The organism is Mesorhizobium sp. M1342, assembly GCF_040317955.1.
In the GTDB taxonomy this organism is placed as follows: Bacteria; Pseudomonadota; Alphaproteobacteria; order Rhizobiales; family Rhizobiaceae; genus Mesorhizobium.
The window spans coordinates 1-115,343 of the sequence record NZ_JAMYLI010000008.1 but is presented as its reverse complement, the minus strand read 5'-3'; the positions used below and the strand labels follow the sequence as shown (position 1 = coordinate 115,343).

Sequence of the window (115,343 nt, the reverse complement as noted above, 5' to 3'; positions counted from 1 at the left end):
GCCGGGAGTGTTCCGACGGTCGCGCCGTCTTCCCCTCTGTCAAAAACCATCGCGCATTAAATTCAGACCCGGTATTGTACCAAGGTGTCTCCGATACCTTGGGATCGGAAGTTTCGTCAGCACACCAAGGTCTAGTGGACGTGGAGGGGGTCCGGAGCTATCAGCGTGGAACGTCACGCTCGGCAAGGAGTCCCCATGACCCGCTGGCCGGATCGCCTAATTCTCGACCTGTTCGGAAGTCGAGCTTTCCATCATCCAGGCGCCGATGGCTGGCCCAACGACGGTCGACATGGTCGTCGCCGCTGACAAGGCCGGCGCTCTCGGTTCCCTTCCAAGCCCACAGTTAAACGTTGTGGGACTTGGGCAGGCCTTGACCGAAATTAGGGCGGCGACAATGGCTGCGGTCAACGTCAACGTCAACTTCAGCCGAAGGTAAGGCCGCACCGATTCGATGAGAGCTTTGCTTGCGCCCTAAGCGCACGTTCGTCCCTCAAAAAACCGACGACACCATCGTACAATGGAATCGGCGATGTCCATCGAGCATTGCTTCCAGAGCGGACGAAGCGCGCAATGAATGAGGATACCGCCGTGGACTTAGATGCGAGGACGATGCCGATGAACCCGAATCTTACAGAAGTCGACGGCGGCGAGACGAAGCCGGGCGAAGGCAGTCCCTTGGATGCGCTGATCGAATTCTACCGAGCCTTCAATGATGGCGATCTCACCGGGCTCGAAGCCGTGTGGCTCGGCGGTTCGGAGCCCAGCATGGACAACCCTATCGGTGGTATCCGCCGTGGATGGCAGGAGATCGCAGACGGGTATTCGAAGGTCTTCAGAGGTCAGGCGAAGGTTCACGTGACCTTCCATGACTTCACCAGCCAGGGCGCCGACGACTGGCATCTGTTCGTCGGTCGCGAGCGTGGAGCATGCAGCACGGCGAAGGAAAAGCTCGACGTCGCCTTCCGGACGACCCGGTGGTTCGTACGCAGGGACGGGGCCTGGCGGCAGCTACACCATCACGGGTCGGTCGAGGATCCGAAAATGCTGGCCAATTACCAGAGATTGATTTTCGGATAAAAGATCGGCAAAAGAGGGGGGCGCCTCCCGATGTCGGCGCCCGCCGTAGAAGCGCTCTTGCTAGTCGCCAAGTTGTCCTCTCACCAAAGGCGCAACGTGGGTTCCCAGCAGTTCGATCGAACGACGCATCGCTTTCGCCTCGAGGGCGGCAGTGCTCATCTGGAAGGTGATTCGAGCGATCCCTCCCAACGTCCCGTTAACATGCAATATCTTCGCAGCAACAGTTTGCGGGCTGCCGACCAGAAACGCGCCACCTGGCCCGCACATATGCTGGAACTGAGCTTGTGTTGGCGGCGGCCAGCCGCGCTCCCTTCCCGCCTCCGTGAACATCTGGAACCACCCGGGGAAGAACGCTTCCCTGGCAGCGACATCAGTCTCCCCGACGAAGCCCAGAGCGTGGATGCCGATCTTCTGGTTCTTTGGAGGACGGCCGGCGGCCAGCCATGCGCGACGATAGAGTTCGACGAGGGGCAGGAAACGCTCGAAACTTCCGCCGATGATGGCGACCATCAGCGGCAGACCGAGCGTTCCGGCACGGACGAACGATTCGGGCGTCCCGCCGACGCCCAGCCAAATGGGCAAGGCTGGCTGGTGCGGGCGAGGAAAAACACCTTCGCCATTGATCGCAGGGCGAAAGCGGCCCGCCCACGTAATGTTGCGCTGCTCCCTAATCTTCAGCAACAGGTCCAGTTTCTCCGCAAAGAGCGCATCGTAGTTACGCAGGTCGAGTCCGAACAAAGGGTAAGCCTCCACGGAGGAACCGCGACCGACCACCATTTCCGCTCGTCCGCGGGATATGAGATCCAGTGTGGCGAACTCCTGGAAAAGCCGCACGGGGTCGGCGGCGCTCAAAACGGCGACGGCGCTTGTAAGCCTGATCGACGTCGTGCGTGCGGCAGCCGCGGCAAGGATCACCGCAGGTGCCGAATCGAGCGCGTTCTCCCGGTGATGTTCGCCCATTCCGAAGACATCGAGTCCGACTTGATCTGCGAGCTCGACTTCTGCGAGCACGCTCGCCATCCGTTCGATGGCTGACTGCAACTGACCTGTAGCGGGGTCGGTCAGCAGCATTGCGAAACTGTCGATTCCGATTTCCAATTCATAAATCCTTTGGGGACGACGAGGCGCTTAAGTAGTTGAGGACGCGGATGAACACGCAAGCTAGCATACGGCTGGCGAGCCTCGCGCCAGCCTGTTTTTATAATGGGTATCACGGATAACCAATCCCGTTGGACAGGGCGCAGGTTGAACCCTTCGTGATCGGTCACGCCCAGGAATCGACATCCCGTACCGCCTTGGCGAAGGCCTCGGGGGCCTCCTGCGGGAGGTTGTGGCCAACCCCGCCAGTTATCAGACGGTGTTCGTACTTCCCTTTGAATTTGCCGGCGTAGGATTTAGGATCCGGATGGGGGGCTCCGTTAGCGTCGCCCTCCATCGTGATCGTGGGAATGTGGATTTCGGGAGCTGAAGCGAGCTTGGTTTCGAATTCCTCGAACCGCTTCTCGCCTTTCGTCAGACCAAGCCGCCAGCGATAGTTATGAACAACGATCGCGACGTGGTCCGGATTAGCAAACGCCTTGGCGCTTCGCTCGAACGTCGGGTCGTCGAACTTCCAATGCGGGGAGGCGAGTTGCCAGATCAGTTTAGCGAACTCGCTCGTGTATTGTTCATACCCGTCTCGGCCACGATCCGTCGCAAAATAGAACTGGTACCACCACTGGAGTTCGGCAGCGGGTGGGAGGGGGGACTTTCCGGCGGTCTGGTTCCCGATCAGGTAGCCGCTGACGGAAACCAGGCCTTTGCATCGTTCCGGCCAAAGCGCGGCTACGATGTCGGCTGTCCGCGCACCCCAGTCGAACCCGCCCAACGTCGCCTTGCCGATCTTAAGTGCGTTCATCAGCTCTATGGCGTCTACGGCAAGGGCCGACGGCTGGCCATTGCGCATCCTGTCGTCGGAACGAAACCTCGTGCTGCCGTATCCGCGCAGATGTGGCACGATCACACGATGCCCCCTCTCTGCGAGCATCGGGGCCACCTCGGCAAAGGCGTTGATGTCATACGGCCAACCGTGAAAAAGGATCACGGGCGAGCCGTCGGCAGGGCCCAGTTCGGCGTATCCGATATTGAGGTCTCCGGCGTCTATACGCTTGTCGGCAACCAGTTCATGGCTATTCTTACGAACGGCCTTCTTTCCCTGGTCCGCACCCGCGGCGCGTCCGGGGAGGATACCCGCCGCCGTCAGTCCTAGTGCGACCCCGCCGAAAGACCGACGTGTGAGGTTCTCAAATTCAAGATTGCGCATGATTGCCTCTCTGATGATGGACGATGAATGGCTGCCGCTCAAAATTCTATCGCAGCGCGGCGGCTGACCAGCGAAGTTTGAGACTGACGGGTCAAAACCGCTAGTAGACGAAGGTGTCGGGAGTGACTGACGGTGACGGCCTCGTCGCCTTCTCTTGCCGAACTGATTGTTTGGAGGCGCACGACACGACGGAGACGATTTCTTTTGCGATCAGGATGAAGCTAGTGATACTCGAACCGGAACGCCTTTGTAGGATGGCGTGCCTGACAATCGATCGTAGTGATTAAGCGACATGACCACGTTCATCTCCGGATAGTAGCCCGCCAACGAACCTCTGGGGATGTCATAGGCGACGACCGTGAGTCCGCGCACGAGATGCTTGTCGTCTGCCCCTTCGGTCAGCCCCTGGACGTCGACACGATCTCCGTCTTTCAGTCCTCGGCCGGCGAGATCCTCGCCATTCATGAAGACCACGTCGCGCCGCCCGAACACACCGCGATAACGATCGTCCAATCCATAGATGGTCGTGTTGTACTGGTCGTGGCTACGGATCGTGGTCAGCATTAGTGAGTCATGACCGTCAGGTAGTGGATCTTCCCAAAGGCCTGGAGATGTCAGAAAATTTGCCTTGCCCCCAGGGGTGTCCCACCGGCGAAACGACGCCGCGATGTCCAGCCTGAAGCCGCCTGGCTTGCGCACGCGCTTGTTAAACTCACAGAAGTCGGGAAAGACCTCCTCGATCTTGTCGCGGATAACGTCATAGTCTGCGATCATGCCGTCCCAGTTGATGCCATGCCGATTGCCAAGCGTGGCTTTGGCGATCCCTGCGATGATTGCGGGCTCGGATCGGACGAGATCGCTCGGTGGGTACAGGAAGCCTCGCGACGCGTGAACCATGGACATCGAATCTTCGACCGTAACCAACTGTGGTCCCGATGACTGCATATCGAGGTCGGTGCGACCGAGGCACGGCAGCACGAGGGTAGTCTTCGCGGTTAGCAGATGGGAGCGGTTGAGCTTCGTTGCGATATGCACCGAAAGGTCGAGTTTGCGCATGCCTTGAAACGTGGCCTCTGGATCAGACATTGCGACAGCGAGATTGCCGCCGAGGCAGATCAGCGCCTTGGCGCGGCCATCGATAGCGGCTTCCACGGCGTCGACCGCGTTGTGGCCTTTCCCGCTTGGCGGTCGAAATCCAAACGCACGTTCCATGCCGTCGAGAAGTGTCTTGCTCGGAATCTCGGTTATGCCGACTGTCCGGTCGCCCTGAACGTTCGAGTGACCCCGGATAGGCGCGATGCCTGCGCCCTCGCGGCCGATGTTTCCTCGCAGCATCAAAAAGTTTGCAATCTGCTGGACGTTGTAGGTGCCCCTCGCATGCTGCGTGATCCCCATGCCGTAGCAGACGATGACCCTTTCTGCCTTCGCGTAGACGCCCGCAGTGCTCTCGATGGCCTGCTTCGTCAAGCCGCTGGCCTCGAAGATCTCGTCCCAACGGGTGGCTTCGACGTCGGCGCGAAGTGCATCAATACCGGAGGTATGCTCGCCGATAAACTGCCTGTCGAGGACTCCGCCGCGGCCTGCGGCAAGACTTGCTGCGTCAAGCTCGAAAACCGCTTTCATGAGTCCCTTTAGAGCGGCCATATCGCCGCCCACGCGGACCTGGTAATAGGCCGAGGCGATCGGCGTCGAGGACATCGTGACCATCTCGACGGGGTCTTGGGGCGCCGCGAACCGTTCGAGCGCGCGCTCCTTAAGGGGATTGAAGACGATGATTGGAACGCCGCGGCGGGCCGCCTGATGAAGAGTCGTCATCATTCGCGGGTGGTTGGTACCCGGATTGTGTCCGAAGCTGAAGATCGCGTCGGCGTGATTGAAGTCTTCGAGCGTCACTGTCCCCTTGCCGACGCCGATGGATTTTGGAAGGCCAACGCTGGTGGCTTCATGACACATGTTGGAGCAGTCCGGGAGATTGTTGGTGCCGTAGGCGCGAACGAAAAGCTGATATAGAAACGCAGCTTCGTTGGAAGCCCGTCCAGACGTGTAGAATTCCGCCTGATCTGGCGAGACGAGAGTATTCAGTTCGCTGCCGATCAACTTGAACGCCGCATCCCAACCGATTGGTTCAAAGCGGTCGCTGGAGGCGTCGTAGCGTAGTGGGAGCGTGATACGCCCGGCATCTTCCAACTGGTGATCCTTCCAGTTCCAGAGTTTTGACACGGTGTGTTCCGCGAAGAAGCTCGCATCGGCCGTCTTCGCGGTGGACTCCCACGTGATCGCCTTGGCGCCGTTCTCGCAGAACTCGAACGACGAGGTGTGCTTGGGGTCTGGCCACGCGCATCCGGGACAGTCGAATCCTTCCGGCTGGTTCGCCCTCAGCAAGGTTCTGCTGCCCTGCACGGCAATCTGCTGGCGGGCCAGCGTCTTGGCAACCGCCTTCAACGCATCCCAGCCACCTGCCGGATGGTCGTAGCGCAAAATACCCGGGGGGCGGGTCTTCTTCATTTTATTTTCCTTGAACGGTTTATTCGGCCTAAAGCGGCGTCCGCTGCCATTGCATGTCACTGGGCGAGGCGTTTGAAAGAGGCCGTCTCCCGGCGGAAGGAGACGGCCCCAAGGCGGATCTTGGCTAAATCCGCGCGCTCCGGCGGAGGGGAGGACGCAGGAGCGTTTCGCTGCTTGCAGCGGATCGCCTTGTCAAAGACGGAGGCGATGTCTAGACGCTATCCCTGACGCCGCCCCTGCATAAGTGCACTTTGGTATCGCCCGTCGTGATTTTGCCTTGCTGTCGACGGCCCGCCGCTGGAGGCTGCACCATGTTTGATGAACAAATGGATCTTGTAGCGGCCGTCGCGGTCCGCCTGTGCGACGCTGCGTTCGCATTTAGCGGCGGTGCAGGGAACGATCGTGTTTGTAAAGCGAACGTAACCTGCATCGGCCGGTCAGGGCTCAATGCGCCCAAAATTCCCCGCCTTGTCTTCGACGATGCGACTTGCAAGATCGCCGTTCTGCTTCAAAGCGTTTCGAGCCAGGGTCACTCCAAGGTGAGTCGAGCGGACGCCCTCAGGCGGGGATGCGCCGGCCTTCGTGATTTATCGACGCCGTTTAGCGCCAGTGGTAAACCGTCACCACGTCCTGCGTTTCCTTGAAGCGCAATGAAAACCACGCAATGCATTCAGTCAGATCGCACGAGATTTGATTGCAATAGGCGTGGGACGTGGTGACGTAGTCGAGCCCTGCGCGAGCCGAACCTGAATCAACAAATTCGCTTACCGCTCAGATCCCCAGACGGCTTCGTGAAGCTGCGTCGTGAAGCTGGTGTCGGTAGGAGCTCCAGGTAGACGCGCCGTCACCTCCTGCAAGGTCCATCCGTTGCCGTCGGGATCCTCGAACGTCAAATAAGAGGCATAGCTCTTCCTATCGGGATTCGGCCCCTTGGCAATTCCCTTGCCGTTAGAGTGATGGAAGATTCCGCCGACGTCGTGGAAAAGGTCGCTGACTTTTACGCCGCGTCGTACGAGGTCGTCGCGCGCGGCAAGGATGTCGGGCACGACTAGATGCATGCCCTGGGCAGAGCCGGGCGCCGCCGTGGTGATGTTCTGGCCGAACATCACGGAGCCTCCTGAGCCGACTGGGGTTAACTGGACAATGCGGTAATCGTCGCCCTTGCCGTGGTCGATGTCCAGCCGCCAGCCCAGGTTTTTGTAGAACGTTAAAGCACGATCCACGTCGGATACCGGGATTACAACGAGTTCAAGATTCATGCTGGGCGGACTGGTGTCTAATGTCTTAGCCGGTGGTTTCGCTTGCAGCGTCGGGTCGGTCATGTCGGCTCCTATTGTTAGCCCGCCGCAGGGTCTTTTCGCGGTGACGTCAGGTAAACAAGGTGGATTCTGACCGGTATTGTCCGAAGGTGTGCCCGACACTTTGGTATTGGCTGCGGCCCACTCGTTACGCCTGAATCGCGAAGCGCCGATAAACTACGCGCAATAGACATTCTGCCGAAAAGCGGTGAAGTGAATGCCGCTGCTCAGCAATTCTCCCGATGATTGTGAGCCCTTAAATCAATCGCACCAACGCCGAGGGCGCCGGGCGGCTCGAGCAAGGGCCGCAGCAATTGAAAAGGATATATATTATGAGCAATCAGCAGAAGGTCGCTATAATCACTGGTGCATCACAGGGCATCGGCGAAGGTCTTGTCCGCGCCTATCGCCAGCGGAACTACCGCGTGGTCGCCACCTCGCGTTCGATCAAGCCGGGTTCCGATGACGGCGTGCATGCCGTAGCGGGCGACATTTCCAATCCAGAGACCGCCGAGCGCGTCGTCCGCGAGGCGATCCAACGCTTCGGTCGGATCGACACGTTGGTCAACAACGCAGGCGTCTTCACTGCAAAGCCTTTCGTCGACTTTACGCAGGAAGACTACGACCTGAACTTCGGCGTGAACGTTTCGGGCTTCTTCCATATCACGCAGCGGGCTGCGAGGGAGATGCTCAAGCAGGGTTCCGGCCACATCGTCAGCATCACGACGAGCCTTGTGAACCAGCCGGTGTCGAGCGTTCCCACGGCTCTCGCTTCGCTCACAAAGGGCGGATTGAACGCTGTGACGAAGGAACTGGCGATCGAATTCGCCAAGACTGGGGTCCGGGTGAACGCCGTATCTCCCGGCATCATCAAGACTCCGATGCACGCGCCTGAAACTCACGAGTTCCTATCCGCTCTCCACCCGGTCGGCCACATGGGCGAGATCAGCGACATCGTCGACGCCGTGATTTACCTCGAGAACGCAAATTTCGTCACGGGAGAGATCCTACACGTCGACGGTGGCCAGAACGCTGGCCGCTAGTAGGTTCACCAGGAAGCGGGTCACGTGGCGTGGTTACGCCGCGGGCCCTGCCGACAAACTAAAGGAAAAAAATGGAACTCGTGCTGGCCGCCGATCCGATGTGCTCTTGGTGTTATGGATTTGCCAAGCAAATGGAACTTCTGATGCATCGGCGTCGGGACGTCTCATTGACGATCATCCTCGGTGGACTGCGCGCCGGAGCGACCGAGACGCGGGCAAGCAGTTCAGAGTGCACCATTGGCGAAGGTGGAGGAGGCCAGCGAGGTGCCGTTCAACCGCGAAGGCCTGCTTGCAAGGACTGGGTTCGTCTACGACACCGAGCCTGTATGCCGCGCGGTCGTTACCGCCCGGATCCTTCGCCCGCAGGCGGATCTTCTCAAGGTTTTCCGTGCATTCCAGCACGCGTTTTACGTCGATGCGCTTAACACCACGAACGGCTTCGTACTGGCGGAGGTGGGATCCCGCGCTTTCAAGGACTTGGTCACCCGTCAACCCCGATGAATTCCTCGAGGCCTACAGGAAGCGGAGTACCATCGAAGAGGTCGCGACAGACTTCGCGACGGCTCGTGCCATAGGCGTTTCTAGCTTTCCCACGCTGTTCCTCAAGAAGGGTGGAACTCTGCGAAGGGTCGGCGCTGGCTATGCGCATGTCGATGAACTGGAGAAGCATCTTGCGGCAATGGCCGCCTAGAAACCTAGAAAGAAGATTCGAATCTTGAGCGAGGATATTACGAAATGCCCATAGTCACTGTACAGGTAACGCGTGAGGGCTCGGCTCCTGATCGCAACTCGGTTACGGCCGAAGAAAAGGCCGCCATCATCGCGGGCGTCAGCCAAGTCATGCTCGACGTCCTCAATAAGCCGCTCGAGTCAACCTACGTGGTCATCGAAGAGGTCGAGCTCGACAACTGGGGCTGGGGAGGTCTTCCAACCGTCCAGTATCGGAAGACTAAGGCCGAAGGGAAAGCCTGACATCGAGTTGATCTCGTGAAGCTAACATGACGCCGCCGGCGGCCCGGCGGCATTGTGGTTCCGCCGCGCGGAGCGCCAAAGGATGCGAAGCTCTTGCGTTCGAGTAGTTCTTCAACAGAACGCTCCGGGCATCGGGCATACCATCGTGCAGTAGCGTTCGCTTCGGTCTGTAGGATCCTGCTGCAGATGGAGCGTTTCGGCAAAGGCGGAGACCAGTTCCTGGCAGCGAGCTCGGGAATGATTGCTGACTGGCCGTGTGGATTGGGGTCCCGTTCTCGAAATTTGAAGCCCATGAAAGTCTGAGCGACATTGTTGCGGCTCAAGACCATCTGTTTCGGACCACGCTGTTGCTCAACCGATACCAAGGTGCTGGCGATACCAATGTGCACATGCAAAGCAGGATGATCCCAGACAACATTCCATTCGTACGGCCACCCGCTGCGAAACAGAAATGGAAGGAACTTACACATGAAGATTCTCATGGTATTCACCTCGCATGACATACTTGGAAACACCGGGCGAAAGACGGGCTTCTGGCTCGAGGAGGGCGCTGCACCCTACTATGTCTTCCGCGATGCGGGGTTCGATCTGACGCTCGCGTCACCCAAGGGTGGGCAACCCCCGGTTGATCCGAAGAGCGATCTGCCAGAGAACCAGACGCCTGCCATGACGAGGTTCAAGCAGGACGAGGCCGCGCAAAAGGTGTTCGCCACCACGAAGAAATTGAGCGAAGTCCGTTCCGATGATTTCGACGCCATCTTCTATCCAGGCGGCCATGGTCCAATGTGGGATCTCGTGGACAATCCCGACTCCATCAAGCTCATCGAGTCCTTCTACAATGCCGGCAAGCCAGTGGCTGCCGTCTGCCACGCGCCCGCTGTCCTGCATCGCGTGACCTATCAAGGTGCTCCGATCGTCAAGGGGAAGCGGGTGACGGGCTTCACCAACGGTGAAGAAGAAGAAGTGCAACTGACGAAGGTCGTGCCGTTCCTCGTCGAAGACGAACTCAAGAGGCTCGGCGGTCTCTATGAAAAAAAGGGGAACTGGGAAATTTTCGCAATTACCGACGGCAGGTTGATTACCGGACAGAACCCGGCATCTTCCACCGCAGGAGCGCAGGCGCTCGTAAAGCTTCTGAACAGCGCGGCGGCCAGTGCTACCGCCGCATAGCCCTAACCGTGAGGCGAAAAGAGAGAGGTCGCGGGACCAGTGTCGCGCGGCCTTTTTTGCGACTTAGTGGTGGAAAAAATTGGCGCGCTCCAGGAGGCGATTCTGGCAAGGACCTTAGGCGGCGATATATTTGCACGGAGGACGTCGGCGGACTTCCTCTATGCCGCAAGTCACCGTTCCAGTAGTGGTGCAGGGAATTTTGGGGCGTGGCTCCTCGAGAGACACACAAATCTCTAGGCAGTACCAACCGCTCAAAGCCGAAGTCCTGCGATGAATGGAGACGAAAGAGAGCCAGGGGCGTCTCAAGGAAACTAGGTCACCACGGCTGGGGCGAGAGTCTCCGGGTCTGCGTTCCTGAGAAGCTTAAGCGCTCCCTCCAGTATCCCCACATCCTGGGCAACAGTGCCGCCGCTTATACCGACGCCGCCGACGACTACGCCGTTTTGTACGAGAGGTGCGCCACCACCCATCGCGCAAAAGCGTTCTTGTGACATCAAATGAAAGAGTTCTTTGCCGGGCTGCACGAGATCGAATAATGCTGATGTTCGTAGTTGCGTGAGCGCGGAGGTGTAAGCCTTGCGCTCTGAAATCAGCATCGAAAAGGCGAGGGCGCCGTTCATCCTATGCTGGAGCACAGTGTTCCCGTGAACATCGATCACGGTGACGCTCATCGGAACTTGAGCACGCAGAGATTCCGTCTCCACATGTCCGGCGATGTCCTTCGCCAAAGCAAGCATGTCCATGTCACTGTTCCCCTGTTGAGTTGTGTCAGGTCGGAATGCCTGGGAGTTTGCGGCGGCAGCAACCATATCGCTACTGAACCTTGGTATCGCCGAGCAAAGTATTCGGCTGCGTCACCTTCTCGGAGCGGATCCGATCAAGGAAGCTGAGGGCCGCTTCCAGCGAGGAGCATCGGCGAGTGCGCAGGACGTGCGGTTCGGATTGGGCCTCCGCATCATCAATGCCGAGCAGTGAAGTCCACCTAGGGGACGCCGACGTCTTTTAGGAGTTGCTAGGCGACATGGATGAGTGACGCCCGCTTTCGAATGCGCAGAGCGTGTGACGGCACCCTTCCCGCCAGGGATTCTCACGAGGGCACCGTCACACCGGCAAGATGTAGCCACCTACTCCGGTCGGCGATACGATCGTATTATAGATTGCCAATGGCTCTGTTCGCTATTTTCACAGAGACGGTCCGGGTGGACTGCGACGTCGCATACGGGCTACCTGCCCTCGCAGGGCTGGCTCGTGAATGCCAGCCCGTAGGGAAACAAGATGAGATCGGACATCGTGCCGGGCGCGCCATTTCCAGACTATGAATTGAGCGATCACACGGGAAAGCGACGTAGGCTGTCTGAACTCCAAGGTTGGAATCCGATGGTGATTGTCCTTAGCCGTGGCAGCTTCTGCCCCAAGGACAGATGCCAAGCGGAACGCCTACTTCAGCTTCATCGTGAGATGGAGGTAGGATACTGTAAGATGGTCACCATCAGCACTGACACCGTCGCGGAAACCCACGAGTTTCGGAGCGGCGTAGGGGCGCATTGGCCTTTCCTGTCAGACCCGCGACGTACCATCCAAAAGGATTTAGATATCGCGGAGTACACGGATCCGGCGCACAACCCAATGATACCACACGTCGTTGTTCTCGAGCCCGGACTGATCGTTTACAATGTGTATAACGGCTACTGGTACTTCGGCCGCCCCACAATCGAGGAGCTGCGGCAAGACCTCCGGGCCGTTGGGCGAAAATGTTTCCCGGACTGGGACATTGCGCAACCAGAGCTTCGAACCGCTTGGAAAGAAGGCCGCAAGGAACAATTCTATCCGTACGGTAGGTCGTTTTCCCAAACTCTTGCCGACGAACCGTAAGGGACTGGTAGAAGGCAGCGGGGAGGGCGAGTGCCAGCCAGCTTGTTCCCTTCCATCTCGGGTCCGCCGCGACATCCGAAGGTAACCTGGATACTTCTCACGGACTGCCATCCCACACGGACCAGCATTCGGACTGACTGCCTTGCCTTCACCGGCACTACTGTAGGTAGTTGGAGGAGCGCTTGAGAAAGTACAATCCGAACTTGTACGCACTACTCGGATCATGAGCCTGTGCTGCTCTGACAGCATCGATTGCGCACGAGGTAGACCAGCCGCTTTCAGGCATTATCACCAATGCCGGCGCCTGCCTCCGGGCACTGGCGGCCGATCCACAAAACGTGGATGGAGCGCTGGAAATTACGCGGCGTTCCATTCGGGAGGGCAATCGGGCGGTCGATGTGCGTGTGGTACAAAAGTATCGCCGATACCAACGTGCAATAGCATCCAATAGATCGCATAGGTCATCTGCATATCACTTCTGACCCTCGTCAGATGTACCTTTGGACGCCCATCGTCATTGGGACGATGGCGAAAACCCAAGAGAGGTCTACACCATGAACATCAAAGCGATTGGTCTCGGTGCATTTGCACTTTTTTGTGTCGGCAGCACAGCCCTCGCCGGCGCACTCGATGTCGTCGATAACATCGGGCCATTCTACACCGACGCCTCGATGAAGACCCTGAAGCCTATGCCTGAGTTCAAGGCGGTCTTCATGGCCAAGCCGAAGCCCATGCGCGAAATGATCATGCGCGAATGCAACGACGCAGCGATGAGCAAGCCCTATGCCGAGTTCTGCGCCAACGTGAATGCCCTCGGCGGGATGAAATAGTCCCCCGTCATTGCCCCCGCGAACGGCGCCTAAAATGGTGGCGGGCAAGCCCGCCATCAATTTTCCGCGTCGAAGACCACAATCAAACCATGGAGGGAGTTCGCGCATGAAGACGAACCTCTTGTTGGCCTCGTTCCTACTCATCACTTCGATTGGGCTGCCGAATGGCAGTTTTGGGGCCGACGATATGGGTCTATCGATGAGTTCCAAAGGATCGCACGGCTTATCCGTCCAGGGCTCGATTTTCGGCTGGTTTGCCGGCCAATCGGAGTTGCCGTCAATAACGCAAGCCGACGAGTGGCTCAATTCGCCACCACTGACGCCGACGGCACTCCGTGGAAAAGTCGTCCTTGTGAGTTTCTGGACTTACACCTGCATCAACTGGATGCGCGCACAACCCTATCTCCGCGCTTGGTCGAAAAAATACCAAAGCCAGGGGCTGGTCGTAATTGGCGTCCACTCCCCGGAGTTCCGGTTTGAGAAGAACGTCGACAACGTCCGCCGCGAGGTGAAAGCGCTGGGGGTCGACTATCCCGTCGCCATCGACAGTAAGGGAGCGATCTGGAGCGCTTTCAACAACAATTTCTGGCCGGCATTCTATTTCATCGATGCTCAAGGGCGAGTGCGTGATCAGCATTTCGGTGAAGGTTCATACGACGAGTCCGAGAAGATCGTTCAGCGATTGCTGGCAGAAAGTGGCAACGAGGTCGTAGGCAGTGATCTGGTGTCGGTCGATGCGCGCGGCCTCGAAGCCGCTGCGGACAAAGCCAACCTGAAGTCTCGGGAAAATTACGTCGGCTATGAACGCACCCAAGGCTTTGTTTCCCTGGGCGGAGTAATTCGCAACAAGTCGCATCTCTTTGAAGCGCCGGCACAGTTGCGCCTGAACGAATGGGCGCTTTCGGGCGACTGGATCATGGCAAGCGACGGCGTGTCGGTGAAAAGGGCCAACGGCCGCATAACGTACCGATTTCACGCCCGCGATCTGCATCTTGTGATGGGGCCGGCATCGCCGGGAACGTCCGTGAAATTCCGCGTCCTTATCGATGGCAATGCACCAGGCGGATCTCACGGACTTGACGTCGATGAACACGGCAACGGAACGGTAAGCGAACAACGCCTGTACCAGCTTATCCGGCAACTAGGGCCGATCGTAGACCGCCAATTCGATATCGAATTTTTTGGCCCTGGCGTCGAGGCATTCTGCTTCACTTTTGGCTGATTACGAAGCTGTCGCCCATCCCCGTGCCCCTTTGATCGAGCCGAGCAAAAGCGGGATTAGCAAGTGGAGGGATCAAAGCTGTCGATTTTTGGGTTCGGCGACTACGGCGCCGTTGGTTGGTGTGCAGGCTACCCAATCGATGCTTTGCTATCTCTGGTGCGGCGAGTTCCGAAGGTATCGGCAACACGTTGGTGCAATGGATTTGCGCATCAGGTCGTCAATCTGTCCTGCACTTTCCGAAGGGTTGGGAAGAATACGAGGGGCGCCATGATTGAGTTCTTTCTAGCGGTTTCGTCCGCTGCCGGTTCCGCCAGGTTGGTCCACGGATCGTCGTGCGGGACGCCAACGCCCTGGGAACTGCTCGTAGGCCTCGCGCTGGCTTTTTGGAGAAGACATCAACCTCGACATCACGACGTTAACCGCGCCACCCTTCCGGCTAAGTCGGCCAAGCGTGGGTGAAGCACGCTGATCGACATTCCTGAGAGTGCCTCGAACGTTCGTTACGTCATATCGCTTTTTCCACACCCCAACTGCGTTCCTCGCGCCGGCTGCGGTGGATCCCCAAGCCGTCGACTTTCATGGACCCTCGATGGTATGCCATCCTGACATCGGCAAGACGCTCTCAAGGTGCCGGCAAAGCCGTATTTTGCATCGCACTTCTTGTTCGTCCTCCAGGCCCACCAAAATTCACTTACAACATTTTGATTTTAGTGCTGCTTTGTGCCGCGGCCCACAAAGTGGACTCAACCCCCCTCGATAGAAGTCAGCTTGAAACAAACTGCCGTCTAATAGGCACGACAGTTCGCCCGCTTGAGCGATTGAGAGCACGTATGACAGACAAATAGACAGTGCTGGAACAGAACCAGTGTTTGAAGTTGCCGCGATGTGGCGCGCGATCACGATCATGCGACTGCTGGGCTTTCTGGCCAGAAACCGCGTCGCGTGCTGGCCGTGCTGGAGCGGCTCTACATTGCTTTTTTGGTTGTCCGTCTGCGGCTGACTGCGAGGGCGTCCTCTTCGATAGCAGCGGCTATGCAGGATCTCGGTAGATGCATGCCGCATGGCCCACGAGCGGCCAAGGCCCAAAGGACGACAGCATCATACCACCGAGGGCCATTTTCCGCGTGAGCCGCCACCTAGAAGCGATTGGCCTGGCTGGACGAGCGGCAGGATGTCCGCCGTGCGCAGGCGTACGAGGGCAGAAGTATACCTTTCGCTCGGAAATCTCGAGCGCGAAGATAGGCGCGCCGTTCATCCGGTGTTGGAGTACCAGATTGCCGTGAACGTCGATGATGCATACTGCGACTGGACGTCGGCCTTTGTCGCTTCCGCTTCCACACGTTCGGCAACCAACTTCGCTTTCTTGGGCAGATCCATGGGATTAGCCTCTGTTTGAGAGGACGCCGTTGCCATCGACAGCGGTTATCGCGGCGGCAACTCGCCTAGGTGAAAAGCCAGCCGATTCTCGACATCTCCGGGCGCCTGGAAGCCCTTAGCGGTAAGCGTTCTGATCCCTTCCTGAGCGGCGGGTCGGCTCAGCGAGGCGATGCAGGCTTCCCAGCCCGCGCCCAGCTCGACATCTGGTGGAAGGCTGGCGTTGACCAAGCGCTTGGTCTGCGCGATCGCCCATTTATCGAACCTGGAAATGCGCGTGGCGAGCGCATCAACGTACGCGTCAAGATCTGCGTCAGGCAGCGCCTTATTCACGTACCCATACGCCTCGGCCTGATCTCCGAGGATGTCCTCGGAGGCCAAAAGGACCTCCATAGCCCGATTGCGACCGATCAGGTGAGGCAGACGGGCCATCGGCCCGCCGCCGGCGACCATACCCACGCCAACCTCCCACTGGGAGATGATGGCCTTTTCCTTGCTAGCGAAAGCCATATCGCAGGCAAGGGTGATTTCGCTCCCGTTACCCGTCGCGCGACCTCGGATTAGAGCGATCGAGGCCACAGGCGCGCGCGTCAGTCGCACAAGAAAATCCGGCCAGGGCGGCAGCCCTGTAGACCCCGGCGGCAGCGCGAGCATATCCTCGATCCGTGCCTTGAAGTCTGAATGGTTGAGGAAGTATCCGTCGATGCTACTGTCGAACACCACAACTCGAACGTCTTCGTCAGCCTCAATGGTGTCAATCAGATGTGTGAATTCTTGCACCATCTGCGGACCCATGACATTGAGCGGAGCATTGTCAAACGTAACTCGCCAATAGGCGGGCGTCCGGCGTGTCAGGCGAATCTGCGAGGTCATTGTCTTGGCGTCCACTTGACCCTCCTTCGGTGTTTGCATCCTGGATCTGTTCAACATGAGGCACCGGCTTCCGGCACGCGATTGGACCAACGTATCGTCAGGACCATAGTGTCGGTCTGGCAGAGCAGGGCCGACGGTGATTCAAGCGGGCTTCTGCGCCGTCCCAAGCCGCGCCGTGCCGTCCTGCCTTGTTTTCGGGCAGCCCGATTTCTCACGCTCGAACGCAACAACGCGCTCCATCCTGCAGATAGTTGGCAAAGGCCATGTCGGCATCAGCCACCATCTGCGCTGCCCGGCTAGCAAAACGTCCCTAAACGCGTCAGATTGTTGCTTATTAGATGCCGCATCGGCGTGCCTCGGGCAACTCAATGGAAGGTGCCCGCGGCCGATCCGGTGTGGCCCGGAGTCTGACGAATGGAGCCGCCACCGATCGGCCAACACTATTCACGCAACAACTCTCAGATTTTGTGGGAGGACGGGGAGCGAATATTCCGTCGCGGCTTGCGATCGACCGACAATGGTGAACACCGTGCTGTCCTCATGGTGGAGCTTGCCGCGAGGCGCCCATCACGCGCAAGCGTCGATCGCCTTATGCATGAATACGAGCTTCGGGATAAGCTCGACGAGGTATGGGCGGCGCGACCTCTGGATTTCGTACGCGAAGGTGGTCGAACCACACTGATACTCGACGATGAGGGGGGCGAGCCACTCGACCAGTTGTTAACGGGGCCTATGGAAATAGCTGACTTTCTGCGCTTGGCCATCGGAATTGCAGAGGCTGTTGAGAGGCTGCACCGCAGCGGGTTGATCCACAAAGACATCAAACCCGCGAATATCCTGGTTAACGCTGCGACTGATCAAGTGCGGCTGACGGGTTTCGGTATCGCATCGCCGTTACCGCGGGAGCGCCAGCCAGTCCACCCTGCTGACACGATCGCCGGTACGTTCGCCTATATGGCGCCAGAACAGACCGGGCGAATGAACCGGTCGATCGACTCCCGCAGTGACCTCTACGCTCTCGGCATTACCTTCTATCAAATGCTCGCCGGAACTTTGCCGTTCACGGCCGAAGACCCAATGGAATGGGTACACTGCCACCTCGCTAGGTGGCCCGTCGCGCCTGCTGAACGGTTGGGCGATATCCCCGACATCGTTTCGGCCTTGGTAATGAAGTTGCTCGCGAAGACGGCTGAAGACCGCTACCAAACCGCGTCCGGCCTTGAGAGCGACCTTCGCCGCTGCGCGCACGAATGGAGGGCGCAGCGCCGGATTGACGACTTTTCGCTTGGCAAACACGACACGCCGGATCGCCTTTTGATTCCGGAAAAACTGTACGGTCGGCAGAGAGACATCGGGACTTTGCTTGCCGCGTTCGACCGGGCTGTCAAAGGTGGCGAGCCCGAATTGGTGCTGGTTTCCGGCTATTCCGGCATCGGCAAATCCTCGCTTATCAACGAGCTTCAGCCGGTACTCGTTCCTCCGCGGGGGCTTTTTGCCTCCGGCAAGTTCGACCAGTACAAACTCGACGTTCCCTACTCAACGCTTGCACAAGCCTTCGAAAGCCTGATCCGGCCGCTACTCGGCAAAAGCGAAGTCGAACTTGCTCCGTGGCGCGATGCGTTGCGGGAAGCATTGGGCCAAAACGCAGCACTGATTGTCGACCTCGTTCCCGAAATAAAGCTCATTATCGGAGTGCAGCCTCCGGCGGTTGAGCTGCCGCCTCAGGACATGCAACGGCGTTTCCATCTGCTGCTTCGGCAGTTCATTGGCGTATTTGCGCGGCCTGAGCATCCCCTGGCCCTCTTCTTCGATGATTTGCAGTGGCTCGACGCCGCAACTCTCGACTTCCTTGAGGATCTGTTGAGCCGGTCCGACCTGCACAATCTTCTTCTCATCGGTGCGTACCGCGACAATGAAGTCACGGCGGCTCACCCCCTCATGCGCAAGTTGGACATGATGCGTCCCCTCGGCAGGATTGAGGAAATTAAGCTCAACCCGCTGACGGTACCGGATCTGGGGGAACTTGTTGCTGCCTCGTTCCATTGCGAAGTCGAGCGGGCGTCCTCCCTGGCCCAACTGGTTCATGCGAAGACGAACGGCAATCCTTTCTTTGCGGTCCAGTTCCTGCACGTATTAGCCGACGAAGGCCTCCTAACCTTCGATCACGAGCAGAGGCAGTGGACCTGGGACCTTACTAGTATCAGCGCAAAGCAATATACGGAAAATGTCGTGGAGTTTCTCGCCCCGAAGCTGGCGCGATTACCGCCCGACACGCAGAACGCGTTACGGCAGCTCGCCTGCCTCGGTAACTTTGCCGAAGTGGCGACGCTCTCGATGATTCTGGAGATGCCCGAGGAACAGATGCATGGCGTCCTCTGGGAGGCGCTGCGCGATCAGCTGATCTACCGCCTTGATCGCAGTTACAGGTTCGCTCATGACCGCGTGCAGGAAGCCGCTTATGCGATGATCCCGAGAAGGTCGCGAGCCAGCGCACATTTGACAATCGGTCGACTGCTCGCATCCGGTATCCCACCGGAAGAGAGAGGCGAGGCGATCTTCAACATAGTCAACCAGTTTGATCGAGCCGCGAGACTGATCACCACCGAGCCGGAACGCGAACAAGTCGCTGAACTAAACCTGATTGCCGGGAAAAGGGCAAAAGCGGCAGGCGCCTCAATGGCGGCGCTGAGATATCTCTCGGCCGGCCGTTCCCTGCTTGGGAAAGCAGCATGGGCACGGAACCGTAGGCTCATCTTCGAAATCGAGCTCCAATTGGGCGAGTGCCAGTATCTGCTTGGGCGACTAGCGGAAGCGGAACGGCGCCTCTCAGCGCTGTCGAAGCGCGCTCAAAACCCCGTCGATGCCGGCGCTGTCGTCTCTCTGCGCGTCAACCTCTACATGGTAATGGATCGAAGCGACGATGCCGTCGCCTTGGGTCACGCCTATCTGCGTCGGCATCAACCTCGATGGCGGCTGAACCCGACAGCAGAAGATGTCAGGAAGGAATGCGGTCGATTGTGGCGGCAGATCGAGACGTTATCGATCGAGTCGCTGCTTGATCTGCCAGCGATGAGCGATCCGAACCAGCAGGCGACGATGAACGTACTAACGGCGGTGATTGGAGCAGCGCAGTTCACCGACGTGAATCTTTTTCACCTCATCATCATCCATATGGCTGCTCTCAGCCTTGAATACGGAAACACCGAAGGCTCGTGTCTTGCGTACGCAGTCTTAGGCAGCGTGCCAAGTCCGTATCCGGACCAAGCTCAGGCCGGATACCGGGTGGGTAAAATTGCCTTGGAATTGGTCGAGAAGCGCGGATTCCATCGCAGCAGGGGTATCGCCCACTATGGATTTACACTTTTCATCGCGCACTGGATACAGCCCCTGGCTACCTGTCAGGAACTGTTCCAACGCGCCTTCGAGTCCGCTCGGGCTGTCGGCGATCTGACCATTGCGTCCTTCGCTCGGGTCGACCTGGTTACAAATCTTTTGGCAACGGGACACCCACTTGAGGAGGTCGAGGACGAGGCCAACAGCGCTCTCGCTTTTGTGCAAAGCGTGGGCTTCGGGCAGATCGGCGACGTCATCGTAGCGCAAATCAGGTTGATCCGGGCGCTCCGAGGACAAACAAATGATCTGAATTCGTTCGAGGACGATGAATTCCGCGAAAGATCTTTCGAGCAGCGTCTTGAAGGCGATGCTCGCCTGGCTATCGCCGCCTCGCGATATTGGATTCGAAAACTGCAGGCCAAGGTCCACGCCGACGACTATGTTGGAGCGGTGGAGGCCGCATCGAAATCGGAGTCGCTTCTTTGGACGCTACCGTCCCAGCAAGAGCTGCCTGAATACCATTTCTATACAGCGCTCGCCTGGGCTGGACATTGCGAAGCCGCTATTCCCGAGGGCCGGCATCATGCTCTGCAGGAATTGCGCTCTCATCACGACCGGATCGCTCATTGGGCCGAGAGCGGGCCCGAGAATTTCGCCAATCGCGCAGCACTCCTCGGCGCTGAACTGGCCAGGCTTGAAGGACGAGAAAATGATGCAATGCAGCTTTACGAACGGGCAATTCGCCTGGCTCGCGAGCAAGGCTTCTTACATAATGAAGGGCTGGCTAACGAGTTGGCCGCGCGATTCTGGGCTGCCCGCGGCTTCGAGACGATTGCGAACGCGTATTTTCGAAACGCCCGTGACTGCTATCTCCGCTGGGGAGCCGATGGAAAGGTGAGGCAACTCGATCGGCTGCTTCCTGGGCTCAGGCCTGAGCACCCGATCGCCGGTCCGACCTCCACGATCACGACGCCGGTCGAGCATCTCGATCTCGCGACGATCATCCGAGTCTCGCAAGCGCTATCGGGCGAGATGGTACTGGAAACGCTAATCGACAGGCTCATGCGATCGGCTATCGAGCACGCAGGCGCCGAGCGGGGGCTTCTGATTTCTCCCGAGAGTGGAGAATTGCGGATAGACGCAGAAGCGACCGCGCGTGGCGAGGTCGTCGTCGTGCGAGTACCAGAACAGCGGGCGCCCAGCACGGCCCAGATGCCAGAGACGCTAATTCGCTACGCAATACGAACCGGAGAGACCGTGATCCTCGGTGATGCAGCGGCCCGAAACGCATTTTCTGGCGATGTTCACATCGTTCAAGGCCATGTTCATTCCATCCTCTGTCTCCCGTTGGTCAACCAGGGTAAGCTGATCGCCGTTCTCTATCTTGAAAACAATTTGATCCGAGATGTGTTCACGCCGGACCGTGTCACCGTCCTGAAGATGCTTGCGTCGCAAGCTGCAATTTTGCTCGAGAATACGCGACTTTATCGCGATCTGGCGGATCGAGAGGGAAAGATCCGGCGCCTCGTTGACGCCAACATCCTGGGCATCTGCATTTGGAGTGACGAAGACACCATCGTTGAAGCCAACGAAGCTTTCCTGCGTATCCTTCATTACGAGCGTAAGGATGTCGTGTCCGGCCGGTTGCGTTGGAAGGACCTGACCCCAGCAGAGTGGCGCGAACGGGATGAACGTGCCATGGCAGAGCTCCGAGCAAACGGTACCTTTCAAGCATTCGAGAAAGAGTTTTTTCGTAAGGATGGTGGTCGAACGCCTGTGTTGCTTGGCGGCACTCGATTTGAAGAAGGCCGTAACGGAGGCGTCGCCTTCGTACTCGATCTGACGGAACGCAAGCGCGCCGAAGAGGCACTCCTTGAAAGTGAACGAAACTTACGGTCTGCAATTGATGGGATACCCGGCCTCGTTGCGATCTTGGCTCCCAACGGTGAAGTCGAAGCCGTAAATCGCCAAATCGTCAACTATTGTGGCCGGCATTTGGATGAACTGAGGAGCTCGGGCCTAGGCGGAATTGTACATCATGACGACCTGTCGCGCCTTCTAGAGATTTTCACCAAGTCTATCGCCTCGGGCGTTCCCTATTCGATCGAGGCGCGCTTGCGACGGTTCGATGGCGAATTCAGGTGGTTCGACATCCGCGGCATTCCAGTCCGCGACGCATCGGAGCGCATTACCCGCTGGTACGTTCTGCTGACCGATGTCGAGGATCGCACGCAAGCGTTGGTCCGATTGCAGCAGATGCAGTCGGATTTCGCTCACATCAATCGCGTGAGCACAATGGGAGAGCTGGCTGCTTCGCTATCTCACGAAATCCTGCATCCCATTGCCACGGCGCGTAACAACGCGCGCGCGGGAATGCGTTTTCTGGAGATGGATCCGCCAAATCTGGATGAAGCCAGGGAGGCAATCGGCTGTGTCGTCAGAGACGCCGATCGGGCTCGGGACATCGTCGGCCGTGTACGCGATCACATCAAAAAAGCGCCTCCGCGTAAGGAACCCTTCGATCTCAACGAGGCGGTCCGCGAGGCTCTTGCCATGGTACACAGCGCATTCGCGAAAAATAAAATCGCGATCACTGCTCGACTGCCGGAAGAACAGATTCCTGTTCAAGGGGATCGCGTTCAGCTGCAACAAGTAATTGTAAACTTGGTTCTCAACGCTGTGGACGCGATGGGTTCGGGTAACGAACGAGCAAATGAGCTAACGGTCAGAATCGAACGAGGGGAAGCCGACGGAGTGGTGCTCGTCAAAGTCGCGGACACAGGGCCAGGCATTAGTCCGCAAAATCTTGAGCGTATGTTCGAACCCTTCTACACCACCAAGGACAGCGGAGTAGGGATGGGACTGTCGATCTGCCAATCCATTATCAAAAGCCATGGTGGCCAGCTATGGGCGGAGCCGAACAAGCCTTTCGGCGCCCTATTTCAGTTTACGCTGCCACCTCCGCGGGACGACTCATGAATATTCTCCGAATGGCTTGGCGCTTAAGGCCAAGCTAAGGCAGTGCTCAAGCTCGCCATCGTCCATCGGCTTCCCAAGGTAACAAACCACGCCGTCTTTCATCGCCTGTTTTTTCGCTGCTTCATCGGGGTATGCCGTCACCAAGATGGTTGGGAGGGCGCACCTCACCTTGACTAGATGTCGATAGAGCTCAATGCCAGTCATGCCGGGCATGTGAATGTCGGCGACCAGGCAAGCGGTCTCAGCCAAGACACGAGAGGCCAAAAAATCGGCAGCTGATGGAAAGGCCTCTACATTGTAGCCCAATAGTGTGATCAGTCGCCGCATCGAGTCGCGAAATAGCTGATCGTCGTCAACAATCGATATCAGCGCTGGCTTTGATATGGCGGGATCAGGCATCTTAGCCTCGCTTCGACGGCGCTCCTCGATCTCGCGCCTGCGTACACCGCTAGTGTCAACCGCAGTTCCTTGTGATGCAATGCCGCGATCCCTAAGCGATGGCTTAGATCGCTCAGCCGTTCGCTTAGATGAGAGGTGCTGTTCGACTTCGGCGACTGCCTGTAGGATGAAGCTGATATCGTCGGAAGATGCACTCCGCTTAAAGGCAAGTACCGGATGGGTGACGCAAATCCCAGTGTCCTGATCATTGATGACGATCCTGAGTTTCGTGACTCGGTTGCGCGCCTGTTGCGGACGGTCGGCTTAGAGACACGGCAATTTTCGTCCGTTTCCGAATTTCTCAAGGCTAATCCCACGGACGGCCCCACCTGCCTGGTTCTGGATGTGAGGCTGCCGGGGCAGAGTGGTCTCGAGTTTCAGCGAGAGCTAATTGCAGCCAATCGACAACTGCCCATCATCTTTATGACGGCGCATGCTGACGTAACGATGAGCGTGCAAGCGATGAAGGGCGGTGCGCTGGAATTTCTCACCAAGCCTTTCCGCGATCAGGATCTACTTGATGCCGTTGAGGCCGGCCTTGCTCGCGATCGGGCCCACAAGGATCGCGACAAGATGCTGCGTGCGCTTCGCGAGCGTTTCGGCTCGCTTAGTTCCCGGGAGCGTGAGATCTTCGTCGAAGTCGTTGCCGGCCGCCTGAACAAGCAGATTGCCAGCGATCTCGGGATCTCCGAATCCACCGTCAAGGTACATCGGACAAATCTGATGCGGAAAATGAGGGCGCAGTCGCTTCCCGAACTCAGCCGAATGGCGGGTGCGCTGAACTTGGTTTCGGACGAGCCTAGGCATCAGTAATCGGGCAATTGGCGTCATCGACGCCAGCTTTACATGGACACTTGCCCCATGTGATCGGTGCTTTGGCACGGTGAATTCAGAACGCGTCGGAAGAGACGCATGCCCTCCTCCTAAACGATAGCTTATCCCAGTCGACTACAAGAGAACTATCGAGTCCCAGCGGCCAATAGCGCACGGCCGATTAATCGTCATTTTAGTCACCAAATGAGAGCCCTTCAGAGCTCGCGAAAACGACTACGGCTTAGTCAGGATAGACCAGAACCACGATCGCTCGCCCTGGACCAAGATGACAACCTGGAACCACTATGATCTCGAACCGCAGCCTAGCACCAGACTGCGGGCAAAGGAGCCGGCTCTGGATCGCCGGATCGGCTGGCATCGTGCCGAGGGGTTGATCATGCTTTCTTGGGCTGTTCACAAAGAAACTACTTTCGGAATCCAGCCAACCAAAGCCGTTGCACCGTGGTGCCTGGAAATGGTGATCGGACTAGGTGCGATCACCGGCGAAACTGACGTCTAGGCTACAAGACGGTTCGACGATGCGAATGCCCTCACGCACCACCCCTGGCGGCGAGATCAACCGAACAGAGAGGGTCGCACGAACAAAGCCAAAGAGGCATCCGATCGAGCCTGCCGAGCACTTGGCGACAGGCGCGGTGGGGCGCTGGCGCGATAGAAGGCAAACGCAAGAACGGCTTGCGGAGTCTCGTGGCAGTTTCAAGAGGACTGCAGCAATGGAGATTGATCAGAGCGAGATATTGAATGCGCTTCCGGTCATGGCGTGGACAACATTGCTGGACGGATCTGTAGATTTCATCAATCGACTCTGGTGGGAGTACACGGGCTTTCGAATGGGCCAAAGCGGTGGCTGGGAATGGCAGGCTGCGGCCGAGCCGAGTGATCTGCCACAACTGCGTGAAGAGTGGCAAGTGATCCTGAAATCCGGGAAGCCAGGTGAGATGGAAGCGCGCTTGCGGCGCTTGGACGGGAGGTATCGCAGGTTTCTTATGCAGTTCAACCCGTTGCAGGACAAGGCCGGACGAGTCGTCAAATGGTTGGGGGTAGCGACCGACGTCGAGGATGTTCGGCCCGCAGAGCAAAAGCTGCGGCGAGGCGAGCTCGACCTGCAGTTGAGTATCGACAGCATCTCTGTACCCACGGAGGTGACGACGGCCACAGGCGAAGTCGAGGGCGTCAATCGACCTGCTCTGGAATTTTTTGGCAAGACATTGAACGACCTGAAGGAACGGAAAGCCTCCGAAGTCGTCCATCCAGATGATCTCGAACAATCGATTGCTGTCCAATTGGAGGCGCACCGGTCAAGGAGCGCATACAACATGGAGAGCCGGCTTCGCCGAGCCGACGGGGTGTACCGCTGGAACAACGTCCTCGGCATGCCTTTGCCGGACCAGCCAGGAAACATCCTACGTTGGCTCGATTTGCTCATGGACATCGATCAAAGGAAGCGGGCCGAAGACGCGCTGGCCGCAAGCGAGCGCAATCTGCGGCTGACCATCGATACTATCCCGGCCCTGGCATGGTCGGCGCGACCGGACGGTGCGGCCGAGTTTTTGAGTAAGCATTATCTCGACTACATTGGAGTGTCGGCAGAAAAAGCCCAAGGCTGGGGTTGGTCGTCAGCTGTCCACCCTGACGACCTGGCTGGGCTTACCGCAATCTGGAAGTCTTTGCTCGCCTCGGGATTGCCGGGCGAGGCCGAAGCGCGGCTTCGTCGCTTTGATGGCGAGTATCGATGGTTCATCTTCCGCGTAAGTCCGTTGCACGACGACAGTGGGAACATTGTCAAATGGTATGGTGTCAATACTGACATTGAAGACCGGAAGCACAGTGAGGAAAGCTTCCGCGCAATCGTCGAAACGACGCCCGAATCCGTGAAGGTGATTGCACGCGAGGGCACCGTGCTGCGTGTAAATTCCGCCGGCGCGGTCATGGCTGGCGTTTCGTCGGCCGACGTGCTGGTCGGCCAGAACTTCTTTGACTTTGTCGCTCCCGAGCACCGCGAAAAGTATAGGGCATTCCACGACAGTATCTGCGCCGGGCAAAAAGCCTTCATCGAGTTCGACCTGATTAATGCGCTTGGCGTTCGCCGTCACGTGGAGACCCACGCGGCTCCCTTGCGCAACGGAGACCGATCAGTCGCGCAACTGGGAATCACACGCGACATAACCGAGCGAAAGCAGATGGAAGAAAGGTTGCGGCGCAGCGAGGCATTTCTGGCAGAAGGACAGGATCTGGCTCGAATGGGGAACCTTTCCTGGCGTGTGGCGAGTGGCGACATCGTCTGGTCCGAACAACTCTACCGGATCTTCGAGTTCGAGCAGGGGACTAGGGTAACGCTCGATCGGATTGCCAGCCGGATCCATCCTGAAGATGAGCCGCAGTTGCAGGATATGGTGGCGCGGGCCAAGCGCGGTGAGAGCGATTTCGAATACCAGCCTCGAATCGTGCTGCCTGACGGCTCCATCAAGTACCTACGTTTGATAGCCCACCGTGCTCGCGATGATGAAGATCAGGTCGAGTATATCGGGGCAGTGCTCGACATTACGCAACGCCGGCGCTCTGAGGAAGCGGTGGAGAAGCTGCGATCGGAGCTTGCCCAGGTCACTCGCGTAATGAGCCTTGGCGCATTGACAGCCTCGATAGCTCACGAGGTCAACCAGCCGCTCGCGGGAATACTCACCAATGCCAGCACCTGCCTTCGCATGCTCGCAAGCGATCCACCCAATATCGAAGTCGCCCGAGAGACAGCGCGACGTGCGATACGTGACAGTAATCGTGCCACGGATGTGATCGCGCGATTACGTGCGCTCTTTAGCAAGCGCGAGGTGACCAATGAGCCCGTCGATCTCAACGAGGCCGCGCGAGAAGTCATTGCACTGTCGTCGAGCGATTTGCAGCGCAACCGCGTGATGCTCCGTGCCGAACTGGCTGACGACTTACCGCCGGTCGCCGGCGATCGCGTGCAACTGCAGCAGGTGATCATGAACCTTCTGCGCAACGCCTCGGACGCTATGAGCGTCATCGACGATCGTCCGCGGCTGCTATCCGTCTGCACAAGCCGCGATGCAGATGGCCAAGTTCGCTTTTCTGTACGCGATGCTGGCATTGGGTTCGGGACGGAGGGCACGGAACGGCTTTTTGAGGCGTTCTATACTACGAAGAGCGAAGGCATGGGAATCGGACTGTCCGTCAGCCGATCGATCGTCGAGAGGCACAACGGTCGGCTTTGGGCGCAAGCCAATGACGGTCCCGGGGCGACATTCTCGTTCTCGATACCAGATTGTGGCTGAAATACTCTCCCTCATGCAGAGCCATGGAGCGGCAGGCATCCGATCGGGCTATCGTCGTACCATCAATTGACGTGCGATGCGAAGCTCAAGCCCTCCTGCAATGCCCCGTGAACGCTTGAAAGCCGCGGCATCATCTTTGCAGTCGACACAAAGTCCTCGTGATCGCTTGACGCCGGCGCACAAATTCGCTCGCGAATCCGGTTCGTCATGCCGAGCGTGGCAACATGCAGCATAAGTACCCGGTCGATCGAGGCTATTCAAATGCGACCAACATTCAAAAGGGACGTCCTACTTTAAGACGCCCTGGATGAAGAGCAGGTCCTCATCCCGCGGAAAATCACATATCCCTATGCCGCATCCTGGATCAGCGCGGCCACCTCATGGCGGTGGGAGACCATTACTAGGTGCGAAGCGTCCGGGACGACCACGACCTCCCGAGCATGGGCGCGGGTGGCCATGAAAGCCATAGCAGGGGGCGGAATGTTGCGGTCTGCGGCGCCGTAAATTGACCAGGACGGGATCGTTTTCCACGCCGCCCGAACCGTTCGGTCGGACAGGGCGGCTCGATTCACAGGACGCTGGGCGGCGCCAATCAGCCGCGCGTCGGCATCGTCTTCACCGCGGCGAAGCTGACGGCCTTTATTATCGCTCCGCTTTTTCGTTGCGGCGGTCAAGCCGACAGCATGCCTGCGCGCTGGGATCGTCACCCTTCTGCTGGCATCTGCCGCAATGACATTGTCGGTGGATCTCACCTGGATCAGCGTCTGCCGTATGGTCCAGGGGCTGGCCGGCGGCACAATCCTCGTCGCCGGTCAGACACTGCTGCTCTTTCGTTTCCGGAGTCGAAGCCACGCGGAGACGAGCCCTCCAGTCATTCAGGAGCTAGCTCAAGAGGGTCAGCGCGACAGGATTGTAGTGCGATCGGATCGCCGGGGCTTAAAGGGCGAGGGGTGATTGGGAACACCCGATGGACCACTCTCAATCAAGCATCGCAGCGCTCCTCTTCGCAGGGAATTGAGCCGTTTCTTCCTCAAGGGTGCGTGCCGAAGTTTGAAGGTCTGCGAAATTCGTCGTACTAGGCCGTGAACTCATAAATGCGGTGTGACTGAGATGGGTGTGGAAAGAGGACATCCGCTTCTATAGGGATGGACGATGGTAGACCCACTACTTCTCACCTTCGTTGCACCAATAGTCGTGATCGTTGCCTCCGCTATTGGCTTGCGGTTCGGTTTCCCCTTTGGCTCGCCATTCCATTTGATGCCGTTGTTTTCGTGGTGGCCGGGTATTCTTCATGAGGGCGTTCAGCAGAGCTGCCTCATTGCTGAAAGCGAATGCATTGGCGCAACAGCCACTGTCTACATCGTCTCCGGCTTCTGGTTCATGGCCGTTGTGACCCTGATCGCCAGCGCTGCCCACGCTCATCTTCGTCCCGAAGCAGGCTGGCGAGACGGTTCAAACCGTCGTGAAAGTTTGGGGCTCTGACTTTGTGGGGTCCACGGCGCAGTTCTCCTACCGCGTTGTCTTAACAGCCTTCTCACTTCTTCCAAGTGGGTATGCCTTGGGAAAATGCACGCCCCTTGTGCCCGGAACCCGACACCGCGGGTGGCCATGCTGGTTGAGCTAGCTTCACAATTACTAGTTTGCTTCTGTACTCATGTGAATGGGGAAATATTAGACATGGGTGCAGCAAAGGGGCGAATATCGTGGCAGAGCTTACCGGGGCGGGTGCCATAGAAATCATCCCGATCCACTTCGACGTACCCGAACACCACCTTGAACTGAAAACCTTCATTGAGACTGCCGCACAGACAGAGCTGATTATAGCAGGTCTCAATGAGTACCTGTTTGAAGGAAGGCTTGAATATCAAGTTCTAGTACTACCGCCAGAAATCGGAACATTCAAAACCAGATTGGCAATAGCTGCTGCAACCGCTGCGACAATATCATGGGGTGCTGTCGAAAGCGACATTGGAGCGGCATTCATCAAGGGGCTCACCGGGCATGAACCAGTCTATTGGTCGGAACTCGCTGGTGGTTATGTAGGCGAGTTGCTCGCCGACGAGATGAAAGTACCGCCTTCCGCCACTGACGCCCGAATAGAATGCCGTACGGGCGCACTAATCCTAAGCGAGAGTACAAAATCATTCTTGCAAAAAGACGTTTCAGAACTCAACAAGATCGGTATTCGTCCGACGCAATTCCGAGAAGGGTATGAGGCTCGCAACAAATTCTATGAAGCATGTGCTGCAGATACTAAAATACAGGGAGTTGGGTTCACTGATGCCGATGAATTTCCAATCAGGCGCGGTGACTTCGGGCGGTTGCATGTGGCGCTTACGCCGAAGGAAAAGGATCTCGATGACCGGCCATGGCATGTTGCAATTGATACCGTCAAAGTGACGTCGCCCAATTGGGAGCGCGGCGACAAGCAGCGACAATGGAAGGGCAGAGACAGTTCAGGCCATGAGCGGCTTTTCAGGATCGAAGACGAGCAGTTCTGGCACCTTGTCACAAATCAAAAGCTGAATCCGCACATCTTCGATACCATAAAGGTGCAGTGGGCTTTCCGTTCAGAAATGGGCAAATTGAAGGACACCCGCGTTCTGCGGGTCCTAGAATATAATGAAAATACCCTAGCGCCGCCGCTTGATGGCAACGCATTGGATGCACTCCTCGGCCAGTATGGAGATATGGTTGGCAGCGCAGCCGGTTCGGGAGGCTTATTCGACCGACTCTGATGACTCGGCGACGCTCGGTTCATCACGAAGTGAATAGGATCCAAAGGCTGGGAGCCTTTTCTTTGGAAAACCATACGGATCGGCGGGTCATTCTTAGTCTGGATCGTTTCGCTGCCTGATCGGCCCGTTGCGGTAGGTAGGTAGGTGGGCTTTCTCAGATGAGGTATCCGGCGACAATGCTCACGCCGACCGTAATGTTCGCTCCTAAAGATTGCAGCCAGAAGCCGTCTGTTCGCTTTCGGCCCCAAGGCTGCCGGTCAGCAATGCGCCTAATATCGGACATAGGTGCAGTCGCTAATTTTCCCAGAAGCGGACATTAAAGACCGCTACCAAGCCGTCCGAGGTACGCCATCATCGCCCACAGCAGCAAGGTCGCGGCCAGTGGGTCTTTGTCGGCGATTGTATCGACGGCAGGCGAGAGAACATTGTAGCAGTTGCCATCGAGCTCAGCTCGCCGCTCGATCACCAGCTTGCCGGCCCCAGCCGAGAGTATGCTAGCAGAGCAGAACACCGCACGTTCCCCCGCCTCGGTGCCGTGGAAGTCGTCAGATGATCGCAAAGATCCGTCGCGCACAAAGATCCTCGGCGAGCATCTCGGAGGGGATTGGGCGCACTTCAGCGAAGTGGATGTCGCAGCGGGCAAGATCACCAAAAGCCGTGTTTTTTAAAGACCTGCTGAGCCACGTTGGTAAGTATGATATTGCAGTCGATCCCCTCCACGCGCAATCCTGGGCCGCCGGCCGGCTGACGATCGAGGACGTCGCCGCCGATAAGATCGTGAGCGAAAGGGAGTTAAACCCTCTTGTGTATGCGGTGATTGTCTGTTCGATCTGACGTTGACAATCGCAGCGGAAAGCCGAGAACATCCAGACCCTAAGCTTGGGCACGAAGCTGTCGTGGCAAGTAGGCGAAAGGCACATCGAAGGAATGGCCCTAGACATTCTTCAGAAATTTCTTACCGCCCGGCTGTTCGATGTCGGCGGAGACGACACGCGTGTCGTCAAACTGCGCGAGGCCGCCGCCGACCTCACCGATGTCATCAAGGCTGCACCACATCGCGTCGCAATCTTTACGATGGTGGCTATCGACGGACAGATCGGCCCGGATGATCCATTAATTGTCGAGGTTACAGGCATTCTTGAGAAGCGCTGGCAAAGCTATGCCGGCGCGTTCGTCGACGCATCTCTCCCGACCGTCGCCCGCGCAATTATATTGCAAGCTCTCGCGAGCGCGATGGCATCCGACGCTGTGGCTGCGGCGGTAACCTTGACCGCCCGCAACATGCTCCCGCACATCGGAGCGCAGTCTGATCGAAATCTTTGGATCGACCTTATTCAAGAAGCCGATCGTCGCCTCGACACTCGAGCTCAGCGCGAATGGGCGCTGCCACATGCTGCGGCTGCCTCCGATGTAGCGCTGACACTCGACAGTGTACCTGCACTCGCACCCCCCACGTTGTCGAGGGATTGGCTCAGCAAGCAGCTACAGGCGGCGTCGGGTCCATCCAATGCCCAAGGGGAGGCATTGAAAGCCCCAAACCCACACTGGCCGAATGAGGGATCCCCTTGGTCTCACCAGTTTGCCCCAGCGGCGGCATCGGCAACTGCTGCGGCGGTGGATGCGGTTATCAAAGCTCTCGCTGAGAAGGTGGATGAGCAGGCGGGCGCCAAAGCTCTGGCAGCTACCGTAAGCAAGTATGTTTCTGAAGTCGCGGCAACGCTGACACAAACCGCGGCTGGAATCGAGCGTCGCACCTCGCTCCTGTGGTGGAAAGAAGCTCTCTTTTCCCCTTCCACCGGCCTAAGCTACCGAGATCTTGCTCCACCCGTCGCGGCTGCCCTTGCCGCCCTGGATGCCTCGGCGCAGACTCAGGCGTTTGCTCCCCGCATGGCGGAGGCGTTTGTTCGCGAGACGGTCCGTTCTATTGGTGAAGAGATAATGCTCCGCGCGCAGCCGATTAGCCAACTCTGCTCGGTCGTTATCCAGGCGTCGGACGATGTCCGCACGACTTTGCGCGAGGGATACGCACAAGTGCATACCGAGGCCGGCCGGATACCCTTGGCGGGAGTCCTCGCCGGTGAGCTGGATGCCTCAGTGCTTAGCGCTCGCCTTGGGCTAGATGGATCAGTCGCCATCTCGCCCGCTGATTTCGGCGTTTGGCTATTCCGCGATCTTCAAGCCGCTGCAGCAACCCCAGCGGGGACTAAGCGTAAGCGGCAGTCTCGTCCGCAATGAAGCGGTGTCCGGACAGCCGCTGCAACGCACCGGACGTTGCTTGCCGTTTAGGCGAAGCGACGCCAGCTGACTGCGCAGTCTGGGGCAACTCTGCGGATACTGAGGCTCCCGAAGGCGACAGCCCGAACCTCACGCTGCTTCCATGGTCGGGAGCTGCCCTCGGTACCACAGACTTGGCTTTCCTTACCTCTCGCGGCGATCCAAAACTTGTCGCGCTGATCGGTCCGCACAATGCGGGAAAGACGACGCTGCTCGCTGCATTCTATCAGCAGATCGGGCGCACTGGGTCCATCGGCGAAGTCCGTTTTGCCGGCAGCTATTCTTTAGAAGGCTGGGAAGCCATTGCGCATGCCCTGCGCTGGGAGGGTGGAACTCCAAAGTTTCCACCCCATACTCCCTCAGGCACAGGACGAGCGCCGGGACTTCTTCACCTCGCGCAACGCGCTGCGGATGGAAATCTTTCAGACTTCCTGTTTGCCGACACGCCTGGTGAATGGTTTCAGCGCTGGACTATGGACGTTGACGCACCCGATGCTGAAGGTGCCCGTTGGCTCGCCGATCGCGCCTCGACGCTCGCAATTGTCGCGGATTGCGAGGCGCTTTCCGGTGCGAAGAGAGGTGAGGCCCGAAACGAGATGGTCAGTCTGATCCGTCGCGTTGCCTCCGAGCGCCGCGGCCGCCCAGTGGCTCTTATTTGGACCAAGGCTGATATCCAGGTCAGCCAACCCATTCGCGATGCGGTGCGGAATGCTGCCAAACGAGGAATGCCTGACATCGTCGAGTTCGAAACGAGTGTCGTTCCGCGCTCTCTTGATGATATTGCCATCGAGCCGATCGCCGCCGTGAAAACGGTGCTCGCTTGGGCGACGACGCCATTACCCGTCGGTTTCTCCCCTCCGGCTTACAGTTCAGGGACCCGTGATCCATTCTTTTCGATTGGAGCAGACGCGTGAGCGGAAGTCTTCTTCTTCTTGGTGAATCTGATGTCGGTAAAAGCCACTTTGGAGGACAACTGCTAGGTCGCCTCAGCCAGGAAATTGGGACGTTGCGAATGGTCGGCTCACCTAAGTCTCTGGAGGCATTTGATGCAGTGCTCAATTGTCTCAACGCTGGCCGCGCTGCCCCGCACACATCGCAGGATCGATATGTCGAGAGCCGCTGGCCTCTCATCGATCAATCGGGCAGACGCACGGAGCTCGTTTGGCCAGATTATGGTGGCGAACAGGTTCGGGTCATTCGTACTGAGCGAAGGATGCCAGAAACTTGGCGCGCGCGCGTCACTTCTGCAGCCGGTTGGATCGTGATGGTCCGTATTGCGCATGCGCAGCTGAGCGATGACGTTTTCACCCGCCCTCTTGCAGAGCCTGGGCGCGAGCGTGAGCGTATTCGAGAATTCAAGCTATCCCAGCAGGCACAACTTGTCGATTTTCTTCAATGGCTGATGTTCGTCCGTCGAACTGGAACCTTGAAGCCCGTCGCGAACCCTCCGCTTATGTTGCTTCTATCTTGCTGGGACGAGCTACCGGAGGCGCAGCTAAACACCGATCCATTCGACGTCCTGCGGACACGTATGCCGATGGTGGCGGCCTTCGCTGAAACCAACTGGCAGCCTGGAGCGCTACGCGTCGTAGGATTGTCTGCACTGGGCCGCGCGCTCACCGAGACCAATGTCGACGAGGAGTTCGTTGATCGCGGCCCCGAAAGCTTCGGTTATGTCGTTCTGGAGAACGGAAGGCACGATCCGGATCTCACCCTCGCCGTAGCGCCGATGATTTGACGGTGCTCAAGATCGCCCATGCCATCTTCGGTGAGCGCGACAGAGGTCACCGCCTACTGGCGGCGAGTCCTTCTTTCACTGGCGCAAAAGCGCTTGAAGGGCGGATGGATATGCAAGGCTCTCCGCCCCCCTACACAACGTGGGATCCGTATTTCAGCGGCTTTGCTTGGGAACAAGTGTATGTTCTTGCCCGGACGGTATCCGATCCAAAAGCGGCTCGTTCGGGCATGGTGTTCTCGCGAGCTTTCGCCATTCCTGCCGCCGAAGCTTCCGCGATGGATGATATCGGTGTGCTCCTTAATCTGCTTACAGCAATGGGTGATGAGCGTGACGATATCATCGAGGATGTCGACTGGGTCCCGACAGGCTCAAAGCCGCAAGGCAGCCACGCCCTGGTTCGGGCTATTCTGAGCGACGGCGCGTCACCTGCAGTCTGGTTGGGCCAAGCAGGTTTCAGCGATGCAATCTCCTCCTTGTGGGCGAACCTTTGGCCCGCAGCGAGGCTGCGCCTTTCCTTCCGAATAGCGTTCTCCCCACAGGACGTGTCGACGGCGCCGCCCACTGTGGTCACCACTCCACTTTCGTTGGCCTCCCGCTGGTCCGGACACACTGTTGTCAGAGATAGTGAAGGGATTGGGGAACCAACATCCGCCGAGGCGCTGCTTCTTGGGCTTAAACAAGCAAGCTCTCTGCAAGCCCTTGTTAACGAGATGGGAACAGCGGTACCGGAAATCGCTGGCCTGAAGCGATTGGTGGAGATCGACCGTCTGGTCGGTGAAGGTGCTGGTTTCGCAGAACTTCTCGACGGGCTGCGTCTCGTTTGCCACTTGAGTCCTGATCCTTCTCAAGCAAAGGCGACCAAGGAAGCGCTCACAACACGCGCCACGGCAGCCGTTTCTACGGCGTCCGTAGCTGACGTGCGGATGGTGCGAAATCTCGACCTGAAAGCTATCGCGTCTCCGGAAGAGTTCTGGAAGGCGATTGAACAGTGGTCAGTGGACAACCTTTGGCTTGAGCCAAATCCTAATCTGATCGCCCAGTTGCTGGACGACTTGCTTTCGCCAAAGCCAGTTACATGTTGGCGTGAAGCCACTATTACAGGTGTGAAGCACACATTATCTTACCAGGCGGATAAGGTCGCGCCCGCCCTCTGGCGCGTCGTACAGCTGCATCCGACAGCGCTTGCACACCTCTACGAGCAGATTGGAAAGCAGTCGCGCCTTGAATCCGCGCTTGTCGGTGCGGTCCCAAAAACACTTTCACTGGAAAACGGTAAGGCGCTTGCCGCTACATCCGTAAAGCTTGGCCTTGTCCGGCTCCACGCCGCCTGCTGCGGAGCGTTCCTAGCTCCTGTCGATGCTGTTCTTCAACACGTTGCCGACGTCTCGTTTGACAGCAAGTCCATCCAAATCGCCGCTTGCAAGGCTTCAGAAAGCGATTGGGTAGAGATTGCGGTCATAGGCACAGACGAGGCGACGCTGACTATCGCCGCCGAAAAATGCGCTGCCAAACCGGGTTTGTTGAAGCATCTGGATATCCTGAATCCGAGATGGCGCTCTCTCTGGCTGCGATCGCTCCAACGGAACGTCGATGCCTGGACTGGTCCATCTAAACCGAAAGCAGCAATGGCGAAGTTGCTTGATGGCGTTGCAGGCCGGGTGATCAAAGACATCGGTCTGATCCAGGCGCTCTCAGGAACGCCGCTGGCCAATCTCTTAGACTATCCACGCCGAACCGAGGTGTGGTCGCACCTGCCGGCGGCTTCTCGCCATACTTACCTGGCCGCCACGGCCGATGCTTGGCTCGCCAGTTTCATCGACGGAACCGACCAAGACTTGGAGGACGAACTTGCAGCATTGGTAGCTGAGCCGGGGCGGCTCAACCCGACGCTCGAACGACTAGTTGGAAGCCCGTCCCGAGGCTGCGCTCTATTTCGAACTCTTCCACAATTGACAGAGCGCATCTTCTCTGAGTGGCTAGAAAAAGTGCTTAATCAAGCCTCTCGGCTCGACAAAAGCGATTCCGAAGCCGTTGGTCGTCTAATCGCAGCGAAGAACTGGAGTGACTCGGCCTACCGTCTCGCGGAGTTCACTATAAACGCCAAGCGTGAAGACGTCCGGCCAGCGATCCTTTACGTCGTTGACCTGGTCGGCATCTCCATGCGCTTCCGACTGGATATGCTCGGTCAAAGTCCGTCCGACTCGGCTAGGTGGCGTATTTTAGAGGAGGTCGCGACCGAGCTCTATGCCTGGGGGCCAGGACAGGACGGACTTTGGATCCGCGCTGGCGGAAAGGAAAGCCACATCCCGAAAGCTGATACAGGTGGCGAGGCCTGGCGCATCATCGTTAGTAAAGCCGAGCGAGGTAAAGGCGATATCGACATTCACCGGCTCGTCGAAGTAATGGCAGAGGACTATCCGGAGAATTTCGTGCTTCGTAAGATGCGGTATGACTCCTTGTTCAAGGTGCGCTCGTGACGGCTCTTATCGCAGGAAGCGCGCTGGTGATCGGGATTCCACGTTATTCCTTTTCCCACATCAATCTTCCTGGTGCAATCCGTGGGTGCGTGGGAGACGCTACGCAATAATCTGTGGGAATTGCGCGAGGGAAAGGTATTAAAGTGCCCCGCTGCGAACCCTCGTGCAGTATGCGTTCAGACATCTGGCAGGAGAGGTGACGGATGGATCAGCGCGATCACTGCCATCGGGGTACCTAGCCTGTGGAGTCAGCGCCCAGGTTTGAAATCGGCCGGCGGTTGAAGGCAGGGCAAGAGCCGAAGCAGGCGTATTCTTGGTGGAGGAAACGGTGAAACTGGAAGCGGATCTGCTGCGCGGATTGACCGCCAGCCTCGTCACTGAGACGCTTGCCAACTATGAGCGCGCGGATGAGCCGTTGCTGTGCGTTCCCAGATTGGTCCAACACGGTAAGGGGGTCGTCTCGAGAGACCATCATTACTTTCGTTCCGATGGCGATTTCTGGTCCGGCATCAGGACTTTGCCGGAGGGGGCGCAGATTGAACTCCGCGATGCCGTCGTTACCGAATGGGTAGCTCGCGTGCCCGGTCTCTATTGGCAGCAAAATTCCGAATTCCGCCGTACGACGCGCCAAGCACTGATCGAGGAGAAAGTCGGCAACTTCGTGACGCTCAAACCAATTGGGAAGTCGGAAGTCGTTTCCGGCGGTATCGGAACCCTGCGGTTTCCCCCATCTGAGGCGGGCTACAGGCTAGGTTCATTGACAATGGCTCGAAATGCCTCCAGCGGAGTGCCTTTCTTGATCTCACCGGACGTCTGGGATGCGCACGACCTGGGCGAGGGTTCGCTGGTGTCGGGCCGGATGACTTGGCGCCGCTTGCCCATCGAATGGTCTGCGAAGTTTCCGTCCGTCGCAGGGCTTCCACGTAATTGTCTCGTGGCAACCAAGCCGATCGAGGTGCACGCCTACGGTCGTAGAGTCGCTGTCGAAGTTCATCCGTTTGCGGTGATGGAATATGAAACGAACGAAGCTCTCTTACACGACTTCGTCTTCGCGACTGCACAGACATGCGATGCAACGATGCGGTCGGCAATCTCGACTTTTTTCGAGCAATATCGGAAAGCCCAGGGGCGCCAGGGGAGGTATCTCACGGCCGGCGATGTTGGGGAGCCGATGTGGGAGGCAACGTTCCCGAGCCCCGAGGATCTGCGCAAGGCTGAACCAGTGGCTCTCAGACTGATCGAGGCCCGCCTCAACGACGTGATGTGTGGCGAGGAGGCGGTGGAAGCCGCAATCCGGCAGCTGTCGCAGTTCCAACCGTCTGATCTTCGCAAGTTCGCCGTTGCGGCCGAACTCAACGCCAGCCGCATCGATCTTGAGGGGCCATCCGCTAGGCTGGCGCTTCGCATCGTCGAAGCGGCCCTCGAACGCGGCCGCCTACCAGGGCTGTTGCGAATCATTCAGGAGGAAGCCGTATGACGTGGACACAGCCTGTGCTCAACAGCCTCAATCGGGTGCTCGCTAACTACTATCCGCTGCTTAGTGATGGGATGCGAATTGCCAAGGCGGCCGACCTGCGACTCCCGCAGATCGAGTTTTCGAACAAGGCCAACCTCAATTGGTTTGCCATTATTCAGCAAGCGAAGTTTCAGAACCGGGTCGATCAGCTCGTCGACATTGTGCTCGGCGAGTTTCCTGATAACGAGACACTGCTCCAGATCAAGTCTCAATCTCCACCGCCGCCGGTCGACGGACCCAGCATTTCTTGGAAAGCACCGGACGGACAGCTCGAGAAAATCATTGGCAGCAAGAGCACCCTAGTCACGATCGCATCGCTGGAGCTGGGGATAATGCGAGCCCGGTCCGTAGTCCGCATCAGGCGGGCGGATGGCGGGTTGGGCACCGGGTTTGTCATTTCGGGCAACAGGATCGTGACCAACAATCACGTCCTTCCCACCGAGGAGACAGCAAAAACGGCGGTTGCCCAGTTCAACTATCAGAAAACCGTTTATGGCCTCGATGCACAGTTCGAGGAGTTTCCCTTTGAAAGCAATGGATTCAGTACAAGCATCACTGATGACTGGAGCGTGGTGAAGTTCATTGGTGACGCTTCTAAATGGGGTGTGTTGCCCTTCGAGCCGCGCGCTGTCGTTGCCGGTGAATTTGTAAACATCATCCAGCATCCGGGTGGCGGACAAAAACAACTGTCCTTTGCCGCCAACATGGTCGCATTTGTCGGAGCAGGGCGGGTTCAATACTTGACGGACACACTGCCCGGTTCGTCCGGGTCGCCGGTATTCGATACAGATTGGAACTTGGTTGCGTTGCACCACAGTGGGGGCTGGCTGGTCGAGCCGGGCACCGCAACCAAAACCACTTATTACCGCAACGAGGGAATCGCGATCGCCACTGTGATCAAAGGGCTCGCCACCAGCGCTCGGTGAGCGCCATCGAAAACCAGCCTGCGGCACAGGGGACAACGAAAAATAGCCTATCTGGGCGTGCCCATCCATCTGGATGGAGGTGAGCTGGTTGGTGCCCTTGCCGCACACATGCTGCCGAGGGTGTGGATTGATCGGGATCTTGCAAGCCTGCAGGCACTCGCAAGGATCGTGGAACGGGAAATCGCCGTCGTTTTCTCGGAGTTGAAATACCGGCAGCCCGGTCAATCGTTCAAATGCCGGATAGAACTCGTCGACGCGGACATCGGAAATCCTGCCATCCGAACCTCGAACCGCGCTCGCAATGTAGTATCCCTCTTGCTCGCGAAGAGGCGTCCACTCCGGAAACTCGATCGGCAAGCTGATCTGCGATGTGTTTACGACGACCGTAGGGACTGCCGTATATCGGAAGTTCTCGGATCTGGTCAGACGATTGCCTCGCAGAGCGCTGGCACGCGACCGGGCGTTGGTTGGAAGCACACGCACGGCGCCTCGACGAAGATCATGTCGCCGCGATCGTTACAGATCACCGCGACAGTGGCGGGTACACCCATTGGACCTGGTTGAATCGAACAAGCGTCGGCTTTCTCGGTTTCTCACGCAAAACCGGACAGTCAGCAGTCGGCCCCATAGCAGTCATCCGACAACTGTCGGTGACTAAACGCTGCTGAGGTGCATGCGCCCGGTTCTTTCCGCTTTTCTGTGGGGAAATCTGTGGGGTATCGGGAGAAACAGACACCTAAGTGTCTGTTTTTTCTGGTCGGAGTGGCAGGATTTGAACCTGCGACCCCCTCGTCCCGAACGAGGTGCGCTACCAGGCTGCGCTACACTCCGTGACCAGACCGCGGGCTTATAGCCGCCACACTTGGTTCCTGCAAGCGGCACGGCGGCACTTCTGTCGCATTTCGTCGGCTTTCGTCGAGCATTGCCCGAAAGGCCCGGATTCCCTTCCGGAATAAACGTGGCTTAAAGCCTTGTGTGCTAAGCCGCAGCCCTCGACAATTCGTAATTTCGGCCATTCGGAGTTTCCAGTCTTGTCCTTCAGCATCGTTGGCGACGCCCGGCCCAACAGTTTCGAATTCGAAACCGAAGCGCTGATCAAGCCATCCGGCTTTCGCGAATATGATGCGCGCTGGTGGTTCGGCCATCCCGGCTCCGCGCAACGACCGGAACTCAATCTGATCGGCGTCCAGGCGCTCGGCATGGGGCTTGGTACGCTGATCCGCCGTCTCGGCGCCGGTCCCGATATCGTCACCGGGCATGATTTCCGCTCCTATTCGCTGTCGATCAAACTGGCCCTGGTGTCCGGTTTGATGGCTGCAGGCGCACGGGTGAGGGACATCGGACTGGCGTTGTCGCCGATGGCGTATTTCGCTCAGTTCGCTTTGGATACGCCCTCGGTCGCCATGGTCACCGCTTCGCACAACGAAAATGGCTGGACCGGCGTCAAGATGGGTGCGGCGCGGCCGCTGACCTTCGGCCCGGAAGAGATGAGCGCGCTGAAAGCAATCGTGCTGTCCGGCGATTTTGACCTTGTCGGCGGCGGCTCCTACGATTTCATCCGCGACTTTCGCGCGACCTATCTCGACGATCTGACCCGCGACAAGCGCATCGCCCGAAAACTGAAAGTGGTCGCAGCCTGCGGCAATGGCACCGCCGGCGCCTTCGCGCCGCAAGCGTTGCAGCGCATCGGCTGCGAGGTCATCGCGCTCGACGTCGAGCTCGACCATACATTTCCGCGCTACAATCCCAATCCCGAGGACATGCGGATGCTGCATGTCATCCGGGACAAGGTGCTGGCATCAGGCGCCGACATCGGCCTTGGCTTCGACGGCGATGGCGACCGCTGCGGTGTCGTGGACAATGAAGGCAATGAAATTTTTGCCGACAAGGTCGGTGTGATGCTGGCAAGGGATATTTCCAGCCAGCATCCCAACTCGACCTTCGTCGTCGACGTCAAATCGACCGGCCTGTTCCATACCGACGCAATGCTGCGCGCCAATGGCGCCGTCACTGACTATTGGAAAACCGGCCATTCCTACATCAAGCGCCGCGTCGCCGAACTCGGTGCTGTCGCCGGTTTCGAAAAGTCGGGTCATTTCTTTTTCAATCCGCCGATCGGGCGCGGATATGACGACGGCCTGGTCACCGCCATCGCCATCTGCCAGATGCTGGATCGCAGCCCGGGCAGTTCGATGGCCGATCTTTATCGCGCGCTGCCGCTGACCTTTGGCACGCCGACCATGTCGCCGCACTGCGCGGACGAGGTGAAGTATGGTGTGGTCGAACGGGTGGTTGCCGACTTTCAGGCCATGAAGCGGGATGGAAGGGTTTTCGCTGGGCAGAAGATCGCAGACCTCATCACCGTCAACGGCGTGCGCGTCGTCGCCGACGACGGCACCTGGGGGCTGGTGCGCGCCTCGTCGAACAAACCGGAACTGGTCGTGGTGGTCGAAAGCCCGGTGTCGTCGCAGCGTCGACGGGAGATGTTCGAGGCTGTCGACGCCGTGCTGCGCCGCAGCTCCGAGGTGGGCGCCTACAACCAGACCTTTTGAATGGTAGTTGAATGACCGAGCGGATCGTCAGTTTTGTCATGAGCGGTGGCGTCGGCTCGCGGCTGTGGCCGCTGTCGCGCGAGGACAACCCCAAGCAGTTCCACGATCTGTCCGGCGACGGCTCGATGCTGGCCAAGACCTTGCGTCGGCTGACCGCCCGGCTGGAAGGCGGAACGCCGATCTTCCTGATCGCCGCGGAGCGCCATGCTGATCGCGTTCACGCCGATCTTGCTGGTCTCGACCTCGCCGGCGGCGGTCCGCTGTTCGAGCCGACCGGGCGCAACACAGCCGCCGCCGTCGCACTGGCGACGCTGCGCACACTGTCTGAATTCGGCGATAGCCTGGTGCTGGTGGTGCCATCGGATCACGAAATATCCACCGCAAGCCAATTCTGGCAGAGCGTAGAAGCCGGCACCGAGGCAGCACGCGAGGGCAGGCTGGTGGTGTTCGGCATCAAGCCGACGCAACCAGAGACCGGCTACGGCTATATCGAGGTCGCGGCCGAAAGCGGCGGCACCTTCGACGTGTCGCGCTTCGTCGAAAAGCCGGATATTGCGACTGCGCAGAGCTATCTCAAGGCCGGAAATTTCTACTGGAACACCGGCATCTTCCTGTTTCGCGCCAGCACCATGCGTGACGCCTTCATAGCGTTCCAGCCGGATATCTGGCAGGCCACCGAAGCAGCCTACAAGGCAGCGACATCGGATCTGTCTGGCCTTTACATGCCGCTGGAACTCTACGCCGCCATTCCGTCGAATTCGATCGACTACGCCATCATGGAGCGGGCAAAAGACATCGCCATGGTGCCGGCCGGCTTCCGCTGGAACGATCTCGGCTCGTGGCAGTCGCTGCTCGATGTCGGCCCCGCCGACGACCGGGGCAATGTCATCATCGGCGATGTCGTCGCCATCGATTGCGAGAATTCCTACATTCGCAGTGACGGCCGCCTGCTGTCGGCGATCGGCATGAAGGACATCGCCATCGTTTCGACATCGGATGCCACCTTCGTTGCCCCGGTCAGCCACAGTCAACACGTCAAGAAGATCGTCGAGCAGCTCGAAAAATCGGGTCGCCTGGAAACCAGGTTCACGCCGGCGCATGACCGCGTCATCGAAAGCGGCGCCTGGCGGCGGCGCGTGCATCACTGGCTGTTTCAGGAGACCTTGCCGCTGTGGTCGACATCGGGGGTCGACGAACGCCATGGCGGCTTTCACGAAGCGCTCGGCCTGGACGCCTCGCCGTTGATGAAGCCCAAGCGCATGCGCACCATGGCAAGGCAGGTCTATGCCTTCGCCGTCGCGCGGGCGCGGGGCTGGGATGGTCCGGCCGATCGGTTGATCAGCCACGGCATCGCCTTCATGGCCGGCAAGGGCCGCACCGACAAAGGCGGCTGGGTTCGCACGCTGAACGTCGACGGCTCGGTCGCCGACGCCACCGAGGATGCCTACGATCATTCCTGCGTGCTCCTGGCGCTCGCGCATGCGCATATGTCGGGCAATCCCGACGCCTTGCGCCTCGGCGAGGAAACCTTCGCCTTTCTCGATGCGCATCTCGAAGACAGCCGTATGACCGGCTTCCTTGAGACATCGGACGGCAAAGGCGAGCGCCGCTCCAACCCGCATATGCACCTGCTCGAGGCCTTTCTCGCCTGGCACCAGGCGACCGGCGAGCGCGCCCATCTGCGGCGCGCGGCGCGTATCATCGACCTCTTCCGCAGTCATTTCTTCGATCCGGAAAGCTGGACGCTTGGCGAGTATTTCGATGCCGAATGGAAACCCTCCGCCGGCGAGAAAGGGTCATGGACCGAGCCCGGCCACCATTTCGAATGGGCCTCTTTGCTGGTAGATTTCGCCGGGCGTAGCGGCCAGGCCGAGTTGAGCGGCTTTGCCCGAAAACTTTACGCGTCGGCCACTGCCAATGGCCTCAACCGCGCCACCGGGCTTGCCTATGGCGCCGTCTCCAGGCAAGGCCTGCCGCTCGACCTGATATCCCGCAGTTGGCCGCAGGCCGAAGCGGTGAAGGCGGCGATCGCGCTGGATGGCTCGGGCGGCCCCGATCTCAAGCCGGAAATCGAAGCGCGCGTCGGCCGGCTGTTCCGCTGGCACATCGACCCGGCGCCGCTCGGCCTGTGGATCGATCGCATCGACGAGCGCGGCCGCTCGCTGGCATCGGACGTGCCGGCCAGCATCTTCTATCATCTGGTCTGCGCGCTGACCCAGTATCTGGACAGCACGGCGGAGAAGGGATGAGGCGTTGGGACAGACGACTGCCAAGGAATTTGTGGACGTTCCGGGTGACACAACTCTCTGGAAGACTCAGGACATTCCGCCACAAAGAATTGATCTTCCATTGGAGGTCGGTGGCCGCTTTCGTTGGTATTACCCAATCTTCGGAATCGCTGCCTTGTTGGCACTGTCCTCTTCGATAAAGTTCTATTTCGTCGCAGTCCAAAATTGGGAGCTCGGAAATTCACTCGACCGAATGGCGTGGGTAGCTGGAGTGATCGGATGCCTTTTTGTCAGCGTTCTCTTTGCGGGAATGTTGGTAAGGATGATAGTCGACGCCGCGAACTCTCTCCCATTGCTCATTCTTACCAGAGAAACGTTGTGGGATCAGCGTCAGTTAGACAAGCCAATCCAATGGAGCGATGTCGAGCGCATAAGGTTTCAGTCCGTCAGGGATACTACGGTCCTGTATCTGAAACTTGCGCAACCGGTGTATGTTAGGAGTGGACTGTTTCGGGTTGGTGGCGCGATAAAGAGCGGGCTCAGGTCAAATATAGTCGTCTTGCTGTCAGACTTGGAGGACGAGGATCTCGTTGAGAAGGTGATCGTCGCCCTTGCTAAAAAAGCCGAAATCTGAATCCATTCAATACGGGCTCGCCACGTCTCCAGTCTCGACATAGATCGACTTCAGCTGCGAATAGAGAGCCAGCGCTGCCAGCGAATTCTCGCGTCCGATGCCTGACTGCTTGAAGCCGCCGAAGGGGATTTCCACCGGCGTCAGATTGTAGGCGTTGATCCAGCAGGTGCCGGCCTGCAGTTCGGCGATGACGCGGTGGGCGCGTGGCAGGTCGCGCGTGAAGACGCCGGCAGCGAGGCCGAACTCGGTGTCGTTGGCGCGGTCGATCACCTCGTCCTCGCCATCGAATTTCAGCACGCTCATCACTGGTCCGAAAATTTCTTCACGGGCGATGCGCATGCCATCGGTGACGCCGGTGAACACCGTCGGCTCGACGAAGAAACCGCCCTGAAAACCTTGCAACGAAGGCACGTTGCCGCCGCAGGCGAGAACAGCTCCGTCCTGCTTGCCGATTTCGATATAGCCGACCACCTTGTCGTGCTGCGCCCTGGAGACCAACGGGCCCATCTGGGTTTCGGGGTCGAGCGGGTCGCCGATGCGGATTTCTTTGGTTCGCTCGACAAGGCGCTCGACGAAGCGGTCGTGGATGCCGCTCTGCACGAAGACGCGCGTGCCGTTGGAGCAGATCTGTCCGGTCGAATAGAAATTGCCGAGCATGGCGCCGCCAATGGCGTTCTCGATGTCGGCATCGTCGAAGACGATCAGCGGCGACTTGCCGCCGAGCTCCATCGTCGCGTGCTTCATTTTTGAGCCGGCCAGCGACAGCACCTTGCGGCCGGTCGGCACCGAGCCGGTCACCGAGACCTTGGCGACGACATCGTGTCCGACAAGCCCGGCGCCGACATCGCCATAGCCCTGCACCACATTGAACAGCCCGTCGGGCAGGCCCGCCTCGCTGTAGATCTCGGCCAATGCCAGCGCCGAAAGCGGCGTGTTTTCCGACGGCTTGAACACCATGGCGTTGCCCATGGCGAGCGCCGGCGCCGATTTCCAGCCGGCGATCTGGATCGGGTAGTTCCAGGCGCCGATGCCAACGCAGACACCGAGCGCCTCGCGTCTTGTGTAGGCGAAGGGTCCGCCGAGATCGACCGACTCGCCATTGTAGGCGGCAACCGCACCGCCGAAATATTCAAGGCAGTCCGCCGCCGAAGGCGCGTCCGCCACCAGCGTTTCCTGGATCGCCTTGCCGGTATCGAGCGTCTCGATGCGGGCAAGGTCGGCATTTCGCGCGCGCAATATGTCGGCGGCGCGGCGCAGGATGCGCCCGCGCTCGACCGGTTTCAGCCGCGCCCAAGCGGGCTGCGCCGCCCGCGCTGCCTCGATGGCGAGTTCCAGCACGTTCGGCGTCGCCGAACGCAGCATGGCGATGGTCTCACCGGTTGCCGGATAGATGACCGGCAGCGGCGCGCCGCCTTCGTCCTCGATGTAGCGTCCATTGACATAGTGCGATGCCGTGGGCTGGGCGCGCATGGTTTTCTCCAGATGTATTCGCTACCAAGTCCGTTCGACAATGCCCTATCGATCCGCGACCTGCCAGCGCGGATTGATCCATGGTTCCTGGTTGGACGGCGCCAGCGGCGTGCGGCCAAGGATGTGGTCGGATGCCTTCTCGCCGGTCATGATCGAGGGCCCATTGAGATTGCCGTTGGTGACGCGCGGGAAGATCGAGGAATCGGCGACCCGCAAGCCGTCGACGCCGATGACCCGGCACTCCGGATCCACAACGCTCATCAGGTCATCAGGACGGCCCATCTTGCAGGTGCCGCAAGGATGGTAGGCGCTCTCTGCGTGATCCCGGATGAAGATGTCGAGATCGTAGTCCGACTGCACGTGGCTGCCCGGCGAGATTTCCTGTCCCCGATAGGGATCGAACGCCGACTGGCCGAATATCTCGCGGGTCAGTCGGATGCAGTGGCGGAATTCCGTCCAGTCGTCTGGATGCGACATGTAGTTGAAGCGGATCACCGGCCTCGATTTTGGGTCCGGCGAACGCAGCGTCACCGAGCCGCGCGACTTCGAACGCATCGGCCCGACATGCGCCTGGAAACCGTGCGACTTCGCCGCCGCCTTACCGTCATAGCGGACAGCGGCAGGGATGAAATGATACTGGATATCGGGGTAATCGACGCCGGCACGCGAGCGCACGAAGGCCGCCGCCTCAAAGTGGTTGGTGGCGCCAAGCCCGGTCTTGAGGAACAGCCACTGCGCGCCGATGAGCGCTTTCGAGAACGGATTCAGCACCGAATTGAGCGTGATCGGCAGCAATGATTCCTGCTGGATGTAGAGCTCCATATGGTCCTGCAAATTGCGGCCGACGCCGGGTCTGTCGGCCACCACGGCAATGCCGTTTTCGCGCAAATGCTCGGCCGGGCCGATGCCGGAGAGCATCAGGATCTTGGGCGAGTTGATCGATGATGCGGCGACGATCACCTCACGTCGCGCCTTAACGACCTGAATCTGTTTGTTAGCTTCGATCTCGACACCGACGGCGCGTTGATTCTCGATGATCACCCGGCGGGCGAAACCCTTGAGCAGGCTAACGTTCTTGCGTTTGAGAGCTGGCTTCAGATAGGCGGATGCCGCCGACCAGCGGCGGCCGCCGCTTATGGTCTGCTCCATCGGCCCAAAGCCTTCCTGCTTAGCGCCGTTGTAATCGTCGGTCAGTTCGAACCCGGCTTGGCGACCGGCCTCGACGAAGGCGCCGTAGAGCGGATTTTTACGCGAGCCGCGCTGCACATGCAGCGGCCCGCCGTGACCGCGCCAGCCATCCTCGCCGCCGTCCGAGTCCTCCATGCGCTTAAAATAGGGGAGCACGTCGGCGAAGCCCCAGCCGGCGGCACCGTCTTCGGCCCAATGGTCGAAGTCGCGGGCGTGGCCGCGCACATAGACCATGCCGTTGATCGAGGACGAGCCACCGATGACCTTGCCGCGCGGTGTCGCCAGCACGCGGCCGCCGAGATGCGGCTCCGGCTCGCTGGCAAAGCCCCAGTCGTAGAGGCTCATGTTGAGCGGGATCGACAGTGCCGACGGCATCTGGATCAGCGGCCCGATATCGGTCCCGCCGAATTCGATGACGATGACCGAATGCTTGCCGTCCTCCGACAGGCGATAGGCCATGGCCGAGCCGGCCGAGCCGGAGCCGATGATGACGAAATCTGCTTCAAGCATGGTTCGTATGTGCCATAAAGTCGGCGAGCGAGACATTGCCGCCGGTAGCCACAACCAGGACGGTTTTGCCCGCCACATCCACCTTGCCGCCGAGCAGTGCCGCCAGCGACGCTGCGCCCGATGGTTCGAGCACCAGCTTCATGCGCTCGAAGGCGATCCGCATGGCACGCCGCACCGATTGGTCGTCGACGGTGATGCCGCGAACACCTGCCGTCTTCACCGCGGCAAACGGAGCATCGCCCGGCCGTCGCGACATCAAACCGTCGCATATCGATTTCGGCCCGATCGGCGTCGTCTCGATGCTGCCATGTGCCAGCGACGAGCCCATGCCATTGAAACCTTCCGGCTCGACGCCGATGATCTCTGTGGCGGGCGACAGATAGTGGAAGGCAAGCGAAACGCCGCCGATCAGTCCGCCGCCGCCGACCGAGCAGAACAAAAGATCAGCGCTGGCACCTTTGGCTTCGAGTTGGTCGAGCGCTTCGAGGCCGGCGCCCGCCTGGCCGGCGACGATCTCCGGATCGTCGAATGGATGCAGCAGCGCCAGCCCCTCGGTCTCGGCGATCTCGCGTGCCTTGGCGGCCGCGACTTCCTCACGTGCGCGCTCGCCGTGGTCGGTCAGCACGACACGAGCGCCATAGCCTGCCGTGGCGTCGCGCTTGGCGGCCGGTGCGTCGATCGGCATGACGATGGTGACCGGAATGGCAAGCGCTTGGCCGGCGGCCGCCAGCCCTTGCGCGAAATTGCCGGAGGAATACGCGACGACGCCTTTCCTGGCTTCGTCAGCCGAAAGCTGCTTCAGACGCCAATAGGCGCCGCGCACCTTGAACGAGCCTGCCCATTGCAGCGATTCCGGCTTGATGAAGACGCGGGCCGCACCCGTCTCACGGGCCAGTGCCGTCGATTCCAGCAGCGGCGTGATTTGCGTCGCCCTGGATGTGACGGCATAGGCCTGCTTGAGGTGGTCGAGGGAGGGGACGAGAAGGTCTGACATCATTCGCCTCGCGGATACCGCTTGCTGTCTTCGAGATTGTCGAGGTTCATGTGATTGCGCATGTAACGCTCGGACGCTTTTTGCAGCGGCTGGAAATCCCAGGGATAGTAGGCGCCGTTGCGCAGCGCCGGATAGACGACCCAGCGGCGCGCCTGGCTTTCACGCACGGCGGCGTCGAAGCCGGCCATGTCCCAACGCGCCTGGACCTTGTCCATGAATGCCGCCACCAAGGCCACATTGGCCGGGTCCTCGGCCAGATTGTCTCGCTCGAGCGGATCGGCTTCGAGATCGAACAGTTGCGGCAGATCGAGTTCGCAGTGGACGAATTTGTATCTGCCGTCGCGGAGCGCCACCAAAGGCGCATTGGACCCTTCGGCCGCATACTCCATCAACACCGGCGCGGTGCGCTCAATGCCCTCGGTGAGCGGCAGCAGCGACTGGCCGTCCGTCCATGGTGCGATCGCAGCGATGTCGATGCCGGCGAGGTCGCAAAGCGTCGGCGCCACGTCGAGATTGGAAACCGGCGCCTCGATCAGCCCGGCTGGCACGCCCTTGCCGGCAATCATCAGCGGCACCCGCGCCGAGCCCTCGAAGAAGCTCATCTTGAACCACAGGCCGCGCTCGCCGAGCATGTCGCCGTGGTCCGAGCAGAACAGGACGATTGTGTCGTCGGCCATGCGGGTGCGCTCGAGAACGTTCAGGATCTCGCCCAGCTTGTCGTCGACATAGGAGATGTTGGCGAAATAGCCCTGCCGCGAACGACGCACCTGTTCCGGCGTGATCTCGAAAGAAGGATAGTCGCTGGCGTGGTATAGCCGCCGGGAGTGCGCATCCTGCTCGTCATGCGCGATGAACCCGGTTTCCGGGTCCAGCGCCTGGCAGTGCTCGTAAAGATCCCAATACTGCTTGCGCGCGACATAGGGATCGTGCGGGTGCGACAGCGATACGGTGAGGCACCAGGGCCGATGGTTCGCATCATCCTGTTCGCGCGAAAGCTGATAGAGCTTCTGTGTGGCCAGGAACACGACCTCGTCGTCATACTCCATCTGGTTGGTGATCTCGGCGACGCCGGCGCCCGTCACCGAGCCCAGATTGTGATACCACCAGTCGATACGCTCGCCGGGCTTGCGGTAGTCCGGCGTCCAGCCGAAATCGGCCGGGTAGATGTCGGTGGTCAGCCGCTCCTCGAAACCGTGCAGCTGATCCGGCCCGACGAAATGCATCTTGCCCGACAGGCAGGTGTAGTAGCCGGCAGAGCGCAGATGATGGGCGAAGGTCGGGATCGATGAGGCGAATTCGGCGGCATTGTCATAGACGCCGGTGCGCGACGGCAATTGCCCGCTCATGAACGAGGCACGGCCCGGCGCGCAGAGCGGCGACGCCGTGTAGTTGTTGGCAAAGCGCGCCGAACGTGCGGCCAACGCCCTCAGGTGCGGTACGTGCAGAAACTCCGCCGGCCCGTCCGGAAACAGGGTTCCGTTGAGCTGATCGACCATGACGATCAGGAAATTGGATCGCTTAATTGTCACTGTTTGCGCCGCTCGCCAAGTTTGGTTTCGAGATAGTCCTCGACCAGCGCGATCGCGGTCGCGGCATCAGGCACGCCGTCCTTCAGCGCCCGCCTGATGTAGAGCCCGTCGATCATCGCCGCTGTCGCCTCGGCGGCGCGGTCGGCTTCGGCTCTGGGCAAGATGCCGACAAGCCCGCTCATCAGGTTCGAATGCAGTCGCCGCGCATAGACCCTGAGCAGTCGGCGCAACGCCGATGATTTCTGCGCCTCGACATAGAAGGCGAGCCAGGCGGCGATGGTTTCCGGCTGGAACTGGATGTCGGAGAAGTTGACGGCGACCACCGCCGAGACGCGCTCGCGCGCGGTGTTGGCCGAACCAAGGGCGCGCAACGTGTCGGCGGTCAGTTCGGCCAGGATGTGGCGCATCGTTGCCAGCAGCAGCTCGTCCTTGGCGCCGAAATAGTGATGGGCAAGGGCCGACGAAACCCCTGCGCGCCCGGCGATTTCGGACATGGTCACGTCGAGCGAGCCGCGCTCGCCGATCGCCGAGATCGTCGCGTCGATAAGCGCCTTGCGGCGCAGCGGTTCCATTCCGATTTTCGGCATCTTGCAATGATCCCTTTCGAGTAGGATTATTTTTTATTGACGGGTCAATCAACAAAAAAATCAGCACTGGCGTCGCCTGTACCAAGCGATTGTCTGCTCCCAGCCCTTCACGAGGCGAGCAGGATTGTTTATATTTGAACAATAGAGGCGAAATGCGCCGTGGCCCACATGCTAGGCTGGCGCCAAGGATGGAGACCGCCATGACCGCATGCATCGTTGGCTGGGCGCATTCGCGCTTCGGCAAGCTCGAGGGCGAAACGCTCGAGAACCTCATCGTCAAGGTCGCTACGGACGCGCTCGACCATGCCGGCATCGGTCCCGACGAGGTCGACGAGATCGTGCTCGGCCACTTCAATGCCGGCTTTTCGGCACAGGATTTTACCGCCAGCCTGGTGCTGCAGGCCGACGACCGGCTGCGCTTCAAGCCGGCGACGCGCGTCGAGAACGCTTGCGCCACCGGATCGGCGGCGGTCCGCCAGGGCATCCGTGCCATCGACGCCAATGCCGCTCGCATCGTGCTGGTGGTCGGCGCGGAGCAGATGACGACAACGCCGGGGCCGGAGATCGGCAAAAACCTGCTCAAGGCGTCCTATCTGCCCGAGGACGGCGAGACACCGGCGGGTTTCGCTGGCGTCTTCGGCAAGATCGCGCAGGCCTATTTTCAGCGCTACGGCGACCAGTCGGATGCGCTGGCCATGATTGCCGCCAAGAACCACAAGAACGGCGTCGACAACCCCTATGCGCAGATGCGCAAGGATTTCGGCTATGAGTTCTGCCGCCAGGAGAGCGAGAAGAACCCCTTCGTCGCCGGTCCTCTGAAGCGCACCGACTGCTCGCTGGTCTCCGACGGCGCCGCCGCCCTCATTCTCGCCGACACCGCCACGGCGCTGAAGATGCGTCGTGCCGTTGCCTTCCGCGCCAACGAGCATGTGCAGGATTTCCTGCCGATGTCGAAGCGCGACATCCTGACCTTCGAAGGCTGCGAGCAGGCTTGGACCCGGGCGCTCAAGAACGCCGGCGTGACGCTCGACGATCTCTCCTTCGTCGAAACGCATGACTGCTTCACCATTGCCGAACTGATTGAATATGAGGCGATGGGCCTTGCCAAGCCGGGAGAGGGGGCCAAGCTGGCGCTGGACGGCACAACGGCTAGGGATGGTCGCCTGCCGGTCAATCCATCCGGCGGGCTGAAGGCCAAGGGCCATCCGATCGGCGCCACGGGCGTGTCCATGCATGTCTTGACCGCCATGCAGCTTGTCGGCGAGGCCGGCAGCATCCAGGTGCCGGGCGCAAAACTTGGCGGCATCTTCAACATGGGCGGTGCGGCGGTGGCCAACTACGTTTCCATTCTCGACCGGATCAGATAAACCGCCCGCATTTACGGGAGGGTTCATGACAAATCCGGTTCTGATCGAAGTGTTGCGCGGCGCGATCGTCGAGAGCGCGCATCGCGGCTCAGTCGCGGTCTTCGATGGCGACGGCAAGCCTGTCTGGGAGATCGGCGACACGGCCAAGCTGGTGTTTCCGCGCTCCGCCGTCAAGGCGATCCAGGCATTGCCGCTGGTCGAAAGCGGGGCGGCCGATGCCTATGGTTTCGGCAACCGCGAACTGGCGCTTGCCTGTGCGTCCCATTCGGGCGAGCCGGCCCATGTCGAACTGGCGCGATCCATGCTGGCCAAGGCCGGGCTGGACGGTTCGGCTCTCGAATGCGGCACGCATTGGCCGTCCAATCATGATGCTGAGATTGCACTCGCCCGCGGCGGCGGCTCGCCGAACGCATTGCACAACAATTGTTCCGGCAAGCATTCCGGCTTCCTCTGCACCTGCGTCCACGCCGGCATTGCACATCGCGGCTATGTCAAGCCGGGACACGGCCTGCAGGAGATGGTGCGCGATGCCATGCAGTCGGTCACGGGCGCTGTCCATGGTGAGGACCAGCGAGCCATCGATGGCTGTTCGATCCCAACCTATGCGGTGCCGCTCAGGAGCTTCGCGCTCGGCTTTGCCCGCATGGCCACGACATCAGGTTTTGGCCCAGAGCGAGCCAAGGCTGCAAAGCGGCTGCTTTCCGCCTGCATGGCCGAGCCCTTCTTGGTTGCCGGCAGCGGCCGCGAAGACGTCGCGCTGATGCAGGCCGCACCAGGGCGGATTTTCACCAAAGGCGGCGCCGAGGGCGTCCATTGTGCCGCAATTCCGGAGCTCGGTCTCGGCATCGCGCTCAAATGCGACGATGGCGCCGGCCGCGCCGGTGAAGCCATGGCTGCCGCCGTCCTTGCCAAACTGTTGCGCGCCGACGAGGCCTTGGCGTTCAAGCTGAGCGAATTGGCAAACACGCCCATCGAAAACCGCAACGGTGCCAAGGTCGGGGCGCTGAGGCCGACAGCAGCCCTCAACTGACGTGATTGCGCTCGACGGTCAGATGCGCATAGCCGGTATTGTCCGATGACGTGAGATCGCCAGTCGCCGGTTCGGCCCAGCGCTGGCCGACAATGGCGCCGTTCAGCGCACCGTCGATGACATTGTCTGAAATGATGGCCGTACCGGCGCCCTCGACCACGGATACGACGATCCCGGTTCCGGCCTTGCGAATGATGTTGCCGGTGGCGACGACATTGCGCAGGTACGGGCCCCAGCCGATCTGCATGCCATAGAGCGGCGTGTTCTCGATGACGTTGTTGGAAACGGTTGTGTCGGCTTCGACGCCGATGCCAACGCCAAACCCTGGCGAGTCGGCGGGGTAGGGGCCGCTGGTCGACAGATTGCGCACAATGTTGCCCGAGCAGACGCCCATGCGGCCGCCTTCGTTGAAATTGACGATCGAGATGCCGTTGGCGGCACCGTCGACGATGTTGTTGCTGATGATGGCGCCTTCGAACGAGAATTCGGAATAGACCGCCGTTTCGCCCGAGCGCGAGCAGGTGTTGCCCGATATCTGCAGGTTGCTGGCGCTGTTGGCCCGGATCGCCGAGAAGGCGCAGTCCGAGACGATGTTGCCCGAGATGACGACATTGCCGGCGCGAAAGGCATTGATGCCGTTGCCGTTCTGCCCGGTTCCGCCGCCGCGTGCCTGGATCCGTTGGACGCGGTTGCCGGTGACCATGGTGCCGTCTTCCGCCGCCTGCCAGCGGTGCACGAGGATGCCGCCATTGGCGCAATCGGAGACGGTGTTGCCCGTGATAGACAGCCCGCCAGCCTCGACCGAGTAAATGCCGGCATCGGCGGCACCCGATATCTCGCTGCGCTCGACCCCGCCCGCCGCATGTTCCAGCGCCAGTCCGTTCTTGCCGCTGCCGGTGATCTGGCAATTGTCGATGGCGAGGTGCGCGATACGGCGCAGATCGAGCAGCCCTTGCGTGTAATCGCCCATCGTGCGGTTCGAACCATCGAAGACCAGACCGCTAAGTTCGATATGGTCGGCCTGTTCGGCCATGAACAGGTGGCCGTCACCGCCGTAAACGATGCGCGTCGCGCCCGGCACGCCGGAAAGACGCACGCGGCCGGGCAGCGAAAGATTGGAGACGACATAGGTGCCGGGCGGCAGGAATATCGGCATGTCGCGGCTGTTTGCGTCACGCAGGAGTTTGGCGAAGGCCTTGCTCTGATCGTCTGATGTGCCGGGCTGCACGCCGAGGTCGGTGGCATTGATCGAGCCGCGGATCGAGGCTTTCTCGATGCCAGTCAGGTTTGCGGCCACCGCCTTGCCAAGCGCAAGCCCCATGACGGCAAAGCCGGCGGTCCCGGTCAGCAGCGTTCGTCTGTTCAACATCGGCACAGAATCCCAGCGTTCAAGCCTGCTTATCGCAGGAATCGTGCCAGCCGTTCTGTCTCTCCTGCCGAGCGCGCGACAATGGCTTGTCGAGCAGCCTCTGCGGGCCTAAGTTCAGGAAATGAGCAGAGCTTTCACCCGCGAGGAAGACAGCGAAAATGCCATTGCCGGTGTAGGTGAACGGCCAGTCAGCCACCATCGCAATCTGGTGACGGAACGCGGCCTGGCGATGATCGACGAGAATCTTGCCGATCTGCGCGACATACTGGCGAAGGCCGAGCGCAAAGCCGACCGCGAGCGCATCGCGGTCGTGTCGCGCGACCTGCGCTATTGGACCGCCCGGCGTGAAAGCGCCGAACTCTCCGCACCGGAGCCGGGCAGCGACGTGGTGCGCTTCGGCATGGGCGTCACGATCGAAGGCGACGACGGCAGGAAGGTGCACTGGAAAATTGTCGGCGAGGACGAAGCCGATCCGGCCAAGGGTAGCATTTCGCATGTTTCGCCGATGGCCATGGCCCTGTTCGGCAAGAAGGTCGGCGACTTGGCCAGCGTCAACGGCAAGGAATGGGAAATCGTCAAGCTGTCCGAGAGCTAATCCTCGAGCTTGACGACATGGTCGCGGAAGAAAGCCGCGGCTCCAGTTTCATCGATCTCGCCAGCAGCGACCATCAAGACCAGTTGAATGACGTCCTGCTGGTCGGCCTCGACGCTCAATCCGTTGAAATAAAGAAACAGATCGGCCGCTGCAAAGGCAGTACGTTTGTTGCCGTCAACGAACGGATGATTTTTGGCGATGCCGAACAGGTATGCCGCCGCCAGTTCGCAAAGATCCGGATCGCCATAAATCTCTCGCTGCTGTGGACGGGAGAGCGCCGACTCCAGCATGCCTTCATCACGTATGCCTGCCGCCCCGCCGTGCAGGCGCAACTGCTCAGCGTGAAGCGACTCCACGAACTCCCTCAAATGATGCTCGGTCATTTCGCGAGCGCACGGTAGGCAACCTCGTACTTTTTCATCCGCTCGCGTGCGATCTTCATCTTACGCTCGAATTCCTCGGCGCTGTCTTCGGTGCGACGCAAACGAAGCTCTTCACCTTCCTGAACGATGACGATGCTGTCGCCTGCCTTCATGTTCAGACGATCGAGCAACTCCTTGGGCAGGATCACACCCTCGGAATTGCCGATCTTGCGAATGGTCGTGTTCATGACAGATATCCTGTTGCAACGCAGATTATAACTCGACCGGCGAGAAGTTGCAACAGATATTATAACAAGTCTAGGCCAGCAGCCGGTCCAGCAGGCGATCCGCTGCTTCCGGTATGACCGTGCCCGGCGGGAAGATCTCGGCAGCTCCCGCCTGCCGCACCGCGTCGTAGTCCTGCGGCGGGATGACGCCGCCGGCGACGATCAGCATGTCGCCGCGGCCGAGCTTTTTCAGCGCGTCGCGCAGTTCGGGGATCAGCGTCAGATGTCCCGCCGCCAGCGACGAGGCGCCGACGATGTGGACGTCCTGTGCGACCGCCAGCCTGGCGATCTCATCGGGTGTCTGGAACATCGCGCCGACGGTGACGTCGAAGCCGAGATCGGCGAAGGCCGTGGCGATGACCTTCTGGCCACGGTCGTGGCCGTCCTGACCCATCTTGGCGACCAGGATGCGCGGCTTGCCGCCGGTCTTCTTCTCGAAGGCGTCAAGCTTGTCCTGCAGACCCTCGACCACGGGATGATCGCCAAGCGCCTTGCGATAGACCCCCGAAATGGTCTGCACCGTGGCGACGTGGCGCCCAAAGGCTCTTTCCAACGCGAATGAAATCTCACCGACCGTGGCATTGGCGCGCGCGGCTAGGATGGCGAACTCCAGCAGGTTTTCGTTGCCCTGCGCAGCGCGGGTCAGCGCATCGAGCGCGCTTTCGACGGCGGCGACGTCGCGCGTGCCCTTCAGCCGTTGCAGCTTCGACAATTGCCGCGCCCTGACTTCGGCATTGTCGATCTTCAGCACGTCGACCTCGATGTCGGTCTCGGGCCGATGGGCATTGACGCCGACCAGCATCTGCTCGCCGGAATCGATGCGCGCCTGCGTGCGTGCGGCGGCTTCCTCGATGCGCAGCTTGGGTATGCCCTGTTCGGTCGCCGCGGCCATGCCGCCGAGCGCCTCGACCTCCTCGATATGGGCAAGGGCGCGCGCCGCCAGATCATGCGTCAGCCGTTCGAGATAGGCCGAACCGCCCCACGGGTCGATGATGCGCGTGGTGCCGGATTCCTTTTGCAGGATGAGCTGCGTGTTGCGGGCGATCCGCGCCGAATGGTCGGTCGGCAGCGCCATCGCCTCGTCGAAGGAATTGGTGTGCAGCGACTGGGTATGGCCCTGCGTTGCAGCCATCGCCTCGATCATGGTGCGGATGATGTTGTTGTAGGGATCCTGCGCCGTCAGCGACCAGCCAGAAGTCTGGCAATGGGTGCGCAGCGACAGCGAGCGCTCGTCCTTGGGCGAAAAATTCTTCTGCATCAGGGTCGCCCACAACAGGCGCGCAGCCCGCAGCTTGGCGACTTCCATGAAGAAATTCATGCCGATGGCCCAGAAGAAGGACAGGCGAGGCGCAAAGCGGTCGATGTCGAGGCCCGCCGCGACGCCGGCGCGGGCATACTCGATGCCATCGGCGATCGTGTAGGCGAGCTCAAGGTCGGCCGTCGCGCCGGCCTCCTGCATGTGATAGCCGGAGATCGATATCGAATTGAACTTCGGCATGTTCTTCGATGTGTATGAGAAGATGTCCGACACGATCCGCATCGAAGGTTTCGGCGGATAGATGTAGGTGTTGCGGACCATGAATTCCTTCAAAATGTCGTTCTGAATGGTCCCGGCGAGATCCTTCTGCGCAACGCCTTGTTCTTCCGCAGCGACGATGTAAAGCGCCATGATCGGCAGCACCGCGCCGTTCATCGTCATCGATACCGTCATCTCGTCGAGCGGAATGCCGTCGAAGAGCTGCCGCATGTCGAGGATGGAATCGATGGCGACGCCCGCCATGCCGACATCGCCGGCAACGCGCGGATGATCGCTGTCATAGCCGCGATGCGTGGCGAGATCGAAGGCGACCGACAGCCCTTTCTGGCCGGCGGCAAGGTTGCGTCGGTAAAAAGCGTTGGAATCTTCGGCCGTCGAGAAACCGGCATATTGCCGGATCGTCCAGGGCTGCTGGACATACATGGTCGGGTAGGGGCCGCGCACGAAGGGCGGCAGGCCGGGATAGGTGTCGAGATGCGGCAGCCCCTTGAGATCGCTTTGATTGTACAGATGCTTGGCAATGAGCCCTTCCGGCGTGGTCCGCTGGCCTTTGACCTCGACAGGCGTGCGGCGTGGCGGGATCCAGCCGATCTGGCCGAAGTCCGGGATCAAGAGCCGGCTCCGATCGATTGGTCGATGCGGACTGGAAACAGCGGCTCGCAGACGGCAACGCCTTCGGTGAAGGCCGGTCGCCGTTCCGCCGCCAGCGTCTCGACCGGGCGTTCGTCTTTTGATGGATAGAGCGTGGTGCCGATGATGGCCCGTTCACCTGTGCGGTAGGCTGCATTGCGCTGCTCCGCCGCTGCGTGGACGCGCTTCTGGATGTGTCCGTCCTGAAGGCTGGACAGGACACCGCCCTCGGCTTCGATCGTCTGCAATTCCGCCCAGGCCAGCTCGCACAATTCCATGGTCAGCGCCTCGACAGCGCCGGAACCATAGGCGGGATCGGCGACATGATCGATATGGCTTTCATTGGCCATGATCAGCTGCGTGTTGCGGGCAACACGACGTGCAAAACCCGCCGGCAGACCATGCGCGATCGTGTGCGGCAGGATGGAGATCGAATCGGCGCCGCCGCACGCCGCAGCAAAGCATGCAATGGTGGTGCGCAGGATGTTGGTCTCCGGGTCCATCGCCGTCATCATGCGAAACGAGGTCTCGGCATGGATACTGGCCGTGGATGTCGGGATCGAACAAGCCTCCTGCACCCGCGCCCAGAGCCTGCGCAGCGCCCGCATCTTGGCTATCGACAGCAACTGGTCCTGGTCGACGCTGAGTGCAAAACCGATATGAGGTGCGGCATAGACAAGCGGCTGCCGCGCCGTCTCGAACATTCTGAGGTAGGAGACAGCCGAAGCCAGCATGATGCCAAGCTCCTGCGCTTCCGTGGCGCCGGCATTGTGGAACACGCGCCCGTCAGCTTCCAGCAGCACGCCCGGAACGCCCATCGCGAAGAAATGCGCCAGCGACTGCGGCATGGAGGCCTGCAGCGCCTCGATCGACATGCGCAGCCGACCGGTTCCCGCGAAGATCGCCGCTGGATCGATGCCGAAGGAGAGGTTGAGCTTTGCCGGGTCCGACCGCCGCTTGCTCAGGAAAGCGACCAGCCAGTCGGCCACGGCGCGGCTCCAGGGATGGGCGTCGATGCGAACCTGGATGCGGTTGAGCGGTATGCCGTCCAGCACCGCCTCCAACGCCTCCGCCGTTCTCGGCAAGCCGTATCCGAACGCGTTCGGCGCCCCCTCGAAGACCAGCGACAATCCCGTGGCACCCTGTGCCACATCCTCCAGCGCTTGGCTTCTGGCGCGGTTGGTGTCGGGATCGTCGATTCGCTGGCTGACGATCCATGGCGATTTCGGGTTTGCGCGCACGATCGGTTCCGCCGCGGTGCTGCGGTCGTAGAGCGGTTCGATACGGATGTTGTCGTCGCTGTGCGAGACCAGCCTTTCCTCGAAGGAAGCGCCTGCCAAAGCCTTTTCCGCCAAGGCGAGCCATCGCTGGCGCTCGATGTTTTCGGGTTCCACGTCCTGGATCAAGGCTCCGGCGCCCATCCGTCCTCCTCGTTTCATGCGGCCGCACCGGCCGGGAGCGGTCCAGTCTACGGTCCCCGGTCCGATATCGCAATGCAATGCGCTTCCAGAGACCGGATTCGATCCATCAGATATAGGTCAGTCCGCGAGGACGACGATTGCCAAACAGCGGCAAAATCCGCAAGCTCCAAAAACCCGATTTGAAAGAATGGGGTGATTTGGACGAATGGCCCCGATTTGGACGAATGGCATTGTCGCTGTCCAATGGCCTCACTATACCTGCGGCAAGGCCACTGGCTTTAGACACATCAGTTTGCGGAGACCGTGCATATGGCTGACGACAGCAGTATTTTCATCGGCGCCAGCCGCAAGCCCGACGACAGCTATCAGCGTGCCGAGCAGCTGTTGCTGCAATATGGGAATCGTCATGGCCTGGTGACGGGCGCCACCGGTACCGGCAAGACAGTCACCTTGCAGATCCTGGCCGAAGGATTTTCCAACGCCGGCGTGCCTGTGTTCTGCGCCGACATCAAGGGGGATCTGTCGGGCATCGCGATGATGGGCACGGCACAGGATTTCCTCGTCAAGCGGGCCGAACAGGTCAAGCTCGATCCTTATGACTTCCAGGAATTCCCCGTCATCTTCTGGGACTTGTTCGGCGAACAGGGTCATCCGATCCGCGCCACGGTCTCGGAAATGGGGCCGTTGTTGCTATCGCGCCTGATGAACCTGACCGAGGCGCAGGAAGGCATCATGAACATCGCCTTCCGCCTGGCTGACGAGGAAGGCCTGCTGCTGCTCGACATGAAGGACCTGCAGGCGCTCTTGGCCAACATCGCCGAGCGTGCCGACGAGATCGGCTCACGCTACGGCAACGTGACGAAGCCATCGGTCGGGGCGATCCAGCGCACGCTGCTCGTCCTGGAGCAGCAGGGCGCGGCGAACTTCTTCGGCGAACCGGCACTGCGTATCGCCGATATCATGCGCACCACCCGCGACGGACGCGGGGCCATCAGCGTGCTTGCCGCCGACAAGCTGATGATGAATCCGCGGCTCTACGCGACCTTCCTGCTATGGCTGATGTCGGAACTGTTCGAGGTGCTGCCGGAAGTCGGCGACCCCGACAAGCCGAAGCTGGTGTTCTTTTTCGACGAGGCGCATCTTCTGTTCGACGAAGCACCCAAGGTGCTGATCGATCGCGTCGAACAAGTGGTCCGACTGATCCGCTCGAAAGGCGTCGGCGTCTATTTCGTCACGCAGAACCCTTTGGATATCCCTGAAAAAGTCCTGGCCCAGCTCGGCAATCGCGTCCAGCACGCGCTGCGCGCCTATACGCCGCGTGAGCAGCAGGCAGTCCGGACGGCAGCCGAGACGTTCCGGCCAAATCCCGATTTTGACTGCATGACCGCCATTACCCAGCTTGCCACAGGCGAAGCGCTGGTCTCGACGCTGGAGGCCAAGGGTGTTCCGTCCATGGTGCAGCGGACGCTTATCCGCCCGCCATCCTCGCGGCTTGGACCCATAACTGCCGCTGAGCGGCAAAAGCTGATCCAGGAAAGCCCGGTCGCCCGCCAGTACGATCAGGCCGTCGACCGCGAATCGGCTTTCGAAATGCTGCAAAAAAAGGCCAAGGACGCGCAGGATGCCGAAGAGCAGGCCCAGCAGGCCGGCAGCGGCGGCTCGCGCTGGACCATTCCGGGCTTCGGCAATGACGATCCCGCGCCGCAATCGGGTGGCAGGCGCACATCTGCACCGCGCCCGTCCAACCGCCAGACGGTGGCCGAGGCGGCGATCAAGTCGGTGGTGCGCTCGGTCGGCTCGTCGGTCGGAAGGGCAATCGTGCGCGGGATATTGGGCAGTCTTTCCAGGGGGCGGTGAGCTTCGGATCTGAGGCAGAGGCATCCGCTTTGGCGAAATGCCCGTGGCTTGAAGCCGCATCGGATAGGCGGCATTGAGCCGGTTTTGGCGGACAGACGTTGGTTGGCCGGTTCGAGGAGGGCCCGAACCGACCTTTTCTGCGTCAGGTCGCTTCGAGCACCATGTTGAGTGGGGTCTGGGCAGCCCGCCGGACACGAGAGAACCCACCCGACCGGATCACTTCCGTCAGCCGGTTCTCTCCTGCTTGAGCTCCGAGCGCGAGGCCCGTCTCCTGTGCCAGTGATGTGGGAACGCAGATCATCGTCGAGGCCGAGTAGTACAGCCGTCCGACCGGATTGATATTTTCCTCCAGAGTATCTCCCGCCATGGGTTCGACGATCATCCAGGTGCCGCCCTCTTTTAGCGATTTGCGAATATGCACCGCCGCGGCCTTTGGGTCGCCCATATCGTGCAGGCAGTCGAAGCAGGTGATCAGATCGAAGCCACGCCCGCCAAAATCTTGCGCCCGGCCGACCTCGAAATTCAGGTTCGTCAGTCCGTACGACCGGGCATGCGCGGTCGCGGCGGCAATCGAGGCCGGATGGAAGTCGTAACCTATGAAGCGGGAGGCGGGGAAGGCCTGCGCCATCAGGATCGTCGACAGACCGTGCCCACACCCAACGTCGGCCACCGATGCCCCTGCCTTCAACGTGGCGACGACACCGTCAAGCGCCGGCAGCCAGTCCTTCACCAGGGCATTGACATAACCCGGCCGAAACAGACGTGACACGGCGCAAAACAGACACCCTGCCTGATCGCCCCAGGCAACGCCTCGCCCGGTCCTGAAAGCCGATTCCACTTTTGGCTGGTTCTCGACCATAGCAGCCGCGGTGTCGAAACCGCCAATCAGATGGACCGGGCTGTCGGGTTCGGCAAATACGAATGACTGCTCGGGCGTCAGCGAAAACCGTCCATGTTCATAGTGCACGTAGCCGGACGCCGCCTGCGCCGACAGCCATTCGCGAACGTAGCGACGCGCGCATCCTGCAGCATCGGCAAGTTCGTTGGCCTTCGCAGGGCCGATTTCCTTGAGCGTTTTGTAGAGACCCAGCGCATCTCCGATCCGAACCAACGGCACGCTGACCGCACCACCAAGGTCGCCCAGAACGCGGCCTACCAATTCATTGAGCCTGGTTTCATTGAGTTGCGTCATGTCGGGTTCCTCCTGATCTTCGGACGACGGCTTGTCGCTCCGCCGATTCCGAGGATGAGACCCCCTCTGATGATGGGCATGATGCAGCAGTCCCGTGGGGGAAGTGAAAGCGAATGCAAATAGGGACAGAAGTCCCTTATTTGTGGTCTGCGAGGAACTCAATCGGGCTGGGGCGCTCGCTCTCTGTCGGACAGCGTCATCACGATTGCCTGCGATCGGCTGTGGACGCCGAGCTTGCTGAAAATCATCGACAGTTGATTGCGCACGGTCTTCACGCTCTTGCTCAAGCGCTGCGCGATCGCGCGGTTGTCCAGCCCCTGTTTGACCAGATCCAGAAGCGCCGCCTCGGCAGGTGTCAGGCCGGCCTCTCGGATTGCGCGCGGCTGCCTGGGCCGCTCATGTCCGAGGAAGGCATCGAGTTCATCCTGGAACACCTTCCAGGCTGGCTCGGTCGGCAGGAGAACATGATTCTTGCTTTCAAGCGGCAGGAAGCGCGCTCCAGGGATCGCTGCGGCAAGCTTGCAGCCTTCATCGAACGGCACGCGCATGTCCCCGCGGCTGTGCGCGATCAACGTCGGGACGCGGAGTTTCACCGCGAGGTCGAGGACGTCGATCCCCTGCATCTGCCAGAGCAGGCGGGCGGCTACGTCGGCGCTTGCCGTCACGCGCTCAAGATCGCCCCACCAGCGGTGCTGTTCTTGTGTCCCGTTGGGAATGAAAAGGTTGGTGAAGAACTGGCAGAACGCAGGATTTTCGCGTCCCCAGCCAATGCGCACGAAATTGACGAGTGTTTCGGCTTCCAACCGCTCGGCCTCGGTCTGCGCTCGAACTCTCGCACCCTGGCCGTAGGCATTCAGCAGCACCAGATGCGACACCCGCTCAGGATGCCGCAGCGCATAGGCGATGCTGAGAGCGCCGCCTTGCGAAAGACCGAGCAGAACGAAACTTGGCTGCTCGATGGTCGCCGTCACGGCGTCCAGGTCTGCGTGCCACGCTTCGATCGAGAGGTCGGCGACATGGCGATCCGACAGACCGCAACCGCGTGGATCGTAGCGCACAAACTGGTTGTGGGCCGAAAGGGCCTGGAGCCATGGCCGCCAAACCGGGCTTTCGAGATCATAATCGACATGGCTCAGCCAGTGCGCCGCCCGAACGATCACCTTGCCTTCCCCGCATGATGCGACAGCGATGCGGGTACCGTCCTCGGACGTGCAGAACCGTATGCTCTGGCTGAGTTTCATCACCACAGAATATCGCAGTGGGCCGCCACGCGACAGACCGGTCTCCGCCGATGCAGAATCGGTTCCGTTTCAGAGAGACAATCCGGTGAAGGAGCGTCGTAACCGCCGCCCCTTCGCCTGCTCAGAAGATCGAATTGGTAATCGCCTTGACCGGTCCAAGTAGCACCGAACCGTCCGGCACTCCGGCGTCGATCGGGATCGCCTGTCGGTTGGCCGTCGCCACCATGGGTTGGCTGGCGTCGCTGGTCACGACGACCGGCGTCTTCGAGGGCACGCGATCATAGAGGTCGATAATGTCCTGGTTCATCAGACGCACGCAGCCTGACGATACCGACTTGCCGATCGACCGCCATTCAGGCGAGCCGTGCAGACGATAGAGCGTGTCGACATTGCCCTGGAACAGATAGAGCGCGCGTGCGCCGAGCGGGTTCTTCAGGCCGCCGGGCATGCCGCCATTGTCGGCGCTGTAGGGCTTCAATTCCGGCTGGCGGGCTATCATTTCGTCCGGCGGCGTCCACTTTGGCCATTTCTGCTTCCACTGAACGACGGCGTCGCCGGACCATTCGAAACCGGCGCGGCCAAGGCCGACGCCGTAGCGTATCGCCTGACCGCCTGGACGAACCAGATAAAGGAAGTGGCCGGTGGTATCGACGACTATGGTTCCCGGCTTCTGTCCCGTCGGGTCGGGAACGATCTGACGCAGGAACTGCGGATCGATCTTGTCGACGGGGATGGCCGGCAAATCGAAGCCGCCGTCGCTGACTGCCGCGTACATCGTCACATAATCGGTCAGGGGCGGTTCGACATAGGCTGGCGGCGGCGGCTCGACCGGGCCCGGCCCGGTAGTGGCGCATGCGGAAACCGCGATCGAAGCGGCGCCCAGGGCTGCGGCGTTGAGAAAGCCGCGACGGCTCAGGCGAAAAGATTCGATTTCGGTTATGGACATGGTTGCCTTCTTTAAGTCTCAAATCGCAACAAAGCGTGAATTCGCCGACAGTTCCGCGGGGTGCCTGACAACACCTGGGGCGATAGGCGGTTCCGATTCTGGCCCGAACGTGGGCAAACAAAGGCGAAGCTGTGACCGAGCCGCTACTGTGGCGCCAGAGACACAGGTCTCCTAGCTGCCGGGCACAAGGGCTTCGAGCGACGGCAGGATAAGGGCCGGTGGGAAATCCTGGTATTCTTCGGGCTGGTTGGAACGGTTGATCCACACCGTGCGAAAGCCGAATTTGGTGGCGCCTGCAATGTCCCAGCGGTTGGAGGACTGGAAGGAAACCGCGCCGGGGTAGAGGCGCCAGCCGGTGGCGACCATATCGTAGACAGCCGGATCGGTCTTGAAGCGCCGCACCCTGTCGACGGAATAGATGTCATCCAGAACCTGGTCGAGCGCGGCGGATTTGACCGCTGCCTGCAGCATTTCGGGCGAACCGTTTGACAGAATCGCCAGCCTCGCTCCCGAAGCCTTGAGCGCCTTGAGCACGGCCGGCACTTCCGGATAGCAATCCAGCCGCCAGTAGGCATCCAGCAATATCGCCTTGAGACCGGGGTCGGCCGAGGGAACCTTGCGCAAGGCGAAATCGAGCGCCTGTTCGGTCAGTTGCCAGAAATCGGCATAGGCGCCCATCAGCGTGCGCACCCAGGAATATTCGAGCTGCTTGGCGCGCCAGATCTCGGACAACAATTGGCCGTCCGGCCCGATCCGGTCTGCATGACGGCGCACGGCGGCATGCACGTCGAACAGCGTGCCATAGGCGTCGAAGACATAGGCGGCGTATTGCATGACAACAGTTTTGAGGGCAGGTGCGACAAGGTGCAAGCTTTGATTGCATTGCGCCCCGGCACTGGCCTCAACAAAACTCCATGATGCCGGTTGACGGCGCCCGCCAAAGCATCTTCCAATGGCCGTCACACGAGACCGATTGAGGCGGGACGACACGATGACACTGGCGGCTGCGGCGCAATCCGCGACATGGACTTTCGTCGATGGTGATTGGCACGAGGGCAACGTCGCCATTCTGGGGCCGCGCAGCCACGCCATGTGGCTCGGCACTAGCGTGTTCGACGGTGGCCGCTGGTTCGAAGGCGTGGCGCCGGATCTCGACCTCCATGCCGCCAGGGTGAATTCCTCGGCGATCGCGCTCGGCCTGAAGCCGAACATGAGCGCCGACAAGATCGTCGGGCTGACATGGGATGGGTTGAAGAAGTTCGACGGCAAGACGGCGGTCTATATCAGGCCGATGTACTGGGCCGAGCATGGCGGCTATATGGGCGTGCCGGCCGATCCCGCCTCGACCCGCTTCTGCCTTTGCCTCTATGAATCACCGATGATTCCGGCGACTGGCTTTTCGGTGACCGTGTCGCCGTTCCGGCGTCCGACCATCGAAACCATGCCGACCAACGCCAAGGCCGGCTGCCTTTACCCCAACAACGGTCGGGCCATTCTCGAAGCCAAGATGCGCGGCTTCGACAACGCAATGGTGCTCGACATGCTGGGCAACGTCGCCGAGACCGGAACCTCGAACATCTTCCTGGTCAAGGACGGTCACGTCTTTACGCCTGCGCCGAACGGCACCTTCCTGTCCGGCATCACCCGCTCGCGCACGATAACGCTGCTCGGCGAATATGGCTTCAGGACCACGGAAAAGACGCTGTCGGTGCGAGATTTCCTCGAAGCGGACGAAATTTTTTCGACCGGGAACCATTCCAAGGTGGTGCCGGTCACGCGTATCGAGGATCGCAATCTGCAACCCGGGCCGGTGGCCAAAAAGGCGCGCGAACTCTATTGGGCTTGGGCGCATTCGACTTCCCCTGCTTGAGCGGATAAAAAGGCGACCGACGCTTCATCCGGAGTTGTCCCAATCCATTCCAGACCTATCTTACTCCGGTATCGACACCGGATTTTTCCACGAGGGAGTACTATCCATGGCCTTTGAATTGCCCGCTCTGCCTTACGACTATGAGGCCTTGCAGCCTTACATGTCGAAAGAGACGCTGGAATATCACCACGACAAGCACCACAAGGCGTATGTCGATAACGGAAACAAGCTCGCCGCCGAGGCCGGCTTGGGTGATCTGTCGGTCGAAGAGGTGGTCAAGCAGTCGTTCGGCAAGAATGCCGGCCTCTTCAACAATGCTGCCCAGCACTACAACCATATCCATTTCTGGAAGTGGATGAAGAAAGGCGGCGGCGGCAACAAGCTGCCGGGCGCCTTGCAGAAGGCAGTCGATAGCGATCTTGGTGGCTATGACAAGTTCAAGGCCGACTTCATTGCCGCCGGCACGACTCAGTTCGGTTCCGGCTGGGCCTGGGTCTCGGTCAAGGATGGCAAGCTGGCGATCTCGAAGACGCCGAACGGCGAGAACCCGCTCGTTCATGGCGCGTCGCCGATCCTTGGCGTCGATGTCTGGGAGCACTCCTATTACATCGACTATCGCAACGCCCGGCCGAAATATCTCGAGGCGTTCGTCGATAGCCTGATCAACTGGGACCATGTCCTCGAATTGTACGAAAAGGCCTGATGCATGTTGCCCAAAAGTGCGCAGCGGTTTTGGGATAACGACATGCACGAAAACAAAGACTCAAACCGCGTCGTTCGAGTCCGCTTGAACACAGCGCGTTTGATGTCCTGATCGATCGTAGAGAAGCCCCGCGCGATGAACTGCTCCCCCGAAGGTTGATGCCCAACTTTCGGGGGGCAGTTCATCGAGCGGGGCTTTTCTTTTTCTGCGTCGAGATTCCCGTAACAACAAAGGTCTGGCAAAAATCATCAGGGGGAAGGGAATTTTCCCCCTGATGCATCCGTTAACGTCCTGTCCCGAAATGCCTTCATCATGGAGCCAATTGAATGAGAAAGCTTGTTATCGCCATCTCTATGCTCGCACTCGCGGCCTCGGCGGCTTTTGCCGACCCGATCCTCGATCGGCAGGCACTGATGAAGGAACGCGGAAAGATCGTCGGCGGCCTGTCGAAAGTGGTCAAGGGCGAGGAACCCTTTGATGCGGCGGCTGTGTTGACGCAACTTCAGGCGCTGCAGGCGAATGCCGACAAATTCGATGCCGATGCGCTGTTCCCGGCCGGCAGCGACACCGGCGACACCACGGCCTCGCCGAAGATCTGGGAAGACATGGCTGGCTTCAAGGCAGCGGAGGACAAATATCTCGCCGACGTCAAGGCTGCGGTCGCTGCGGCTCCCGCCGATGCCGACGCGCTGAAGGCGCAAGTCGGCGCCATCGGCTCGGATTGCGGCACCTGCCATCAAGGCTACAGAATCAAGAAGGGCTGATCACCAGCCATGGCATGGCTGAAGAAACTTGTCGGCGCCGTCGTCATTCTGGGCGGCGTCGGTGCAGTTGCCGGGTGGGTCCTGTCGGCGCCGGTGAGGCTCGACAGGGAAACCTTGGCCAAGCTCGGTCCTGGCGACGCAGCCAGGGGCAAGCGCATCTTTTATGCCGGCGGTTGCACATCCTGCCATGCAAAGCCGGGCTCACAGGGCGACACGCGGCTTCAGCTCGTTGGGGGCCTCGAACTCAAGACGCCCTTCGGAACCTTCGTGCCGCCCAACATTTCGCAAGATCCCAAGGACGGTATCGGCGCATGGTCTGTCGAGGACCTCGCCAATGCCATGCTGAAGGGCGTGTCGCCTTCTGGTGAGCATTTTTATCCGGCGTTTCCCTATGCATCCTACGCGCGCATGAATCCGGCCGACATTGGCGATCTCTATGCCTTCTTGAAGACGTTGCCGGCCGTCGCCGGCAAGGCGCCGGGCAATTCGCTCGATTTCCCCTTCGATATCCGCCGCGGCATCGGCCTGTGGAAATTGCTCTACCTCAGCGACCAGCCGGTTGTTGCCTTCCCCGAAGGCACGCCTGATCCGGTGATATCAGGCCGCTACCTGGTCGAAGGGCCAGGCCATTGCGGCGAATGCCACACGCCGCGCGATCTTGCGGGCGGCACGAAGAAGAACGAATGGCTGGCGGGCGCCGTGGCCGCGGAAGGCAGTGGCGTCGTGCCGAACATCACATCAGGCGAGGGCGGTCTCGCCGAATGGTCGGAGGCAGATATCGCCAACTATCTCGAAACCGGCTTCACGCCCGATTTCGATTCGGTCGGCGGCGCCATGGTCGACGTCCAGCGGAACATGGCCGAACTGACGCCGCAGGACCGTGCGGCCATCGCCGCCTATCTGAAGGCGATCCCGGCGCATCCAAACGGCTATCCGGCCCGCAAGAAGACGGCGAACTAGACCGGGTCTGCGGATAACAGGTGGCGGTCGCCGAGAAAATCGAAGCCCGTTTCGAAGAAATGGTTGTAGTTGCAGGTCAGCTCTTCGCCAGGCGCGATGTCGCGCAGCGCAAAGCTCTCCTCGGGTGAGGAGACGTCGCAGTTCGGCTCGTCGGCATGGTTCATATAGCGCGCGTCGTCGGCTTCGAAGACGATGTAGTTCGGATCGCGGCGGTCGGGATAGGAGTAGCGATCGAGATAGCTCTTCACCGGGCCGGCCACGCGCTCATAAGTCTCGACCTCGATGAGCCGATCGAACCTTGGGTCCAGCTTCCAGATCAGAGTGCCGCGAGGAATGTGGTTCTTGGCAAAGACGCCGATTCCCTGGATAGGCGATTTGTCGAGATAGACGTCGACGAGCAGCATAATGGACCTTTACGCGATTGGAGGCTGTCAGGCCGGGAAAAGCCGCGCACTGGGTAGCGCGCGGTCACCGCAATTGCGAGTGAAAATGAGCAACGGGAACTTCAAAAAGTCCTGATCACCCAGCCCTCCGGAAAGGGCGCGTCGATCATCGTCTGGAGTCAGCGTTGCTGCAGCGCCAGACGGACGCCCAAAGCGCAGTAGATGCCGCCGACAACTTTGCCCTGCCATCGTAACACTGACGGATTTCGGCGCAGGAGCGTGCCGAGCCGGCCAGCGCTCACGGCAAAGACGACCGTGCTGAAAAGGCCCAGTACGACGAAGATGACCCCCAACGCGGCCATCTGAAGCATCACCGTTCCGTTTTCAGGCCGCACGAACTGAGGCAGGAAGGCGAGGAAGAACAGAGCGGTTTTGGGGTTGAGCACTTCGGTCAGGACAGCCTGTCGAAACGCCTTGCCGGCAGAGATCGCAAGCGCGCCGGCAGCCGGATTGGCCGGTGTTTTCTCCATGATCGCGCGAATGCCGAGATAGATCAGGTAGGCCGCGCCGATGTACTTTATGACGATGAACAGCGTCGCCGACGCGGCGATGACCGCCGATATGCCGATCATCGCCATGACGGTGTGAAAGACATCGCCGGCAGCGATCCCGGCGCCCGTCGCGATGCCGACCTTGGTTCCGGAACTCGTTGCCCGGGCGATCGTCAGCAGGGTGGCGGGGCCTGGAATGAAGACGAAGCCGAAAACGACCGCGATGTAAGCGATCAGAGTGGTGAGGTCGATCATTTGTTGGTTGCTCCCGTAGGCTGCGCCTTGCCCATCACTTTCAGCGCGAAGGAATAGGTGTAGGCGATCTCTTCCAGCCGCGAAAACCGGCCGGAAGCGCCGGCATGGCCCGAATCCATGTTGATCTTGAACAGAACCGGATTGTCCCCGCTCTTGCGATCACGCAGGCGGGCCACCCATTTGGCCGGTTCCCAGTAGGTGACGCGCGGATCGGTGAGACCGGCCAGCGCCAGGATCGGCGGATAGTCGTGATCAGCGACATTGTCATAGGGCGAGTAGGCGGCAATGGTCCGGTAGTCGTCGGCGGACGCGATCGGATTGCCCCATTCGGGCCATTCCGGCGGCGTCAGCGGCAGGGTCGCATCGAGCATGGTGGTGAGCACATCGACGAAGGGAACCTCGGCGACAATGCCGCCAAAACAATCCGGCGCCATGTTGGCGACGGCACCCATCAGCATGCCGCCGGCCGAACCGCCCTGCGCGACGATACGGTCATGCGCCGTGTAACGCTCCGTGACCAGATGGCGTGCGACGGCGATGAAATCGGTGAACGTGTTCATCTTGTTCTCCCGCTTGCCCTCATCGTACCAGCCATAGCCCTTGTCCTTGCCGCCGCGAACGTGAGCGATGGCGAAGACGAAGCCACGGTCGACCAGCGAGAACCAGTTGGTGTTGAAGGCGGCCGGCACGGTGATGCCATAGGAGCCGTAGCCATAAAGCAGGCAAGGTGCGGATCCATCCAGCGGCGTGTCGCGATGATGCAAAAGCGAGATCGGCACCAGTTCGCCGTCGCTGGCCGGCGCCATCAGGCGCCGCGTGACATAGTGGTCCGCATCATGGCCGGACGGCACTTCCTGGGTCTTCAGCAGCACCCGCTCGCGGGTGCGCATATTGTAGTCGAACACCTGCGCCGGCGTCGTCATCGACGAGTAGGAAAAGCGCATGATCTCGGTGTCGTACTCATAAGAACCCGACAGTCCGAGCGAGAAGGCCTCCTCGTCGAGGGACAGAAGATGCTCCTCGCCGCTGATCCGGTCGCGCACGACGATGCGCGGCAGGCCTTCCTTGCGTTCGAGCCGGACCATGTGGTCCCTGAAGCCGATCACCGACAGGATCAGCCGACCGGGCTCATGCGGCACCAGTTCCTGCCAGTTGGCGCGCACGGGATCGCCCGCCGGTGCCGTCATGATCTTGAAGTCCTTGGCGCCGTCGGCATTGGTCAGGATGAAGAAGATATCGCCGCCTTCTTCCAACTCGTACTGAAGGCCAATCTCGCGCGGCGACACCAGTTTCGGCTCGGCAAACGGATCGTCGGCGCGCATCAGGCGGTATTCCGAGGTCTCGTGATCGTTGATGCCGATCATGATCCACTCGTTGTTGCGGGTGCCGTCGACATTCATGAAGAAGCCGGGATCGGTTTCCTCATAGATCAGCCGGTCGCTTTGGGGGCTGTCGCCAAGCGCATGGAACAGCACCTTCGACGGGCGGTGGTTGGGATCGAGACGTGTATAGAAGAAGCCGTCATTGCCAGCGTTCCAGACACCTGAACCGCCGGTGTCGGGGATCTGGTCCGCAAGCTCCCTGCCGTCGGCAAGGTCACGCACGCGAAGCGTGTAGAATTCGGAGCCCTTGTCGTCGAATGCCCAAAGCAGCCTTGCGTGGTCGGCCGAATGGTCGACGCCGCCAAGACGGAAATAGGCCTTGCCCGCGGCCTCCGCGTCGCCATCGAGCAGGATATGCTCGGCGCCGCCGTCGCGTGGCATGCGGAAATAGCGCGGCTGCTCGCCACCAAGCTTGAAGGACGAGCCATAGGCATAGGGTCCGTCCTTCATCGGCACGGAAGAATCGTCTTCCTTGATACGGCCCTTCATCTCCTTGAAAAGCTGCTTCTGCAGTTCGACCGTGTCGGCCATCAGCTTCGACTGGTACGCGTTCTCCGCCTCGAGTTCTACGCGGATTCCCGCATCGAGCAATGACGGGTCGCGGAACATCTCCTGCCAGTTGCCGGCCCGCAGCCAGGCATAGTCGTCGGTTCGCGTGATGCCGTGATGCGTGTCGGAAACCGGCCGCTTCTCGGGCGTAGGCGGGCTGACGATCGGAAATATGGATGTCTTGGTCATTGCGTCTCGCTTTGCCAGTATCTTGAATGGGCCAGTATCTTGAATGGACCATCTCAAATGGAGAAATATCTTGAACGGCGAATGAACACGCCGCTCAGGGCAGGTTCAAGAGCCACAGCGTATGGGTTGTGTCGGCTCCAGGAGATGAGCCGGGAGGAGAGATGATGACTATTTGGTCTCGGACTGCTGCGGCTTTCGCCGTTGCTTCACTAACTCTGGCCTTTGCCGGCCAGTCTCATGCGACCGTATTCGCGGCTTGGCAAGTGGCCAATGTGCCGTTCGGCGATACGCTCAATCTACGCAAATACCCTTCGGGCACATCCCAGAAGCAGGCGGGATATCCGAACGGGACCGTTCTGCAGATGACCGGGCGATGCACCGGCGGAATAAACCTGCTCGACATCGCCAACCAGCCGGCATGGAAGCAGGAACAGAAGATTCGCTATCGCTGGTGCGAAGTCTGGCATGATCCGGCCCAGAACGGCAATTTCATCACCGGCTGGGCCTATGGCAAATACATCACCCCGCAATGATTGACGCGGCAGCAATCAGCCGATCGGTTGGATGACAGGCATGCATGATTGCTTACGTATGACCACGGCAACCTATGGTTTTGTGGATAAATGTGAACAACCAATATTGCTCGGGCGATAGCCAAGCAAGATCAAACATTAAAACCCGTTTCGTGAGTTGCCACGAATGTAACGGCGATCTGACGTTACGTCAGCCGCCGCCGGCGGGAGCGCGAAATATCGATAAATTACACAATGCACGAAAGATTGAAGCTGATCGTGGAATAATTGATCAATATCGTTCAATATAGCGTAAGGGCCGAATTGACTTACTTGGTCTCCGCGCTCATTGATGTGCCCGCGACACGAATCGTAGAAACTCTACCTGCACAAAATTCGTGCGATGCCCTGCTTGTAAAAAAGGGCGCAGATCGATGTAACTCTTGTTGGGGCCCGAAGACCATGGATATTGTCGAAACACCTTCCAGAAACAGCGATGCGCTGATCGAATTGACCGCCGATGTGGTGGCCGCCTATGTCAGCAACAATCCCGTGCCGGTCGGCGAATTGCCGAACCTGATATCCGATGTCCATGCTGCGCTCGGGCGTGTGGGCGGAACCGCCGAACAGCCGCCTGCCGACAAGCAGAAGCCGGCGGTCAACCCGAAGCGGTCGGTTCATGACGACTACATCGTCTGCCTTGAAGACGGCAAGAAGTTCAAGTCGCTGAAGCGTCATTTGATGACCCACTATGACCTGACACCGGATCAGTATCGCGAAAAGTGGAACCTTGACCCGACCTATCCGATGGTTGCACCCAACTATGCGGCTGCCCGGTCACAGCTTGCCAAGAAGATGGGCCTCGGCCGCAAGCGCAAAGCGCGGTAATCGCTGCCAGAGCAATTCCAGCGCATAGAGCTTTCCCTTGGGAATTGCGTTAAAATAAGCCAGATCGGATCGACATCAACGGCGCCTTCGGGCGCCGTTTGATTTTTGCGCGCCGCGACGCGCGGATCGGGTGTGGAGGTGTCAGGCGGTCTGCTTGAGCGCTGCCTCGGCGTCGCGCTTGATGCGCTTGACCATCGAGCGAAGGCCGTTGGCGCGCTGCGGCGACAGATGTTCGTCGAGGCCGAGTTCTTTCAATGTCGCTTCCGCATCGGTCTGCTGGATTTCGCTGGCGGTCCTGCCGGAAAACAGCGCCAGCATGATCGCAACCAGCCCACGCACGATATGAGCGTCCGAATCGCCGGTGAAGGTGATGACTGGGTCGGCTCCAGCTCCGCGTTCGGTGGTCAGCCAGACCTGGCTCACGCATCCCGGCACCTTGTTGGCGGCGCTGCGCTGCTCGTCGGGAAATGGCGGCAGCGCCTCGCCGAGTTCGATGACATAGCGATAGCGGTCTTCCCATTCCTCGAGGAACGAAAAATCGTCGCGGATCGTCTGGATCGTGGTGGTCATGGCCCGGATATAGTCACGCGGCGGCGCCGCGTCACGGAAAAAACAAGGACACCGCGGGCGTCGAGAGGGCAGACAGCCCGCGGTGCGCCGTCGAAACGGCTTAATTCTGAGGCGGCAGGTTGACGGTCTCGGGCAAGACGATTTCTTCGGGCAGGCTGCCGGTCATCGTGGATGTGTCGGGGCTGGCGGCGGACTTGTCGTCCATTATCGCTGCCGCGATCTTGGCGGTCTCCTTGGCGCGGGCGGTGATGGTGTGCATTGCCGACTTGCCGGTCTCGCAGACATCGGGCTTGCGTTCGCAAATGCCGGCGATATCGCCAACCGCTTCGCGTGCCGCAAACAAGGCCTGGATCGGCCCGACGCTTTCGCGGCCCGATTCATCGGGGCCGACAGTCAGCGGCAGCGCCAGCAGCACCAGCGAAAACCAGAAAGCCATTCTTATGAGGAAGACCATGCCCTTGCCCTCTCGTCGTGACCGGATCATGCATCCATATGGCATGACCTCTTTTGTAGGCAGGATCTTGGCACACAGGCGCAAAGGACGGCTTGCAGGCAAAGAGAGAATTTTCCTCAAATTTTAGGCAAATTCGAGACGAAGCGTTCTGCAATCGTTTTGTCTCAATTGCCAGTGATTTTCCTTAACAACAAATAACCATATATCCCCATGATTTTTCTGTATTTTTCTTGGAATGTGGAAGTCCGAGTGCCGTGTGCGCTCTGTCCGATAGGTGCCGTCGCCGGATAACTCTCCGTTTACTATGGCTGCATTTGCCCGTGCTTTCGGCGGCCGGCATCCCGATATTTGCCGCAGGCCAGGGCCTTGGTCGGCCCTGCCTTATCCATTCCTTAAACGCTGGATGCGAGTTTCAAAGCCAACCAGAACCATCTGCAAAGCAGAGCTGTCCACGACAAGTGCGAGTGCGTTGAGTTGAGTTCAATCAAGGCCAGATACGTTGAATTGCCTGCCGCGATTTCGGCCGGTTGCGAACGTATGGTCCATCCGTCCATCCTTGGGCGGAGCGACCGCGAGCGCCAGCGCCGTTTCATCGGCGTCATGCTCGCCGCTCCTTTCTTTGCCGCCGGCGCCGCGGTCACGCTGGTCACTTCAGGCATGGGCGCTGCCGTCACCATGGCCGCCATCTTCGCCGCCTTTGGCCTGTGCTGGTTCGTCGCCTTGCTGGTGGCGGCGACCGGCAAGATGGCGATGGCGAGTCGGGTCGCCCTGGTGCTGGCCGGCATTTCTCTCGGCAGTCTCATTGCCGCCGCGGGCGGCTTGGGTTCGCCTGTCGCCATGCTTGTCCTGGCGCTGCCTTTCGAAGCCTGGTGGATCGGCGGCTCGCGACGTGCAGCACTGTGGGGAGCCGTGTCGGCCGCTGTCGCCATCCTGGCCCAGCCTTTGGCTGGAACCGTATTCCCGTTCGCAGGAGCGCAGATCGCGGCGTGGCACTGGCTGGTGCCGTTGGCGTGGGCGCTGACACTGATGCCGCGTGCATCGGCGTTTCAAAACACGGCCGACGCGGCTGTGGTCGACACTGCCGACCAGCTCGAAGACATCATCGATGCGGTGGTCTTGCGGGTCGCCCGCCATGGCGAGGTCCTGGACGCGTCGCCGAAAGCGCGCACGCTTTTGAAACTGCCGCCCGAATTGCTGTCCGGAAACGGCCTCTTCGATCGCGTCCATCTGTCGGATCGCGTTTCCTATCTCAGCGCAATGGCCGACATGCGCGACGGTGCGCTGTCGCGCCGGCTCGAATTGCGCATCCGGCTGCCTCAGACCGGCAATAGCCTGACGGCCGACAATTACCGGCCGTTCTCGCTTGATCTGGTGCGTGGTGAGGAACAGGGTGACGTCTTTACGCTCGTCCTGCGCGAGAATGACGAGATCAGCCGGTTGCGCGAGGATCTCGCGGCGGCCAATGAGGCGGCCGCATCCGCCGAGGTGGCGAAGGGGCGCTTCCTGGCGGTGGTCAGCCACGAACTGCGCACGCCGTTGAATGCCATCATCGGCTTCTCGGATATGCTGCTGCACGAGATGTTCGGCGCCTTCAAGGATCCGCGCCAGAAGGAATATGTCGGCTTGGTACGGGATTCGGGCCAGCATCTGCTCGCCGTCGTAACCTCGATACTCGACGTGTCCAGGATTGAATCGGGCGTTTATGCGACCGAGCCGGAGCCGTTCCGGTTCGCGGAAGCGGTCGACATGTGCCAGTCGATGATGCAGCTGCAGGCGCAGGCCAAGAACATCGATCTGCGGGCGCAGATCGCGCCGGACGCCGGCGACATCAATGCCGATCAGCGCGCCGTGCAGCAGATGCTCATCAACCTGGTCTCCAACGCGATCAAGTTCACCCCCGACGGCGGCGACGTCGTCGTCGGTGCCAAGCGGATCGGTTCGCGCCTGCATTTCTGGGTCAGGGACACCGGCATTGGCATCGCCGAGGAGGATTTCGCCAATCTCGGCAAGCCCTTCATGCAGATCCAGAACGACTATACCCGCCGTTTCGAGGGGACTGGTCTTGGCCTTTCACTGGTCAAGGGCCTGGTGGCGCTGCACGAAGGCACGATGTCCATCGAAAGCATGCCGGGCGAGGGCACCACGGTGACCATCAGCCTGCCGGTGAACGGACCGAAGGGACATCAGGCGGAGAAGGCCGGCGTGCTGACCATGCCTGTAGCGATGGCGAAAGGGGACAGAAATGGCTCGCTCCGCAAAACAGGCTAAGGCGGTCAAGCGCCGCAGCAACGCCTTTCAGGACGGCGCTGTCGCCGTCGGCGGCATGATCTCGCGCAACCCTGTCCTGGTGGGCGGCTCGACGGCATTCCTGGTGACGCTGTTCTACGTCTCCGCAAATGCCTTGTGGTACCAGCCTTTCCCGCATGCCGGCGCATTCTTCGCGACCCGCAGCATTGCGGGTTTTCCGCACGCGGCGCCCGACGAGCCGGAAACGACGTTCAACATCGTGCGGCCATCCGGCGCGCCGGCGCCGATCAAGGGCGATCCGGTTGTCGAGCAGGTGCAAGGCATATTGAAGGATCTCGATTTCTATTCGGGAACGGTCGACGGCATTTCCGGACCCAACACCCGCAAGGCTATCCAGGACTATCAGCAGAAGGTTGGGCTCAACACGTCCGGCGAGATCGACGCGCTTCTGCTCGATCAACTGGGCGCGACGCCGAAAACCGCTTCCGTGGTACCCAGGCCGCAGCCGCGTCCGGATACGCCGGCCGCCGTTCCGGTGTCTTTGCAGACAGGTTCGGGACAGACAAATTCCGGACAGGCGAATGCCGCGACGCAAGCGCCTGATGCCCGCATCGTCAAGATCCAGGCCGGGCTCAAGGCGTTCGGCAATGACGACATGCAGCTGGATGGTGTCGTCGGCGCGCGCACCAAGGCAGCGATCAAGGAATTCCAGTCGCTGTTCGGGCTGCCGCAGACCGGCGAGCCCGATGAGATCGTCTACGTCAAGATGCGCGAGATCGGCCTGACCAACTGACGGCTGAAACGACGGCTCGCCCAGCGGGGGAAATATCGACAAAGCAATTCCAGGAAAAGTGTGAAACGGTTTTCCGTCCGGAATCGCGTCAAACAAGGGCTAAAGTAGTTTGCCGTTTCCTTGAAACGGCAAACTACTTTAGAGAACCCGCCTGCCTTGTTCTCATGCATGCCGTTGTTCCAAAACCGGGACCCACCTTTTGGGCGACATGCATTCGCGGAGTTTTCTCATGCGTGTCACATCGGATCTGTGGGTCTCGGCCCTGTTGCGCCGGGTTTTCGGCGCCGGCGGATTTGCCGCCGTGGTCAAGCGCGGCGCGACCGAGGCCGGCGCTGTCTTCGTCCTGGCGCGGGGCAGGCTGGGCGAGGTTGCCCTGTTCGGCCCGGCGCCGCAGACAAGCTATGATTCGGCCAAGCCCGACGACCGGTTTTTCACTCTGCTCGGAGCCGGCGAGGATGCCGCGGTGCTCGACGCCAGGCTGGAAAGGGAGAAAAAGTTCGATCCCGACATCTGGGTGGTCGAGATCGAGGCCGGCACCGTGCCCGTCGAGGAGCTTATTTCCGTGAAGACGCCCTGAGGCCGGAGGTATCAGCCGCATCGTCGCTGTTTGAGGCGGTGCGTGTATCGCTGTTGGCAGGTGCTGCGCCGCGAACCGCCCTTGAAAGGGTTTCCGCCCGCCACGACCGCATCTTGTCCTGGGCCGCCTCGCGATGCAGCAGCCGGTAGCGGTCGAGGAAAGTCCGGATAGCCTGCGGATGCGGGAACTGGCCGGGATAGACGGCAACCGTGATCAGGAAGGCCCTGTCTTCGCTGAGGTCGAGCGAGCGCAAGGCGGCAAGCAGCGAGGCGTAATTCTGGTTGGCGGTGAGCGATCGCGCGATCTCGAAATCGATATCGAGTGCATCGGCGAGCGCGGTCTGGAAGAACGCGGCATTTCCCGTCAGAGCTGTCTCGCGCAATTTCACATAGGTGTCGGCGCTCTTGAAAGGATCGGCGTTCGTCGCTGCCGCCTCGTCGCCCGTGCGCATCATCGAGCGCAGCCTGCGCCGTGCATTCTCGGCTGCGATGCCGAGCGCCTGTTCCCGGGCCAGCTCGTCAGAGGCGGTTTCCGCGCTCGCTGGCGCGATCTTGTCTGCCGCGGCGGCGTTCGCATCCGGTTCAGGCGCACGCACCAGGGTTGGCCTCTCGAGGGCCCTGATCAGATCAGCAATGGTCGGGTTCAAGCCCTTGCGGCGGGCGATGGCACGCGCATGCGGCAGGCCATGTCGCCCGATCAGGGCGATGAGATCGATGTCGCTGACGGCGCGTGAGCGGATAAGCAGCGGGGCGGCAATGTCGACCGGTTGCTCGCAGAGGCGGCGCACCAGCCCGGCGGGCGCATATTCGCATTCGGAAAGAGCGGCTGCCACGTAACGGCGTGATTCGACGGACACATCGTCGAACAGCGGCAGCGTCAGGTCTTCGAGCTGGCCGATCTCACGGCGTGAAGGGCGGGTGAGCGAGCAGAACGCCGATACCGCGGCGCGGAACAGCCTTTCGGCCTTTCCCGAGTCTTTTCGTACCGCGATTTGCCTGAAGTCCGAAGATGACACGAAGGATACGCCCGTACTCGACACAAATCTCGACCACGCTCCACCGGGACTATGTCGGTTTCGCGCGCGTCTCGGTCAGGACGTCCTGACCTCAAGACAAAGATCAAGTTAGCGACGATCCGTTAGCGCTCCGTTAACCTAAGCCCTTGTTTTCATATGGATTGGTTTAATGTGAAAAAGTAACGAGAAGGGTTTACTTAAAACGCCGAAAGATTTATCGTTACCCATTTCCCTAAGATGCCGCATCGAGCACTCTTGCCTTGGTCCCCAAGGTAGCAACGCGTTCAGACGCTGCAAGAACGGCTCGGTCATAAACTGTCGAAGTTGTAACCGATGTCGAGTGACCGGCCATTCGACCAAGGTCCGTGATGCTAGCATCATACAATCTGGCTTCCGTAATACCTGATGCCCTCAAATCCCGAGCCCAAATCTTGGCGTTAAGCCCAATCGAATTTGCATGCTTTCTAAAGTAGTTCGAGAACTCAGCCTGACTTCATTAACCTTGAAGCGCATCTTGCCCCACACGCTGAAAACATTAGCTAAGCGGGTCGTCAAACTTTTCGATTTGTGTTTGCCAACGTTGCGTTTGCCGGCATCAACCACGTCTTCTTTTTCTTGGTCATCACCCCTCCCATTTCATCGGCAAGACCTCATCAGTTCCGATTCAGTAGACGCCAAACACGGGTTCCGGTAATTGTCTCCCCGTTTGGGGGATTTTATGAATCTTTTTATCGACACCAATGTTCTTCTCAGCTTTTACCACCTCACTGACGATGACATCGAGGAATTGAAAAAGCTCGTTGCGCTAGTGAAGCATGGGCAAATCACGCTCTGGACCACCACTCAAGTTGCTGACGAATTTGCACGAAATCGGGATTCGAAAATCAAGGATGCGCTCAAAGACTTCAACGCACCGTCTTGGAGGTCGCGTGCTCCAGCTTTCCTAAAAGACTATCCCGAATATTTGGCCGCGACCCAGTTCCTCAAAGAAGCAAGCAAGAGACACTCGGCGTTGATGATCAAAGCGAACGCTGACATCAAGGCTGAGAACCTCGCCGCCGACAGCATAATCAGGGATTTACGTGGCAAAGCGACAACGATCGAAGTTACCCCACCGCTGTTTGGAAAGGGTATCGAGCGAATGCGCGCAGGCAATCCACCCGGCAAAAGTGGGATAACGATCGGAGACGAAATTAATTGGGAGTGTCTGCTTTTGTCGGTGCCCAATGGACAGGATTTGCACATCGTATCAACCGACAAGGATTATGCCGCACCTCTAGACGAGGATGCGCTCCATCCATTCCTCGCTTCTGAGTGGGCGTCAAAAAAAGCGTCAACCGCCAGATACTATTCCAAGCTATCGAGCTTTTTTGGCGAGCACTTCAAACAGATCAAGCTGGCTAGCGAAGTTGACCGCCGCATGGCAATTCAGAGACTAGGCGCCAGCGGAAGTTTTTACTCAACCCACATCGCAATCGCGCAGCTCAACGGTTTTACGGATTTCACCTTGTCCGAAATCGAAGACCTAATCGAAATCGCCATGGTGAACGGTCAGGTGGGGGGCATCATGACAGACGACGATGTGGGCGGATTCTATGTAGAACTAGTCGAGGACAACAAGGATAAAATCGATCCAGAGAAATTGAAGATGCTGAACCGGTTGCTGTTCCCATGAGCCAGCTTACCAGCCTTTGGCATTACCTGAGCTTGAGTCCCAATTTTGTCCCTGCGGTTGTCGGTGTGGCGGCGTCATTCGCGGGTGCCTGGGGAGCACAAGTTGCGATTCTTCGCCGGGATCAAAGGCGAGAAGTTCTAGCCAGCGTCAGAGCGGTCAACGAGGCACTGGCCCTGTCTTACGCAATTGGCAACAACTTCCTGTCTCTGAAAAACCAGCATGTGAAGGGGATGCTGGAACGATTTCGTGAGGCAGAAAGCAGCGTACAAGCCCAACTACAACGCATATTCGCATCGCCTCCTAGCGACAAAATCGTACCGATACAAACCGCAATGGAACTACAAACGATGCCGATCTCCAAAGTCCCAATAGATCGGTTAGAAACCGTAGTCTTTGAAAAGCTCAGTGTTAACACAAAAACACTCAATATAGTGATCGAGGTGAACAAGGCGATAGATGCCCTCAGTTCGTCATTAAAAATCAGAAACGATTTGATTCAAAAATGGAAAGACGAGGGTTTGACAGTCAGCGAGTTTGAAAGGACAGTCCGCTACTTTGGATTTCATACAGAAAAGGGAGCGGACGAAACGTATAAGCAGAATCTGCATGCGATCGGAAAATATTGCGATGACTGCATTTATTTCACGACACGTCTAGATGAAGCGCTGAATGAACACGGCAAGAGAATTCGAAGGAATCGATATCGCTTATTCAATCCCCTGCCAAAGCTCGTAGAAGCTGACTTTTCGTCTGAAAGGGCACAACGATTAATGCCTGATCCAAAAGAATATGAAGATTGGGAAAGTGGATTTGTGATGCAGCCAACTTTTCGCGACAAACTGGCGAAAATGGTCAGCCGCAAGAAGAAACCTGTCACTTCTTCGCAAAACCCTTGACGATCAAAAGAACCCGTTTTGATCGTGAACGTGGGCTGGCGTCACTTTCGATCGACCAGCCCGAAGCCGTTTTAAGAATCCGTTTTAAGCGTTTTGCCCATTTCAGCTAATTTTAGTGGCATTTCAGTATCCTAGGTAAACGCTCCGTTAACCCTCTGCCGGCCTTAATGATATTTGGAGGCGTTGCGTTGTGCTCCGGGGAAACCGAGAGGAATGCGCGAACCATGGGCATGGTACTGTCTTTCGTGCCGCGTGCGGCACCAAACAATCGAGTCAAGCAAACCGCCGAAATGCCGGCGGCGGTGATCATCTTCCCTGGCATCCGATATGAGCGGTCGGTCGCCGGCGAAGCACGGCCAGTCGATCCCGACAAGCCGGGGTCGCCAGGGACGAAGCCGGTCCCACACCACTAGAAATCCTGCAGCTCGCAGGAACTCTGCTCGAAGAAACGCGATACGATCGGCTTCCAGCTGTCATCGGGCACGAAGGCGCGGATGACGAAGATGCCTTCCTCGATCGGCGCTTCGACGAAGATCGCTCCTTGAAGATCCTCGGGAAGGTCCTTGCGCACGTCGATCATTTGCGCCGGCGTCAGCACGACAGCATCCAGAACGCCGCCGGTCGCGGTGTGGTCGTTGAAGGAATAGATGTTGTGGCCGCTGCGGTCATAGACCGAGACCGACCAGAACGGGACATGTCCAGGTGCCTTGACGCGGACCATGCCTTCGCCCAGATCGAACCGGCAGGCCGTCGCGTAAAACAGCGGGTCGACGGATTTCACCACGGGCGCGCCACCGGCCTCGGCATCGAGCCGCGTCATCTTGTAGAGATCCGACGCCATGGACAGCCGCGACCAGGCATCGCGTTCGGAAAACTCGGGCACCAGCAGCAGCACGGCGATGTGCACGATGCCGGCGCCGAGCAGCCCGAGCAGGACAGCATGCAGAAGTCCGCGCATCGCAGCGCAAAAACTACGCATTGCAGCCGACCTTGACGATATGCGGCAGCGAGACGTCCGACAGGCCGGTGCTGCTGGCGATCGGCGTGTCGTAGAAGGTCAGCACGAAATACATCCTGCCGGAGCCGTCTGTCAGCAGCCAGTTGCCCGGCATCGGGTGATGGCCGGCGGAAATGATCACCGAATTGTCGGGCTGGCGCACCACCCCATAGGATTGCAGCGCCGCCAGCCGGGGTTTGCCGGTTTCGACCACGCCGAGCGACTGGTCGGCGGCATAAAGCGTCCAGAACCGTGCCGTCGGGAAACCACCCTCGATTGTGTAGGTGCATTCGCGCTTGAGCTCGGCGCCGCCCGTGTCGCGCTCGGCGACGAAGGACAGCCCCTCGGCGCGGCCGAGCGCAAGCACACCCTCGCGCGCCACGCGGGCTTTGGAATAGGGATCGGCGGCCGGCGTGCCGATATCGGGAAAGGCCGTCCATTGGCCGATCCTGATGGCGCCGACACCATCCTGGACTTTCAGCGCATACCAGACGCTGCCGCCACCGCCGACGATGGCTATGGCAAGCGAAAGCAGCGTCAGGAAGGCATTCTTGAGCATGAGGGGCCGGGAACACGAAGAGTTGCCGCTCGGGGATATCGCGGCGCGGGGCCTTGTGGCAAGCGGGCCGATGGATTTGCCGCCCCGGACCAGTTGAAAGACCTGCCCAGTCGGAAAGATCACAGCGCCGACAGCGTCTCCGGCGGTTGAGGCGTACTGAGGACGGGGGCCGACTGGAACAGCGTGGTCATGTCCCGCAGCGTCTGGGTCGTGCGGCTGGACAGCACCGGCGGCCGCTCGGCCGCCGCATTGGCCGCCGCCTGTTCGTCGCTCTTCTTCAGCGCTTCCTCGGCCTTGGCCGCTATCTCCTCGTCGACGAAAGGTTTGTCGATGCCGGGGATCGGCTTGAGGTCGATATTCTGGTGCGCGTAGACCATCAGTCGCTGCCACACCATCGCCGGCAGCGAGCCGCCGGTCATGTTCTTGGTCGGCGTGAAGTCGTCATTGCCCATCCACACCGCCGCCGTGTAGTTGCCGGTGAAGCCGACAAACCAGGCGTCGCGGTAGGATTGCGTCGTGCCCGTCTTGCCGGCGACGACGATGTTGGGAAGTTGAGCCCGCCGCGCGGTGCCCATCACCGGCACTGCCGCCAGCATGGTGTTCATCGATTTCAGTGCCTGCTCCGACAGCACCCGGTGCGGCGGCGGCGCATCCTTGGCGAAATCATAGACCACCTCGCCGGTGCGGGTGACGAGCTGGCTGACGCCGTGCCGGGAGCCGACGAAGCCATTGTCGGCGAACACGCTGTAGCCCGTCGCCTGGTCCATCACGGTCATGCCCGAGGTGCCGAGAACCATCGTCTTGTGTGCTTCGATCGGCGATTCCACACCCATCGCCTCGGCCATGGCCTTGATCGGGCCGATGCCGAGATGATCCTTGGCCAGCCGCACCGGCACGGTGTTGATCGATTTGGCCATTGCCATGATCAAGGTGACGTTGCCCGCCGACCCGCCGTTGTAATTGTGCGGCGACCAGCTGCCCCAACTGATCGGGCCGCCGGAAATAATGGAGTTGGGAGTGAAGCCGTGTTCCATCGCCGTTGCGTAGACATAGGGCTTGAATGACGAGCCGGTCTGGCGCAGCGCCTTGGTGGCGCGGTTGAACTGGCTGGCGCCGTAGTCGCGGCCGCCGACGATGGCGCGCACGGCGCCGTTGGTCTCGATGACCACGACCGCGCCCTCGGTGACGTTATACTCCTTGCCGAACTGGCGCAGGTGGAACTCCACCGATTCTTCCGCCGCCTTCTGGATGTTGGCGTCGAAGGTGGTGTGGGCGACGAGCGAGTGCTGGCCCGGCTTGGCGATCTTCTTGACCTCGTCGAATGCCCAGTCGAGGTAATAGTCAGGGCTTTTCTGTTCGCCGCGGTCGACGACATCGGCCGGATGCAGCCTGGCCTGCAGGACCTGGCCTTCGGTCATGAAGCCGGCATCGACAAGGTTGGACAGCACCACGTTGGCGCGCGCGCGCGCCGCCGGCAGGTTGATGTGCGGCGCATATTTGGTCGGCGCCTTGAACAGGCCGGCCAGCATCGCCGCCTCGGCGAGGTTCAGGTCCTTGACGCTCTTGCCGAAATAGAAGTCGGCGGCCGCCTCGATGCCGAACGTGCCGCCACCCATATAGGCGCGGTCGAGATAGAGCTGCAGGATCTCCTTCTTCGACAGATTGGCCTCGAGCCACAGCGACAGGAAGGCTTCCTTGATCTTGCGCTCCAGCGTGCGCTCATTGGTGAGGAACAGGTTCTTGGCCAATTGCTGGGTGATGCTCGAGCCGCCCTGAACGACGGAGTTCGCCCGCACATTCTCGAAGATGGCGCGCGAAAGGCCGAGCACATCGATGCCGTAGTGATCGAAGAAGCGGCGATCCTCGGTGGCAAGCACCGCCTTGATGACGTGATCGGGCATCTCGTCGACCGGCACGGAATCGCGCTGGATGATGCCGCGCTGGCCGATCTCGTTGCCATAGCGGTCGAGGAACGTGACGGCGAAGTCGCCCTGGGCGCGCCAGTCGCCGGCAGTGTCCTGGAAAGCCGGAATGGCCAGCGCCAGCATCACCACGATGCCGACGGCGCCGAGCGTGAAACCTTCGCTCAGCAGTTCGATGATGCCACGGCGCCAGCCGTTGACGCGGAAGCGCCGCGAGAAGATCGTCGCCGATTCCCAGAACTGGCGCGCCTTGAAGCCGATCTCGTAGAGCGAGGAATCGATCCACGCGTCGAGCGCCAGCAGCCGGGCGGCGATCGGACCTCTTCTCTTGCGCGGTTCGGGACTGGCCATTCGATATCCGGCTAGCAATTGCACGACCTGAGAACCGCAAACCGGCAATTTCAGGGCGATGCATTCCGCAAGACTATTCCTCCATTTTTCCAGCACTCACAAGGGCGGCGAAGACACAGTATCGGGTTTGTTGCTGATGGCGCGGGCCGGGAATACAACTCGACGCCAACAGCATGTGACAGCAAAAGCCCGCGCCTCCAGCGGCGACGTGTGCTTTTTTATCACTGCAGCACGGGCGCGCCTCAAGCAGCTCGCAGGCTTTCTTTCGGGCGCAAATTCTGGTTCATGCGGAACAGGTTCAATGGGTCGTAGCGCTGCTTGATTTCCAGAAGCCGTCGATGGTTGCCACCATAGGCCGCTTCGACCCGGTCGACCTCGTCCTCTGGCATGAAGTTCACATAGGCGGTGCCGGCGGCATAAGGTTTGGCCGCCTCGTAGATTGAACGAGCCCAGTCGGTGCAAGCCTTGTCCATCGTCGGTTCGCGCCAGCGGGCGTGAACGTTCATGACGAAATGCGAACTGCGCTGTGGAAACGCCGTTGCGTCCGCCTTGACGCGACCTGCCGCGCCGCCGACATGGCCGATAAATATCTCGCATTCGGGTCCCGGCAGCCTGGCTATTGCCCCCCTGACGACCGCAGCCGCCTCCTCGGAAAACTCGGTGAAGTCATGGCTCTTCCAGTAGTTGCGGGCGCCGGGCGTGAGCAGTGGGTCGAATGCCTGCTGCCAGCCGGTGAACGGGCTGGGGCCCACGACATCGGCAATCGGCGTGCCGATGGCTCGAAGTTTTTGCGTCGCCTTTTCGCCTGCCTCGATGTCGCCGCAATAGCACATGGCCAGCACCAGAACCTCCTTGCCATGCCACTCCGCGGGCAGGAAGGGCAGCGGCGGCGCCTGCCGCATGACCACCCAGCAGGTCAACTCGTCAGGTGCGGTCTCGAGCGCCTTGCGATACTCCCGCAGCACCTTTTCGGCATCGGCGAAGGGATGGACGACAAGCCCCGCCAGCACTTGCGGTCCAAACTCATGGAGTTCGAACTCGAATGCCGTGACGACGCCGAAATTGCCGCCGCCGCCGCGCAGCGCCCAGAACAAGTCCGGATTTTCGGCATGGCTGGCCCGGAGCAGTTTGCCATCGGCGGTGACCACATCGACGGAGGCAAGATTGTCGATGGTCAGGCCGAATTTGCGGGTGATCCAGCCGAAGCCGCCACCCAGCGTCAGGCCGGATATGCCGGTGGTCGAGTTGATGCCGGTCGGTACCACCAGCCCGAAGGCCTGCGTTTCCTTGTCGACATCGGCAAGCGTCGCGCCAGGCCCGACCCATGCCCGCCGCGCGGCGACATCGACCCGCACCGATCTCATCAATGACAGATCGATCATCAGGCCACCGTCGCAGACCGCACTTCCGGCAATGTTGTGGCCGCCGCCGCGCACCGAGACGAGAAGCCTGTTCTCCCTGGCGAAATTCACGGCACTGACGACATCGGAAGCGCCGACGCAGCACACGATCAGCCCGGGCCGTCGGTCGACCGTGGCATTCCAGACGGTTCGTGCTTCGTCATACGCGGCATCGCCTTCGCTCAGCATTTTGCCGCGCAATTGTGCCGAAAACGCTTCCAGGGCTGCGGCGTCGACTGTCGTTTTGCCGCGTTCAAGCGTGGTGAGGCTCATGGTGTTCATGGTTTCCTCCCGATTTGCAGATGAGCTGTCCTATCCCAAAAGACGGTTTTACTGTGCGCTTATATTAGCTATCGCGCAAGTTTCGCATCGGGCAGCGTTCCGACTCGCAAGCCGGGCACATGGTGCCGCCAGCCGGCGATCTCAGCCGTTTTGCCCGCGCGACCTTGCACCCTCGGCGGCCAGGATGCCGATCATGCTGATGCGAATGTGAGCGAAGCAGCGTAGCGCTATCCCACTCCTCAGGCCGGTTCGCGCTTCAGCGCCTGCGCCATGCAGTGGATGCCGCCGCCGGTCTTCGAGATCTCGCTCATGTCGACGGCCGCGACCTCGAAGCCGCGCGCCTTGAGCTGGCCGATCAGCGTCTGGCTGGAGGTCGGCGCGATCACCCGGTCCTTGCCGAGCGACATGAAGTTGCAGCCGAGGGCCATCGTGTCCTGGAACGGCACGTCGATGATCTCGTGGCCCTTGCCCTTCAGCCAGTCGACGATGCCGGGTTCGGTGCAGGCGAGGCAGACGGCGGTCAGCTTTTCGGCGATCGGCACCACCATCAGGTCGATATGGACGTAGTATTCGTCGATGAAGGCGATGCGGGTTTCCCAGCCCTCCTTGTCGAACCAGGCTTGTACTTGGCGCGCGCCTTCCTCCTGCGTGCGGGCGCCGCCGCAGCCGATCAGCACGACGCCGTCCTCGATGACGTTGAAGTCGCCGCCCTCGAACGTACCAGCCGTGACCATGTCGTAGATCGGGATGCCGAGCTTTTCGTAGGTGCGGATTGCGGCATAATTCTCGCCGCGCCGCCACCAGTTGGCCATGGCGGTGATGAAGGCGCCGTAGGGCGTCATGACGCTGGAATCGCGGGAATAGACCTGCATCGGCAGTTCCGGTGTCGGCTCGTGCCAATGGATGTTCACGCCGAAATGCTCGTAGGCGGCGACAAGATCCTTATGCTGCGCCTGGGCGATCTGGACGTTGCAGGGTGCCTCGCGCAGATGCTTTCGCGACAGCGAGCTAGTCGAGAGATGACGCAGGAAATTGGGTGAGCCGAGCAGCACGTCGGTCAGCACGTCGGTCTCGTTGGCGAAGCCCCAGGCGGTCAGCGGCTTGGTGCCGCCGGCCGGGTTGCGGCGCTGCAGCGAAAACGGCTCGGCGACAATGCGGTCATGAACGGTCATGGGGTGCTCCTCGTGAGGGTGTCTAATTGCTCGGTATCCACCAGTCGCGTCCGCGTGGGGTGGTGACATATTCAGGCCAGCGAAATCCAATCGGCGGCTCGTAGTCGCAGAGCGGCGCGATCCAGTTCGAGCCGCCTATGCCGCCGCCGGTGCGGGCGACGAATTCATTCATCGCCGCATCGCGGGCGGTTTTGTCCTCGAGCAGGCGAAGGGCGGCGAGCGCGATCGTGCGGGAGGCGCAGGCCACCATCGGGTCGATGGTGGCGGGAATACCGCCCAACGCATTCATCACCCATGACGGATAGGGATAGCCGGTCTCCGAACGCAGCGCCGGGCGGGCGACATAGAAGCGCGCCGTCGGCGTATGCCAGCTCATGTCGGTGTAGTCGTCGGAGGTCGAATTGACCTGCGAGGGCGGCAGATCGCGGCGCAGGATTGCTTCCGCCGCCTGCGGCTCGATCAGGCGCTCCAGCTCTTCGATGAACGGCTCGTCGCTCGCCATGCGCCCGGCATTGACCTGTATCTCGCGCGCGACTGCCTTGGCGTCCTCGTCCCAGCGCGGCGGCCCGACCGTCGACAGTGCTTCATAGGCGATTTCGGCCATTACATGATTGGTAAGTCCCGGCCGTGACTTCGACACCCAATGCCGCTCGGTGCGGCAACCATTCATCGCTGCCGCCGCCTCGGCATTGCGGTCGAGCACCGCGGTGACCTGCTCGGCCATGGCGAGCGTCGGCACGCGGATCATGTACTGGATCTCGGCCAGCCCCGCCGGCAAATTGTCGGCGGTCGCTTGCCCCGCCGTCAGGATCGCCTCGCTGATCGACCAGCCGCCCTGGTGAGGCAGCATGGAATCGCGCAGAGCCTTGGAGGCCATGTACATCATCAACAATGCGTCGTTGGCGCCGGGGGCGCGCGCCGCCGAATGTGCTTGCGGAATGGGTGCAGCACCCGCAGCCAGCGCCCAGCGCTCCGGTTGGTCGCAGATGAAGCGATAGACCATCGCGTAGGCCGCGCCGCAATGTGTGTCCCAGCGCGCCGTGTTGCAGAGCGGCAGCATGTAGAACGGGTGAAAGGAGATCATGCCGGCAAGGCCGTCATAATAGCCCTTGGCGGCATGGATCGGCTTTGACCCGCGCACCTTTTCCGCCGGCTCGCCGGTGAAGCGCAGCGTGCCTGATATGCCGTGGCGCTGCATCGCCGCCTTGGTCGCCAGCAGCCCGCCGAGGCTCGAAATGCCCAGCCCGGAATGCGGGTCGGTGTGGCCGCCGGCCTGGTTGCCAAGTCCCCGGCGCGGACGCTCGACCGTAGCGGCATCCTGGCAATTGCCCGGCACCGCGTCGTATTCGGCGTACATGCCGATGGTCGGGCCGGGGCCGTTGGTCCAATGCGCGCAGAAGGCGGTCGGCATGCCGCCGGAACCTTCTTCGACGGAAAAGCCTTCGAGTTTCAGTCGCTCGACATACCAGGCGGCGGATTGATACTCCCGCCACGCGGTCTCGCCGTAATCGAAGATGGTGCGTGTCCACGCGGACAACAACGGCTGGATGCCGTCGAGACAGGCAAGGGCGGTTGCTTGCGCCGAGGTGGCCACCGGTTTCTCCATGGCATGAGAAGAAAGCAGTGAAGCGGTTCGCTAAAAAGTGATATGTTTTCCCGGTTCGTGCAAATTCGGTTCACCTGAGGCTCCTTGCGTATACCATCGACACAAGCGCTGCGCGCGCTCGACAGCTTCGCCCGGCACGGCAGCGTCTGGCGCGCCGCCGACGAGTTGCACCTGACCCGCAGCGCTGTTAGCCATCAGCTTCGCCTGCTGGAGCGCGACCTCGGCTTCGACCTGCTCGAACGCATCGGCAAGGGCGTGGCGCTGACGCCGCGCGGCCAGCGCTATGCCAGCGACGTGCGCAAGGCGCTGACCGTTCTGGGCGATGCGGTGACGCGTGATGCCGGCACCGGCGTCGGCGGCTCGTTCGCCGTCAGTTGCACGCCCGGCTTCGCCTCGCTGTTCTTGTGCACCCATATCGGCGAGTTCCGGCAGATGTATCCCGACGTGGCGCTGCGCATCCTGACGCCGCGCCGGCTCGACGATGTCAGCAACGCCGACGCCGATGCCTTCATTGCGTTCGGTGTCGGCAATTGGCCGAACCGGGCGGTCGAACCGCTCTGCGAAATCTCGTTCACGCCGCTCTGCAGCCCGACGCTGCTCAACAAGATCGGCGGCTTTTCCCGGCCGTCGGACGTGCTGCGCGCCAACCTGCTGCATCTCGATGACACCGAGGATTGGGCGCGCTGGCTGGCGTTGTCCAAGGTGGAAAACCCCGACATTGAGGGCGGCATCTTCTTTTCGGACATGAACCTCGTCTTCTCGGCGGCGATTGCCGGCCAGGGCATCGCCATGGGCGACGAACTGACCAGCCGGCGGGCGCTGAGCGAGGGCCGGTTGGTCAGGCCGTTCGATATAGCGATCAAGTCGCCGCGCTCCTATTTCCTGGTCTCCGAACATGCCAAGGCTTCGCATCCGGTTCTGGAAGCGTTCACGGGATGGCTGCGGTCGAAACTCCAGGAGAACCGCATTCTGCCGTATTGAGGGCAGTTGGCGACATCTCGCCATAGATGAATGGAATTTGCCGATCACGCGAAAACTATTCGGTTGCGGTGAGCCGGCACCCTGCCTACGATTTCGACAAGCGTTAGGGAAAGGGCAGTATGCAGCAACCCGGCCGTGCCGCAGAGATCAAGGCAATCGGGATCGGCAAGAGCTTCGGCTCGTTCCGTGCGCTGGACAATCTGTCGCTCGATATCGGCCGTGGCGAGTTCCTGACCCTTCTCGGGCCGTCCGGTTCGGGCAAGACCACCTTCCTGATGATCCTTGCCGGCTTCGTGCAGCCAACCGAGGGCAGGCTGCTCAGCGACGGCGTCGACATCACCGACCGGCCGGCCGAGCAGCGCGCCGCCGGCATGGTGTTCCAAGGCTACGCGCTGTTCCCGCATATGAGCGTCGAAGCCAACATCGCCTTCCCACTCAAGGTGCGCAAGAAATCGGCCGTCGACATCAAGCGCCGTGTCGGCGAGATGATCGAGCGCGTCGGCCTCAAGGGCCACGAGAAAAAACTGCCGGCGCAACTGTCGGGCGGCCAGCAGCAGCGCGTGGCGCTGGCCCGTGCGCTGGTGTTCGAACCGGGCGTACTGTTGCTCGATGAGCCGTTTTCCGCGCTCGACAAGGGCCTGCGCGGCCAGATGCAGGCCGAAATGAAGCGGCTGCACCAGGAGACCGGCACCACCTTCGTCTTCGTCACCCACGACCAGAGCGAGGCGCTGGCGCTGTCGTCGCGCGTCGCCATCTTCAATCATGGCAAGCTGCTGCAGGTCGGAGCGCCCGACGAGGTCTACGACCGGCCGGACAACCGCTTCGTCGCCGAGTTCCTTGGCGAGATCAACATGCTGCCGCTAAAGGGGGTCAAGCCCGCCGGCAATGGCTCGACCGGCCTGTGCGAAGACCGCGCGGTCAGCATGGGCTGCAAGGCCGAACTCGTGCGCGGCGACGCCATCCTGGCGATCCGGCCCGAATACATGTCGATATCGGGCGAGGCGGCAGATGGTGAGAATGGGATCGCCGCTACCGCCACCAACTCCACCTACCTAGGTGCTGCAACGCGGCTCGACCTGACAACGCGGCAAGGCGCCAAGGTCACGGTCTCGGTGCCGAACGAGGTGGCTGCCGCGGCGTTGAGCAAGGGTAACTCCGTCTGGCTCACCTGGCCGGCGGAAAAGGGTTTCCTTCTTCCGCATGGAGGACAATGACAAGCGGTGTGGCGAGACATCGCAGACCGCTTTCCGGCACTATCAACAACAAAAAAGGGGAACTGACATGACACATGATACCAAGAAACAAGCCATCGATAGCCTGTCCGCCAGGGCAGGTCGCGGCGAGATCTCGCGCCGGCAGTTCACACAGTTGGCGGCACTCGTGCTGGCCGGCACGCCGATGCTGCTGCGCTCGACAGGTGCCTTTGCGCAGGCCAAGGAACTTGTGCTGGTCAACTGGGGTGGCGATGCCATCACCGCCTACGATGCCGCCTATGGCCAGGCCTTCACCAAGGACACCGGCATCACCGTCAAGATGGACGGTTCGGGTCCGACCGAAGGCGCCATCGCCGCACAGTTCAAGAGCGGCGCGCCGACCTGGGATCTCGTCGACGTAGACCCGTTCTCGGCCATCACGCTCGGCGCCCAAGGGGCTCTCGAGCCGATCGATTACAACATCGTCGACAAGAAGAAGATGCGGCCCGGCTTTGGTTGGGAATACGCCGCCTCGACCTATTTCTTCTCCTATGTCATCGCCTATGATTCCGAGAAGTACGGCAAGGACGCGCCGACCGGCATGGCCGATTTCTTCGATGTGAAGAAATTCCCCGGCAAGCGCTCGCTCTACAAATGGGGCGTGTCGAGCTGGGAAGCGGCGCTGCTCGCCGACGGTATCGCGCCTGCGTCGCTCTACCCGCTCGACCTCAAGCGCGCCCATGACAAGATCGCCGCCTTCAAGGAAAACGTCGTTGCCTATTGGGGCGGCGGCGCCGAAAGCCAGAGCGTGCTACTCAATGGCGAGGCCTCGATGGCGATCGTCTGGTCGACCCGTGCCTCGCTGATCGAGCAGGATTCGGGCGGCAAGATCAAGTTCATCTGGGACCAGGGCCTGATCTCGCCCGGCGCGCTGGCCGTGCTCAAGGGCAACCCCGGCGGCAAGGACGCTGCGATGAAGTTCATCGCCAGTGCCCAGGACCCTGAAAAGCAGCTGGTCATGTTCGACAAGCTCGGCCAAGGTCCTGCAAACCCGGCGGCAGACGCGCTGATCCCCGCCGACAAGAAGCGCATCAATCCGGTCGATCCCGAGAACATGAAGAAGCAGATCGCGCTCGACATGGACTGGTACGCCAAGAATTATGGGCCGGCGCTCGACGAATACACCAAGATCATCTCGGCCTGATCAGGGGCGGGGTCATCGGGTCGAAATGAGATCCTATCTCTCCGACAGGATGGGCGCGGCGCTGTTGATGGCGCCGCTGCTCCTGTTTCTTGTCCTGACCTATGCCTGGCCGTTTCTCGGCGTCGTCAAATGGAGCTTTACACTGCCGACGCCCGGCCTCGGCCAGTATGAGGCGCTGCTCACCGACGATCTCGTGCAGTCGGTGTTCATCCGCACGCTGCGCATCGCGGCGGTCGTCACTGTCGTTTCGGTGGCAGCTGCCTACGCCATCACCGTCGTCTGGGTGCGTGGAACCCCGGCACAGCGCCTGATCGCCGAGTTCTGCATTCTCGTCCCCTTCTGGATTTCCGTGCTGACCCGTGCTTTCGGCTGGGTGGCGCTGCTCTCCAATCGCGGCCTGATCAACACCTGGTTGCAGGCGATCGGCTTCATTTCCGAACCGTTGGCGTTGGTGCGCAACGAATTCGGCGTCATCGTCGGCATGACGCACTTCCTCATTCCTTTCGCCGTTTTCCCGCTGGCATCTTCCATGCGCAGCCTCGACGACCGCGTGCTTTTAGCTGCGCGTGGCCTCGGTTCCAGCCGCATGCGCACCTTCTGGACGGTGTTCGTGCCGATGACGCGCTCCGGCATCATCGGCGCGGCGATGATCGTGTTCGTCTTCTCGCTCGGCTTCTTCGTCACGCCGGCGATCCTCGGCGGCGGCCGCAGCGTCATGATCGCCGAGCTGATCTATCTCAGGATCTTCCAGAGCCCGGACTGGGGTCTGGGTGCAGCGATCAGCGTCGTGCTGGTGCTGTTCGTCGGCGCGCTGATGGCGCTTTTGTTCCGCTATGTCAGACCGAAGCAGTTGATCTGATGCCGACCTACCGCCCCGGTCCTGTCTCGCTGATCATCGCCGCCTTCGTGGCGCTGTTCCTGCTGATGCCGCTGCTCGCCGTCATCCCGGTGTCGCTGACGCCGAGCCGCATGCTGGCTATGCCGTCGGGCGAACTGTCGCTGCGCCACTACCGGGCGCTGGTCGAGGACCCGCGCTGGCTCCAATCGATCCTGCTCTCGATCCGTATCGGTGTCGTCAGCAGCGCCTTTTCAACCGTGCTCGCGCTGTGCTTCAGCCTTGGCGTCTGGATGTTCCAGCCGCGCTTTACCGCAGCCCTGGTCGGCTTCGTCCTGCTGCCGATGGTGGTGCCGCCGGTGGTCTCGGCGATCACGCTCTACTTCCTGCTGACCTCGATCTCGGGCTTCAGCGCGTTCTTCGGCTACGACACCTGGCTTGGCGTCGCCATGGCGCATTCGGTGATGACCGTGCCCTTCGCCACGGTGCTGATGCTGGTCTCGCTCAGCCAGCTCGACCGCCGCATCGACCTTGCCGCGCGGGGCTTAGGCGCCACTGTGTGGGAGCGCGCCACCCGCATCATCATGCCCAACATCAAGTTCGGCATCATTACCGCGGCGCTTCTCTCCTTCGTGCTGTCCTGGGAAGAAATCGGCGTCACCCTGTTCATCACCTCGGTCAACGCCATCACGCTGCCCAGGCTGATGTGGATGGGCCTGCGCGACAACATCGACCCGGCGATCGCCGCGCTCTCGGTGATCCTGATCATCATCACCGTTCTGGTGCTGGCGGTGCGCAGTTTCGTGGCCAGGCAGCGTGGGGGCTATTAGACAAACCGCACGGAGACGCTGCCGAACCTGCCCAAATCGCCAATGACTTCGTCGCCGGCCTCGACCCCAATCGGCGTCACGCAGGTACCTGTAATCACCACCTGTCCCGGTTGGAGCGCTATGCCCAGGCCCGACAGCTCGTTGACGATCCAGGTGAGCGCGATGCGAGGATCGCCCAACACGGCTGCTCCCGATCCGCTATGTTGCGGCCTTCCGGAAACGGAGGCGACCACGGGGTGCTTTGCAAGGTCCACGTCTCGCCAGTCGTCCGCCGCCTCGCCGATGACAAACAGATTGGCGCAGGCATTGTCCGCAATGAGTTGCGGCGCCCCGACGGCGCAAAAATCGTCATAGCGTGAGTCCGGAATTTCGATCGCCGGGTGCAAGGTCGCCACGGCTTCCATCACCTCGGCGATTTCATAGGGTGCCGGACGAGGCGGCAGCTCGCGGCCGAAGCGGAAAGCGAACTCGATCTCGGCCACGCGCATCTTGCTCGTCGCCAGGGAAACGGTCCCGCCGACCTCCACCGCTTTTTCGGCCAGGAGACGTCCGGCCATCGGGCCGTCGACGTTGATGTGCCTTTGTCCGGCCAGACTGGTGGCGGCAATCTTCCAGCCGAAAAGAGGGGCCACCGAGCGATCCATGACGTGCGACTGGATAGCGTAACCTTCGATCCGTGTTTGTGGGCGCAACGCCTCAGGTATGGCGTCGAGACGGGTGCCCTTGTCCCAGTGGCCTACCAACAGCCGCGACGCAGCCCTGGTCTTTTCTGCATCGAGCATCATCAGCTTCCGAAATGGCTTCGTGGATCAAAAACGGCAAGGAACATTGCGTCATGCGACCTTGTATGGAGCGAGAATATGTGACCAGGAATCGAGAGTCCATGTTCACAGCTCGGTGCCCGCGGACGATGGTGTTGGCAAAGTCGCCCTTTCGAGATCATCGGCATCCATCATTCCGATGACGAATCGCCATCGCCTCCGCGCGTCGAATGGCTATATCTGTCAGAACACGCAGAACGCGGGCTTCCGAAAAGCAATAGTCGGCAGCGCAGGAACCGGAGGAAAAGACGATGACCGCGCCAGGCGATTTACAGCAGGCACTGTTTCTCAGGCTGAAAAGCGATGCATCGCTATCGGCCTTGCTGGGCGGCGCCGGACTGCTCGAACGGCCAACCGAGAATGCCGCTTTTCCGTACGTGACCTGCGGCCATACCTCCGCTTTTGACTGGGATACGGGCGCCGAGAACACCGACGATCAGTTGATTACGCTGCATGTCTGGTCGAAAGCCCATGGCGACGCCGAAACGCTAGCCATCATGGCCGCCATCCAGGCGCGCCTTGCCGACGCAGCATTGGTGATCGGCCCTCGCGGCCAGACACGACTGTCGCTGGAATTTGCCGAAGCCCGCCATGACGAGGATCTGCTCGTGCATCACGGGCTGCTGCGTTTTCGCGCGATAACCCAGGAAAATGCCTGATGCGCTTTCAATATGGTCAAAACGGAGTCTAGACTGGGCTTTCGCGGGATTTCACCTGTTCGAGGCGGTGAAATTCCAGATTGACTGTCTCGCGTTGCAGGGGTGTGGCGAGGATGTTTTCAGCGGCGTTCACCGTTCATTTCACGTTCAGCACCGATGCGTTACAACGCCGGTCATGAAAACGCTTCGCTCCCACTTCCGAACCGCGACACTGGCGCTTTGTGCTGCCGGGCTGTTCGCGTCGCAGGCGATGGCGATGCCGGTCATCGCGCCGCCCGAGTTGGCCAGTCCGATCGTACTGGCGGCGTCCGATTGCTACGCCATCGGCCAACAGGTGGCCGAACAGAATGGCGGAACGCTGGCCAAGGCCTCGCAGTCGACGCGCGGCGGCCAGCCGGTCTGTGTCATCGTCGTGCTCGTTCCGGGCAAGGACGGACAACGTCCGCGCCGTTCCGAAATCGTCGTTCCGCTGAACTGATCCAATCAACCTTAGGCTACGTTTCCCAGGCCGCCGGAATCGGCCTATATCTGCCCCAGTCTTCAATCTGACAAAGCTCTTCAACAGGTAAAGCTCTTCAACAGGTATCGAACTCCGCATGCGTGTACTCGTCGTCGAAGATGACAAGGATCTCAATCGGCAGATATCGGATGCGCTGGTCGATGCCGGCTATGTCGTCGACCGCGCCTTCGACGGCGAGGAAGGCCATTTCCTTGGCGACACCGAGCCCTACGACGCCGTCGTGCTCGATATCGGCCTGCCGCAGATGGACGGCATCAGCGTGGTCGAGCGTTGGCGACGCGGCGGCCGCAAGATGCCGGTGCTGATCCTGACGGCGCGCGACCGCTGGAGCGACAAGGTCTCCGGCATCGATGCCGGCGCCGATGACTACGTCACCAAGCCGTTCCACATCGAGGAGGTGCTGGCCAGGCTGCGGGCCCTGATCCGGCGGGCTGCCGGCCATGCCTCGTCCGAACTGACCTGCGGGCCGCTGCGTCTCGACACCAAGGCCTCCAAGGCCGATGTCGACGGCGTGCCGTTGAAACTGACGTCGCACGAATTCCGCCTGCTTGCCTATCTGATGCACCATATGGGCGAGGTCGTCTCGCGGACCGAACTGGTCGAGCACCTCTACGATCAGGATTTCGACCGCGATTCCAACACCATTGAGGTGTTTGTCGGGCGGCTGCGCAAGAAGATGGGCATCGACATGATCGAAACCGTGCGCGGCATGGGCTACCGCATGCGTGAGCCGGAGGCGTAACTCGGAACCGCTCAAACCAACCGCGAGGACGCCGCTTTCGCTGCGTTTGTGGCCGCGTTCGCTGACGTTCCGCGTCATCGCCTTTTCCACGGTCTGGGCGATCGTGACGCTCGTTGTCATCTTCACCTTGATCACCACCCTATACCGCCAGGCCAGCGAGCGCGGCTTCGACAGCCTGCTTTCGGCGCATCTGTTCAACCTGATCGGTTCGATCGGCATCTCCGACAGCGGGGCGCTGACCGGCGCGCCAGACCTCGGCGACCTTCGGTTCTCGGAGCCGAATTCGGGCTGGTACTGGTCGGTCGAGCCCGCTTCGGAGGGCGTGCATGGCGATCTCCACTCGTCGTCGATGACCACGACGATCCCGTCACCGAGCGTTGCCGAGGTGCCGTTCAACACCAGCTTCCAGCGCAGCTACGCAGCCGAAGGCATCGACGGCGAGCAACTCGAAGTTTTCGAGAGCGAATTCGTTCTCGACGCCAAGAACCGGGCCGCGCGTTTCCGGGTCATGGGCAACCAGAGCGAACTCGAACAGGAAATCGCTACCTTCCAGCGCCGCCTGCTGACCTATCTCAGCCTGTTCGGCGTCGGCATGATCGCCATCAACGCGATCGCCATCCTGCTCGGCCTGCAGCCGCTGCGCCGGGTCAGGAACGCGCTAGCCATGGTGCGCGAAGGCACCGCCCAGAGGCTCGACGGCCGCTTCCCGGCCGAGATCGAACCGCTTGCCAACGAAACCAATGCCTTGATCGAAAACAACAGGCGCATCGTCGAGCGGTCGCGAACACAGGTCGGCAATCTCGCCCATTCGCTGAAGACGCCGCTGGCGGTACTGCTCAACGAGGGCCGCGCGCTCGGCGGTGCCAAGGGGCAGCTGATCGCCGAACAGGCCGCTTCCATGCAGAAGCAGGTTGAACACTATCTCCAGCGCGCCCGCGTCGCGGCACAACGCGACAGCGTCGTCTACCGCACGCCGGTGACGCCGCTGGTGCAGCGCATGGTGCGGGTTATGCAGAAGCTCAATCCGCGGACAAATCTGTCGCTGTCGCTGCCGGCGGCCGAGATCGTCTTCGCCGGCGAGCGCGAGGACCTTGAGGAGTTGCTGGGCAATCTCCTTGAAAACGCGATGAAATGGGCAAAGAGCGCGGTGCAGGTTTCGGTCGTGCCCTTGACCGGCAAGGACGACCCGGCCGGCCTTTTCGAGATCGGCATAGAGGATGACGGTCCCGGCATTCCGGAGGACAAGGCGCGCGAGGCGCTGAAGCGAGGACGGCGTCTGGACGAGACAAAGTCCGGAACAGGTCTGGGGCTGGCCATTGTCGCAGACCTTGTCAACGAGTATGGAGGCGTTCTGGCGCTCGAACGGTCCGGTATGGGCGGATTGAAGGCGGTGGTGCGATTGCGGAGCCTTCAGTGATGTTCACTAGGGCCAATCGACATAGAGGGACGGGAGATGTTATTGGGCGGCATGTCGATTGGTCCTGCAGCGGCCAGCGGCCAAATTTCCGACAAATATCAATACTATGGCCACGCCAACTTCTCCGATGACGCGGCCCCCGGCGCATCCCTGGCAGGCTCCCACTCAAGAAAATCGGTTGTTGGCATGAAGATTCGCGTCGCTCTCGTTTCCGCATTGCTGGCTGTTTCCGGCTGCACCACCTTGAGCGGCAAGGGTCCAACCGTGGCAGTGACACCGGCCTCGACACCTCCTTCCAGCGGCAAGGTGACCACGACGATCATTTCGGCGATGGGCGGCGGCCTCATCAGCGGGGCGATCGGCAACGGCCTCAGCGAGACCGAGAAGCGCAGCGCGCTCGAGGCTGAATACAAGGCGCTAGAATATACGACCAGTGGCCAGAAGGTGACGTGGAAGGGCGCTCAGGCTTCGCGCTACGGCGAGGTGGTTCCGGCCCAGCCGTACCGCGTCGGTTCGCAGGACTGCCGCCAGTACACGCAGACGGTGTTTTCCGCCGGTGCCGGGGTCACGGCGCGTGGAACCGCTTGCCGCAACGCCGATGGCAGCTGGACGCCGCTGACCTGACGACCGTCTGCCGACGATTGGCGGCTGGCGTCGTCAAAGCGTCGCAGCATGCATCTGTTGGCACGGCAGAGCTCTGCCGGTATTGGAAGAACCATGCTGTTCTGGGTCATAGCCGCCATTCTCACGCTGGGTGCAAGCCTGGCGGTGCTGCTGCCGCTGGCCGCCAGCGCCAAGGGCGCGTCGTCGAGCGGCGAACATGATCTCGAAGTCTATCGGGACCAATTGTCCGAGCTTGACCGCGACGCCGCGCGTGGCTTGATCCAGCCGGCCGAAGCCGCCGAGGCCCGCGCCGAGATCGCTCGCCGCATCCTTCGCCTTGACAATGCGGGTGCCGTCGGCGGCGCAAACCCTGGCCGAGCGCCGGTCACGGCAAGGCTGGTGGCAACCGTAGCCGTGCTGGCGGTGCCGCTGGTCAGTTGGGGGCTCTATGTCAAGCTTGGCTCTCCTGACCTGCCGTCGCAACCGCTCAGCGAGCGGTTGGCCAAGAATCCTGCCGACAGTTCGGTCGACGAGCTGGTGGCGCGGGCCGAAGCCCATCTGGCCGCCACTCCCACTGACGGCAGGGGCTGGGACGTGCTGGCACCGGTCTATCTGCGCATGCAGCGCTTTTCCGACGCGGCAGGAGCCTATCGCAACGCCATTCGGCTCGATGGCGACAGCGCCGTTCGCCAGGCCGGTCTCGGCGAGGCGATCGCCAGCGCGGCAGGCGGCATTGTCTCGGCCGATGCCCAGGATGCTTTCGAAGCAGCCCTGAAGCTCGATCCGGCCAATGCGAAGGCCAGCTTCTACCTGGCCATGGCATTGGCGCAGGAGGGTCGCGCCAAGGAAGCGACCACGGCATGGCAGGCGATGCTGGACAGATTGCCGCCGGATTCGCCATGGCGCGGTGCCGTCGAGCAGGCGCTCGCCAAATCCGGAAGCTCCGACGTCGCTTCCGGCGGCGCCACCAACGGTCCCGATGCCGGCGATGTCGACGCCGCATCCTCGATGTCGCCGCAGGACCGGGAGACCATGATCAATACGATGGTTGCCGGCCTCGACGACAAACTGCGGCAAAATCCGCGCGATCCGGAAGGATGGATGCGGCTCGTTCGTTCCTATGTCGTGCTCGGCAAGGCCGATCAGGCGCGTGAGGCGCTCGGTCGCGCCATTGCCGTCTTTGGAGCCGACAGCGACCAGGCGAAGAAATTCACTGCCTTTGCCGCTTCGCTTGGGCTTGCGGCGACGGAGTAGAACAAGACATGACGCGCAAGCAGAAACGATTGTCGGTGATCGCGGGCGGGCTGGTCTTCCTGGCTGCCGCGACCGGGCTGACTTTTTACGCGCTTGGCCAGAAGGCCTCCTATTTCTACATGCCGGCCGATCTCACCACCGCCAGTGTTCAGCCTGGCCAGCGCATCCGGTTGGGTGGATTGGTCGAAAAAGGCACGATCCAGCGCGGGCAGGGGGCCACGGTCGGCTTTTCGGTGACCGACACGCACAAATCGGTCAAGGTCACCTACACCGGCATCCTGCCCGACCTTTTCCGCGAAGAGCAGGGCGTCATCACCGAGGGTACTTTCGGCCCGGACGGGGTTTTTGTTGCCGATAGCGTGCTGGCCAAGCATGATGAGCGCTACATGCCCAAGGAGGTTGCGGACGGCCTCAAGGCCAAGGGCGTCTGGCAGGAGAACAAGAGTGAATAGCTCCGGCAGGAGAGCGACAATGGATCACGGGCATGGTTGAAACGGGACATTTCGCCCTCGTCCTGGCGTTTGCGCTTTCGCTGGTGCAGACGGTGGTGCCGCTGTTTGGCGCGCGCCTGAACAACCAGCGCCTCATGGCCGTCGGCGGTCCGGTCGCAGTGACCGGCTTTGCCTTGACGGCGCTGTCCTTCGCAGCGTTGGCGAGTGCCTATGCAAGCTCCGATTTCTCGGTGGCGAGCGTGTGGGAAAACTCGCATTCCTTGCAGCCGTTGATCTACAAGATCACCGGAACTTGGGGCAATCATGAAGGCTCGATGCTGCTTTGGGTGTTGATCCTGACCTTCTTCGGCGCGCTCGTCGCCGCTTTCGGCTCCAACCTGCCGGCGACGCTGCGCGCCAATGTGCTTGCGGTGCAAGGCGCCATCGGCGCCGCCTTCTTCCTGTTCATCCTGGCGACGTCCAATCCGTTCATCCGGCTCAATCCGGCGCCGATCGAAGGCCGCGATCTCAACCCGATCCTGCAGGATCTCGGCCTCGCCATTCACCCGCCTTTTCTCTATCTCGGCTATGTCGGCTTCTCGATCTGTTTTTCCTTCTCGGTTGCCGCTCTCATCGAAGGCCGCATCGACGCGTCCTGGGCACGCTGGGTGCGGCCGTGGACGCTGGTCGCCTGGATGTTCCTGACCGGCGGCATCGCCATGGGATCGTACTGGGCCTACTACGAGCTCGGTTGGGGCGGTTTCTGGTTCTGGGATCCGGTCGAGAACGCCTCCTTCATGCCGTGGCTGGCGGGGACCGCGCTGCTCCATTCGGCCATCGTCATGGAAAAGCGCTCGGCGCTGAAGATCTGGACGCTGCTGCTCGCCATCCTGACCTTTTCGCTGTCGCTGCTCGGCACCTTCCTCGTGCGTTCAGGCGTGCTGACCTCGGTGCACGCCTTTGCCACCGATCCGACGCGCGGCGTGTTTATCCTGTGCATACTGACGCTGTTTATCGGCGGCTCGCTGGCGCTGTTTGCGCTGCGCGCTTCCCGGCTGACGACCGGCGGCCTGTTCCAACCGATTTCCCGAGAAGGGGCGCTGGTCCTCAACAATCTGTTCCTGACGACGGCGACGGCGACCGTCCTCGTCGGCACACTCTATCCGCTCGCCGTCGAAGCCTTTTCAGCCGACAAGATCTCGGTCGGCGCGCCGTTCTTCAATCTCACCTTCGGACCGCTGATGGTGCCGCTGCTGCTCGTGGTTCCGTTCGGGCCGTTGCTGGCCTGGAAGCGCGGCGATGTCTTCGCCGTCGCGCAGCGCCTTATGGCGGCCTTTGCAGCGGCGCTGCTGGCGACGCTGGTCACCGCTTTGTTCATCGACGGCGCCTCGGTGTTCGCAGCCCTGGGCGTTGGCCTTGCCGTCTGGCTGATCCTTGGCGCGCTCACCGACCTCGCCGTCAAATCGGGGGTCGGCAATGTCGCAGCGGGGATCATGGTCAGGCGCTTGCTCGGCCTGCCGCGCTCGGTCTTCGGCACCGCCTTCGCTCACCTTGGCCTCGGTCTGACCACGCTCGGCATCGTCGGCACACTTTGCTTCGGCACCGAGAAGATTCTGTCGATGCATGCCGGTGAGACCGTCGAACTGTCCGGCCATACGCTGCGTTTCGTCGGGCTTCATCCGGCCCAGGGACCGAATTACAGCGAGGATCTCGGCCGCTTCGAACTGATCGGCGTCAGCGGCAGCCCTGTTGGCGAAATCAGCTCCGCCAAACGGTTTTATCCGGTGCGGCAGATGACGACGACGGAATCGGGCATCAGGACGATTGGTTTCTCGCAGCTCTACATCTCGCTCGGCGACGAGGGCAATGACGGTTCCGTCGTCGTCCGTCTGTGGTGGAAACCGCTGGTGACGTTGATCTGGGGCGGCGGCCTGATGATGATGGCGGGCGCGGCGATGTCACTGATGGACCGGCGCCTGCGCGTCGGCGCGCCGTCGCGGCGGCGCAAGCAGGCGAGCGCGGTGCCATCCGCGACCCTGCCATGAACGCGCGGCTTTCGCTGACCTCCATTGCCCTGCTGCTGGCGCTGTCCTTTGCCGGCACGGCCCTGGCGGTGAAGCCTGACGAGGTGCTGCCTGATCCGACGCTGGAGGCGCGGGCGCGGGCGCTCTCGGAAGGCTTGCGCTGCATGGTCTGCCAGAACCAGTCGATCGACGAATCCGATGCCGACCTTGCCCGCGACCTGCGCGTCCTTGTGCGTCAGCGCCTCGTCGCCGGCGACACCGACCAGCAGGTGATGGATTACGTCGTGTCGCGTTACGGCGAGTTCGTGCTGCTGAAGCCGCGTTTCGACCTGCGCAATGCGTTGCTTTGGGGCACGCCCGTCCTGCTGTTGCTGGTGGGAGGCGGTTTCATCGTGCTGACCGCGCGGTCGCGCCGCGTGCTGGCGACCAATGCGTTGACCACTGAGGAACAGGCGGCGCTGGACAAGATACTAGGCAATTAGCTCGGCCATTCCTCCGAGGGCCAGTCCCGCGACGTGTGAATGACGCGCAGGATAGCGACGCTCTGACGGCTAGCGATCGGGCGCAACTCATAGGCAATGATGTAGGGCAGGCGGTCGATGAGCTTCTCATATGTGCCTGTCACTTGGCCTGGGCGGCCCGTCGCCATCTCACCAAGGCCCTGGCCCATTTCACGAATACGATCCGCCAGGCGTCGGGCGGCAGCAGGATTGTCCTGAGCGATAAAGGCAACTTGCTGCTTAAAATCGTCCAGCGCTTCTCGCGACCAGGCGACGAACCGCTTCACGCCTTGCCCAAGCGCCTGGCTTCCGCCGATTCGATGACTGCGTCGATTTCCGCCATCGCATCGTCGTGAGGCACGACACGGCCAGCCGCCGCATCTTCCATGCCGCGTTTGATGCCTTCAATGATATCGAGTTCGCGATCGACGTAGGCCGAGACCGCCTCGGCGGCGAGGAACGATTTGCTACGCCGGGTGTCGGTGGCGATCCGCTCCAGCTTCAGCTTGGTTTCGGGAGAGACCCGGATGGTCATGGTGGTGCTTGCTGTCATTTATGAAAGCCTTGTGCTGAGTTGTGTACAAGATAGCACATTGGACATCGCAGCCAAGGGGATTGTACGTCCCCTGACTCCCAAACATTACCAAAGTTTCATGTGTCGGAAATGGCGCTGTAATGTGTGCCGCTCTAATTCTCTTTTCCTGAGGATGCCGATCAAGCAGCGTCCGTTGAAAGAGGATAAGAAATCCATGAATATTGCCCCCAATTCATATTCCGTCACCCGCAAGCGTCTCATGGCTGCCGTCGCATCTGTCGCGGTGGCCGGTGCGATCGGCGTTGGCGCGCTGACCAGCGGAACCAGCCCTGTTCTGGCCGATGCCGTGCGCGTCGAGGCGCCGCAGGTGCCGGGCTTCGCCGATGTCGTCGAGCGCGTTTCTCCCGCCGTTGTCAGCGTCAAGGTCAAGGCCAAGATCAGCCCGGCCGCCGATGATGGCTCCGACCCGTCCGACGACCAGGATGGCATGAACAACCTGCCCAACAATCCACAGCTGCGCCGCTTCTTCAAGGAATTCCGTGGCTTTGGTGACCAGGACGGCCAGGGTGGCGGCAACAGGCGCTTCAGCCACCGCGACCGCAACAACGACCAGCCGCGGCCGGTTGCTCAAGGCTCCGGCTTCTTTATCTCGGATGACGGCTATCTCGTCACCAACAACCACGTCGTTTCGGAAGGCTCGGCCTTCACCGTGGTGATGCATGACGGCAAGGAGCTCGACGCCAAGCTGATCGGCACCGACCCGCGCACCGATCTCGCCGTGCTTAAGGTCGACGGCGTCGGCAAGTTTACCTATGTCGACTTCGCCGATGACTCCAAGGTTCGCGTAGGCGACTGGGTGGTGGCCGTCGGCAATCCGTTCGGTCTTGGTGGAACCGTCACCGCCGGCATCGTCTCCGCCCGCGGCCGTGACATCGGCGCTGGCCCTTATGACGACTTCATCCAGATCGACGCATCGGTCAACCGCGGCAATTCTGGCGGTCCGACCTTCAACCTCAACGGCCAGGTCGTCGGCATCAACACCGCGATCTTCTCGCCGTCAGGCGGCAGCGTCGGCATCGCCTTCGACATTCCCGCTTCGACCGCCAAGCAGGTCGTTCAGGACCTGATGAAGAGCGGTTCCGTGCAGCGCGGCTGGCTCGGTGTGGAAATCCAGCCGGTCACCTCCGACATCGCTGAGTCGCTTGGTCTGAAGTCCAACAACGGCGCACTGGTTTCCAGTGCCCAGGACGATGGTCCCGGCAAGAAGGCGGGCATCACGGCCGGTGACGTGATCACCCAGGTCGACGGCAAGGATGTCGCTTCGCCGAAGGAACTGGCCCGGCTGATCGGCGCCTATTCGCCTGGCAAGTCGGTCGACGTCACCGTGTGGCGCGACGGCAAGAGCCAGACGGTCAAGGTCGATCTCGGCAAACTGCCTTCGAGCGACAAGCAGGCCTCTGTCGATCAGCAGCAGCCCGCCGCCCCGGCCAAGCCCGACACGCTGGCCGATCTCGGCCTGACCGTTACCAAGTCTGAAAACGGCAAGGGACTGGTGGTGACCGATGTCGATCCCGACAGCGACGCCGCCGATCGCGGCATCCAGCCGGGCGACGTCATCACATCGGTCAATTCGACCGAAGTGAACGGCACCGAAGACGTCACCAAGGCGATGACCGAAGCAGTCAAATCCGGCCGCAAGGCAGTGCTGATGCAGATCACCCGCGACGACACCAATCGTTTCGTCGCGCTGCCCGTCGCCAAGGGCTGAGGTCGGTCCCGGAGCGTTCTCTCGGCCTTTCCAGGTGGGTGAGGGCGTTCCGGCGGCAGGTTGGACTTTTCCAGTGCGCCGGTTCAACACCCCCGAGCCGCCGTAAGGGAAAGCATGGAGGAGCGCGCGTTAGTCAGTCATCGCGCCTTCCCCCGGCGGCAGCGGGCTTCCCATCGCCCGCTGCCGCACACTTTCAAAAGCGCTTCCGCGATCCGATGCAAACGACATCGGCGGCGAGCAGCTTTATCGCGCACGGCTTCGGGCAATCTTGATCGCGGTGCGCTTTGGCAAAGGCCACAATGCAGATGTCTGCCACTCAACCTTCCGGCGAAATCGCGTATAACAGCCCTATGAAGATTCTCGTCATAGAAGACGATCGCGAGGCTGCGGATTACTTGCAGAAAGCCTTTGCCGAGGCCGGTCACACCGCGCATGTCGCCGGTGACGGCGAAACCGGCTTTGCGCTCGCCGACGCCGGCGACTACGACGTGATGGTGATCGATCGGATGATGCCGCGTCGCGACGGCCTGTCGGTCATTGCCGGTCTCCGGTCCAGGGGCAACACAACGCCAGTGCTGATCCTGTCGGCGCTCGGCGAGGTCGATGATAGGGTCACGGGTTTGCGCGCCGGCGGCGACGACTACCTGACAAAACCCTATGCCTTCTCCGAGCTTCTCGCCCGCGTTGAGGTTCTGAACCGTCGCGCCAGCGCCAAGGAAGCCGAAACCGTCTACCGCGTCGGCGATCTCGAACTCGACAGGCTGTCGCATTCGGTCCGCCGTGCGTCACGCGAGATCACATTGCAGCCGCGTGAATTCCGCTTGCTCGAATATCTGATGCGGCATGCCGGCCAGGTGGTGACACGCACCATGCTGCTGGAAAATGTCTGGGACTACCATTTCGATCCGCAGACCAATGTCATCGACGTCCATGTCTCGCGGCTGCGCGGCAAGATCGAGAAGGGCTTCGACAAGCCCATCCTGCATACGGTTCGCGGCGCCGGCTATATGCTGAAGAGCGGCTAGCTGCGGCATGGCTCTTTCCGTGCCAGCCATCATGAAGACGACGGCAGCGCGGCTTTCGGCGCTCTACTTCCTGCTCTTCGCGCTCTGCGCGGTGGCGCTCGTCTTCTACATGACGTCGCTGTCGGCGCGAATGCTGACCGCGCAGACGCAGGAGACCATCAATGACGAAGTGCTCGGCCTTGCCCGCGCCTATCAGCGCGGTGGCCTGCCGATCCTGGTGCGCGTGGTGGAACAGCGCTCGCGCCAGCCCGGCGCCAACCTTTACCTGATCGCCGACGCCAACGGCCAAATCCTGACCGGCAATGTGCAGAGCCTGGAGCCGGGCGTTCTCGAGAACGAAGGCTGGACCAGCAGTCCGTTCTCTTATCAGCGCTTTGGCGAGGGAGAGCTCGAGCGCCTGCGCAACCTTCCCGCCGAGCAGGGTACCACCACCCAATCCGAGCAGAACGATGCGCAGGCGCAGGGCGAAAAGGGCCACAACGCCATTGCGCTGGTGCTGCGGCTGCCGAACCAGATGATCATGCTGGTCGGCCGCGACCTTGGCGAGCCGGAGCGGTTTCGTGCGGTCATCCGCCGTGCGCTGATGCTGGCGCTCGGCATGATGGGGCTGGGCGGATTGCTGATCTGGTTTTTTGTCGGCCGCGCCGCGCTGAAGCGCATCGACAGCGTGTCGGAAGCCAGCCGCCGCATTATGGGCGGCGATCTGTCGGGCAGGCTGCCGGTGACGGGGGTTGGCGATGAGTTCGACCGGCTCTCCGAAAATCTCAATGCCATGCTGGCCAGGATCGCCGCGCTGAACGAAGGCCTGAAGCAGGTTTCCGACAACATCGCGCATGATCTGAAGACGCCGCTGACCCGGCTGCGCAATCGGGCCGAAGCGACGCTTTCGGGCAAGCAAAAGCCCACCGATTACCGGCAGGCGCTGGAAGGCACCATTGCCGAGTCAGACCAGTTGATAAAAACCTTCAACGCCATCCTGATGATTTCCCGGCTGGAGGCTGGCTACTCCTCGGAGAACACCAACCGCGTCGATCTGGCGGAGGCCGTGCGCGATGTCGTCGAACTCTACGAGCCGGTGGCGGAAGAGGCAGGCGTATCACTGGAAGCAGACGCGCGCGAGGCGGTGTCCGTCAACGGCAACCGCGAACTGATCGGCCAGGCGCTGTCGAACATCGTCGACAACGCCATCAAATATTCCACAGGCGCCAATGCCCAGCCGGCGGTGCGCGTCACGCTCGAGCGAGCCGGTGCGGACGTTCGCCTGTCCGTTGCCGACAATGGACACGGCATTCCCGACGATGGCGACCGCGCCCGCGCCACGGAACGTTTCGTGCGGCTGGAGAAGAGCCGTTCGCAGCCGGGTTCCGGTCTTGGCCTCAGCCTCGCCAAGGCGGTCATGACGTTCCACAATGGCCGGCTTGAACTCTTGCCTGGCAATCCTGGACTATCCGTGGTCATGAGTTTCCCGGCTCGGGAGGATCACTGATGAGCACTGCAGCGAAGCGGGTGGAGACTGGATGGCTGCTGAAGCCGGCTGCCAAGCTTGCTCCGCTCGACAAGGACCGTGCGCGGTTGGAACTGGCCGAGATCGCTTCCGCCACGCGCGAAGAAGGACTGACGCGGCTGGCCAAGTTCCTGGCAGGCAAAGGGGAGGGCCAGGATTTCCTTGCCGCCGTCTTCGATCTGTCGCCGTTCCTGCGTGATACCGCACGTCGCCGGCCGCAAATCCTGGACGGGCTGTTCGAGCAGACGATCGAGGCTCGGCTGAAGGCGATCGGCGCCGCCATCGACCAGGTGCATCTAACCGAAGCAGTCTCGGAATCCGGCCTGATGATGGAGCTGCGCCAGTGGAAGGCGGAGGCGCATTTCCTGATCGCGCTGGCCGATCTTGCCGGCGAGGCCGAAACGGCGCTGACGGTCCGGCGATTGAGCGATCTTGCAGACGCCTGCACCCGTGCGGCCGTCGACTTCCTGCTGCGTGACGCGCATGGCCAGGGCAAACTCAAACTGCCGGATGTCGGCAATCCATCGAAACAGTCGGGCTGGATCCTGCTCGGCATGGGCAAGCTCGGCGCGCATGAGCTGAATTTTTCCTCCGACATCGATCTGGTGGTTTTCTTCGATCCGGAAGCGCCCGCCGTCGTCGATCCGCTCGACGCCACCGAGTTGTTTTCGAGGCTGACGCGCCGCCTGGTGCGCATCCTGCAGGACCGCACCGAACACGGTTATGTCTTCCGCACCGATCTGAGACTGCGCCCAGACCCCGGTTCGACACCGCTGGCGATCCCGGTCGAGGCGGCACTGCGCTACTATGAAGCACGCGGCCAGAACTGGGAGCGCGCCGCGATGATCAAGGCACGGCCGGTGGCAGGCGATCTGGCCGCGGGTGCGGCCTTCCTCAAGGAGTTGCAGCCCTATATCTGGCGCAAATACATGGACTACGCGGCGATTGCCGACGTCCATTCGATCAAGCGCCAGATCCACGCCCACAAGGGCCATGGCGAGATTGCGGTCAAAGGCCACAACGTCAAGCTTGGCCGCGGCGGCATTCGAGAGATCGAGTTCTTCGTCCAGACCCAGCAGCTCATCGCCGGCGGACGCTTCCCTGAACTGCGTGGCCGCGAGACCGTGCCGATGCTCGGCGAGCTTGCGACCCGCGGCTGGATCACCGCCGAGGCGCGCGATGCGCTCGCCCGCCAGTACTGGTTCCTGCGCCGCGTCGAACACGCCGTGCAGATGGTTGCCGACGAGCAGACGCACACGCTGCCGGAAGATGATGAAGGCCTGGAGCGCATCGCCTACATGCTCGGCTTTGCCGATGCTTCTGCCTTTTCTCAAGCGTTCCGTGCCTCGCTGCAGCAGGTCGAACGTCACTACGCGGCACTGTTCGAAACAGCACCCGAACTGTCGACCGGCATCGGCAACCTGGTCTTCACCGGCGATGTCGACGATCCCGATACGCTGCAGACCTTGCACGGGCTCGGCTTCCAGCGGCCAAGCGACATCTGCCGCGTCATCCGTGGCTGGCATTTCGGCCGCTATCGCCTCACCCAGTCGGCGGAGGCACGCGAGCGGCTGACGGAACTGACGCCGGCGCTGCTGCGCGCCTTCGGCCAGACGCGCCGGGCCGACGAAGCTCTGATGCGCTTCGACGAGTTTCTCGCCGGCCTGCCGGCTGGCATCCAGCTGTTCTCCCTGCTGCAGTCCAATCCTGCCCTGCTGAAGCTTCTGGCGACGATCATGGGGGCCGCCCCCCGGCTGGCGGCGATCATCACCCGCAGGCCGCATGTCTTCGATGGTTTGCTCGACCCGGCCTTGCTCACCGAACTACCGGACCGCGCCTATCTGTCGGCGCGACTTTCCGCCTTCGTCGAGGGCGACCGACTTTACGAGGATGTGCTCGACCGGCTGCGCATTTTTGCCTCCGAGCAGAAATTCCTGATTGGTGTCCGGCTGCTCGCCGGCTCGATCGATCCGGCGCGGGCCGGCCGCGCCTTTTCCGATCTGGCGGATCTCACCATCGAGGCTGCGTTGAAGGCGGTGACGGCCGAATTCGCGGCACGCCACGGCACCATTGCCGGCGGCGTGGTTTCGCTGCTCGGCATGGGCAAGCTCGGCAGCCGCGAGTTGACTGCCGGATCGGATGTCGACCTGATCCTGCTCTACGACCACGCGCCGGATGCCGAAGAGTCCAACGGTGACAAGCCGCTGGCGCCTTCGCATTACTACACCCGCATGACGCAAAGGCTGATCGCGGCGGTGTCGGCGCCGACGGCGGAGGGCGTGCTCTACGAACTCGACCTGCGCCTGCGGCCGTCCGGCAACAAGGGGCCGGTGGCCACCCATATCGATGCCTTCAAGAAATACCAGCGCCAGGAGGCCTGGACCTGGGAGCACATGGCGCTGGCCCGCGCCCGCGCCATTGCCGGCGACGCCAGCCTGTGCGGCGAGGTTGAAGCGGAAGTGGCGACGGTGCTTGGACAGCCGCGCGACGCCGCCAAGGTGATGGCCGAGGCTGCGGACATGCGGGCCATGATCGAGAAGGAAAAGCCGCCGCGCGATCTCTGGGACATCAAGCTTATTCCCGGAGGATTGATCGATCTGGAATTCATCGCCCAGGTGGCCGTCATCACCGGGCAGGTCGAGACCGGGCGCCGCGCCACCGGCACCGCCGAGATCCTGTCGCGCCTTGCATCGGGCTTCGCCGATGCCGGGATAAGGCAGGAGCTTGGCGATGCCTACGCGCTCTATCTTGCACTGACCCAGATGACGCGGCTGTGCCTCACCGGAGCCTTCGAGCGCGACGACGTTCCGCCGGGGCTTTCGGATCTGCTTCTGGCGGTGACCGACTTGCCGGATTTCGGTGTGCTGGAAGCACACCTCAAGGAGACGTCGCAGAAGGTCAGGAAGGACTTTGATCTTTTGTTTCGTTCGGGATCACCGTGAAGCGATCGTCCCTTGGAATTGAAGACGTTTCGTGTTTTCCAGTCTCATGCAGCTACTCTGTTCGCCGAATCTGCCGGAGCGCGCGGCGTGCGTGAGCCTGCAAAATTCTCTCCCGCAGATAGGCGTAGAAGCGCGGCGGCAGCATACCATAGTCGAATCGGGACGGTTTGCTTCCCGCGATGGGCCTGAGATCGGGACCCGGCCAGAGGAAGTCATTGGTTTCGGTCACGACGATCCATGACGGCGTGTCATCGAGGCCGAGATGGGCTTTGAGTGGCGCAGGTATTTCTACTGCATCGGCAGGATCAGCCGGTGGCGAGTGTGTGACCGGAACGACCGTTATGACTTCACGGCCCTCCACGACCCGGCGCGCGGCGACAATGGCGCATGGTCGGTTTTTGCGACCTTCTTCGGCACCCTTTCGTGTTCTCTCACCCAGAGGTAAGAATAGGAAATCACCAGACCCGGGATAGGTTTGGGCAGGCTCACGGTGTCCAGTCTTTGAGCATCGCATCGAGCCCGGCATATTCGCTCGGTACGGCGCTTTCGGCGATGGCGTTCAGCGTCTCATCATCCAGTTCTTCCGCGTTACGGGCGACTCGTCCCTTGACCAACACCTCGAACATCGCCGCCGACAGGAGTACCGTGTGGGTCCGGCCATTCTTTGTGATTGCGACCGGCGCACGCTGGGCAGCGTCCTGAAAACGCCCGACATTCTGCTGGAATTCTGTTGAAGTCACTCGCATGACAAAGTCTACCTTTCTTATCTAAGGTGGATAAAATAGATAACTTTGTCAAAGCGTTTCACCTCGCGTCCATGAGGTGGGATCAGGCCTGGGATGGTGATAAAATATTCACGCTGCAACCTTGATCGCCGGCACGGCCCTCTTCACCGGAATGCGCACCGACACGATCGTGCCGACACCTTCGCTCGACCGGATCTTCAGCGCGCCGCCCTGAAGCTCGGCCAGCGAACGTGAGATGGCAAGGCCAAGGCCAGACCCGGCATGGCTCTTGGAGAACTGGTTCTGCACCTGCTCGAAGGGCCGTCCTAGCTTGCCGAGCGCCTCCTTGGGGATGCCGCAGCCATTGTCCTCGATCGTCAGCACCAACGCGCCGGATGTGTTGCGGGCCCTGACCGATATGTGGCCGCCCTGGCCGGTGAACTTCACCGCATTGGACAAAAGGTTGATGACGATCTGCTTGATCGCGCGGCGATCGGCGACCAGCGTCAGCGCATCGGCAATGCGCGTTTCCACGGTGATGGCCTTTTGCGCCGCCTGCAGCGAAACGACGCGTACGGTTTCGCTGATCAGCGGGCCGAGGTCGATTTCTTCCCGGTCCAGCGAGAATTGGCCGGCCTCGATCTTGGACATGTCGAGAATGTCGTTGATGACGCCCAGCAGATATTTTCCGCTGCTGTTGATGTCGGTGGCATATTCCTCGTAGCGCTCCGATCCGAGCGGGCCGAACAGCCCTTGTTCCATCAGTTCGGAGAAGCCGATGATCGCGTTCAGCGGCGTGCGCAACTCATGCGACATGTTGGCCAGGAATTCGGATTTGGCCCGGTTCGCAGCTTCGGCGCGTTCGGTTTCCTTCATGTATTTGCGGTTGAGGTCGACCAGTTCGCGCGAACGCTCCTCTTCGGCCCGCCGCGCGAGGCTGAGATCATGGATCGTTGCCATCAGCCGTCGCTCGCTGTCGACCAGCTTCTCCTGGTGCAGCTTGATCTGGGTGATGTCGGAGCCGACCGAGACGATGCCGCCGTCCCGGGTCTTCAGTTCGTTGACCTGCAGCCATCGGCCATCGGCCAGCTGCCGCTCGAAAGTGGCGCCGCCCTGCAGGCCGCTGGTATGGGCAAGCCGCCGTTCGGAAGCAAAGGCCAGCATGCGTTCTTCCAGCGCCGCGCGCGCGGTGCCCGGCATCACGTCGCGGTCCGAAAGCCCGTTGTCCTGCTGGTATTTGGAATTGCACATGATCAGGCGCTGCGTCGAATCCCACAGCACAAAGGATTCGTTGATGTTCTCGATCGCCGTTCTGAGGCGAAGGTCGGCAGCCTCGGAACGCAGCGCCAGATGACGCTGTTCGGTGACGTCGACGGCGATACCGATCAGCTGTATCTCCGGCGCTTCCGGATCGATGACCTGTGCCCGTGCGCGCATCCAGATCCATTGGCCGTCGGCATGGCGCATGCGGAACACCTGGTCGATATGGTCGATCTCGCGTGCGACGATTCTGTTGGCGAGTTCGAACAGGTCGCCGTCCTCGGGATGGATGATCTGATCGACCTCGCCGAAGGACAGCATCGTTTCGCACGGCTTGTAGCCGAGCATGTCGTACATCGAGCGCGACCAGTACATCTTGCCGCGCACCATGTCCCAGTCCCACAGGCCGCAGCGGCCGCGAACCAGCGCCATGTCGATGCGCTGATGCGCTTCGAGGTAGATGCGGTCGGCCGCCTGCGCACGCGCGGCCTGGCCGAAATAGGCATAGAGGATGACGATCAGCACGCCGGCCGTCAGCACGAACAGGGTGACGTTCAGCGAAACGGTCTTGCGCCAGGCATCGAAAACCGCGTCCTGTGGCACCAGGGCCGCCGATGCGCCCTTTCCGCCATCCGCCAGGCTGACCGCCGCGTACCAGTCCCGTCCGTCGATGTTGACGTCCATGACGCCGGCACGATCGCCGAACATGAACAAGGGCTGGCCGCCCTCGACGAGGCCGTCCAGCGAATGGCCCTGCCATGGCATCGAGCGCGGCGTCACCGCGACGATCTTGAAAGCGCTGTCGGTGATGACAAGCACATGGCTGCGGCCCATCGCGCCCTGACGGCTGGTGGTCTCCAGCAGATCCTGTATGGCGCCGGGCACTGTTTCCGAGGTGGTGGCGAGCGAACTGGCCAGCTGGCCCGCCGCCAGCGTCAGGATCGCCTTGGCATTGCGCTCGACATCGTCGCGCTCGTTCATCAGTGACAGCACGCGCAGCGCCGCGATGACGATCAGGAATGTGATGATGAGGGCGGGTATTGATCGGCGCAGCAGCGGCTCGGCGGCCAGAAGCCGCCGGTAGGCCGGTTCGGCGATGAGCCGCGTATTCCCGGCAAGACCGTCGCCGCGCGTCTCGCGATGCGCAAAAACCGTCCCTCCGGGCGCGCCCCACGCGTCCGCCTTCGCCATAAATGGCACTCCCCGAATTGCCTATGCTGCTTGGTGATCCGGCAAACGCCGCACATCCGAATCGTCAGTAAAGAATCAAAGGTGATTCGCCTTGTCCAGTGGTCCGGCGAAAATAGATTAAAAATCGACTAAAATAACGCCGAAATGGTCGATCTCCCCCACGAGGGGCCCGTTGCGTTATTAAGTTATAGGGGCAAGGAGGGAGGGTCAGGCCAATGTGGGGTGCCTTGCGGCTCGGGTTTGAGGCCGG

General features: G+C 60.8%; 100 protein-coding genes and 1 tRNA gene. 58 read left to right on the top strand and 43 right to left on the bottom strand.

Translation table 11 applies throughout. From position 1 onward, the window contains the following. The first annotated feature begins 265 nt into the window (after window positions 1-265). Both NKH06_RS10370 and NKH06_RS10365 read left to right on the top strand, forming a co-directional pair. Window positions 266-436 (top strand): hypothetical protein, encoded by a 171-nt coding sequence (locus tag NKH06_RS10370; RefSeq protein WP_502914446.1) that lies wholly within the window; start codon window positions 266-268, stop codon window positions 434-436. Between the two features lie 179 nt (window positions 437-615). Continuing rightward, window positions 616-1,077, top strand: a complete 462-nt coding sequence (locus NKH06_RS10365; RefSeq protein ID WP_023812729.1) for a YybH family protein — start codon at window positions 616-618, stop codon at window positions 1,075-1,077. A 60-nt stretch (window positions 1,078-1,137) separates the two neighbouring features. Here NKH06_RS10365 and NKH06_RS10360 read toward each other — a convergent pair whose 3' ends face one another. The 4 genes from NKH06_RS10360 to NKH06_RS10345 form a co-directional block, all read right to left on the bottom strand. Beyond that, window positions 1,138-2,175: an LLM class flavin-dependent oxidoreductase gene (locus NKH06_RS10360; RefSeq protein ID WP_352892955.1), complete on the bottom strand. Its 1,038-nt coding sequence runs from the start codon at window positions 2,173-2,175 to the stop codon at window positions 1,138-1,140. 166 nt (window positions 2,176-2,341) lie between these two features. After that, window positions 2,342-3,379: an alpha/beta fold hydrolase gene (locus NKH06_RS10355; RefSeq protein WP_352892953.1), complete on the bottom strand. Its 1,038-nt coding sequence runs from the start codon at window positions 3,377-3,379 to the stop codon at window positions 2,342-2,344. Between the two features lie 210 nt (window positions 3,380-3,589). Next, window positions 3,590-5,884, bottom strand: a complete 2,295-nt coding sequence (locus NKH06_RS10350) for an FdhF/YdeP family oxidoreductase (RefSeq protein WP_352892950.1) — start codon at window positions 5,882-5,884, stop codon at window positions 3,590-3,592. A 764-nt stretch (window positions 5,885-6,648) separates the two neighbouring features. Continuing rightward, a complete protein-coding gene (locus tag NKH06_RS10345) occupies window positions 6,649-7,206 on the bottom strand; it encodes a VOC family protein (protein WP_050592726.1) in 558 nt (185 codons plus the stop codon). A gap of 308 nt (window positions 7,207-7,514) precedes the next feature. Between NKH06_RS10345 and NKH06_RS10340 the strand changes: the two genes are divergently transcribed. From NKH06_RS10340 to NKH06_RS10325, 4 genes are all read left to right on the top strand, one after another. Further along, on the top strand, window positions 7,515-8,225 hold the full coding sequence (locus NKH06_RS10340; RefSeq protein WP_023812734.1) for an SDR family NAD(P)-dependent oxidoreductase: 711 nt from the start codon (window positions 7,515-7,517) through the stop codon (window positions 8,223-8,225). A gap of 237 nt (window positions 8,226-8,462) precedes the next feature. Then, window positions 8,463-8,726, top strand: coding sequence for a hypothetical protein (locus tag NKH06_RS10335; RefSeq protein WP_245273263.1), 264 nt, complete (start codon window positions 8,463-8,465; stop codon window positions 8,724-8,726). Between the two features lie 234 nt (window positions 8,727-8,960). Continuing rightward, entirely contained in the window at window positions 8,961-9,197 is a 237-nt protein-coding gene (locus NKH06_RS10330; protein ID WP_128302954.1) for a tautomerase family protein, read from the top strand. Window positions 9,198-9,665: 468 nt separating this feature from the next. Beyond that, window positions 9,666-10,367, top strand: coding sequence for a type 1 glutamine amidotransferase domain-containing protein (locus NKH06_RS10325; protein WP_023812736.1), 702 nt, complete (start codon window positions 9,666-9,668; stop codon window positions 10,365-10,367). Between the two features lie 311 nt (window positions 10,368-10,678). Here NKH06_RS10325 and NKH06_RS10320 read toward each other — a convergent pair whose 3' ends face one another. Beyond that, window positions 10,679-11,110 (bottom strand): GlcG/HbpS family heme-binding protein, encoded by a 432-nt coding sequence (locus NKH06_RS10320; RefSeq protein WP_352892946.1) that lies wholly within the window; start codon window positions 11,108-11,110, stop codon window positions 10,679-10,681. 532 nt (window positions 11,111-11,642) lie between these two features. On the opposite strand from NKH06_RS10320, the gene NKH06_RS10315 reads away from it, so the two are divergent. The 3 genes from NKH06_RS10315 to NKH06_RS10305 all read left to right on the top strand — a co-directional run bounded on the left by NKH06_RS10315 (window position 11,643) and on the right by NKH06_RS10305 (window position 14,291). Next, the gene (locus NKH06_RS10315; RefSeq protein ID WP_352892944.1) at window positions 11,643-12,239 is read left to right on the top strand and encodes a peroxiredoxin family protein; all 597 of its coding nucleotides are present in this window, start codon (window positions 11,643-11,645) and stop codon (window positions 12,237-12,239) included. 554 nt (window positions 12,240-12,793) lie between these two features. Further along, window positions 12,794-13,069, top strand: a complete 276-nt coding sequence (locus tag NKH06_RS10310; protein ID WP_023812738.1) for a hypothetical protein — start codon at window positions 12,794-12,796, stop codon at window positions 13,067-13,069. Window positions 13,070-13,175: 106 nt separating this feature from the next. Then, complete coding sequence (locus NKH06_RS10305; RefSeq protein WP_352892942.1) at window positions 13,176-14,291, top strand: redoxin family protein; 1,116 nt, start codon at window positions 13,176-13,178, stop codon at window positions 14,289-14,291. Between the two features lie 1,030 nt (window positions 14,292-15,321). Here the strand turns inward: NKH06_RS10305 and NKH06_RS10300 are convergent. From NKH06_RS10300 to NKH06_RS10290, 3 genes are read right to left on the bottom strand one after another with little or no spacing between them, the layout of a single operon-like run. After that, entirely contained in the window at window positions 15,322-15,564 is a 243-nt protein-coding gene (locus NKH06_RS10300) for a hypothetical protein (RefSeq protein ID WP_352893043.1), read from the bottom strand. Beyond that, entirely contained in the window at window positions 15,543-15,668 is a 126-nt protein-coding gene (locus NKH06_RS10295) for a hypothetical protein (RefSeq protein ID WP_023812740.1), read from the bottom strand. The genes NKH06_RS10300 and NKH06_RS10295 overlap by 22 nt, the downstream gene beginning before the upstream one ends. A 45-nt stretch (window positions 15,669-15,713) precedes the next feature. Beyond that, window positions 15,714-16,538 (bottom strand): enoyl-CoA hydratase/isomerase family protein, encoded by an 825-nt coding sequence (locus NKH06_RS10290; protein ID WP_164892871.1) that lies wholly within the window; start codon window positions 16,536-16,538, stop codon window positions 15,714-15,716. 414 nt (window positions 16,539-16,952) lie between these two features. Here NKH06_RS10290 and NKH06_RS10285 point away from each other — a divergent pair, with 414 nt between their 5' ends. Beyond that, window positions 16,953-22,850, top strand: a complete 5,898-nt coding sequence (locus NKH06_RS10285) for an AAA family ATPase (RefSeq protein WP_352892938.1) — start codon at window positions 16,953-16,955, stop codon at window positions 22,848-22,850. Here the strand turns inward: NKH06_RS10285 and NKH06_RS10280 are convergent. Continuing rightward, window positions 22,845-23,249: a response regulator transcription factor gene (locus NKH06_RS10280; protein WP_031213567.1), complete on the bottom strand. Its 405-nt coding sequence runs from the start codon at window positions 23,247-23,249 to the stop codon at window positions 22,845-22,847. The two genes, NKH06_RS10285 and NKH06_RS10280, sit on opposite strands and share 6 nt — an antisense overlap. A gap of 216 nt (window positions 23,250-23,465) precedes the next feature. Here NKH06_RS10280 and NKH06_RS10275 point away from each other — a divergent pair, with 216 nt between their 5' ends. Beyond that, on the top strand, window positions 23,466-24,101 hold the full coding sequence (locus tag NKH06_RS10275; protein WP_023812743.1) for a response regulator transcription factor: 636 nt from the start codon (window positions 23,466-23,468) through the stop codon (window positions 24,099-24,101). Between the two features lie 734 nt (window positions 24,102-24,835). Further along, entirely contained in the window at window positions 24,836-27,412 is a 2,577-nt protein-coding gene (locus tag NKH06_RS10270) for a PAS domain-containing sensor histidine kinase (protein WP_352892936.1), read from the top strand. A 347-nt stretch (window positions 27,413-27,759) separates the two neighbouring features. Here the strand turns inward: NKH06_RS10270 and NKH06_RS10265 are convergent, their stop codons facing one another. After that, window positions 27,760-28,086 (bottom strand): alpha/beta fold hydrolase, encoded by a 327-nt coding sequence (locus NKH06_RS10265; RefSeq protein WP_352892934.1) that lies wholly within the window; start codon window positions 28,084-28,086, stop codon window positions 27,760-27,762. 478 nt (window positions 28,087-28,564) lie between these two features. On the opposite strand from NKH06_RS10265, the gene NKH06_RS10260 reads away from it, so the two are divergent. Together NKH06_RS10260 and NKH06_RS10255 are read left to right on the top strand one after the other, a co-directional pair. Beyond that, a complete protein-coding gene (locus tag NKH06_RS10260) occupies window positions 28,565-28,894 on the top strand; it encodes a hypothetical protein (RefSeq protein WP_352892932.1) in 330 nt (109 codons plus the stop codon). 221 nt (window positions 28,895-29,115) lie between these two features. After that, entirely contained in the window at window positions 29,116-30,150 is a 1,035-nt protein-coding gene (locus NKH06_RS10255; protein WP_352892930.1) for a hypothetical protein, read from the top strand. Window positions 30,151-30,466: 316 nt separating this feature from the next. Here the strand turns inward: NKH06_RS10255 and NKH06_RS10250 are convergent, their stop codons facing one another. Then, complete coding sequence (locus NKH06_RS10250; protein WP_352892928.1) at window positions 30,467-30,661, bottom strand: DUF6880 family protein; 195 nt, start codon at window positions 30,659-30,661, stop codon at window positions 30,467-30,469. Window positions 30,662-30,699: 38 nt separating this feature from the next. Here NKH06_RS10250 and NKH06_RS10245 point away from each other — a divergent pair, with 38 nt between their 5' ends. From NKH06_RS10245 to NKH06_RS10210, 8 genes are all read left to right on the top strand, one after another. Then, window positions 30,700-30,984: a hypothetical protein gene (locus NKH06_RS10245; RefSeq protein WP_352892926.1), complete on the top strand. Its 285-nt coding sequence runs from the start codon at window positions 30,700-30,702 to the stop codon at window positions 30,982-30,984. Window positions 30,985-31,029: 45 nt separating this feature from the next. Then, window positions 31,030-32,385: a GTPase-associated system all-helical protein GASH gene (locus NKH06_RS10240; RefSeq protein ID WP_352892925.1), complete on the top strand. Its 1,356-nt coding sequence runs from the start codon at window positions 31,030-31,032 to the stop codon at window positions 32,383-32,385. Window positions 32,386-32,558: 173 nt separating this feature from the next. Beyond that, the gene (locus tag NKH06_RS10235; protein ID WP_352892923.1) at window positions 32,559-33,338 is read left to right on the top strand and encodes a TRAFAC clade GTPase domain-containing protein; all 780 of its coding nucleotides are present in this window, start codon (window positions 32,559-32,561) and stop codon (window positions 33,336-33,338) included. Next, a complete protein-coding gene (locus NKH06_RS10230; RefSeq protein ID WP_352892922.1) occupies window positions 33,335-34,162 on the top strand; it encodes a TRAFAC clade GTPase domain-containing protein in 828 nt (275 codons plus the stop codon). The genes NKH06_RS10235 and NKH06_RS10230 overlap by 4 nt, the downstream gene beginning before the upstream one ends. 2 nt (window positions 34,163-34,164) lie before the next feature. After that, window positions 34,165-36,639: a GAP1-N1 domain-containing protein gene (locus NKH06_RS10225; RefSeq protein WP_352892921.1), complete on the top strand. Its 2,475-nt coding sequence runs from the start codon at window positions 34,165-34,167 to the stop codon at window positions 36,637-36,639. A 328-nt stretch (window positions 36,640-36,967) separates the two neighbouring features. Beyond that, the gene (locus NKH06_RS10220) at window positions 36,968-38,116 is read left to right on the top strand and encodes a hypothetical protein (protein ID WP_352892920.1); all 1,149 of its coding nucleotides are present in this window, start codon (window positions 36,968-36,970) and stop codon (window positions 38,114-38,116) included. Further along, window positions 38,113-39,081, top strand: a complete 969-nt coding sequence (locus tag NKH06_RS10215) for a trypsin-like peptidase domain-containing protein (protein WP_352892919.1) — start codon at window positions 38,113-38,115, stop codon at window positions 39,079-39,081. The genes NKH06_RS10220 and NKH06_RS10215 overlap by 4 nt, the downstream gene beginning before the upstream one ends. A gap of 18 nt (window positions 39,082-39,099) precedes the next feature. Further along, entirely contained in the window at window positions 39,100-39,645 is a 546-nt protein-coding gene (locus NKH06_RS10210; protein WP_352893040.1) for a GAF domain-containing protein, read from the top strand. A 190-nt stretch (window positions 39,646-39,835) separates the two neighbouring features. Here NKH06_RS10210 and NKH06_RS10205 read toward each other — a convergent pair. Further along, window positions 39,836-39,912, bottom strand: a tRNA-Pro gene (locus NKH06_RS10205). A 200-nt stretch (window positions 39,913-40,112) separates the two neighbouring features. Here NKH06_RS10205 and NKH06_RS10200 point away from each other — a divergent pair. From NKH06_RS10200 to NKH06_RS10190, 3 genes are read left to right on the top strand one after another with little or no spacing between them, the layout of a single operon-like run. After that, entirely contained in the window at window positions 40,113-41,633 is a 1,521-nt protein-coding gene (locus NKH06_RS10200; RefSeq protein WP_352892918.1) for a phosphomannomutase/phosphoglucomutase, read from the top strand. Between the two features lie 11 nt (window positions 41,634-41,644). After that, entirely contained in the window at window positions 41,645-43,882 is a 2,238-nt protein-coding gene (locus NKH06_RS10195) for a mannose-1-phosphate guanylyltransferase/mannose-6-phosphate isomerase (protein WP_352892917.1), read from the top strand. Window positions 43,883-43,886: 4 nt separating this feature from the next. Next, entirely contained in the window at window positions 43,887-44,495 is a 609-nt protein-coding gene (locus NKH06_RS10190) for an STM3941 family protein (RefSeq protein ID WP_128302967.1), read from the top strand. Between the two features lie 6 nt (window positions 44,496-44,501). On the opposite strand, the gene betB is transcribed toward NKH06_RS10190, so the two are convergent. Genes betB through betI form a run of 5 tightly spaced genes read right to left on the bottom strand, consistent with a single transcriptional unit; the run spans window position 44,502 to window position 50,773 of the window. After that, window positions 44,502-45,965 carry a betaine-aldehyde dehydrogenase gene (betB, locus tag NKH06_RS10185; protein WP_352892915.1) on the bottom strand — a complete coding sequence of 488 codons (1,464 nt, stop codon included), beginning with the start codon at window positions 45,963-45,965 and terminating at the stop codon, window positions 44,502-44,504. Between the two features lie 45 nt (window positions 45,966-46,010). After that, entirely contained in the window at window positions 46,011-47,663 is a 1,653-nt protein-coding gene (gene betA, locus NKH06_RS10180) for a choline dehydrogenase (protein ID WP_352892914.1), read from the bottom strand. Then, window positions 47,656-48,657 carry a threonine/serine dehydratase family protein gene (locus NKH06_RS10175; RefSeq protein ID WP_352892913.1) on the bottom strand — a complete coding sequence of 334 codons (1,002 nt, stop codon included), beginning with the start codon at window positions 48,655-48,657 and terminating at the stop codon, window positions 47,656-47,658. The genes betA and NKH06_RS10175 overlap by 8 nt, the downstream gene beginning before the upstream one ends. Continuing rightward, on the bottom strand, window positions 48,657-50,186 hold the full coding sequence (gene betC, locus NKH06_RS10170) for a choline-sulfatase (RefSeq protein WP_352795224.1): 1,530 nt from the start codon (window positions 50,184-50,186) through the stop codon (window positions 48,657-48,659). Before betC ends, NKH06_RS10175 begins: the two co-directional genes overlap by 1 nt. Beyond that, window positions 50,183-50,773, bottom strand: coding sequence for a choline-binding transcriptional repressor BetI (gene betI, locus NKH06_RS10165; protein ID WP_023812766.1), 591 nt, complete (start codon window positions 50,771-50,773; stop codon window positions 50,183-50,185). The genes betC and betI overlap by 4 nt, the downstream gene beginning before the upstream one ends. A gap of 200 nt (window positions 50,774-50,973) precedes the next feature. Between betI and NKH06_RS10160 the strand changes: the two genes are divergently transcribed. Together NKH06_RS10160 and NKH06_RS10155 are read left to right on the top strand one after the other, a co-directional pair. Continuing rightward, the gene (locus tag NKH06_RS10160; RefSeq protein WP_352892911.1) at window positions 50,974-52,140 is read left to right on the top strand and encodes an acetyl-CoA acetyltransferase; all 1,167 of its coding nucleotides are present in this window, start codon (window positions 50,974-50,976) and stop codon (window positions 52,138-52,140) included. Between the two features lie 25 nt (window positions 52,141-52,165). Next, the gene (locus NKH06_RS10155; RefSeq protein ID WP_352892910.1) at window positions 52,166-53,170 is read left to right on the top strand and encodes an asparaginase; all 1,005 of its coding nucleotides are present in this window, start codon (window positions 52,166-52,168) and stop codon (window positions 53,168-53,170) included. On the opposite strand, the gene NKH06_RS10150 is transcribed toward NKH06_RS10155, so the two are convergent. Beyond that, the gene (locus tag NKH06_RS10150) at window positions 53,163-54,539 is read right to left on the bottom strand and encodes a TIGR03808 family TAT-translocated repetitive protein (RefSeq protein ID WP_352441315.1); all 1,377 of its coding nucleotides are present in this window, start codon (window positions 54,537-54,539) and stop codon (window positions 53,163-53,165) included. The genes NKH06_RS10155 and NKH06_RS10150 overlap by 8 nt on opposite strands. A gap of 121 nt (window positions 54,540-54,660) precedes the next feature. Here NKH06_RS10150 and greA point away from each other — a divergent pair, with 121 nt between their 5' ends. Beyond that, window positions 54,661-55,134, top strand: coding sequence for a transcription elongation factor GreA (gene greA / locus NKH06_RS10145; RefSeq protein WP_352441314.1), 474 nt, complete (start codon window positions 54,661-54,663; stop codon window positions 55,132-55,134). On the opposite strand, the gene NKH06_RS10140 is transcribed toward greA, so the two are convergent. The 4 genes from NKH06_RS10140 to NKH06_RS10125 form a co-directional block, all read right to left on the bottom strand. Then, window positions 55,131-55,517 carry a type II toxin-antitoxin system death-on-curing family toxin gene (locus NKH06_RS10140; RefSeq protein WP_352441313.1) on the bottom strand — a complete coding sequence of 129 codons (387 nt, stop codon included), beginning with the start codon at window positions 55,515-55,517 and terminating at the stop codon, window positions 55,131-55,133. The genes greA and NKH06_RS10140 overlap by 4 nt on opposite strands. Then, a complete protein-coding gene (locus NKH06_RS10135; protein ID WP_023760503.1) occupies window positions 55,514-55,744 on the bottom strand; it encodes an AbrB/MazE/SpoVT family DNA-binding domain-containing protein in 231 nt (76 codons plus the stop codon). Before NKH06_RS10135 ends, NKH06_RS10140 begins: the two co-directional genes overlap by 4 nt. Window positions 55,745-55,814: 70 nt before the next feature. After that, window positions 55,815-57,932, bottom strand: a complete 2,118-nt coding sequence (gene scpA / locus NKH06_RS10130) for a methylmalonyl-CoA mutase (RefSeq protein WP_352441312.1) — start codon at window positions 57,930-57,932, stop codon at window positions 55,815-55,817. Next, window positions 57,929-59,371: a methylmalonyl-CoA mutase subunit beta gene (locus NKH06_RS10125; protein WP_352441311.1), complete on the bottom strand. Its 1,443-nt coding sequence runs from the start codon at window positions 59,369-59,371 to the stop codon at window positions 57,929-57,931. The genes scpA and NKH06_RS10125 overlap by 4 nt, the downstream gene beginning before the upstream one ends. A 309-nt stretch (window positions 59,372-59,680) precedes the next feature. Here NKH06_RS10125 and NKH06_RS10120 point away from each other — a divergent pair, with 309 nt between their 5' ends. Then, window positions 59,681-61,228, top strand: a complete 1,548-nt coding sequence (locus NKH06_RS10120; RefSeq protein ID WP_352892909.1) for a helicase HerA-like C-terminal domain-containing protein — start codon at window positions 59,681-59,683, stop codon at window positions 61,226-61,228. 142 nt (window positions 61,229-61,370) lie between these two features. On the opposite strand, the gene NKH06_RS10115 is transcribed toward NKH06_RS10120, so the two are convergent. The 4 genes from NKH06_RS10115 to NKH06_RS10100 form a co-directional block, all read right to left on the bottom strand. Further along, entirely contained in the window at window positions 61,371-62,420 is a 1,050-nt protein-coding gene (locus NKH06_RS10115) for a class I SAM-dependent methyltransferase (protein ID WP_023812776.1), read from the bottom strand. 158 nt (window positions 62,421-62,578) lie between these two features. After that, complete coding sequence (locus tag NKH06_RS10110) at window positions 62,579-63,661, bottom strand: alpha/beta fold hydrolase (RefSeq protein ID WP_352441365.1); 1,083 nt, start codon at window positions 63,659-63,661, stop codon at window positions 62,579-62,581. Between the two features lie 121 nt (window positions 63,662-63,782). Further along, a complete protein-coding gene (locus tag NKH06_RS10105; protein WP_023812778.1) occupies window positions 63,783-64,607 on the bottom strand; it encodes a L,D-transpeptidase in 825 nt (274 codons plus the stop codon). Between the two features lie 171 nt (window positions 64,608-64,778). Further along, window positions 64,779-65,441 (bottom strand): haloacid dehalogenase type II, encoded by a 663-nt coding sequence (locus tag NKH06_RS10100; RefSeq protein ID WP_023812779.1) that lies wholly within the window; start codon window positions 65,439-65,441, stop codon window positions 64,779-64,781. A 157-nt stretch (window positions 65,442-65,598) separates the two neighbouring features. Here NKH06_RS10100 and NKH06_RS10095 point away from each other — a divergent pair, with 157 nt between their 5' ends. The 4 genes from NKH06_RS10095 to NKH06_RS10080 all read left to right on the top strand — a co-directional run bounded on the left by NKH06_RS10095 (window position 65,599) and on the right by NKH06_RS10080 (window position 68,904). After that, window positions 65,599-66,477, top strand: a complete 879-nt coding sequence (locus NKH06_RS10095; protein ID WP_023812780.1) for a branched-chain amino acid aminotransferase — start codon at window positions 65,599-65,601, stop codon at window positions 66,475-66,477. Window positions 66,478-66,583: 106 nt separating this feature from the next. Continuing rightward, entirely contained in the window at window positions 66,584-67,180 is a 597-nt protein-coding gene (locus NKH06_RS10090; RefSeq protein ID WP_023812781.1) for a superoxide dismutase, read from the top strand. A gap of 326 nt (window positions 67,181-67,506) precedes the next feature. Then, on the top strand, window positions 67,507-67,944 hold the full coding sequence (locus NKH06_RS10085) for a c-type cytochrome (protein ID WP_023812782.1): 438 nt from the start codon (window positions 67,507-67,509) through the stop codon (window positions 67,942-67,944). Between the two features lie 9 nt (window positions 67,945-67,953). Then, window positions 67,954-68,904, top strand: coding sequence for a cytochrome c (locus tag NKH06_RS10080; protein WP_352441310.1), 951 nt, complete (start codon window positions 67,954-67,956; stop codon window positions 68,902-68,904). Here the strand turns inward: NKH06_RS10080 and NKH06_RS10075 are convergent. From NKH06_RS10075 to NKH06_RS10065, 3 genes are all read right to left on the bottom strand, one after another. Continuing rightward, entirely contained in the window at window positions 68,901-69,308 is a 408-nt protein-coding gene (locus NKH06_RS10075; RefSeq protein ID WP_023812784.1) for an SET domain-containing protein, read from the bottom strand. The genes NKH06_RS10080 and NKH06_RS10075 overlap by 4 nt on opposite strands. A gap of 158 nt (window positions 69,309-69,466) precedes the next feature. Beyond that, a complete protein-coding gene (locus NKH06_RS10070) occupies window positions 69,467-70,093 on the bottom strand; it encodes a LysE family translocator (RefSeq protein WP_023812785.1) in 627 nt (208 codons plus the stop codon). Continuing rightward, a complete protein-coding gene (locus tag NKH06_RS10065) occupies window positions 70,090-72,213 on the bottom strand; it encodes a S9 family peptidase (protein ID WP_352774662.1) in 2,124 nt (707 codons plus the stop codon). Before NKH06_RS10065 ends, NKH06_RS10070 begins: the two co-directional genes overlap by 4 nt. Before the next feature lie 164 nt (window positions 72,214-72,377). On the opposite strand from NKH06_RS10065, the gene NKH06_RS10060 reads away from it, so the two are divergent. Next, window positions 72,378-72,746 carry an SH3 domain-containing protein gene (locus NKH06_RS10060; protein WP_352441307.1) on the top strand — a complete coding sequence of 123 codons (369 nt, stop codon included), beginning with the start codon at window positions 72,378-72,380 and terminating at the stop codon, window positions 72,744-72,746. Between the two features lie 441 nt (window positions 72,747-73,187). Continuing rightward, on the top strand, window positions 73,188-73,613 hold the full coding sequence (locus NKH06_RS10055; RefSeq protein WP_013532660.1) for a Ros/MucR family transcriptional regulator: 426 nt from the start codon (window positions 73,188-73,190) through the stop codon (window positions 73,611-73,613). Between the two features lie 141 nt (window positions 73,614-73,754). Here NKH06_RS10055 and NKH06_RS10050 read toward each other — a convergent pair whose 3' ends face one another. Both NKH06_RS10050 and NKH06_RS10045 read right to left on the bottom strand, forming a co-directional pair. Next, window positions 73,755-74,183, bottom strand: coding sequence for a SufE family protein (locus NKH06_RS10050; RefSeq protein WP_127292519.1), 429 nt, complete (start codon window positions 74,181-74,183; stop codon window positions 73,755-73,757). A 100-nt stretch (window positions 74,184-74,283) separates the two neighbouring features. Beyond that, entirely contained in the window at window positions 74,284-74,637 is a 354-nt protein-coding gene (locus tag NKH06_RS10045; RefSeq protein ID WP_023812789.1) for a DUF5330 domain-containing protein, read from the bottom strand. 537 nt (window positions 74,638-75,174) lie between these two features. Between NKH06_RS10045 and NKH06_RS10040 the strand changes: the two genes are divergently transcribed. The 3 genes from NKH06_RS10040 (at window position 75,175) to NKH06_RS10030 (ending at window position 78,254) form a co-directional block, all read left to right on the top strand. Next, a complete protein-coding gene (locus tag NKH06_RS10040; RefSeq protein WP_352892908.1) occupies window positions 75,175-76,905 on the top strand; it encodes a sensor histidine kinase in 1,731 nt (576 codons plus the stop codon). Beyond that, complete coding sequence (locus NKH06_RS10035; RefSeq protein ID WP_023812791.1) at window positions 76,880-77,677, top strand: peptidoglycan-binding domain-containing protein; 798 nt, start codon at window positions 76,880-76,882, stop codon at window positions 77,675-77,677. The genes NKH06_RS10040 and NKH06_RS10035 overlap by 26 nt, the downstream gene beginning before the upstream one ends. Window positions 77,678-77,906: 229 nt before the next feature. After that, window positions 77,907-78,254, top strand: coding sequence for a DUF1491 family protein (locus NKH06_RS10030; protein WP_127292524.1), 348 nt, complete (start codon window positions 77,907-77,909; stop codon window positions 78,252-78,254). On the opposite strand, the gene NKH06_RS10025 is transcribed toward NKH06_RS10030, so the two are convergent. Continuing rightward, window positions 78,232-79,269: a hypothetical protein gene (locus NKH06_RS10025; protein WP_352892906.1), complete on the bottom strand. Its 1,038-nt coding sequence runs from the start codon at window positions 79,267-79,269 to the stop codon at window positions 78,232-78,234. The genes NKH06_RS10030 and NKH06_RS10025 overlap by 23 nt on opposite strands. Before the next feature lie 718 nt (window positions 79,270-79,987). On the opposite strand from NKH06_RS10025, the gene NKH06_RS10020 reads away from it, so the two are divergent. Continuing rightward, the gene (locus tag NKH06_RS10020; RefSeq protein WP_352892904.1) at window positions 79,988-80,944 is read left to right on the top strand and encodes a PIN domain-containing protein; all 957 of its coding nucleotides are present in this window, start codon (window positions 79,988-79,990) and stop codon (window positions 80,942-80,944) included. Continuing rightward, window positions 80,941-81,840: a hypothetical protein gene (locus NKH06_RS10015; RefSeq protein WP_352892902.1), complete on the top strand. Its 900-nt coding sequence runs from the start codon at window positions 80,941-80,943 to the stop codon at window positions 81,838-81,840. Before NKH06_RS10020 ends, NKH06_RS10015 begins: the two co-directional genes overlap by 4 nt. Window positions 81,841-82,249: 409 nt before the next feature. On the opposite strand, the gene NKH06_RS10010 is transcribed toward NKH06_RS10015, so the two are convergent. The 6 genes from NKH06_RS10010 to NKH06_RS09985 all read right to left on the bottom strand — a co-directional run bounded on the left by NKH06_RS10010 (window position 82,250) and on the right by NKH06_RS09985 (window position 90,129). Next, a complete protein-coding gene (locus tag NKH06_RS10010) occupies window positions 82,250-82,819 on the bottom strand; it encodes a DUF1254 domain-containing protein (protein WP_352892900.1) in 570 nt (189 codons plus the stop codon). After that, window positions 82,812-83,396, bottom strand: a complete 585-nt coding sequence (locus NKH06_RS10005; RefSeq protein ID WP_352795220.1) for a DUF1214 domain-containing protein — start codon at window positions 83,394-83,396, stop codon at window positions 82,812-82,814. The genes NKH06_RS10010 and NKH06_RS10005 overlap by 8 nt, the downstream gene beginning before the upstream one ends. Window positions 83,397-83,515: 119 nt before the next feature. After that, window positions 83,516-85,669: a transglycosylase domain-containing protein gene (locus NKH06_RS10000; protein ID WP_023812797.1), complete on the bottom strand. Its 2,154-nt coding sequence runs from the start codon at window positions 85,667-85,669 to the stop codon at window positions 83,516-83,518. A 242-nt stretch (window positions 85,670-85,911) separates the two neighbouring features. After that, window positions 85,912-87,351, bottom strand: a complete 1,440-nt coding sequence (locus NKH06_RS09995; RefSeq protein WP_352892898.1) for an FAD-binding oxidoreductase — start codon at window positions 87,349-87,351, stop codon at window positions 85,912-85,914. Window positions 87,352-87,590: 239 nt separating this feature from the next. Further along, window positions 87,591-88,523: a dimethylarginine dimethylaminohydrolase family protein gene (locus NKH06_RS09990; RefSeq protein WP_292642029.1), complete on the bottom strand. Its 933-nt coding sequence runs from the start codon at window positions 88,521-88,523 to the stop codon at window positions 87,591-87,593. A gap of 22 nt (window positions 88,524-88,545) precedes the next feature. Next, window positions 88,546-90,129 carry a zinc-binding metallopeptidase family protein gene (locus NKH06_RS09985; protein WP_352892895.1) on the bottom strand — a complete coding sequence of 528 codons (1,584 nt, stop codon included), beginning with the start codon at window positions 90,127-90,129 and terminating at the stop codon, window positions 88,546-88,548. Between the two features lie 84 nt (window positions 90,130-90,213). On the opposite strand from NKH06_RS09985, the gene NKH06_RS09980 reads away from it, so the two are divergent. From NKH06_RS09980 to NKH06_RS09960, 5 genes are all read left to right on the top strand, one after another. Beyond that, window positions 90,214-91,110 carry a LysR substrate-binding domain-containing protein gene (locus NKH06_RS09980; RefSeq protein ID WP_352609861.1) on the top strand — a complete coding sequence of 299 codons (897 nt, stop codon included), beginning with the start codon at window positions 90,214-90,216 and terminating at the stop codon, window positions 91,108-91,110. Between the two features lie 119 nt (window positions 91,111-91,229). Further along, on the top strand, window positions 91,230-92,324 hold the full coding sequence (locus NKH06_RS09975) for an ABC transporter ATP-binding protein (protein ID WP_352795216.1): 1,095 nt from the start codon (window positions 91,230-91,232) through the stop codon (window positions 92,322-92,324). A 67-nt stretch (window positions 92,325-92,391) separates the two neighbouring features. Beyond that, window positions 92,392-93,507, top strand: coding sequence for an ABC transporter substrate-binding protein (locus tag NKH06_RS09970; RefSeq protein ID WP_128302995.1), 1,116 nt, complete (start codon window positions 92,392-92,394; stop codon window positions 93,505-93,507). A gap of 25 nt (window positions 93,508-93,532) precedes the next feature. Continuing rightward, window positions 93,533-94,366 carry an ABC transporter permease gene (locus tag NKH06_RS09965; RefSeq protein WP_128302996.1) on the top strand — a complete coding sequence of 278 codons (834 nt, stop codon included), beginning with the start codon at window positions 93,533-93,535 and terminating at the stop codon, window positions 94,364-94,366. Next, window positions 94,366-95,172, top strand: a complete 807-nt coding sequence (locus tag NKH06_RS09960) for an ABC transporter permease (protein ID WP_023812805.1) — start codon at window positions 94,366-94,368, stop codon at window positions 95,170-95,172. The genes NKH06_RS09965 and NKH06_RS09960 overlap by 1 nt, the downstream gene beginning before the upstream one ends. Here the strand turns inward: NKH06_RS09960 and NKH06_RS09955 are convergent. Continuing rightward, a complete protein-coding gene (locus NKH06_RS09955; RefSeq protein ID WP_128302998.1) occupies window positions 95,169-95,954 on the bottom strand; it encodes a 2-keto-4-pentenoate hydratase in 786 nt (261 codons plus the stop codon). The two genes, NKH06_RS09960 and NKH06_RS09955, sit on opposite strands and share 4 nt — an antisense overlap. Window positions 95,955-96,244: 290 nt before the next feature. On the opposite strand from NKH06_RS09955, the gene NKH06_RS09950 reads away from it, so the two are divergent. The 9 genes from NKH06_RS09950 (at window position 96,245) to NKH06_RS09910 (ending at window position 104,125) form a co-directional block, all read left to right on the top strand. Further along, complete coding sequence (locus NKH06_RS09950; RefSeq protein WP_128302999.1) at window positions 96,245-96,652, top strand: DUF3168 domain-containing protein; 408 nt, start codon at window positions 96,245-96,247, stop codon at window positions 96,650-96,652. A gap of 175 nt (window positions 96,653-96,827) precedes the next feature. Further along, window positions 96,828-97,130 (top strand): hypothetical protein, encoded by a 303-nt coding sequence (locus tag NKH06_RS09945; RefSeq protein WP_127257297.1) that lies wholly within the window; start codon window positions 96,828-96,830, stop codon window positions 97,128-97,130. A gap of 118 nt (window positions 97,131-97,248) precedes the next feature. After that, window positions 97,249-97,914, top strand: coding sequence for a response regulator transcription factor (locus tag NKH06_RS09940; protein WP_023812809.1), 666 nt, complete (start codon window positions 97,249-97,251; stop codon window positions 97,912-97,914). Next, the gene (locus tag NKH06_RS09935; protein ID WP_352892891.1) at window positions 97,898-99,331 is read left to right on the top strand and encodes an ATP-binding protein; all 1,434 of its coding nucleotides are present in this window, start codon (window positions 97,898-97,900) and stop codon (window positions 99,329-99,331) included. The genes NKH06_RS09940 and NKH06_RS09935 overlap by 17 nt, the downstream gene beginning before the upstream one ends. Window positions 99,332-99,517: 186 nt before the next feature. Continuing rightward, entirely contained in the window at window positions 99,518-99,955 is a 438-nt protein-coding gene (locus tag NKH06_RS09930; protein ID WP_023812810.1) for an RT0821/Lpp0805 family surface protein, read from the top strand. Window positions 99,956-100,048: 93 nt separating this feature from the next. Then, the gene (gene ccmI / locus NKH06_RS09925; RefSeq protein ID WP_352441300.1) at window positions 100,049-101,188 is read left to right on the top strand and encodes a c-type cytochrome biogenesis protein CcmI; all 1,140 of its coding nucleotides are present in this window, start codon (window positions 100,049-100,051) and stop codon (window positions 101,186-101,188) included. Between the two features lie 8 nt (window positions 101,189-101,196). Further along, entirely contained in the window at window positions 101,197-101,640 is a 444-nt protein-coding gene (gene ccmE, locus NKH06_RS09920; RefSeq protein ID WP_023812812.1) for a cytochrome c maturation protein CcmE, read from the top strand. Window positions 101,641-101,672: 32 nt separating this feature from the next. Next, a complete protein-coding gene (locus NKH06_RS09915; RefSeq protein WP_023812813.1) occupies window positions 101,673-103,664 on the top strand; it encodes a heme lyase CcmF/NrfE family subunit in 1,992 nt (663 codons plus the stop codon). Beyond that, the gene (locus NKH06_RS09910) at window positions 103,661-104,125 is read left to right on the top strand and encodes a cytochrome c-type biogenesis protein (protein WP_352441299.1); all 465 of its coding nucleotides are present in this window, start codon (window positions 103,661-103,663) and stop codon (window positions 104,123-104,125) included. The genes NKH06_RS09915 and NKH06_RS09910 overlap by 4 nt, the downstream gene beginning before the upstream one ends. Here the strand turns inward: NKH06_RS09910 and NKH06_RS09905 are convergent. Beyond that, the gene (locus tag NKH06_RS09905; RefSeq protein WP_352441298.1) at window positions 104,122-104,430 is read right to left on the bottom strand and encodes a type II toxin-antitoxin system RelE/ParE family toxin; all 309 of its coding nucleotides are present in this window, start codon (window positions 104,428-104,430) and stop codon (window positions 104,122-104,124) included. The genes NKH06_RS09910 and NKH06_RS09905 overlap by 4 nt on opposite strands. Beyond that, the gene (locus tag NKH06_RS09900; RefSeq protein WP_023812816.1) at window positions 104,427-104,696 is read right to left on the bottom strand and encodes a CopG family ribbon-helix-helix protein; all 270 of its coding nucleotides are present in this window, start codon (window positions 104,694-104,696) and stop codon (window positions 104,427-104,429) included. Before NKH06_RS09900 ends, NKH06_RS09905 begins: the two co-directional genes overlap by 4 nt. Before the next feature lie 196 nt (window positions 104,697-104,892). Here NKH06_RS09900 and NKH06_RS09895 point away from each other — a divergent pair, with 196 nt between their 5' ends. The 4 genes from NKH06_RS09895 to NKH06_RS09880 all read left to right on the top strand — a co-directional run bounded on the left by NKH06_RS09895 (window position 104,893) and on the right by NKH06_RS09880 (window position 111,917). Further along, a complete protein-coding gene (locus tag NKH06_RS09895) occupies window positions 104,893-106,446 on the top strand; it encodes a Do family serine endopeptidase (RefSeq protein ID WP_352441296.1) in 1,554 nt (517 codons plus the stop codon). Between the two features lie 350 nt (window positions 106,447-106,796). Beyond that, window positions 106,797-107,471 carry a response regulator transcription factor gene (locus tag NKH06_RS09890; RefSeq protein WP_023812818.1) on the top strand — a complete coding sequence of 225 codons (675 nt, stop codon included), beginning with the start codon at window positions 106,797-106,799 and terminating at the stop codon, window positions 107,469-107,471. 7 nt (window positions 107,472-107,478) lie between these two features. Further along, on the top strand, window positions 107,479-108,957 hold the full coding sequence (locus NKH06_RS09885) for a sensor histidine kinase (protein WP_023812819.1): 1,479 nt from the start codon (window positions 107,479-107,481) through the stop codon (window positions 108,955-108,957). Beyond that, the gene (locus tag NKH06_RS09880) at window positions 108,957-111,917 is read left to right on the top strand and encodes a bifunctional [glutamine synthetase] adenylyltransferase/[glutamine synthetase]-adenylyl-L-tyrosine phosphorylase (protein ID WP_352866514.1); all 2,961 of its coding nucleotides are present in this window, start codon (window positions 108,957-108,959) and stop codon (window positions 111,915-111,917) included. Before NKH06_RS09885 ends, NKH06_RS09880 begins: the two co-directional genes overlap by 1 nt. Before the next feature lie 485 nt (window positions 111,918-112,402). On the opposite strand, the gene NKH06_RS09875 is transcribed toward NKH06_RS09880, so the two are convergent. Both NKH06_RS09875 and NKH06_RS09870 read right to left on the bottom strand, forming a co-directional pair. After that, entirely contained in the window at window positions 112,403-112,663 is a 261-nt protein-coding gene (locus NKH06_RS09875) for a type II toxin-antitoxin system prevent-host-death family antitoxin (RefSeq protein WP_023812822.1), read from the bottom strand. 108 nt (window positions 112,664-112,771) lie between these two features. Then, window positions 112,772-115,093: a PAS domain-containing sensor histidine kinase gene (locus NKH06_RS09870; RefSeq protein ID WP_352441293.1), complete on the bottom strand. Its 2,322-nt coding sequence runs from the start codon at window positions 115,091-115,093 to the stop codon at window positions 112,772-112,774. Window positions 115,094-115,343 lie beyond the last annotated feature (250 nt).

Excerpts from the sequence above, each read along its gene's own strand:
- NKH06_RS10370 (WP_502914446.1), top strand. The coding sequence starts at position 266 with ATGGCTGGCCCAACGACGGTCGACATGGTCGTCGCCGCTGACAAGGCC.
- NKH06_RS10365 (WP_023812729.1), top strand. The coding sequence starts at position 616 with ATGAACCCGAATCTTACAGAAGTCGACGGCGGCGAGACGAAGCCGGGC.
- NKH06_RS10355 (WP_352892953.1), bottom strand. The coding sequence starts at position 3,379 with ATGCGCAATCTTGAATTTGAGAACCTCACACGTCGGTCTTTCGGCGGG.
- NKH06_RS10350 (WP_352892950.1), bottom strand. The coding sequence starts at position 5,884 with ATGAAGAAGACCCGCCCCCCGGGTATTTTGCGCTACGACCATCCGGCA.
- NKH06_RS10345 (WP_050592726.1), bottom strand. The coding sequence starts at position 7,206 with ATGACCGACCCGACGCTGCAAGCGAAACCACCGGCTAAGACATTAGAC.
- NKH06_RS10340 (WP_023812734.1), top strand. The coding sequence starts at position 7,515 with ATGAGCAATCAGCAGAAGGTCGCTATAATCACTGGTGCATCACAGGGC.
- NKH06_RS10330 (WP_128302954.1), top strand. The coding sequence starts at position 8,961 with ATGCCCATAGTCACTGTACAGGTAACGCGTGAGGGCTCGGCTCCTGAT.
- NKH06_RS10325 (WP_023812736.1), top strand. The coding sequence starts at position 9,666 with ATGAAGATTCTCATGGTATTCACCTCGCATGACATACTTGGAAACACC.
- NKH06_RS10320 (WP_352892946.1), bottom strand. The coding sequence starts at position 11,110 with ATGGACATGCTTGCTTTGGCGAAGGACATCGCCGGACATGTGGAGACG.
- NKH06_RS10315 (WP_352892944.1), top strand. The coding sequence starts at position 11,643 with ATGAGATCGGACATCGTGCCGGGCGCGCCATTTCCAGACTATGAATTG.
- NKH06_RS10310 (WP_023812738.1), top strand. The coding sequence starts at position 12,794 with ATGAACATCAAAGCGATTGGTCTCGGTGCATTTGCACTTTTTTGTGTC.
- NKH06_RS10305 (WP_352892942.1), top strand. The coding sequence starts at position 13,176 with ATGAAGACGAACCTCTTGTTGGCCTCGTTCCTACTCATCACTTCGATT.
- NKH06_RS10295 (WP_023812740.1), bottom strand. The coding sequence starts at position 15,668 with ATGGATCTGCCCAAGAAAGCGAAGTTGGTTGCCGAACGTGTGGAAGCG.
- NKH06_RS10290 (WP_164892871.1), bottom strand. The coding sequence starts at position 16,538 with ATGACCTCGCAGATTCGCCTGACACGCCGGACGCCCGCCTATTGGCGA.
- NKH06_RS10285 (WP_352892938.1), top strand. The coding sequence starts at position 16,953 with ATGGAGCCGCCACCGATCGGCCAACACTATTCACGCAACAACTCTCAG.
- NKH06_RS10280 (WP_031213567.1), bottom strand. The coding sequence starts at position 23,249 with ATGCCTGATCCCGCCATATCAAAGCCAGCGCTGATATCGATTGTTGAC.
- NKH06_RS10275 (WP_023812743.1), top strand. The coding sequence starts at position 23,466 with ATGGGTGACGCAAATCCCAGTGTCCTGATCATTGATGACGATCCTGAG.
- NKH06_RS10270 (WP_352892936.1), top strand. The coding sequence starts at position 24,836 with ATGGAGATTGATCAGAGCGAGATATTGAATGCGCTTCCGGTCATGGCG.
- NKH06_RS10260 (WP_352892932.1), top strand. The coding sequence starts at position 28,565 with ATGGTAGACCCACTACTTCTCACCTTCGTTGCACCAATAGTCGTGATC.
- NKH06_RS10245 (WP_352892926.1), top strand. The coding sequence starts at position 30,700 with ATGATCGCAAAGATCCGTCGCGCACAAAGATCCTCGGCGAGCATCTCG.
- NKH06_RS10215 (WP_352892919.1), top strand. The coding sequence starts at position 38,113 with ATGACGTGGACACAGCCTGTGCTCAACAGCCTCAATCGGGTGCTCGCT.
- NKH06_RS10195 (WP_352892917.1), top strand. The coding sequence starts at position 41,645 with ATGACCGAGCGGATCGTCAGTTTTGTCATGAGCGGTGGCGTCGGCTCG.
- betB (WP_352892915.1), bottom strand. The coding sequence starts at position 45,965 with ATGCGCGCCCAGCCCACGGCATCGCACTATGTCAATGGACGCTACATC.
- betA (WP_352892914.1), bottom strand. The coding sequence starts at position 47,663 with ATGCTTGAAGCAGATTTCGTCATCATCGGCTCCGGCTCGGCCGGCTCG.
- NKH06_RS10175 (WP_352892913.1), bottom strand. The coding sequence starts at position 48,657 with ATGTCAGACCTTCTCGTCCCCTCCCTCGACCACCTCAAGCAGGCCTAT.
- betI (WP_023812766.1), bottom strand. The coding sequence starts at position 50,773 with ATGCCGAAAATCGGAATGGAACCGCTGCGCCGCAAGGCGCTTATCGAC.
- NKH06_RS10160 (WP_352892911.1), top strand. The coding sequence starts at position 50,974 with ATGACCGCATGCATCGTTGGCTGGGCGCATTCGCGCTTCGGCAAGCTC.
- NKH06_RS10155 (WP_352892910.1), top strand. The coding sequence starts at position 52,166 with ATGACAAATCCGGTTCTGATCGAAGTGTTGCGCGGCGCGATCGTCGAG.
- NKH06_RS10150 (WP_352441315.1), bottom strand. The coding sequence starts at position 54,539 with ATGTTGAACAGACGAACGCTGCTGACCGGGACCGCCGGCTTTGCCGTC.
- greA (WP_352441314.1), top strand. The coding sequence starts at position 54,661 with ATGAGCAGAGCTTTCACCCGCGAGGAAGACAGCGAAAATGCCATTGCC.
- NKH06_RS10140 (WP_352441313.1), bottom strand. The coding sequence starts at position 55,517 with ATGACCGAGCATCATTTGAGGGAGTTCGTGGAGTCGCTTCACGCTGAG.
- NKH06_RS10135 (WP_023760503.1), bottom strand. The coding sequence starts at position 55,744 with ATGAACACGACCATTCGCAAGATCGGCAATTCCGAGGGTGTGATCCTG.
- NKH06_RS10125 (WP_352441311.1), bottom strand. The coding sequence starts at position 59,371 with ATGGGCGCCGGAGCCTTGATCCAGGACGTGGAACCCGAAAACATCGAG.
- NKH06_RS10120 (WP_352892909.1), top strand. The coding sequence starts at position 59,681 with ATGGCTGACGACAGCAGTATTTTCATCGGCGCCAGCCGCAAGCCCGAC.
- NKH06_RS10115 (WP_023812776.1), bottom strand. The coding sequence starts at position 62,420 with ATGACGCAACTCAATGAAACCAGGCTCAATGAATTGGTAGGCCGCGTT.
- NKH06_RS10110 (WP_352441365.1), bottom strand. The coding sequence starts at position 63,661 with ATGAAACTCAGCCAGAGCATACGGTTCTGCACGTCCGAGGACGGTACC.
- NKH06_RS10105 (WP_023812778.1), bottom strand. The coding sequence starts at position 64,607 with ATGTCCATAACCGAAATCGAATCTTTTCGCCTGAGCCGTCGCGGCTTT.
- NKH06_RS10100 (WP_023812779.1), bottom strand. The coding sequence starts at position 65,441 with ATGCAATACGCCGCCTATGTCTTCGACGCCTATGGCACGCTGTTCGAC.
- NKH06_RS10095 (WP_023812780.1), top strand. The coding sequence starts at position 65,599 with ATGACACTGGCGGCTGCGGCGCAATCCGCGACATGGACTTTCGTCGAT.
- NKH06_RS10090 (WP_023812781.1), top strand. The coding sequence starts at position 66,584 with ATGGCCTTTGAATTGCCCGCTCTGCCTTACGACTATGAGGCCTTGCAG.
- NKH06_RS10085 (WP_023812782.1), top strand. The coding sequence starts at position 67,507 with ATGAGAAAGCTTGTTATCGCCATCTCTATGCTCGCACTCGCGGCCTCG.
- NKH06_RS10080 (WP_352441310.1), top strand. The coding sequence starts at position 67,954 with ATGGCATGGCTGAAGAAACTTGTCGGCGCCGTCGTCATTCTGGGCGGC.
- NKH06_RS10075 (WP_023812784.1), bottom strand. The coding sequence starts at position 69,308 with ATGCTGCTCGTCGACGTCTATCTCGACAAATCGCCTATCCAGGGAATC.
- NKH06_RS10070 (WP_023812785.1), bottom strand. The coding sequence starts at position 70,093 with ATGATCGACCTCACCACTCTGATCGCTTACATCGCGGTCGTTTTCGGC.
- NKH06_RS10065 (WP_352774662.1), bottom strand. The coding sequence starts at position 72,213 with ATGACCAAGACATCCATATTTCCGATCGTCAGCCCGCCTACGCCCGAG.
- NKH06_RS10060 (WP_352441307.1), top strand. The coding sequence starts at position 72,378 with ATGACTATTTGGTCTCGGACTGCTGCGGCTTTCGCCGTTGCTTCACTA.
- NKH06_RS10055 (WP_013532660.1), top strand. The coding sequence starts at position 73,188 with ATGGATATTGTCGAAACACCTTCCAGAAACAGCGATGCGCTGATCGAA.
- NKH06_RS10050 (WP_127292519.1), bottom strand. The coding sequence starts at position 74,183 with ATGACCACCACGATCCAGACGATCCGCGACGATTTTTCGTTCCTCGAG.
- NKH06_RS10045 (WP_023812789.1), bottom strand. The coding sequence starts at position 74,637 with ATGGTCTTCCTCATAAGAATGGCTTTCTGGTTTTCGCTGGTGCTGCTG.
- NKH06_RS10040 (WP_352892908.1), top strand. The coding sequence starts at position 75,175 with ATGGTCCATCCGTCCATCCTTGGGCGGAGCGACCGCGAGCGCCAGCGC.
- NKH06_RS10035 (WP_023812791.1), top strand. The coding sequence starts at position 76,880 with ATGGCTCGCTCCGCAAAACAGGCTAAGGCGGTCAAGCGCCGCAGCAAC.
- NKH06_RS10030 (WP_127292524.1), top strand. The coding sequence starts at position 77,907 with ATGCGTGTCACATCGGATCTGTGGGTCTCGGCCCTGTTGCGCCGGGTT.
- NKH06_RS10020 (WP_352892904.1), top strand. The coding sequence starts at position 79,988 with ATGAATCTTTTTATCGACACCAATGTTCTTCTCAGCTTTTACCACCTC.
- NKH06_RS10015 (WP_352892902.1), top strand. The coding sequence starts at position 80,941 with ATGAGCCAGCTTACCAGCCTTTGGCATTACCTGAGCTTGAGTCCCAAT.
- NKH06_RS10010 (WP_352892900.1), bottom strand. The coding sequence starts at position 82,819 with ATGCGTAGTTTTTGCGCTGCGATGCGCGGACTTCTGCATGCTGTCCTG.
- NKH06_RS10005 (WP_352795220.1), bottom strand. The coding sequence starts at position 83,396 with ATGCTCAAGAATGCCTTCCTGACGCTGCTTTCGCTTGCCATAGCCATC.
- NKH06_RS10000 (WP_023812797.1), bottom strand. The coding sequence starts at position 85,669 with ATGGCCAGTCCCGAACCGCGCAAGAGAAGAGGTCCGATCGCCGCCCGG.
- NKH06_RS09995 (WP_352892898.1), bottom strand. The coding sequence starts at position 87,351 with ATGAACACCATGAGCCTCACCACGCTTGAACGCGGCAAAACGACAGTC.
- NKH06_RS09990 (WP_292642029.1), bottom strand. The coding sequence starts at position 88,523 with ATGACCGTTCATGACCGCATTGTCGCCGAGCCGTTTTCGCTGCAGCGC.
- NKH06_RS09985 (WP_352892895.1), bottom strand. The coding sequence starts at position 90,129 with ATGGAGAAACCGGTGGCCACCTCGGCGCAAGCAACCGCCCTTGCCTGT.
- NKH06_RS09975 (WP_352795216.1), top strand. The coding sequence starts at position 91,230 with ATGCAGCAACCCGGCCGTGCCGCAGAGATCAAGGCAATCGGGATCGGC.
- NKH06_RS09970 (WP_128302995.1), top strand. The coding sequence starts at position 92,392 with ATGACACATGATACCAAGAAACAAGCCATCGATAGCCTGTCCGCCAGG.
- NKH06_RS09965 (WP_128302996.1), top strand. The coding sequence starts at position 93,533 with ATGAGATCCTATCTCTCCGACAGGATGGGCGCGGCGCTGTTGATGGCG.
- NKH06_RS09960 (WP_023812805.1), top strand. The coding sequence starts at position 94,366 with ATGCCGACCTACCGCCCCGGTCCTGTCTCGCTGATCATCGCCGCCTTC.
- NKH06_RS09955 (WP_128302998.1), bottom strand. The coding sequence starts at position 95,954 with ATGCTCGATGCAGAAAAGACCAGGGCTGCGTCGCGGCTGTTGGTAGGC.
- NKH06_RS09950 (WP_128302999.1), top strand. The coding sequence starts at position 96,245 with ATGACCGCGCCAGGCGATTTACAGCAGGCACTGTTTCTCAGGCTGAAA.
- NKH06_RS09945 (WP_127257297.1), top strand. The coding sequence starts at position 96,828 with ATGAAAACGCTTCGCTCCCACTTCCGAACCGCGACACTGGCGCTTTGT.
- NKH06_RS09940 (WP_023812809.1), top strand. The coding sequence starts at position 97,249 with ATGCGTGTACTCGTCGTCGAAGATGACAAGGATCTCAATCGGCAGATA.
- NKH06_RS09930 (WP_023812810.1), top strand. The coding sequence starts at position 99,518 with ATGAAGATTCGCGTCGCTCTCGTTTCCGCATTGCTGGCTGTTTCCGGC.
- ccmI (WP_352441300.1), top strand. The coding sequence starts at position 100,049 with ATGCTGTTCTGGGTCATAGCCGCCATTCTCACGCTGGGTGCAAGCCTG.
- ccmE (WP_023812812.1), top strand. The coding sequence starts at position 101,197 with ATGACGCGCAAGCAGAAACGATTGTCGGTGATCGCGGGCGGGCTGGTC.
- NKH06_RS09915 (WP_023812813.1), top strand. The coding sequence starts at position 101,673 with ATGGTTGAAACGGGACATTTCGCCCTCGTCCTGGCGTTTGCGCTTTCG.
- NKH06_RS09910 (WP_352441299.1), top strand. The coding sequence starts at position 103,661 with ATGAACGCGCGGCTTTCGCTGACCTCCATTGCCCTGCTGCTGGCGCTG.
- NKH06_RS09900 (WP_023812816.1), bottom strand. The coding sequence starts at position 104,696 with ATGACAGCAAGCACCACCATGACCATCCGGGTCTCTCCCGAAACCAAG.
- NKH06_RS09895 (WP_352441296.1), top strand. The coding sequence starts at position 104,893 with ATGAATATTGCCCCCAATTCATATTCCGTCACCCGCAAGCGTCTCATG.
- NKH06_RS09890 (WP_023812818.1), top strand. The coding sequence starts at position 106,797 with ATGAAGATTCTCGTCATAGAAGACGATCGCGAGGCTGCGGATTACTTG.
- NKH06_RS09885 (WP_023812819.1), top strand. The coding sequence starts at position 107,479 with ATGGCTCTTTCCGTGCCAGCCATCATGAAGACGACGGCAGCGCGGCTT.
- NKH06_RS09880 (WP_352866514.1), top strand. The coding sequence starts at position 108,957 with ATGAGCACTGCAGCGAAGCGGGTGGAGACTGGATGGCTGCTGAAGCCG.
- NKH06_RS09875 (WP_023812822.1), bottom strand. The coding sequence starts at position 112,663 with ATGCGAGTGACTTCAACAGAATTCCAGCAGAATGTCGGGCGTTTTCAG.
- NKH06_RS09870 (WP_352441293.1), bottom strand. The coding sequence starts at position 115,093 with ATGGCGAAGGCGGACGCGTGGGGCGCGCCCGGAGGGACGGTTTTTGCG.